We start from the raw sequence: 115,343 nt of genomic DNA on the forward strand, positions 1-115,343 counted from the left end.
AACCTTGGAAAAAATTTAGAGAAAGATTTACGATTTTAGCTTTTTCAGCTAAAAACACCTCTGGAAAAGTGCCCTTTCTTTTGTTGAAGCCTGTGCTGAACTTGATTCGGTATTTCTTTAGGTAAGCAAAGAAAACGAAAATGAATAGTCAAAACTAATGTTTATCTAATCGTAAAAGTTATATCTGATTAATACAAATTAAACATATATTACAGTCCTTAAAGCCTGTTTTTTACAACAGGCTTTTTATATTTGTGAGACTAAATTTAACTGTATGAAACCAATTGATGTTGTTATTTTAACAGAAAAACGCTATGCAAATCCTGTAGAAACAAATGCGTATATAGACAATGTATTGTTGGAAGATAAGTTGGTAAAAGAAGCTTTAGAAAAAGAAGAGTTAAACGTTAAAAGACTTGCTTGGGATGACGCCTATTTTGATTGGAATACCACAAAATACGTGCTTTTTAGAACGACTTGGGATTATTTTGATCGCTTTTCAGAGTTTTCAAGTTGGTTAACTGAAGTTGGTCAAAAAACAATCTTATTAAATTCTGCAAAAATTATTCATTGGAATATTGACAAACACTATTTACATGATTTGTCAACTGCTGGAATCGAAATCGTTCCAACATACTTTATGGAAAAAGGTGACACGCGCACATTGTCTGAATTACATACAGCTTTGGGTTGGGAACAAACCGTGTTAAAACCTTGTGTTTCTGGTGCCGCACGACATACATACAAATTAAATCTTGATACAATTCACAAGCATGAAATTTTGTATAAAAACTTAATTTCTGAAGAAGCGATGATGTTGCAACCATTTATGAATCAAATTGTTACCAAAGGAGAAATTTCGTTAATTGTAATTAATGGAACGTATACGCATGCTATTTTGAAAAAAGCCAAAGCTGGAGATTTTAGAGTTCAAGATGATTTTGGTGGAAGTGTTTATGAATACAATCCTAGTTTAGCTGAAATTGACTTTGCTGAAAATGCTGTAAAAGCTTGTATTGAACTACCAATATATGCACGTGTAGATATTATTTGGGATAATGACGATCAATTGGCAATCTCTGAAATTGAATTGATTGAACCTGAATTGTGGTTTCGTCATAATAACGACGCCGCAACGCAATTGGCGAAAGGGATTGTTAAAAAGTTAGAAACAAAAAGTTTTACATTTAAAATTTAGCATTCAACATTTATAATTTAAAATAATTTTTTAAAGTTAGCTCTTAGCTTTGTATTCAATTTTCTGTTCAGGAATCATGTATACACCTTGTAATTGAACTTTTCGTTCTTGTAAATTAGTTTCAATCCATTCGGTGTTGAGTTCCATCGTTTCAAAATCTTTCCAAATACGTGTATCGTTTGCACAACTGTACTTTTTACATACTTTTGGACGATCGTTATAAATAGAACAACATTGTTTGTTTTCGTCTAAATGTGTGCAATATCCGGTTGATTTTTGCCGAATGTAATACGGTTGACCTAAATCCCATTTTGATTTTCCACCTTCTATTTCTTCAACAGACAAAGCAAAATTGAGTTTACAACAAACGCCTTTACAAATATGCAAGCGTTCCTCACAGTTTACAGGAACAAAATCATCCTTTTTTTCTGCTGCATCAACTCTAATAGCAATTCCTGCATGAAAATGTTCTTTACGTGCTAACGTTTCTGTACGCACATTTTGTACGACTTCTTCAAGCTTCTCTTTTTTAACTTTTCCATCATCAATCAACGTATCTATTAAGCCGTATAAGAACGATTCTATTTCGTTGATACGTTCTGCTTGATTACTTAGCGAACTATGTGTAAAATAGCCCGAACGTTCTAATTGGCGTTCCAGCTCTTGTACAATTTCTACATCTTGATTTAGTCCGTCCATACCTATTCGTTTTCTAAAACTTCTTTTAAGCGTTCAATTTCGGCATCTCTTTTCTCAAAATCTTGATAAAACGTCATTGGAATATCTTTAATTTTTGAAATATAAAATGCTGCGAAGTCTTTAACTCTGTATTGGTAATCATTTCCTAAAGTAGCTTCTTCACTTCCATCATAAAAAATCTGATTATCAGTATCTTCTAATAATTTTTTCAAAGAAGGAATTGCTATTTGTCCAAAAGAAACATAGTGCTTCCCTAATTTGCCTAAATCATTTTCTTCATATAAAAATCCCCACAAATTTCCGTTGAGATGCATAATATTATCATATTTTTCACTCGTATGAGTTAGCGCATATGCATATACATTTGATAAATTTTTATGAAATTTTTTATCAATTTTATTTTCAAATTCCAACAAAATAGTCGCTGCAAGAAACTTAGACTTTAAAGAAGTGGAAGAACTATTTATTACTTTTTTTAATAATTCACTATTCTTTCCACCATTCCAAACTTGATTTGAAATCACTGTATCCTGAATTTGATTCAAATCAAAATAATTATACTCTAATAGTTTTTCTTCAAATAGTTCAACTTGTTTCATCTTGTTATCATTTATACAACCATAGCAGAGTACTAGGCAGAGAATCATAAAATATTTTATATTAACTTCTTTCATCACTTAACGTTCCTATATCAGTCGCATTAACAGTCAGTTTATTACCTACAAAAATACCATCTACTACTCTAATTTCTCCATTAGTTCCAGCCGTTGCATTTCTTATTATTTCTACTCGTGTATTGGCTGGAATTGATAAAGGTGGACCAATAAAGTCTGGAGGATAAATTCCTGTTATTGATGTAGTGGTAAGCTTTATATCTGGTACTGGTAAATTTTCATTATTGACACTTAAAGAACTCTTACCTGTATTCCATTTTTCAGCTGACTTTAAAAAAGTTGAACTCGGAACGCCTTGAGATATTACTTTTAAAGGTAAAATAGTATGATTGCCTGCATTATCAGTTTCCCAACCCCATTGTACAGATCCATAATATGTTCCTTGTTGATTTCCTTTAATCGCTAATGCAGTAGTTTCAAAATATTGAGCAGAATTTTTAGATACATCAACACTTCCAATACTTGGACCATCTGCTAATATAGCGGCTTTATTTTTTAAAGCATTACTCGAATCTTTATAATTATACCCCAATTGATAAGTTGCATTTGCATTAGGATCTAATCTACTTAATCCTACTTTAGTAGTTTTTGATGTTCTATTATTATCAAGGTTTGTATCTTCAAGACCTTGTGTTGATGTTAAAGATTGAGAGCCATATATTGGATTATTTCTTGATTTTACTCTATCAATTCTAGTTCCTTCATCTGACATTCCCGTATGTGGATTATTTTCTGCATCGGCTGATTTTATTGCTCTAGAATCATAAAAATTATCTGAATTAGGATAAAAATGAGATCCATTATGAACTGTTTGAACAGATTGTGTCAATCCGATAAGTTCCGCGTCAACTAATGATTTTGGCTCAAACCTAAGCACCATATCTACACCTCTTCTTCTACTTCCGCTTGAAGTTAATGCGTAAGTATCATCATAAAACTTTCCTAAATGTGTTTCTTTCATTGCCATCTGCACCACATTACTCTTCGCTTGTGCAGTTCGTACTGAACTTCGCATACCTAAACCAGCAGAACGATATTTAGAAACCGCTTCTCCTCTAGCCGCTTTACGTCCAAAGTTATCCGCTTCGCTTTCCAAACTTCGGTCATCATTTATCATGATTCCTTTTTTCAAAGCTTTTGTTGGTTTTACAACACCTGCACGCTGTTGTGCAATATGTGTAAACTCGTGACCAATTAAATTTTGACCAGCTGATGAACTCGGATTGAATTCGCCCGGAGCGAAATGAATTTGCTCAGATTGTGTGAACGCTCTCGCTTGCATCTGAACAGCTTTCTGTGAGTTTGTATGAATCCCAACATTCGAAAAATCCTGCCCAAGAGAAGTCTCCATGTTAGATTGTAACTTATTAGGCAAGCTCTTATTTTTTTTTCCAGAAGTTGTTGGTGGTGTAAAACTATTCATATCCCCTTTTGGTTTTACAAACGATTTTCCTTCTTTCTTCTGAATAATAGTAGTTGCTCCTTTATCCGCAATGGGATTTTTCTTTTCTGCTTTCATGTCTCCATAATTTATAAATTTCTATAAAAGAAATAATAACAATACAATGTACTGATATAACTACACTTATCTTAGGGGAAAAACACCGTATTTTACTTTTGATGTTTTGTTTCTTATTATTTTTCACGTACTTTATCTAGTAAAGAAATTATTCCATCTAAATCGTACATTGTGATTAAAGTTAACAGAGATAAAATTGACAAGCCAAAGTTTTTTTATTCAAAAGAATACGATCGCTTACGGCAAGAAATAAATGATTTTTATGGAATGCACAAAAATTCTCGTGCACAACGTACGTTTTCTGTAGATCATTTTCCATATGAAGTGATCAATTTAATGATGGAATTATTCGATTATAAATGTGCTTTTTGCGAATCCAAACTTAGAGAAACTAAAATGGGTTACGAAGGATATGTGCATCGTTTTCGCCCAAGCAGTTATTCACAAGGATTTGATAGTAAGGAAGTTGCACAAGATCATTATTGGTGGTTAACCTATGAATGGGAAAATTTATATGCGTGTTGTCACAGTTGCAGTCGATTCAAATCAAATTTATTTCCCGTTGAAGGAAAACGAGCTCCGTTACAAACATCACACGGACAAATTTCCAGTGCTGAAAAAGCTTTTTTAATTGATCCATGTGTAGACGATCCAAGTTTATTTTTTGAATTCAATATTTCTTCATGCGAAATTGTACCTACAAACGATCAAAAACTCTCCTTTTTCTCAAAAATAAAAGAGTTAGATTTTAAAGCAGCACATAACAAACAAAAAGCAGAAGCCACCATAAAAATTTTAGGGCTCAACAGGCAAGACTTAATTTATGAACGTCAACAAATTATTAAAGAATTAAATGCAGCTATAGAAGCAATGCGGCGTGGTACTGATAAAACGCACTCAACCGCAGAAAAATGGAATGATGTTTTAAAAGGAACTTCTAAAGAAAACCATATAGCATTTAGAAAAGCGCTCATCAATGACTATTTAAAAGATAAAAAAATTCAAAGCTTATTAGGTCCGTTAATGGATCAAATTGATGCATATACAAAACAGCAAGAGCAGTTTGAAAGCATAAAACAACAAGAACCATTAGAGGAAATAAAAGGAGGTTTTGATTTTAATGATTTTTCACCAAGATCAGTTGGAAATGATCCCTATACAGAAGAAGCCGTTTTACCAAGCATAGAGGAAGAAGCTGAAGATATTTTTGATGGTATTCTTAAAAATGTATATCTCGATCGGATTGTATTGAAAAACTTTAAATGCTTTTCAGACTTAACACTAAAACTTCCCGATTATTCAGAAGATACAAGTTCGGAACCTTGGTTGGTATTTTTAGGAGAAAATGGCGTTGGAAAAAGTTCTGTTCTCAAAGCAATTGTACTTGCATTGATGGGACAAAAGTATTTGAATACGCTAAATCTTGAAGTAAAAAATTTGCTGAAATATGGAAAACGCTCAGGGTTTATTCAAGTATATGGCAAAGGAAAAGGTGAATTTTACGAAATCACATATAACAAAAAAGAAAACAAAATTGTTTCAAACATTCATCATCCAGCAGCTTTTTTAATTGGATATGGTTCAACCCGATTGTTACCAATTGGAAATTTACAACCCGAAGAAAATCATCCAGATTATATAAAAGTAAAAAACCTTTTTGATGCCTCTGTTTCATTATCTAATGCAAAAGATTGGTTTTTAAATACAGACCGTAAAACGTTTAATGAAGTATCACGTTCGTTAAAGAATTTGTTGTTATTGGACAATAAAGATGATATTAAAAGAAGTATTGTAAACAAGCAAATTTTCATCAAATACCATCATTCAAAAGAAACTGTTGATATTGATCATTTAAGTGATGGTTACAAGTCCGTTTTTGCCATTGCAATTGACATGATTTATACCTTATCAAAAGAAAATACGATATACGGACTTGCAGAAGGAATTGTCTTAATTGATGAAATTGGCACACATTTACATCCACGTTGGAAAATGGAAATTGTAAAACGTTTGCGAACAACATTTCCAAAAATTCAATTCATCATTACTACACATGAACCCTTGTGTTTGCGAGGTATTATAGACAATGAAGTTGTAGTGTTGCGAAAAAATGAAGAAAATACAATTGACGCCATTACAGATTTACCAAGTCCGAGTAGTTTGCGTATTGATCAATTATTGACATCTAAGTTTTTTGGACTGAATAGTACCATGGATATTGAAACTGAACTGTTATTTAAAAAGTATTACAAGTTGCTTGCGCTAGATGAATCTGAACGAAGCACAGATTATGAAGAACAACTCCAAAAGCTTAAAAATGAAGTACATGAACTAAAATACATGCGTTTTGGAAATGATGCGCGTGAGGAAATAGTATATCAAGTTGTGGATGAATTATTAGCTAAAAATATGCGCGATAATAATCTAAAAATTGACACGCAAAAAATAAAAAAAGAAACTGTTTCGAGAGTAAAAGCACTCTGGAAAAAATTAGATCAAAAAAATAAATTATGATTTTCATTAAAAGAGATTCGGTTGAAGTTCCCGAAATACTGAAAGATGGAAGTGTCAAAGTACAAAAAGAACTTGAAAAAGCCACAGCACACTATGCAGATGCATCCAATACGAAAGCGTATAAGTTTTCAGTATACAGCCATGCGACCATAAAACAAGCGTTAATTGATATGAGTTTTGGAAAATGCGCCTATTGTGAAGGTGATATTCTGGCAACTTATGTTGGTGATATTGAACATTTTCGCCCAAAAGGAGAAATTGAAGAGTTAAAAAAAGATGGAAACTCCAAACCAGGCTATTATTGGCTCGCCGCCGATTGGAACAATTTATTATTCTCTTGTAGAAATTGCAATCAAAAATCAAAACAAGAAACTTCTGAAAACGATGAAGCTACTAGCATGGGAAAAATGAATCAATTTCCGTTGGCAGATGAACAATTTAGAGTTCGCACCATTGATGGTGATTTAAAAAAAGAAGATGAAGTTCGCTTGTTAATTGATCCTTCCGTTGAAGATCCTGAAGTATATTTTAAATATGATATGAATTCTGGTGTCATAAAACCAAAAGCGGAAAGTGAATTCAAAAAAGAACGTGCAGATACTTCCATCAAAGTTTTTGCTTTGCAACGCGTTCCATTAGTGCAAAGACGGGAGAAAAAAGCACTAGAAATAAGTGCACAAATGCAAGCTATTGAAGATTTTATGGAAATTGTTGATCGATTTTACGATCCTGAAATTGCAGCAACACATGATTTATTAGACAAACTAGAAGTCCAAATAGAACGCTTAAAAAACTTCTTAAACCCTAAAGAAGAATACCTTGGCTTAGCAAAACAAATGATTGGACAGTTTATGCAGAAAAACTTCGAAGTAGATATCAATGCAGCTTAACTGGTTTTGGGTTTTGGGTGAATGAACAGAAAACAAAAAACATTAAAACATTAAAACATTCAATCAAGCACAAACTTAGTTCATAATCTTCACCAACAACTCTTTTAATAAATCGCCATTGGACAAATTACTTGCGCCAACACCTTTACTTTTTACGTCCATTTCGCGTAATGTTGCCACAATTCCACTCACATTTTTCATTGGATAATTACGAGCGGCAACTTGATATTCTTTCACAAAAAACGGATTGATACGCAATACAGAAGCTACATTTTTAGGATTTTGATCGCGTAAACCATGATATTGTAACAATTGTGAAAAGAAATTAAACAACAACGAAACTGTCACTACTGTGGGATTGTCTTTTGGGTTTTCAGAAAAATACGTAATAATTCGAAACGCTTTTGCAATATCTCGATCGCCAATTGCTTTTCGCAACTCGAAATTGTTATAATCTTTACTAATTCCTATATTTTCTTCAATCAAAATTGGCGTAATTTCGCTTCCTTTTGGCAGAATTAATTGTAACTTTTCAAGTTCGTTGTTAATCTTACTCAAATTCGTTCCTAAAAATTCGACTAACATTTGTGCCGCTTTTGGTGTAATTTGATACTTTTTTCCAGCCAACACTCTACGAATCCAATCTGCTACTTGATTTTCGTATAATTTCTTACTTTCATACATCACTCCACTTTTCACAGTGGCTTTATACAATTTTTTATTCTTAGCAATTTTCTTGTACTTATAGCAAATCACCAATACTGTAGAAGGTTGCGGATTTTCAATATAACCAACTAATTTATCAATGGTTCTCGACAAATCTTGTGCTTCTTTCACAATCACCACTTGTCGTTCTGCCATCATCGGATATCGTTTGGCATTGGCAACAATATCATCAATAGTAACATCGCGTCCGTATAACACCATTTGGTTGAAACCTTTTTCTTCTTCAGCCAATACTTTTTCTTCAATATAATCAGCAATTCTGTCAATATAATAGGCTTCTTCACCCATTAAAAAGTAAATAGGTTTTATATTTCCTTGCTGAATATCTTTGACAATCTGTTTTGCTTCTTCCATGAGTATGACAAATGCGGAATTGTATTGGTTTTCGATGCACGAATCGTTAGTTTTGTGCTTATGGAACTCTTAAATTTTCCAAAATATACATTCCGCTTCAAAAATAGGGAAAATAAAATCTATATTTTTGATGCAATTCGGAAAAAGTTTATGGTATTAACTCCTGAAGAATGGGTTAGGCAACATACAGTACAGTTTCTTTTGCAAGAGAAAAAATATCCTTTAAGCTTGATAAATGTTGAAAAAGAACTCATTTTCAATGGTTTAAAAAAACGGTACGACATTGTCATATTCAACTCGGATGGAAGTATTTTTTTAGTAGTTGAATGCAAACGAAGTGCAATTGCTATTAATCAGAAAACTTTTGACCAAATTGCACGTTATAACATGGTGTTGGAAGCAACATATTTAATGGTTACCAATGGTTTAGATCATTATTATTGTACGATGGATTATGAAGCGAAACAATATCATTTTTTACGGGAAATACCTGATTACAAGTTGTGAGTTGTGAGTCAAGGAACCTTCAAATAAACAGATATACAAAATATAAATTTTTAAAACTTTGAGTAGAAACAAAATTGCAGTCGTTATACTAAATTGGAACGGAAAACAGTTGTTAGAACAGTTTTTACCGAGTGTAATTGCGTTTTCAAAAGAAGCGACAATTTATGTAGCTGATAACGCTTCAAGTGATGATTCAGTGGCGTATGTAAAAGCAAATTTTCCCGAAGTTAAGATTATTCAAAATGCTAAAAATGGTGGCTATGCAAAAGGGTATAATGATGCATTACCACACGTTTCGGAAGACATTTTCTGTTTGTTAAATTCAGATATTGAAGTGACAGAAAACTGGCTCACTCCTATTCTATCAGAATTTAATTCGAATCCTGAAACGGCAATTATTCAACCGAAAATTTTAGATTTTAAACAAAAAACACATTTTGAATATGCTGGCGCGGCTGGCGGATTTATTGATAAGTACGGATATTTATATTGTAAAGGGCGAATTTTTCAAACACTTGAAGAAGATGTACAACAATACAATGAAAGTTCGGAAATTTTCTGGGCTTCTGGTGCGTGTTTATTCATCAGAAAAAATGTTTTTACGGAATTGAATGGTTTCGATGAAGATTTTTTTGCACATCAAGAAGAAGTTGATTTGTGTTGGCGTGCGTTTAATGCAGGATACAAAACAAAGTGTATTCCTGAAAGTGTTGTGTTTCATGTTGGTGGCGCAACATTGGATAGTTCTAATCCACGAAAAACATATCTAAATTTTAGAAATTCATTGTGTATGCTTGCGAAAAATCTCCCGAAAGGGAAACTATTTCCAATCATATTTTCACGATTGATATTAGATGGAATTGCCGCATTACAGTTTTTAATCAAACTACAATTCAAGCACTTTTTAGCTGTTATAAAAGCACATTTTCACTTTTATGCACGTTTACCTAAAATGCTTAAGAAACGTGGAGAAACACAGCAAAAACAGTACTTTCAACACAAATTTATTGTGTATTCATATTTTATAAAAGGAAAGAAAACATATTCGAAATTATCTTAATTTATTGTATTTGAAAAAATCATTTTCATAGTAATATTATCTTTTATTACATACAATAGTACTAGCAAAAAAATAGATGAAATTTAAGAAGATAGCGTAATTCGATTTTATGATTTAGAACTCGTTTACTCTTTTTCAATTTTCACTTGTATCTAAAAAGTGTAAACGAGTTTATAGCCAATCAATGTTAAAAAGATTGGCTTTATCATAAAAATTTGAGTTGATTAATTAATTATCAACTTATGTGTTTCCGTAATTGAATTTCCAGTTACATTTAAAAAATAAATACCTCTTGAAATGTTTTGTAATGGTAACGTTACTTTTTCAATATGCTGGAACTTCTTTTTAAACAGTAATTCTCCAGATACCGTAAAAAGTGTAATATCTACTTCTTGAATATTTTTTTGAAAACTTAGATTAATTCTTTCTTTTGCAGGGTTTGGAAATATATAACTTTGTTGATTTTCAAAAGTATTTACAGATAATACTTCTGGATCTTTCCATTTTGAAGTAAAAATATTATAGCCACTACCTCTATTTTGGTTATCAGTATTGGTTGTAAAATCAAAATCTACCGAACCTGTAAAAGTTCCTGCGATGTATATTTGATTTTGTGGTCCAATTTTTATTCCGTACGGAATGTCCCAACTTGAACCTCCGATAGATTTTGCCCAAATAAAATTACTATCGCCATCAATTTTTTGAACAAAAATATCATCATTCCCATTAGAGGTCATTGTGTTTGTTGTATTTGAAAAATCAAAATCAGGCGTAAACTGAAATGAACCTATAAAGTAGACTTTATCATCAACATCTATAGCGATATCGGTTGCATCTGATCGTACATTTACGCCATCTATATTTTTTGCCCATTGAAAGTTTCCGCTAGAATTAAATTTTGCAATAAAAGCATTATACGCGCCAGTTACTGTTACATTATAAGTAGAAGAAGTTGGATCAAAATCACCACTATCAGCCACATATCCAACAAAGTATATATTTTCATTACTATCAAGTGCAATTCCTCTTCCGATTTCATCAGAAGATCCACCAGCTGTTCTCGCCCAAATAAAGTTTCCGTTAGTATCTAATTTATGTATGTAATAGTCTCTTATTCCATTAGATGATCTATTGTAAGTGCCTGAACCTGTATTAAAATCTACTGTTGATAAAAATTCTCCTGTAGAGTATACATATCCAGAATTACTGACTACAAGTGCATGACCAATATCATGACTGTTAGAGCTTCCAAATGTTCGTACCCAAGAAAAGTTTCCATTTACATCTAGTTTGTGTACATAAATATCTGAAAATCCGCTACTTGTAACGTTGAATGTTCCTGAACCTGGATCAAAATCTGCGGTATCTCTAAAGTAACTAGTAGTATACACATTTCCTGTAGCGTCAACATCAACACTTCCATAATCATTTGAAAATGAAGTTCTTCCAAAGGCTTTTGCCCAGACTAAATTTCCGTCAGCATCTAATTTCAATACATAGTTTTGATAGTAATCTCCAGAAACTAATTCACTTACATTTGAACTCGGATCAAAATCAACAGTTCCTCTAAAAAATCCTGTAATAATTACATTGTCATTCGCATCAATTACAATATCACTTGCAACATCAGAAAAACTAGAACCAAATGAAACTGCCCAAACAAAGTTACCATTGGCATCTAATTTTTGTATGAACATATCACTACTTCCATTACTAGATAGTGTAAATGACGAACTGCTGCTCGGATCAAAATCTACGGTATTACTAAAATATCCTGCCGTATATACATTTCCGGTCGAATCATAATCAATACTAAGTGCAAAGTCATAACCGCCACTGCCGCCAACTGTTTTAGCCCAGTTATATGCGGTATCTTGAGCAAATAATATATAGGAGAAAGCAAAAAGTAATAGGGTAATTTTGTGTTTCATTATGTATGTGCTTTTATCTTGCAAAGATAAAAAACATTTTGATGTACTACTAGCATTTAAATTTCAAAAAACAGTGAATAATCTATATATAAATTACACTCATGAAAAATTCAATCTGACTGAAAGTATACTTAATTTATGAGTAATGAAGTGATATATTGAAAATCATACTATTATTTCCTTGCCATTTGTATAATCGTAACCAAATCATCGCTTTTCATTTTGGTTTCTACAAATACATAAAAATCTTCATTTTCCAAATATTTTGATTCTATCACACTTCCTGTACGTTTTGTGCCATCTTCCGTTACTTTATAACCTCTTTTTTCTAATTGTTTTACAAATGTACTTCCAGATATTATATCACAAACATAAGCAATCTCCTGATTATCAATAAATTTAAGCGCGGCACCTTTGTTTTCATTATACCAAGCACCAGAAGAAGCATCTTTTTTCCAGCCTAATGAAATTTTATTCAAGCCTTTTACCGTTGGTATAAATTCTTCCATTAAAATAGCTTCCAAATCTGCTGGCAATAAATCGCGTTCTTCCGTATCTGTAAACTGTCTGATGTTATCTTCTTGCGTCAATAAGCGCATAATTGAAGGATATTTGGACGAATACACAATATTTACACGTTGATCTTGGTAATATCGGTTAAATTCACTGTTGCCAACTTCCGTTTTTATTTCTTTCATTGTACCATTTTTGGTCGTAAAACGCACTACAATTGTTGAGTACGTTCCGGTTCCAGAGCTTGTGGAAATGCCCGAAATAATTATTCCGTCAGTACGAACTTGCGTTTCTGCTAAAATTCGATCTTCAACAGCATTAAATCTGGCTGAGAATATAAAAAATAGTACAATTGCAGGAATGATTGCTATGGCAAAAGCCGCTGTATAATCGGGCTGAAGCGTATCTTCAACTTCTAATTGGACTTTTTCAGGCTTCCATCTATTAAAATAAACAAGGGTAAAAACAGCAAATATGATACATACTATAACGCCAATAACCGCCAAAATAGTTGTAATTCCATAAATATCATATTCTGGCAACACAAACATAAATAGAATAAAAGATACTAGTGTTAATGTAAGAAATGTTCCAAAAATAATTTTATTCCTCATTGGTAGTTTTTGCAACTTTTCTTCTCGTATATTCTTTTTTGCTTCCGCTAGAATTTCGTCTTGTTCTTCTTCTGTACAACCTTTACTTCCTAGATATTTCTTTATTTGGTATGAATATTCATTACGCTGAATTCGTTTGGTAACTTCAATCAATAAGTCTTTTCTCTTCATGCTATTCGGTATTGTTTTATCGTTTTATATCATTGTAATTTTCAAATACATACGGATATCGATACCAAATGAACACAAAAATGAATTCTAATCAAAATAACACTTCCAATAATTCATGAATTTTGACTAATGTTGCCAAACAATAAAGCTACGTTTGGTACGTTATCTCAAATCTATTAAGTTAATTGGTTTAAAAGTTTGTTAATCCTTGTTAATTCAATAGCATTTTTAATATTTTTGAACTTAATTTTCGAAAAAACCGTTTTAATTATAAAAATAAGATTTATGAAGAAGATTCTCTTATTGACAGCAACTGTATCAATTTTGCTATCATCTTGTGTTTCTAAAAAAGAATTTGCCGAATTGGAAGCAAGACACAAAGAAACCAAAGATTTACTAAATTCTGCAACCGTAAAACTAAACTCATGTTTAGAAGAAAAAGCCTCTTCCTCTGCACGCGCAGAAGCGTTAAAAGAGCAAGTTGTAGATTTGAGAAAAGCTAATAGTGATTTGAAGGAAAATAATCAAAGTTTGATTCAAAACACTAGAGATATGACTGTTTTGACGACTAAAGGTGCTGAAAACCTTGAAAAGTCATTAGAAAGCATGAAAGAAAAAGATTTGAAAATTACACGTTTACAAGACGCTTTAAACAAAAAGGATAGTGTAACGTTGGCAATTGTTTCTAGTTTGAAAAAAGCAGTTGGAATTGACGATCCGGATATTGAAATCAACGTTGAAAAAGGTGTTGTTTTTATCTCTATTGCAGACAAATTATTATTTAAAAGTGGTAGCTACAACGTAACAACTAGAGCGCAAGAAGTTTTAGCAAAAGTTGCGAAAGTTGTAAACAGCAAGCCAGATTTTGAATGTATGGTAGAAGGTCACACAGATAACGTACCTTATAGTAAAGGTGTGTTGATTGATAACTGGGATTTGAGTGTAAAAAGATCAACATCAATTATTCGTGTGTTACAAGAATTGGGTGTAAATCCGCAACAGTTAATTGCAGCTGGAAGAAGTTCATATGTTCCTTTAGTTGACAACGATACAGCGGCTAACAGAGCTATAAACAGACGTACACGTATTGTTGTATTACCAAAAATTGATCAGTTTTATGACATGATCGAAAAAGAAATGAAAACACTTTCCGCAGAAGGAAAATAAGATATAAATTTTAGGTATTAATTTAAAAGAGCGCTTCCATTATGGAGCGCTCTTTTTGTTTATAATGTCCGCTCTGAAATAAAATATCAACCGCTACTATAACACATGTTGATGGCAATTGTTTTTAATAGTTAATTTTAAGAAAGTGCAACATCCGCAAATATGATTCGTCTTTACAATATATTTCTAATATTAAATCAATTCAATCATGAACAAAAAAACTACCTCCTTACTGATTTTATTCTTAACTATTTTTTCTACACACTGCTATGCTACTTGGTCAATAATTGCCGTAGATCGTAAAACAGGTGAAATTGGCATTGTTGGTGCATCCTGTACTTTCGATGTATCGGGCATTGCGTCAATCGTACCTGGAAAAGGAGCCATCGTAGTTCAGGCTGGAAGCGATTATTTTGCCCGAATGAAAGGTGTTGAATTAATGAAAAAAGACATTCCATTAAAAGAAATACTTAGTGCAATGAAAAATAAAAAGTTTACTCCAGAAAGACAACAATACGGTTTGATTGTTTTGGATTCAAAGTCTAAACCTCTAGTATATTCTGGTTCTGAGATCAAGGATTGGAATGGAGCACAATTAAGTAATGACTTCGCTGTTATGGGCAATATTCTTACTGATAGTCAAGTAATTTCAAAAGCATACAAAGCATTTGATGAAAATAGAGATAAATCATTGGCAGCGCGCTTAATGTTGGCTTTAAAAGCTGGGGAAAAAGCTGGAGGAGATAAAAGATGTGGAACGCAGTATGCTAGATCTGCTTTTCTAATGGTTTACAAACCTAAAGATGGAGCTATTATAAAACTGGCTGTACAAGGAATAGAAAAAGGTGGCAAACGAGCTGTAACTTTATTAAATGAGAAATTTAAATTTTGGCGAAAAGAAGAAAAACAATAAATTTAAAAACCAAGAAGTCTAGAATTCGCTGTCAAAAAGTCCAATAATCTAATAAGTCTACACTTTTATACTTTGCGGATGTTGAATTCGATTATCAGGATCAAGCTGTTGTTTTATTTTTTGAAGTTCAGGAAGGTATTTTCCATAGTATGACGTTTCAAAATCTTTGAAATTGATATCTGGATAGTTTCTATAATGCGCTCTGATTCCGTGATCGTAGAAACGTTGTTGAATTTCTTGAAACGCAGTCAACAATTGGGCTTCTTGCGTTGGTTTTTCCCAATAGGATTGCAATTCTGACCAAAACGGCAAACTTCTGTGTGGAAATACCGAACGTTTTTCTAACGACTCAGAATTTACATTTCCACCAACCGTATTTACTTGATAAATTAAACCTCTAGTTGTAATTACTTTTTCGATGACAGCATCAATACAACCTTCAATTTCTGAAAAATCTTTGTACAATCCTGCGCAAGCATTTTTAAAATACAACGGATGTTGCACGCCATAAAACGTTTTTAAAGCTTTTGGCAATGCGCGTTTGTTTCCGATAGTTCCTTTGTTAGATATCTTTTTTAGTGCAGTATACACTTTTAAAACATCCGCTACTGCTCTATCGTCGTAGTTTGTGATGAGAATGGTTAAGGTTTTACCATTTAATACAAATGCTGAAAAGCTTGATTTTGGTAGATTTCCTGCCAATTCAAACCATGTTTTTAGTAGTTTTTTAGCACGAACTGTATCTAGTTTATACGATTTACATCGAAATGCTTGAAAGTATTTTGGAGCTTGATAGGTTCTGAATCTCATCTTCGTTATCACACCAAAATTTCCGTTTCCGCCGCCTTTACAAGCTTTTAAAATTGCTGATTTCCCTGTTTCTTCATGAATGTTTCCGTTTCCATCAACCAAAGTAATGGCTTCTAAACTATCGCAGGTTAAACCATATTTACGACTAAAAAAACCATATCCGCCACCTAAGGTTAAACCTCCAATTCCGACAGTTGCACACGAACCTGAAGGTAAAATGCGTTGTTTTGGTAAAAGTTCGTCATACAATTCTTTGAGTATACAACCTGTTCCAATTGTGATGCTATGATCTTCATTCCATTGAATGTTTTTCATTGCAGAAACATCAATCACTAAACCAGTATTTGTACTTGAAAACCCTTCAAAACTGTGGCCACCACTTTTTACTACAACTTTTAGTTGTTTGAAGATCGCAAATTGCATTGCGGCTACAACACCTTCTGTAGTGAAACATTGTGCTATAAATGTTGGTGCTTGCTGAATTCGTTTGTTAAATCGGATGGCTAGTTCTTGATATTCAGCATCTGCTTTTTCGTAGATTTTTATATTTTCGGGAAGTAACTCAGGCATTTTTGGAGTCGTATCTTCTACTGAAGTTTCTCCATTTTGCTGTTTTTTATCATCTGCACATGACCAAATTGTGTATCCAATTCCTCCGAGTACAATTAATTTTGAAAAATCTCTACGATTGTATGTTGACATTAGCGATAAATGTTTCGTTCGTTTAATGCTTTGTGATATTTACGCGCATTGATTTCATGTTGCCTGTTGGTTTTAGCAAAGTTGGAATAACCTGAAAAATCTTCTTTCGCGCAGAAAAATATATATTCATGCTTTTCATAATTCAATACTGCATCAATGTATTGTTCAGATGGAATATAAATTGGCCCTGGCGGTAAACCTCTGTTTTTATAGGTGTTATACGGAGAATCGAGCTCTTTATCTTTGTTTAAAATTCGTTTAATTTCAAAATCACCCAAAACCCACTTTAATGTCGGATCGGCATCTAGTGGAATTCCTCTTCTGAGGCGATTTACATAGACACCTGCAATTTTTGGCGCTTCGTCCATTTTTATGGTTTCACACACTACAATCGAAGCCAATGTAGAAACTTCCGTTTGTGACATGTTTAATGCTTTTGCTTTTGCTTTGCGCTCTGGCGTCCAAAATCGTTTGTATTCTTTGGCAAGTTTCGCAAGTAAATCATCCGCAGAAATATCCCAATACGCATTGTATGTATTCGGAATAAACATCGTATTGATCGTTACTGGTGTAAATCCAAATTTGCTTGTGTATGTAGCATCTGTGATTCTTTTTAAAATTTCATCCGCAGATAATTCAACATTCATAGCTATTTTTTCAGCAACTTCTTTCTTCGTTCGTGCGTTGTTAAACGTGATTTGTATTTCTTTTTCACCATTTCCTTGGCGTAAATCTTCTACTATTTTACTATACGCAACATTTTTCGGAAACGTGTATCTTCCAGCTTCTAATGTACTTTGTTTTAAGTTTCTAAAAGTGGCATATTTGCTAAATTTTTCAGTATCCTCAATAATTCCTTTAGCATTTAAATCTTTGATAACTGCTGAAAATACAGCATCTGTTTTCACATAAAAATCTGTAGTTTTAGTAATTGCAGATGTTTTCTTTCCATAAAAATACATGGACGCTTTTGGATATATAAATACTGAACCTATTCCTATGATCACAGCCAAAATTATAATTATAACTGCTGTTTTACTGCTTTTTTTCTTCACTATTTATTTTGTTTTTTTACAGAATGACATCAATATCACCTTTTCCTTCTCTAATAATTTCAGGCTCATGGCCAGATAAATCAATGATTGTGGATGCAACATTGTCGCCATAACCACCATCAATCACAATATCGACCAAATTATCCCACTTTTCTAAAATCAACTCTGGATCGGTTGTATATTCTACAATATCATCTTCATCATAGATAGACGTTGACACTATCGGATTCCCTAATTCTTGCACAATCGTACGTGCAATGTTGTTATCAGGTACACGAATTCCGACCGTTTTTCGTTTTTTAAATGCTTTTGGAAGATTGTTATTTCCTGGCAAGATAAACGTATACGGACCTGGCAATGCTTTTTTGAGAATCTTATACGTTGCCGTATCAATTTGACGAATATAATCGCTAATATGGCTTAAATCGTTGCAGATAAACGAAAAATTCGCTTTTTCAAGTTTAATTCCTTTTATACGTGCAATTCGCTCTAATGCTTTGGTATTTGTGATATCGCAACCCAATCCATAAACCGTATCGGTAGGATAAATAACCAATCCGCCATTTCGAAGTACATCTAGCACCTTTTTGATTTCCTTCGGATTCGGATTTTCATTATATAGTTTTATAAATTGAGCCATATTATTGTTACAACTTTGTCACACAAAAGTAATTGATTTTTAGTAATTATATACAATCCTTCTTGAAACTGTATGATGTTGCATAAAAGTACAAATTTAAAATATTTTAAAATATTGATTTTAAGTGATTTTCATAAAAAAAGTAGTGTTAAACTTTTAAGTCAAAATTAAGACTTCTGTATACTTTTTTTTAAGATATTGCGTTCACATTAGTATGAAAACCAATCTTATGAGAAAATCATTTTACGTCGGTATTTTAAGTCTTTTTATCTTGCTAACTTATGCCTGCTCGGAAGATAATGACACAATTCTTTCTTCATCACCAACAGATGAAACAACAGTAGAAGCAAAAACGATGCTAAATGTTTCGTATGGTGCCGATAGCAATCAAGTATATGATATTTATTTACCTCAAAATAGGACACTTACCACCAAAGTGATGATTTTTGTGCATGGTGGTGGTTGGACATCGGGTGATAAATCGGATATGTCAACGTTTATAGAATTAATGCAAACTGACTTGCCTGAGTATGCAGTTGTGAATGTAAATTACCGTTTGGCAAATAATACAACTTCTCCTTTTCCAATGCAATTGGAAGATATTACAGCAATTATTAATGATTTAAAAGCACGAAACGAAGAATATATTATTTCGGAAGATTACGGTTTTTTAGGGACGAGTGCTGGCGCGCATTTATCCATGCTTTGGAGTTATGATTACGATACACAAGGTGACGTAAATATGGTGGCAAGTATTGTTGGACCTACCAATTTGGCTGATCAAGCATATTTGGATAATGCCGATCCTACAATTCAAGCGTATATAAATTTATTGGGAATTGATTTGGTAATTCCATTTTTAGAAAGCTTTAGTCCTTTACACAAAGTAACTGCCGACGCGCCGCCAACTATTTTATTTTATGGTGGACAAGATCCGTTGATTCCGAATTCACAAGGAATGGACTTGAGTGATAAATTGTCTGTTTTAGGTGTAACACATAGTTTTACTTTTTATCCAAATGAAGCACATGGCTGGGTTGGACCAAATGCTACTGATACGTGGAATCGATTTAAAACGTTTGTTGCGGAGCATCATTAGGTAAAAAAATCAATGATTTAAAGATTGAATAATTAAAAGAATATTATTCTGTAACTAAAAACATTTCTATTTCGTCATGCTGAACTTGATTCAGCATCTCACAAATTGTTCTTTATTTTGAGAATAAATCTATGGTAAACTGCAACAAATTCTGAAAATGATCGTCTATATAGTATCATCATCAATCAAAAACCATGAAAAAATTAATATTAACCACCATTGTACTCTTTTGGTGCTTTGCAAATTTGCAAGCTACGGAAGACGACACTTCGGTCGAAATTCTGTTTCCAGAAGCAGAGTTTTTAAACCAGTATACAGCGCGAATTCCATTTAAAATTGTAGATCAGCTTATTGTTGTAGAAGCTGAATTTTTGAATCAAAAAGGTGATTTTATCATTGATACAGGTTCAGAAACGTTAATCTTAAACAAAAATCATTTCCCTAAAGGACAACGACTTACGAAGAAAAAAACACAAACGACTGGCATTACACGAATTATTGACCAACCGTATGAACGAAAGTTGAGCGAGTTTATTCTATCTACATTCAGTCTAAAAAATAAAAAGTCGGACGTCATTGATTTGTCACATATCGAAAAAAGTAAAAAAATGCATTTATTAGGTATTATTGGATATAATATTTTGAAAGATTACGAGGTTTTTGTCGATTTATATCTGAATCAAATTACACTTTCCAAAGTTGATAAACACGGAAATAAATACGATGATAAAGTCTACGCAGAAACCATTTCTGATAGTTTAGATTTTGAATTGAAAAAACATACAATTGTCGTTTCGGGAACGATTAATAAACAAAAAGTGCGATTTGCCTTAGATACAGGTGCAGAATTCAATCAGCTCAATAAAAATAGTCACAAAAATATCTTGGAAAAATTTCGTCCGATGCGTACATTGTCGTTAGTTGGAGCTGGAAATAGAAAAATTAAGGTTTTGGCAGGAAAATTGTATAATTTCCGAATGAGCGAAACACAAGGAGTTGGACCAATGTATACAATTGTTACAAATTTACGTAAAATGCGAGAAGCGTATGGAACTTCTGTTGACGGCGTTTTAGGTTACGAATTTTTAAAATACAAGCGTACGATCATCAATTATCAAAAACAAAAACTATATTTCATTAAATCACCTATATTTAGACCTTGAAAAATAGCATACAACATATCATTTTTATCATACTATTTTGCGTGACTGCGACTGTATTTGCACAACATAAAACGACAAAAGGGTATCGCATGGATGGTGATGAAGTGGTTTTTACATTTGATAAACGCGATTATTTTGAAGTCACACATGGCGAAAGTCAAGAACGTACTTCCATTCATAATTCAGATTTAATTATTAAAAATGTGGCGGTTTCTGGTCAATTTAACAATTGGGCAAAAGACAAATGGATAATGACGCAATTGGATGAAAACAGGTATGAATTCCGTAAAAAAGTAGCTGATTTTGGTGATGAATTTTCATGGGAATTTAAATTTGTTATCAATGAGAATTATTGGGCTGAACCAGAAAAAAATATTGCAAATATAGCTTCCGCGAAAGACAAATACGGAAAAGAGTTACATGTATACAATCTGAAAATGTACTCAGCTTTTGTTTCGGAAGATGGAAATACTTCTTTCTACCTAGAAGGTCATGAAAATGCCGAAAAAGTGATTATAGCTGGTACATTTAATAAATGGAATGAAGATTTATTTCAGATGAAAAAAGTAGCTGATGGTTGGTACATTACACTTCAATTACGACCAGGAATCTATGAATATAAATTCATAATTGACGGCATGTGGATGCGTGATGAAGCCAATCCGAACAAGAAACGAAACGAATTTGGCGAATTCAATTCACTCGTTGAAGTCAAAGCGTATTACACCTTCAAACTTCATGGATATAAAAATGCTGAAAAAGTATTACTTTCTGGAACTTTCAACGATTGGTCTGAAGATGGTTTTGAAATGATAAAAACTGATTACGGTTGGAAATTTACCATCTTACTTTCTAGCGGAAAGCATCAATACAAATTTATCGTAGACAACAAATGGATGCTCGATCCTTCAAATCCTGTCAAAGAATACGATTACAAAGGTAATATCAATTCTGTTTGCATGGTTCGGTAAAACATATAACTATCTGATTATATTGTAATTACACATTCGTTAATTTGATTTAGATATGTTTCCAAAATCTTACTACTCAATACTCTTATCTCCATACTTATAGAAAATATTTGCGTAACCGAATAGTTACACTTATATTTGTAACCGATTAGTTACATAAATTATGAGAAGAGATGTTTTTCAGGCTATTGCCGATCCTGTTCGCAGAGATATCATTGAAATGTTAGCAGTTGAGTCGTTAACTATTAATGCTGTCGCAGAAAAATTTGACGTAAGTCGTCCTGCAATTTCAAAGCATTTAAAGATTTTGAAAGAATGTGATATTATCTCCATTGAGAAACAAGGAAGAGAACGATTTTGTACAATTCAGCCCAAAAAATTGATTCCTGCATTTTTGTGGATTGATCAATACAAACAGTTATGGGAAGATAAACTTGATAATTTCGAAAACTATTTACATCAATTACAATCTAAAAACAAAAAACATGAGTAATCTAGAAAATCGTACCATTACTATAGAAAGAACTTTTAATGCTCCACTTTCACTGGTTTGGGAAGCGTGGACACAACCAGAACATATTGCTTCTTGGTGGGCACCAAATGGCGCAAAGCTTGATATTGTTGAACACAATTTTACCGTTGGTGGAAAGTGGAAATTTAGTATGCCTATGCCAAATGGAGGCGAATTTATCTCAGAAGGAACATATATAGAAATCATTCCGCAAGAAAAAATAGTATTTACGGCAGACTTTAAACCGATGACTGAAAATGTTGAAATTCATGTGCTTTTAAAAGCAGATGGCGATAAAACAAACTTTACATTCCATTGTGTCCATGAAACAGAGGAATATTGCCGTCAGCAAGAAAAAATGGGCGTTTATAATGGTTGGGGAAGTGCTTTTGACCGATTGGAAGCTTTTGTAAACTCGTAAATAATATAAAATCAAGGTAATTGAATTAGATTAAACCATTGCTTTTCATTTAACATTTTTTACCTAAAACGCTATTTTTCTATATTTTATTTTCGTTTTCTTTGCTTGCCCAAAAGATACTTAAACAAGTTCAGCATAGGCTTCACAAAAGAAAAGGCACTTTTAGTTCACGCACTTATATCCTTAAATTAAGATATTCATAAATGTAAACATTTCCAGAGGTGTTTTTAGCGGAAAAGGATAATACTGCGTTATTTATTGTACTTAACCGACTTTAAATAAAATCATTTTTGTTTAATTATTTATATCTTGTTAACACATTAAAACAAACTTTATCATGCATTTAAAATTAACACTTACAATCGTTTTTAGTTTCTTTATTTTAATTGGATACAGTCAAGATGGAGATGTTGCAAAAAAAGGGCAAGATGTTTCTAATGTTGTACTTACCATCGAAAACAATAAAAAAGTAACAGTATCCGATTATAAAGGAAAAGTAATTTTTATCAACTTTTTTGCAAATTGGTGTCCACCATGTAAACTAGAAATGCCACATTTAGAAAAAGACGTTTGGCAACACTATAAAGACAATAAAAACTTTGTAATGCTTGCGTTTGGTCGTGGAGACGATTTGGCGAAAGTGCAAAAATTTAAAAAAGATTTTAATGTTACTTTTCCAATGTTTCCAGATGTTTCAAAAGCAATTTACAACAACTTCGCAACAAAATATATTCCAAGAAATTATATTATAAAAGATGGAAAAATAGTCTATGCTTCTACAGGATTTAAAGAAGGTGAATTTAAGGAAATGGTTGAGTTTTTAGGTACACTTTTAAAAGAATAAAGTATATTCGCATTCATGAATTCCTCTCATTTTAATTATTTTATAATCTTACACATAACAATTTTATGGAGAAAAAGTACACCGTAGAAGGAACATATCAAGTTAACAACGGAGAAGAAAAAGAATTTAGTTTCGATTATACAAACTCGGAAGAAAATGTTGAAAATAACAACAAACTTCTGCAAATTTTAGACAAACCTTATAAACTTATTTTACAAGGTGGAAAACATGGTGTAAAAGGTGTTAGACGCTTTTTTTCTATCGTTTTTCTATTCTTAATTGCAAATCTGTGTATGGTTATTTATGCCATAAACAGAATGGTTGTGAGTGGTTTCGGCTTTGGAAAATCGTTTATGCTTGTTGTTATTTTTTTGGCAGGAATTGGATTTACCATTTATGCAGGTTACCGAACATATCAATACGTTGTCATTGACACAATGCGTGTGATTTATGAGAATAGCACTTCCCTATTTCAGAAAATTAGTGACTTAGTCATTGGTAATGTTGAAAAGCTATTTACTGGAAAAAAAGATGTAAAACAATCTGACTTGAAGAAAGCATTAAATTTCAGTAAAATGGTACATCAAAAATATCAAAAAGTGCCACGATTTATTCGCAAAGGAATGATTATGGTATTGAAAAAAGTGCCTTTTGTAGGCATGTTAGTTGATTTGCAAGAAGATATCAACTCTGGAAATAATTCCGTTGCAAGCGCAAAATTATATACCAAAGTAGATAGTTTTATTTCGGGAACTGTTTTTGGAAATAATAATACGAAATGGGTTTTGTGGTTGTTGCCACTAAATATACTTTTAATGTACTTATTTATTCGTTGGAAAATTGGATAAACCTCTTAAAACAAATCAATTATGAATCTAATTTCAATTAAAGAAAAACTACAAACAAAGTCAATTTTACATGACGATTCAGTTATTATAGAAGATATGCCGTCTGTTATTGGATATGACAAACAATTTAGATGGAGTTGGATGGCAACACAATTGAATACCTTTTTTGTTGCTTCTGATTGTGGAAATACGCCAATTACTAAAAAGTTTATTGAAGAGCATTTAAAATCGTCATTTACATATACCAAATATGCGTATAATGGTTGGCCAAGAGGTTTACAATCTGGTGTAGGTGTGATTAGTATTTTGATTTCGGATACCATTACGGAAGAAGCCAAAACCTATTGTAAAAAGCTACAATCTGGTAAAAAATGGGCCGCTTTTACCATTCCTGTTGTGATTGATAGCAACACAAAAGAAGTTTTCTTTTTTGATAAAAAACCAATGTGGGGACGAATTTACTTTCCGTATTTTGAAAAGATAATTAAAGAGTTGACTTCAAAATGATAAATTGTTGAATGTTTAATCCTCATAAATTCAATTTACACTAACACTTTCAACTTCTTATAATTCCTGCCACTCCTAAGTTTCAAATAATTCACGGAATCATGGGTTGGTTCATTATTTTTTCCTTTCTGATTATACTACCTTGGTTTTATTATTAACTTTAAAATCATGTATCATGTTAGAAAAATTAAAGAAATTTGAAATCAAGAACTCAAGTACAATTCTAGGCGGACTTTATCCTAAAAAGAAAGTTATAGAATAAAATTAAAAAAGCCGTTTCAATACATTTTGAAACGGCTATTTGAGTCTTATTTTAAAATTTTCAGTTTTGCAAAACGCAATAATAGCTTTTTGATTCCGCCAACTTGAAATTTAATTTCTGCTTTTTTATCGCCACCAACACCTTCTATTCGTAAAATTTCTCCACGACCAAATCGTGTGTGTTCTACTTTAGTACCTGACGCTAAATCACCGTCAAATAAACCTGGACTTGGTGAATCACTTTCTGAAGTTTGTGGTTTTAGCTTACGCAACTTTCTAATTTGCTCAGGTGAAGGACTTCCAACAACTGGCGGTCGACCCGATTTTGGTTTCTGTAAACGCAACTTACTTTTATCTACTTCGCCAAAAATATCATTATCAATCAATGGTTTAAATCTGTAACTATCAATTGGCGTAATGTAGTCTAAATATTTTTCGTCAATTTCTTCAATAAATCTGCTTGGTTCTGCATCCGTTAATTTTCCCCAACGATACCTACTTTGCGCATATGTTAAGTATGCTTGTTTTTCGGCTCGCGTCAAGGCTACGTAAAACAAACGGCGTTCTTCTTCCAATTCACTACGCGAACTCATACTCATTCCAGAAGGAAACAAATCTTCTTCCATTCCCACAATGTACACGTATGGAAATTCCAATCCTTTTGCCAAGTGAATTGTCATTAACGCAACTCTATCATCATCACCTTTATCATTGTCCAAATCGGTTGCCAGTGCAACATCTTCTAAAAATTCTGCCAACGCACCACGCGCATCTGCGACTTCAATTTGTCCTTCCACAAAATCTTTGATACCATTGAGTAATTCCTCAATATTTTCAATTCGTGCAATTCCTTCAGGCGTTCCATCTTTCTTGAGTTCTTGAACTAATCCCGTTTTTTTAGTAATATGTGCAGTTAATTCGAAAGCATTCGAACCTTCATTCATAATTTGAAAACTTCGAATCATCATCACAAAGTTTTCTAATTTTGTTTTTGTTCCAGAATTTATTTTCAGATCGATTTTAGAAATATTTTCCATCACTTCAAACATAGATCGTCCGTAATGCTTGGCGGCAACAACGAGTTTGTCAATTGTAGTTTGACCAATTCCACGTGCAGGATAATTAATAACACGCTTTAAACTTTCTTCATCTTTCGGATTCACAATAAGTCGTAAATACGCCAAAACATCTTTTACTTCTTTACGTTGATAGAATGACAAACCTCCGTAAATACGATACGGAATGTCACGCTTTCGCAACGCGTCTTCCATGGCTCTCGATTGTGCGTTGGTACGATATAATATGGCAAATTCACCGTTGTGCAATTGTTCGCGCATTTTGGTTTCAAAAATTGAACCTGCTACAAATCGTCCTTCTTCACTATCTGTTACACTTCTGTTTACCTTTATTTTTCCTCCTTCATCATTTGCTGTCCAAACAACTTTATCCAATCGTGTTTTGTTATGTTCGATGACAGAATTTGCCGCTTCAACGATATTTTTTGTTGAACGATAATTTTGTTCCAATCGATACATTTCAACATTTTCATAATCTTTTTGGAAATTTAAGATATTGTTGATGTTTGCACCACGAAACGCATAAATACTTTGTGAATCGTCTCCAACTACACAAATGTTCTGAAAACGATCGGCTAATGCTTTTACAATCAGGTATTGTGAATGGTTTGTATCTTGGTACTCATCTACCAATATATAACGGAAACGATCTTGATATTTTGCCAATACATCTGGAAAACGATTTAACAACTCATTGGTTCTCAACAACAAATCATCAAAATCCATTGCACCAGCTTTAAAACAACGATCTACATATTCTTTGTAAATTTCGCCCATTCTTGGACGTTTCGCCATAGCATCCGCTTCCACTAATTCAGCATCGTTATAATACGCTCTCACAGTAATTAAACTGTTTTTAAACGAAGAAATACGCGATCTAACTTGCTTGTATTTATAAATGTCTTTATCAAGTTGCATTTCCTTGATTATGGAACGAATTAGACGTTCAGAATCTTGCGTATCATAAATTGTAAAATTGCTTGGATATCCGAGTTTATCCGCTTCAAAACGAAGAATTTTTGCAAAAATGGAATGAAAAGTTCCCATCCATAAATTTTTTGCTTCGCTTCCACCCACAATATCTGCAATACGCTTTTTCATTTCACGTGCTGCTTTGTTGGTAAATGTTAGCGATAGTATATTAAACGCGTCTATTCCTTGACTCATTAAATACGCAATTCGATACGTAAGTACTCTTGTTTTTCCTGAACCTGCACCAGCTATGACCATTAACGCTCCATCTTTGTGAAGTGTTGGCGCTCGTTGCGCGTCATTTAGCTGATTTATATAGTGATGAATGTCTTGCTGCATAATTGTTCCAAAAATAAAACACTCAACTCGCTATTACAACTGTTCTTTTTGAAAGTTATACACTTTTTTGGTGGCTTCTGATAAGAAACCTTTTTTGGATGCCATTTTTTATGAATTTATTTGCGAGAAAACATAATGCATTTCAGTTGCAATTTGTAAACTTCGTTCGTTATATTTTGCTGCTTGTAATGCTGTGTCATCAAAAACTTTTGGATCTTCATAAGTTATTGGAATACGTTTTTCTGCACCTTTAATGAAAGGACAGCCACCATCAGCTTGTGAACAAGTCATCACAGCAGCGAATTCTGATTTTGGATTAAATTCATCATCTATTTTTTTTGAAAAAACTATAATTGGGTGCTCATTCGCTGTATATTTAATAGCATAAATTGAGTTTGTGCTTTTTGAAATTGTTTCAATTTGAAAACCTGTATTTTTCAATACTTCTGCAACCATTGGAAAGAGTGCTGTTGCTTCGTTCCACCCGAATAACAAAATACCATTGGAATAGTAAAATAAGATGCCATTGTCTGTGCCCATACTTGAGATAAATGACTTCTTCGTGAATTGTGAGTACAAATAAAATTTATTCGAGTTTTCTCGCCTATTGAAACCTTTGATTGTATAAATTCGATTAGTGATTGTAAAACCTTTTTACGTTCTTCTACAATACTTGAAGGGTTTAGTTCATTGATTGTTTGCTCAATTTCAGGAAATACCGTGTGGATTGTTGTCATTGTATTTTTTTTGAGTATTGAAAAGTTATTTTTTTTGTAATAAGTTGTTTATTCGAGTCGATACATATAACATTTCTCTTGCTATAGTGCTTGTATCCAAGAAAACCAATTCAATTCTTTTATCTGTAGATGTTGCAGGTTTTACTTTTTCAAGATATATCAATACATGGTGATTCCTGCCAGAGTTTAAAGATTCTAAAGATTTTGAATTTACAGTCCAATTTCCTGAACCATAATCAATTTTACATGCCTTTGTGTTACTTCTACGTATATTTTTTAAGCTAAAACCAAAATCTTCCAATATGGAAAGTTTTGGAAAAGAATCATATGTTGGAGCAATACCCGCAGATTCAATATGTAAAAGATCACTATGACCATAAAATAACGAACCCGTTTGCAACCAAACCATAGCTAGTTGACTAATTTTTTCATTCTTCCCGTCAATGAAAAGCACAGCTACTTTAGCATTTTTTTTCGTGTTTTTAAATATGATAAAAGCAATTTGATCTAACTGCTTTAAACGTTCCGTAGGAATATCAACGAAAGTGTCGCCAATTTCTACGATAGACTTTTTAATGTTACTTTTTAGTGTTTGTGATTGAACTACTTGTAAAAAGCATAAAAAAAGTAAGATGATTGGAATTGTTGTTTTTGTTTTCATGAGTATATATATTAAAGTTACTTCATTCGTTAATCGCAATAAAACAATTAATATTTGCAAATTTTTTTAACAACAGTCTTCATTTATCTGTAAATCTTGACCTATAAATTGTTGCATAATTTCTCTCATTTCTTTCCATTTTTCAATATGTATACAATAACAAACACTTGTACCTTCAACTGTTCCCTTGATGAGTCCTAAGTATTTCAGTTCCTTTAAATGCTGAGAAATTGTGGGTTGTGCTAAACCAATTTCTTTTACCAACTCTCCACAGACACAAGTATTTATTTTGAATAGATGCTGTAGTATTGCAACTCTTGCTGGATGTCCAAATACTTTAGCAAAAAGAGCTATTTGATTTTGTTTATCTGTAAACATTTCTGTTTTAGCTAATCCCATATGGTATCTTTTATTAGTCTATTGCAATAATACGATTAATTGTAAAATTAGAAGAATAAAATCTAATTTTTTAATAATAAGCCAATCACCTCAAATCTTATGTGACTGTTCCATTTTATAATTTTTAGTGATATTTCAGAGTTGCTAAATATATAGAAATGAACCTTTTTCTGGACTTCTTATTTTATAAGTAATTGAAAATCAGATATAAAAAAACTACTCAATAGTTTGTTGTTTAAAAAAAAATGATTGCATTTTATACTATCAACTGAAAACTGAACTGCTACTAATTAGAATTTTCTCTAATTTTTTCTGCTCTTTTGATTTGAAAAGGTGTAAACCAATCCCAACTTACACCAATAGAAATTTGATTGCCCGAATCGACAAAGCGATAGTTGTAATTATCATGTCCATAGATGTAACTTGCAAAAATTCCAATATCACGATCAAAAGGATATAGTGTAAATGTGGTTTCGCTTCGCAACGGTTCTACAAACGGATGTGCACCTTGTATCACTTCAAATTTTTGCTCAAAAGCATACCGTAATTTAGGCTTCCAAACATGAATGAATTCATATCCTAACCCAAAACGATTTCGACCATAAATATTGATATCAAAGTCTGTATAACCGCCAAAATTAAACAACCCAACAAATTTATTATGATACAATTCCCAAGAAGCGGTAAACGAATGTACTTTGTAAGGTTTATCAAATTGATTTAAATTATTGAATCTAAAATTGAACGATAATCTTGTCGTATTGGTTGAAAAGTTTCCGTTTTGTCTATTTAATAATTCTGATAAATTACTATCATCTGTTATAGTTGTATGAAGCGCTGTACACGGCATGGTTTCATCATCTTCTCCAGTTAAAAACGAACAACCTGATTGTCCGTTTGAGTAATGTCCGGATTCAATTGCCCAAGCAAAAAAATTATTAGTATCTGTTTTGTATAATTGTTGCCAACCAAATAAAATGCGGTACGAAGGTGTTTTTATAGGTTTTGAATTTTCTGCATACATCCGAATATGTGGTTGAAACGTAAGATACACAGCATCACTTCGCCGTTTTGTTCCTTCTTGCATAATTCGGCGCATATTATTATAAATACTATAATACACAACGGGTTTTGCATCAAACAAAATAGTTTCTCTCGAATTCATGTTCGATAGATAACTAAAAGTAGTTTTTACCGCAATTGGATAATAATCTGTAAATCCGTTGTCATTGCTCGCATTTTGTGCATTTACATAAGTTAATAATAAGGTTACAACTATAACTGACACATATTTCTTCATGATTCCTTATTTAGCAACAAAAATAATTCATTTTTTCACGTAATGTTGCAGTGTTTCCCTTAATATTGAAACAAAAAATTACGTGAAACTACGTTGATGCAATTTTAGAATATTTTGCTAATTTTAGAAAAAAATAATTACATGGGACATCCAAAAGAAATCTTACTACTTAGACATGCAGAAAAACCTGCTGATATTACCAATGAAAACTTATCTACTAAAGGATATGAACGTGCGGCGGCACTCGCCTACTATATGCCTGATACTTTTGGTACAATTGATCATATCTTTGCGGCTGGTGTTGGACATAAAAGTCATAGTGAGCGCCCAAGAGAAACCATTACTCCTTTAGCGGACCGTTTGGGTAAAAAAGTACATGATTCTTATTTAAAATATCAATATCCAGAAATGATTACACATATTTTTGGAGACGACAAATATACAGATACAACCATTGCTATTGCTTGGCAACATACCGATATTGAGGCTATTGCTAATAAATTTGGAGCGTTAAAAGTTCCCACAACAAAATGGCCTGGCGATTGTTTTGATTTGGTTTGGAAACTAACACTCAATGCAGATAAAAGCTATACATTAGATCAAATTCCGCAATTATTATTATACGGAGATACGGACAATACTATTGTTGATCCGTTAACAAAAACATTTTGTCAAGAATTACAAACTATCGATCCGCGAGATCTTTTTGGCTCACAACCTATAAGTCCAGCTGGAAACTTTCCTAACCAAGCTATGACCTGTATTTTTCAAGTTCCGAAAGCGAATATTCCTGCCGGATTAACGGAACAATTTATATTTGTTGGTGCTGGCTATTTGTTAAATGAACAAGCAATTATTGACAATCAAATTGCGGCAGTTTTAAATGTTGCGTATGATGAAAATGATGTCAAAGATTTGCAAATTCCATTTTCTGATCCAACTATAGACAAAAGAACGGCATTACCTTTTGAGCTGGCTTCCAATGAAAATTATTACCTAAATCAATTAGATAAAGTTGGTTTGGTTGATGGAAACGAAAATGATGTTACAACCTTAGTTGCCGCAGTTTTAGAAGCTGAACAACTCCTAAATTTCCCAACACCAACACAACAAAAAGAAGCTGGAATGACTAATTTCTATGCGCAAGGTAACTTAGTTATTCATTGCCATGATGGTGGAAGTCGATCTGTAACTATAACTGCTTTGTACTTGTACTATAAATACTATGCAACTACAGATATTCCTTTTCAAGATGTGTATAAAGATATTATTTGTTTGCGTTGGAATAAATCTGTAAACCATCATCCAACACAAGGAATTTGCGAAAATGCTTATAAGGTTTTAAATACTTATGAAGCGTTATTTCCAAAACCTATACTCAAAGGTTAATATATACGGCTTTACCGTACCATGAATAACATGATATTTTATAATTTTAAAAATTAACTTAAAATTCAAAATCATGAAAAAACAAACTTTAAAAAGTTTAACTTTAAACAAAATTGCTATTTCTAACATTCAAATTATGGGAGGACGCGCACAAAGAGGAGAATCTTTATTCAATACAGTATGTGATGCATGTTATACAGATGATTGCCCAAGAAATCAAGATATGTAAATCTTTATATCTATTCATAGTAAAAGCTTTCAGGAAACTGGAAGCTTTTTTTAATTTGATTGACTATATTTTTAAATGATTCAATACATTTAATTCCAACAATCATAGATGATACTTAAAATTACTACTTCACAAACAAAAAAATTGAATATCTTTGAAATTGAGTAAATATTACAATGTTTACAACAATCCAATCCACACTATTATGAAAAAATTGTTACTTGTTATCTTTTTACTTTCTTTCTGTTTTGCAAATGCACAAGAAGGATTTGAAAAAGATATTGACGCTATTGAAGCAAAGTTGATTGAATGGAGGCGTGATTTTCATGAAAATCCAGAATTGTCTAACAGAGAATTTAAAACTGCTGAAAAAATAGCCAAACATCTAAAATCGTTAGGTTTAGAAGTACAAACGGGTGTTGCTCATACTGGCGTTGTTGGAATTTTAAAAGGCGATCTTCCTGGAAAAGTAATTGCGTTACGTGCAGATATTGATGCACTTCCAGTTACAGAACGTACCGATATTCCTTTTAAATCTAAAGTAAGAACCACTTTTAATGATGTAGAAACTGGTGTCATGCACGCTTGCGGACACGATACACACATTTCCATATTACTAGGCGTTGCAACTATTTTTTCAAAACATAAAGACAAAATTAGAGGAACTATAAAGTTTATCTTTCAACCTGCAGAAGAAGGCGCACCAAAAGGTGAAGAAGGCGGTGCAGAAATGATGGTAAAAGAAGGTGTTTTAAAAAATCCGGATGTAGATGCAATTTTTGGTTTACATATAAGTGCCGGACAAGATGTAGGAACAATAAACTATAAGCCTGGCGGAATTATGGCAGCTTCACAAAGCTTTGAAATTACCGTTAATGGTAAGCAAAGTCATGGTTCACGACCTTGGACAAGTATTGATCCTATTATGGCAAGTGTGAAAATTATTGATGGTTTACAAACCATTATTAGTAGAGAATCAGAATTAACCAAAGAAGGCGCAGTCATTACAATTGGAAAATTTACAAGCGGTGTTCGAAGCAATATTATTCCTGAAAAAGCAACACTCGTTGGAACAATTCGTACATTAGATTATGACATGCAAGCGTTTATCAACAAACGAATGAAAGAAATGGTTCCTGCTATTGCAAAAGCATACAGAGCCGAAGCAACTATTAAAATTGAAAAAGGATATCCAATTACATATAACGATCCTACATTAACAGCACAAATGCTACCTTCATTACAAAAAGCCGCTGGAAATTCTAATGTAAATGAAATTAGAGCAATTACTGGCGCAGAAGATTTTTCATTCTTTCAAAAAGAAATCCCTGGATTGTATTTCTTTTTAGGTGGAAAACCTGTCGGAAAGGAAGCAACCTCACATCATACACCCGATTTTTATATTGATGAAAGCGGAATGAAACTCGGTGTAAAAGCATTTATTCAATTGAGTCTAGATTACTTGAACAACTAATATTTTTATGGATACAATTTTAAACTTTTTAGGGAATATCACATGGTGGATGTGGATTCTTATCGTACTTGTCGTGATTGCTATCAGAGACATTATACAGAAAAAACACATCATTATTCACAATTATCCTGTTATTGGACATATTCGATATATGTTTGAAAGTATCGGACCCGAAATTCGCCAATATTTTGTAGCAAATAATCGTGAAGAATTGCCTTTTAATCGTATTGAACGTGGCTGGATTTATGCTTCCGCGAAAAAACAAAACAATTACGAAGGTTTTGGAACCGATAGGGATATTTATGCGCATCAACATATATTCATTAACAATGCCATGATGCCGTATCAAGTTGGAGAAAATCATCCAAATTCGATTGACAAAACGTTTTTACCATGTGCAAAAATCATGGGAGAATTTAACAAAAGAAAGCGTCCTTATCGTCCTGCATCTGTTATAAATATTTCTGCTATGAGTTTTGGTTCATTATCTGCGAAAGCAGTAGAATCAATGAATAAAGGTGTAAAAATGGCAGACGCATATCACAACACTGGTGAAGGCGGATTGTCTCCGTATCACCGTAATGGTGGTGATGTCGTATTTCACTTTGGAACAGGATATTTTGGTGTTCGTGCAGAAGATGGTGGCTTTTCTATGGAAAAAATGATCAAATTGGTGGAAGATAATCCGTTTATACGTGCCATTGAAGTAAAATTATCGCAAGGTGCAAAACCTGGAAAAGGTGGAGTATTGCCTGGCGAAAAAATTTCAAAAGAAATTGCAGAAATTCGTGGTGTGGAAGTTGGAAAAGATGTATTATCGCCACCAAATCACAAAGCATTTTCGAACGTTCCTGAGTTGATCGAGTTCATTGAAAAAATTGCAGAAGCCACAGGATTACCTGTTGGAATTAAAGCCGCTATTGGTAAATTGGATCAATGGGAAGAATTAGCAGACATCATGAAAACTACAGGAAAAGGTCCTGATTTTATTACAGTTGACGGTGGTGAAGGTGGAACTGGAGCCGCGCCGCCAAGTTTTGCAGATCATGTTTCATTGCCTTGGGTTTACGGATTTGCAGATTTGTACCGATTGTTTCAAGATAAAGGACTTTCAGAACGCATCGTATTTATCGGAAGTGGAAAATTAGGATTTCCTGCCAAAGCTGCAATGGCGTTTGCTATGGGCGTTGATTGTATCAATGTAGCACGTGAAGCCATGATGAGTATTGGATGTATTCAGGCAAAAGTGTGTCATACAAATAGATGTCCTACAGGAATTGCTACACAGAGTAAATGGTTGCAAAACGGGATTGATCCTACGCTGAAATCTGCTCGATTGGCACAATATTTTAAAACGTTTAGAAAAGAATTTATCGAAGTTACACATGCGGCTGGTCACGAACATCCGTGTCAGTTTACTATGGAAGATATAGAGGTTAATGTTGATGACCACAATTTGTCGAAGGAATTGAAATCGACATATATGTATGAAAAGACAATTGTTCCTTTTAAAGATATGCAAACCTTGAAAGATTGTATGTATTTAGGAGGAAAAGCTACAAGTCAAAGCTAGATTGTTGGATTGTTGGATTGTTGGATTGTTGGATTGTTGAGAAGATTCAATTTTCTCCCAATTCTTCTAACTCTAAGTTGAAATCGTATTGCAAGTCTTCATGAAGCGTACTAATGGCTTTTTTAGCCATTGCTAATTGTCGATCATAAATGTTCATCATTTGTAGACTTCTTTTGTGTGATGGCTTTAATTCTTTTAATTTGCCACAAAAATACAATAGAATTTCTGCTTCGGTTTCTTTCTTTTTAGAGTAACGAATGTACTTTTTGAGTAATCGTAAAATTTTACGCGTACTTTTTTTGACATAATACAAACTATCATGATTTAACTTTGAAAATTCAACATCGATTTCAGCTTTTATTTCACGAATGTATTCGTCTTCATCTCTCGAATCAAAAAGTACATAGGTAAGTAATTCTTTGTTTTCTTTTTTGAACTTTGCCAGTTTCAAACAGATGTCAATGAGTTCTTGATGCGTGTGTTCTTTTAATTCTTTTTTTAATATTGATACGGTAACTGGCTTCATGTATGTGTATTGCTTTCTGTGTGATTTAAAAAGTAAAGAACGGGAATTTTAAATTGATGAATTTTGTTTTGTGGAACTTCTTATTGAGAATGGCGTTTATTTTTTGAATCTAGAAAGTCTATTAATGCTGTATTATAACAATGATTCTCTCCGCTTCCGAAACAACCTTTTCCAATAGCGACGACATCAACATTATATTCTTTCTTAAAATCTTTTTTAATTCCTTCAGAGTTTACAGCTAGTCCATAAGCAAAGTAAGCGAATTTATTTTGTGTCTTATCAAACTCTAATCGCTCCAATAATTCATCACAATCTTTATCATTATAGCTTTTTATAAAATTTTTTCTGTCAATTTCTTGAAATGATTTATAGGACATAATTAACTCTGATGCTATTAGTAAAGCCATAAAAATGAATAAGTATTTAAAAAACTTGGGAGTTCGTAGCTTAGGGAGAAAAGTCAATATTAATAAAATCAATGAAATCATTAATCCTATTAATTGAAAATCCATTAACTCAGAATAAAGATTATAAGAATCTATATTGATTCTGTTGAAAACTAGCAATGCAAACCCAATGAATACTAGAGCAATGATAATTATATATTTCTTCATTGTGTTGATAGATGTTAACGTGGACATGTATGGTTCAGTTGCGTTGGCAAAAACTAAGTTAGCTAAATTGGACGAACCAGAGGAAATTCCTCCGGAATTTCCAAGTAGGCGATAATCAAGCAATTAATTATACACGGTATTGTACCACGTTATTTCATTTCAATCCCAATTCTTTTATTCATTTCATCTGGAATGAAATGGTTTAGAATGTTTGTCTTTGAAACAATTACTTTATTTAATAACAAATCAACTAGATATTGAAGGAAACCGAGCATAGTTCTTGAAGGGTCAATGATAAAATAATCCTTTCCAATTAACATTTTCGGATAATTATATCCTCCAGATTGATAATATAAATCACTAGATTTTGTAGTCATTTCGCCAGTATTTCCACTTTCATCTTGTCCAATAAGCCCAAATACTTCTATCATAGGTTTATTGTTTTTAGAAATTCCGATTATTCCTCTATTAATGACACATAATAAATTTGGTCTATGTTCTGGCGCTACATCTGCTATTGCATCATTATAGTGTTTTAATAATGTTTTACTGCTCTTAAACGTTGTGTCAAAAGCGAAAATTATACCAATAGGTGAGCTAGTATTACTGGATACAATAGAATTACTTTTATGATACGAAACACTATCTTCTATAAACTTTAATTTTTTTAGTGATTCAATATTTTTTACCGCTGTTTTTAATTCTTTTTCATCTATTGAAGTTTTTACTTCAATCCCACAATAAATTACATCAACTGGATAAATTGAAGGTTCTTCATCAATGAAAAGTTTTGGATTAAACAGCTTATCAATAATTAAGATGTCTTCTTGTTTACTTCTGTCACATTCACTGCCAGAATTATCTATTACTATACCTGAACTATATTGATACATTTCAGGAAGAAATTCAATTAGAAGCTGTCTTATTTCTTTCTCTACTCTAGTTCCTTTAGATGCTTGATGTTCAATTAATTCTCTAATATCATCAAAGCGCGATAGAATTTGTTCCACTCGCTTTTTGTAATGTTTAGAAACTCTGTCAGTAGCTTTAAATATAATTGGTTCCATAGGTTATGAATTCTAAAATTCAGCAGTTTTTTAAATGTTGCACAACGCACATATAACAAGAATTCCTGTTATTTCTCCTATAACCAAACCCGATTATAAGGCATACGATGTATATATCCTTAAAACTATAAGAATCCCACCAAAAATCAAAGTCATTCAACCAATTTATTGAAAAAGTTCCAAGAAGGCTTTTTTGTTAGCTTTGGAAATCGGAACGCGTTCTTCTGTTTCCAATACTAAATAACCTTCGTTTTCAAAATGGCGTACTTTTTCAAGATTTACAATGTGCGATTTGTGACATTTGAAGAATTTTGGATTTAATAATTTTTCAAATTTCCCCAAATTGTACGAACTCGTCATCACAGTCTTATCAATGAGATGAATTTTGGTGTATCCGCTAAATCCTTCTAAATGCATCACTTCTTCCTCTGGAATAAACGACAAGCCTTTTGCCGTTGGCACTATTATTTTATTATTATTGGAAATGGTATTCGTGAGTAAATTAACGAGTTTTGAGTTATTTTCTAAATCGTTTTTCGTCTGAATTACCGTAATTGCTTTGTTTACGGCGATAATTAAATCTTCATCATCAATTGGTTTTAGAACATAATCAATAGCGTTTTGCTTGAATGCTTCAATCGCATATTCGCTATACGCCGTGACAAATATGACCTGAAATTGTATTTCTTTTAACTTCGCTAACAATTCAAAACCGTTGATTCTAGGCATTTCAATGTCTAAGAAAACCAAATCGGGTTGCTTATTTTTCAATGCTTTTACAGCATCTTCTGGTTTTTGAAATGTAGCGGTGATTTCAATACCTGAGAAAAGTTTTCCAAGTTTTTGCGCTAATCCTTTTAAATTGGATATTTCGTCATCAATAAGTATGGCAGTAAGTGTTTTCATGGCTTATAATTGCGTAATTATAAAAGTTGATTTGTTTCCTTTATCTGTTAATTCTGGAGATACTTCTTCCGTTTTGTATGTAATTTTCCAGTTTTCAGATTGGTTTAAATATTTCAGGCGATCATCCAACACATTGGAAGATTTCACTTTTTTGTTTGCTTTGTTTTGTGTGTTTACAACGCCTACTCCATCGTCAATGATTTCAATTCGATAGTTTTTTTCATCAATAAATTTAAAATTAATGGTAATTTTTCCAGTATCCATTTTATTAAAAATTCCGTGATTTACAGCATTTTCAACAATTGGTTGCAACAACATTGTTGGTATTTTGTGTTTCTTTATATCCAACAATTCATCAATATGAAGTTGATATTCAAATTTTTCCTTGAAACGCAGTTTTTCAATATCCAAATAGTTTTTGATGAGCTGAATTTCTTGTGCTAAATTTATTTCGGTTTCTTTTGAAAGTTCAAAAAACTGCCTGATAAGCTTTGAAAATTTCACCAAATACGTTTCTGAAGCCTTTATTTCATTGTTATTAATGTAATATTGAATCGCCGCCAACGAGTTGAATACAAAATGCGGATTCATCTGTGAACGCAATGCTTTGAGTTGAATTTCAGAAAGTAATTTTTCTTGTACTAACTTTTCATTTTTCTTTTCTTGTGTTTTTTTACTAACGCGCCAAACCGCAAATATAATTGTAATTAATAGTAAACATATTCCACCAATTTTTGCCCACAATGTTTGCCACCACAAAGGTATAATGGTAAAACTAATTTGCTTTTCAATGTTGTTTGAAATTATTTTTAAAGTATATGTATTTGGCTGTAAGTCGTTAAAATTAAGCACATTCGTAGCGGAAGTACTCCATGTTTTTTGTATCGGTTCTAATTGATATGTGTAACTTGTGTGTTGATCTTCAGAGAAATCAATGCGTGAAACCTCAACACTTAATGTATTGTTATTTACATATTCAAAATTATTAGTTTCGGTTGTAATTGTTGCTGAATTGTACGTCGCTTTTTTTATAAAAACATCTAATAAAAGACTTTGTTTTTTCTGCTGTTTTGGCAGCATCGCCAATCCGTTATTGGTAGCAACAATTAGATCAGTTTCATTTACATATACCGAATTGATATTGTTATTTGGCAAACCATCATTCTGATTGTAAGTTCTGTGTAAGTTATAGGTTTCATCTTCTTTCAAAAAATGTAAAACACCTGTATTTGTTGCCAACCATAACGATGTATTTTTTATAAAAGCATCTTGTACAATTAAAAATTCCGAGCCTTTTAGTGGTTTAATAATTTCTAAATCAGTAATATAAGAACCAAATCCGTCTGTATTTATTAAAAGTGATGTATTCGATAGTTTTTTTAAGCTTAGTATTGATCTGTTCAGTGTGTCATTTTTGAAATATACGGAACGAATGGAATCATTTTTCAGTTCTTTCAAACCGTTTGTAGTGGCGATTAATAAACGATTTTTAAAAGCTAGCAAATCCGTAGTCCCTTTTTGAAGGTATTCTTTTTCAATAGATAAATCATTGGTATTCATTTTGTTTATTCCGAAAGAAAAATTGCCATATAAATAATCTTCAAAGAATATAAATCTTCGCGCCAAACTGTTAAGTAAGCTTGATTGTTTTTGCCCTTCATTAAAATCTATCGTTGTGAGTTGATTGTGAGCTGCAATGAAAATTTTTGTTTTTGTTGAAAAATAATTTTTGTCAAGCTCTTTTACTTCACTCGCACTAAAAATATATTCTTCGACAGCAATAAAAGCATTAAATTCTTTTGTTTGCGGATCGTATTTATAAATTCCTTTGTTGAAAATATTTGCGTATAAATCGCCATTTAAAACATTAAAACTTTGAATTTTATCTTCATTGAATAGATATTTTATATGCTGTTGCAGATAGGGTAATTTATAAACTCCTTTGTTAAAGGTTGAAAGCCAAACCGTATTGAGATTGTCTATAAAACCAAAATGAGCGTTTAAATTTGGTGGAAAATAGAACGGATTTTTGATGTGAAGATCAGCATCTAAAAAACCTACAAAACCAGCACCCGTAATTTGCAATTGATCACCGACTAGATTGATTCTTGAATGGTTAACTACTTCAATTCCAATCTCATCCTTAAAATTGTACTTGCTAAATTTTAGCGTATTCAAATTTAATATCGAATACATTTTATTCGAAACCCAAAAATATAAACTATCCGAAATTTGACCTCTCATAGTATGATTATGTAAAATTTCTTTTGCATAATTTTCTCCTATTTTTTTATGATTTTGATCGTGAATACTAAATTTTCCACTCTTGTTGTGAACCCTTAAATAATTTACATTTTCATGAAGAATTTTAGTATAATCAAATTTGTTGGCATCTTTAGCATCTTTAAAATCATCCACGGAATAAATTATGTTCCATGTATCATTTTTCAGTTGATACAATTTATTAGTTCCCATAGGATAAATTTCGTTTCCTAACTGAAATGAAAATGTAGGATTTATGATTTCTCCTTTTGTTGCATTCGGAAAAGAAACGACGCTATCATTTTTTATATATCCAAGTGAAGAAGCTTTGGATAAATACCATATTTTTCCGTCTGGCGTTGTAAAAGCTTCCCAAACATCGTTGTTGGACAAGCCATTTTTTGTGGTAAAAATTGTAAAATTATTACCATCATATTTTACCATTCCTTTATCTGTCAAAAACCACATAAAACCTTGCGCATCTTGTAAAATGGTGTACACATGATTGCTAGGCAAACCATCTTTGGTAGTGTAATTGGTGTATTGTTGCGCAAAAGAAAAACTCCATAACAGCAGTAATAGTAGTGTGATATGGAGTTTTTTAGGATTCAATAGAATATAGTTAATGCGTTGTTACAAATGTAATGGTTTCATTTTCTATTTAATAGAATTTGGAATGTATGATTCTCATTCAAAGGAAGAATAACGTACTTTACACATATATTGATCTATTTTCAAGTTATTGCTTGATTATTTTTTTAGTCGAAAAACCATTGATAGAAACAACTTTTAGAAAGTAAATTCCGCTTGAAGCGTTTGCCATAGTAAGCATATTGTTTCCTATTTGCAACGTCCCTTTTTGAAGTTCTTGTCCGTTTATATTTGTAATTGTAAATGTAGCTGTCTCTTTGATTGAAACTTCAAACTGATCTTTTACAGGATTCGGATACATTGTAAAACTAGCTTCGTTATCAGACGTGTTTTCTAAAGAAAGAGTTCCATCTATTTGAGTTGTCGCCGTATTTGTGATGATTGGTAAATTATAATCAAAATAGATAGCAGCTTGGCATTCTACAACATCACCAACGGTAAAAGTTGGAACTGTTCGTGCCTTGAATACGATAAAACCATGACTATTTGGCTCATCAGAAGTACTATCGGCTAAATTTATATTATCAAACTGAAAGTTTACTTTATCGCCACTTAGGTTTGTCACATATGCATGAGAAGCATATATTGGCGTAAATGTTGACCAATCTAAATCAGCATCTAAAACTGTGTTTACATTGATATTAATTGCAGATGCTGTTCCCGTATTCTGAAAACGAATTCTAAAATACAAATCTTCGTATGCTTGTGTGTAATTCAACAACGGACCTTGTAAAATTGTTGCATCATTAGGATCGTATGAACCAATCGTGACTTGTTGCAAATCGAATGTGTTATTTGCCGTATTTGTTTCTGCTATTGGCGTTATGTTTGCCTGAAAAGGTAAAATATCACCATTGTTCACCGTTGGCGGCGTATTTATATTAAAAAACACATTGATGACTCTTGTTTCAAAAGGTGCTAAATTTGAATAATTCCAGCTTAATGTATTTGCTGTAAAACTGTTTTCTGTTGGAGAAGATGACAAATGATTCACCAAACTAGCATCATACACAAACTCAATAGCGCCACTTGCCGTAGTTCCGCCGTTATTTGTGTATACAATGCTATAAGCACTATTGAAACCAGGTCGTGCATCAGTTGTCGGAACAATAATTACCGAAACGTCAGTACCAACAATAGTAGAAGTAATACAAAAGTTTTGACTGCCAATAGTTTGTGGAGATGAAAATGTATTTGAATAGTTTGCAGGTGTGGACGTAATTGATGCATTCGCAATTTCCGTAGTAACAGTTCCAGATTCATCAAAGGTAAAACCATAATTTCCTAACGTATTTGTGTTTGAATAATATACATTTCCACTTGTAGAAGCGGTACTTTTTACGAGAATGTTAGCTGGCGTATACGTTGATGTTGCACAATTATCTGCATTTTCATCATAGGTAACTTTTCCTTGGACACTGTGTGGCGAATTGTCTTTGTATAAATTGATCGTTCCAAATTGATAGGTTTCATCAAAATTATTATCATCCAAATTACCTACAGATCCCGTTAATTCTAAATAATAAGTATCTGTAGTATCTATAAGAAAAGGAGAACTTTCACAGAAGTCCATTGCGCCTGGTCCGCCTCCATTCATTGTACAATTCAAATTGAATGATTGTACAATAGTTCCTGACGAATTTTTTAACACGACACTTGATAATTGACTCACTTGAAACGCGCCCATCATTGCATCAAAGAAATAATGACCATATTCTGTAAAAAATACATAGTTGTCACTTGCAAATAAAGGAAAACTCGGCGATGTGATCACAAAAGTTTCTTCGTTAAAACTGGAATTTTCAATAGCCAATACACCGCTTGTATACGATGAATTAGAATTGGACATGCTAATGTTATTCCCAGCTATTGACCAACCGTTTAAATCGGTTGCAAAATTATAGTTGGGAATGTTAATGTTTTGTGCTGCTACAGCACTGAAAAATAGTACGCATAAAAATGCATACATGCAATGTAGTTTTACTTTCATTAGAGAGGATTTTATGAATTAACAAATACACCTCTAATATAAAACCAAGTTCCTTTACACGTATGCGTCATTGAAAGAAACACGTGTTTCATTTATTAAAATAGCACTTTCATACAATAACTATTTATTTGCCTAGTTAGTAAAAACGTATTATGTTTGCTAAAACTGCTATTATTTATGGAAGACAAAATTTTTGATTTGTTGATGTACTCTATTCCTGCAATTATTACTGGAGGAATTGCTTATTTTTTCTTTAGAGATCACATGATTAATGAAGATAAAAGAAGACGTTATTTATTACACAAAGATGCTCAAAAAGAAGCGTTACCATTACGTTTACAAGCGTACGAGCGACTTTCTTTGTTTTTAGAACGCATTACACCATCAAAATTATTAGTACGCGTCTCTCCTACTTCTACCGATAAAAATGATTACGAACGTTTGCTAATTATGAGCATTGAACAAGAGTTTGATCATAATTTATCACAGCAAATTTATATGAGTGATCAATGTTGGAATATTATTATTGCTTCTAAAAATTCAACAATACAGTTAATTAGAAAAGCTAGTTTGAACGGAAAAGTTACTTCTGCAAATAAACTGCGTGAAGTTATTTTAACAGAAATGATGGAACAACAAGCGCCAAGCGATACTGCTTTGTCATATATTAAAAAGGAAGTTGCTGATTTTTTACATACGTAAACGTACAATTAGTTTTTTACCACTTTAAACGTATTACTTCTGTTTGCGTTGTCGGTCAATTTTACAAAGTACAATCCGCTTTGTAACTTGCTCATATCAATGGTTTCAAATTGACTTTTCTGCGTTCGAATTAATTTTCCTTGAATAGCATATATTTCTAAGGATTTGATTTCATTGGTTTTACTGATATGCAATGTATTTTTAACTGGATTCGGATATAGATTTACATCTGAAAACACTACTTCTTGCGTACTTAATAATTGTGATTCTAAATACATCAATTCAGTCGTTCCAGCTTCTATAACAGCTGAGTATGCGTCTAAATCCGCTTTTAGTAAATTTGCATCACAATCACACATTGCAATGTAAGCTCTCAACAACGAATTTTGCATTGATGATGGCAAATATTGTGTGTAAAAATATACATTGTGTGTTGTAAATATTGTGTTGAGTCCAGAGTCATTAGTCGTAACAATTCCATTGCTCGTTCCTGTTACAGTTCCTACATTAATATCAGCTATCTTTAAAAATAGATGGTTGTAGGCATATCTATCATCCAAAGGATACGCATTTCTAATAACTGAAGAATATGCATTTAAATCTGATGCTAATTGGTTGTTATCACAATTATCACAAACGACCAATGTCCAATGCGCAAAGCCGTTAGGGCTTACACTTGGTAAAGATTCAATTTTGTCATAAGCTATTACGTTATTTCCTATTAAGATTGCATTTAATCCTGCATCGTTAGAATAATTTGTTTCGCCAAGTGGCATATTGTAGTAATATGTTGGCGCACCAATAAAGCTTCCAAGTGCTGGTGATTGATCTACTATTTCAATTTGAATGTATTTTAATTGTGCGAAAGAGAGTTGCGTAAATAGCAAAAGGATGGCTATATATGTAATTTTCTTAATCATAATGTGACTTTTTCTTTTAAAAATACATAATTATAAGATTCGATGAAAAAATTATACTATGATTTTTAAAAAGATACGTGTTAACACGTAGTTTATTGTTGCATTCTTTTTTCTAAAAAAGCGTTCTCAGCCTGTGTGAGTAATGCTTTTGTACGAGTTAGATTTTCTGCATACGCAGGATTTTTGATAATACTGTCTAATAAATCTCTACAATACTTTGCAAATCGCCAATTGTGATGCATAGCACCATTGACCAAATCTGCCAAATTTTTATCTTTAAACGATTGTAATTCATTGAGAAATCTGAATGCATTCTGACGAACTTCAAAATGATTTCTTCCATCAGTATAGGCTACCAATTCATCATAATAATAAGGCGTTTTGTGTCCGCTATAATCTTTGGTTACAATTGCTAACGTAAGCCATAAGATTCTAAAACTTTTATCGTTTGCACCTTTCACAAATTTAGTTTGATCTAAATAGTTTTTGCGACTTTCTGGAAAGCTTTTCCATAGTGTAAATAAGGCAATTTCTTTTGTGATATACGAATCGTCGTTTAATAAACTTTCATAATCCGTTTTAAATACTTCTGGCACTTGTCGTGCGGCTTTAGCTATCGTTTGTCGAATCTTTATATTGTTCGTTTTTAACGCTTCTCTGTAGATTTTTAGACGTTCTTCAAGTGTGTTTACTTTTAGGTTTTTTAATAAATCAATGATATATCCTTCAGAAATAGGATCAACTTCTTTCAATGTTTTATCTGAAAATAAATTTAATGCCAACGTCGCTGTTGAAAAGTCGTATGTTTTCTTTATTTCTGAACTTTTCATCGAAGCGGCTAAGAATATTTCTCCAATTCCTCCACCCAAATAATAAAACATATTTTCAGGAATTTCAGTTCCTATCAACATTGTTGTCGGATCAAAAAATTCATTTGGTAATTGCGGATTTTCTAACCACGTTTTTACAAATTTATCTAAATTTTTTCCACTTTCTTCTTCAACTATTTTGATAAAATCGTTCGTTTCTGCACTTTTAAATTTATACATAGTTAAATAGCGTTGTACCGCTTTTTTAAAAACCTCATCACCAACGTTTGTTCGTAATGCGTGTAAAGTCCATGCTCCTTTTTGGTAAAATGTAAGACTGCTTGCTTTCGGATTTAATAACGATTCTCCTTTTCCATCATTTAATGCTTGTAATTGTAAAGCAGATTCATATAATTTCCAATAAAAATAATCGTCTCCAAAGATTTCTTTTTCTGCCAACAACGCATAATACGTAGCAAATCCTTCTTGTAACCAATGATGTTTACCGCTTTTTGCTGTAACCAAGTCTCCAAACCATTGATGCGCCAATTCGTGTGCGTTTACATTGACATAATTTTTGTCAACAAAACTTGTACTATCTATTAAAAAACTATCTGAAAATATAGTTGTTCCCGTGTTTTCCATTCCTGCATATAAAAAGTCTTTTACAGGAACTTGCTTATAATTTTGCCACGGATAAGCCACACCAATTTCTTCTTCTAGGAAATCAAAAATACGTTTGGTATAACGATAGGTAGGTTCAAACTTTAATTCATCTTCTGGATAATAATATAATTCAATTGGAACACCACTTTTAGAAGTGATGGTTTTCTTTTTGTACTTTCCAATTGCAATTGCCGCTAAGTAACTACTCATGGGCTTTTTCATATCAAAATACCACTTTGTCAACGAATCATTTGGCGATTCTTTTTTGAGCAGTTTTCCATTGGCAATTACTTCATACCGATTATCAAACGTAATGCTAAAGTCGAATTCTACTTTTTCGTTTACATCATCAAAACTAGGCAGCCAACTACTTGTATATTTTCCTTGACCTTGTGTCCATACTTGCTTTCGACCACCAATTTCATTCCAATCAATAAAGTACATTGCTTTTTTTGGATGTGTAAATGTTGCCAATCCGACAGTATGTTTTTCTCCTTTTTTAAAATTACTTTTTAGAATGATTTTTTTATCTCTGTATAGATTGTTTCCTTCAAAACTTTGCTGATATACTTTGTAGGTATCAAGTGATTGCAAATCAAAATAAATAGAATCTGTATCGTTCAGAATTTCAAATTCATACTGAACATCAACACCAATCTCTTTCAATTCAGGTCTAAGTACAATATCAACTGTTGCTTTTGTAAAATCTACAAATTCAGTCTGTTGTGAAAATCCAGTAACTGCTATAAAACAGGTTAGTAAGAAAAAAATGTATTTCATGTGATGGTATAAAACAAATAATACACCAAAATAAGCATTTTGGTGTATTATTTTATTGAATTTATGTTTTATAACGAAACTTAGTTCGAAACCGTTGGTTTTGTAATTGGTGTGCTACTTTTTACAACAACAAATGTTGATGTTGCATAGTATGCGCCAGTTTGACCAGAAGTTGTGCCTCCATCTGAAGTCCAATCTTCATAATCATATTCAAATGTAAATGTACTTCCGCTCATGCTTGTACTGAACGTATCTTTACGAACTGGCACTGCCATTCCTGGACACCAACCAGCTCTGTCAGGCGTCCAATTTCCAGATTGTGGTTGTACAGGATTAGAATTACAACCCATTGGTGCCATGTTGTGTTGAAACATGTTTGCGCCGTTAATTTTTACATCATGTGTTCTAAAACACCATTCTGCACACGGTCTGTTATCACTATCTACAGGTGTTGCATGTCCCCAACCTGAAATAATTGTTCGTAATTGTGTTGCTTCAGCATTTGCTGGAATTGAAACTGTTTTTGTCAAATCCCACGTTGTTGGATCAATTGTAGTTCCGTATGGTACACCAGAAGTTGACCAATCGTCAAACGAAATTACATCAGCAATTGCGTAATATTGATAATCTGGCGTTCCTTCAACATAATCAAAATCGACAGATAATTCCCATCCGTCAGATCCCCAAGTTTCAATACGTGCGTATAATTCTGTATTTCCTTCTAATAACGATTTAAAATCTGTTACGTCAATTTCAAAACCTCTAGTTAGTTGTGAGTTATCTACTCCATAAGGTGTGATATAGCGTCCAATTTCGTAGAAATCTCCCGAATCTGTATCTTTTACTTTGATGTTTGCATACACATCCCAAGCGTTACAACCGCCAGTTGGACAACGCAATTGAACATACATAAGTATTTGCTCAATATTAGATAAATCGTTGTGTAATGCGTATGTATTTGTTACTGTTTGATTGAATCCGCCACCGAAAGCAATTCGCTGACTATCAAATGTTTGATAATTATGTCGCACCGCAGTTCCTGTTCCTGACAAGCTAATTACTTTATCGGAAACACCTGTGGCAGTTAAGGTAATAGTTCCTGTTTGTGCTCCTAAATCTGTTGTGCCCGGAATGAAACGTACGTATAAATTTTCTGCAATTGTGTTGATTGCTGTGTAATCATACGTTGTAGAATTTGAAAAAGTAATATTGTCTGTTGAGATTTCAAACAAACCTGTAACCGTTGCAGTGACATTATTTTCTAAATCCAATCCTTTTACTTGAACCGTTTGTGCTGAAGATATCGTTCCAACATTTACATCACCAAAACTGTTTACCGTTCCAATAATTTGAATTTCTCTTGGAATTTCTAACGAGTTTCCTGTTAAACTTACTTGAACTGTATCAAATTCAGAAGAAGACATGGTTAATGTTCCTGTTATTTCTCCTAATGAAGCTGTCGTTGGTGCAAAACGCACATAAATTGTTTGTGATTGATTTGCTTCGGAAGTTGATAAACTTACACTAGTACTAAAAGTTGTGTTGTCTTTTGATACTTCAAATTGTTGTGAAGCACTAATATTTACAGATTGTGTCAAACGTGCGCCCGTAACTGTTAGCGGACGACTTGCTGATACTTGTCCTGCAATAACTGCAGAAAACGACAAACTACTTTGTGTGGCTGAAAAAGACGGCGGCGCTTCTGAGGTTCCATCGTCAGATTTACAAGCAGTACATAGGATTGCAAAAGCTAAAAAGGTGTAAATTAAGTTTTTGAGAGTTGGTTTTCTTTTCATGTGGTTAATTTTGAAGCTAAATGTAAGTAAAAAAGATGAAAACCAAAAAAACCTCAAAATCAATGTTTTGAGGTTTTTTATATGTTAAAATAATCGATTTGTAGTGTTGAAATTATTTTTGTTTTACTTTACTTACTTGTTCGGCAGTAAACATTTGATTGCTTCTATTGCCCCAATTATTAGACGTATAATTCATCACATCGGCAATTTCTTTATCGCTTAAGCCTAAAGGCGTCATAACACCATTGTATTTTTTACCATTCACGGTAATTTCTCCTTTTAATCCATATTTAATAGATTGGATACTTTCAGTAATTTTATCTTTTAACCAATCCGATTTTGCTAATGGTGGAAATGTATTGGCAACACCTTCTCCATTTGCCATGTGACATTGTAAACACATGTTTGTATATACTATTTTTCCGCGTCGCTGACTTGCTTCCATAGCTTTTTGATCAAATTTTGTATTTGCTTTCGGTGTTGTTTCTGTAGCTTCAACCTTTTCTGTAGTTTCTGTTTTCGTTTCTTTATTGTTAGTGCTTGCAGTTTGAGCGTTCTTTCTAGATGAATTTTTAACCATTTTAAACACTCCTTTTCCATCAATTCCAACATAGATATAACCATCTGGACCTTGACGAACCGAACGTACACGACCAATTCCGTCTAGTAATTTTTCACGATTTGCCACTTTATCATCTTTAGTTAACGTCAATAATTCTAAGTATTGAAATTTTAACGAACCAACGACTAAATGTCCTGTTAACTCTGGATATACATCACTAGTAACAAATGCCATTCCGCTTGGCGCGATTGATGGAACCCAATAATACAATGGTTGTTGCATGCCTTCACGAGCCGTTTCATCTGTAATTGTTGTTCCGCTATAATTGATTCCATAGGTAATTACTGGCCAGCCGTAGTTTACCGCTTTTGTTACAGGATTAATTTCGTCTCCACCACGTGGTCCATGCTCGTGTACCCAAATTTGTCCCGTACGTGGATTTACTGCCATTCCTTGTGGATTTCTGTGTCCGTATGAGAAAATTGCTTCTTTCGCATCTTTCTGACCTACAAAAGGATTGTCTGTTGGGATGCGTCCATCATCGTGCAAACGATATACTTTTCCACCATCTTTGGTAATATCTTGCGGATTTACATCACGTTTTCCACGATCGCCAATGGTGAAATATACATATCCTTCGGCATCAAATACAATTCGCGAACCAAAATGATGTGCCGTTTTTACATTTGGACTTCCTTGGTATAGTTTTTCAATAGCAACCAACGCGTTGTCTTGTAATTTTGCTCTAATTAATGCTGTATGACTTCCACTTCTTTTTTCATCTACGATAGAATAGGTAATGTAAATCCAGCTATTGTCTTTGTATTTTGGATGCAACGTTACATCTAACAATCCACCTTGATTTTTCGCAAAGACTTCTGGCACATTTTTGATTGCCGTTTTTTCTCCATCTTTCACATGATACAATGTTCCTTCACGTTCGGTTACTAACATACTTCCATCGGGCAACCATGTCATTCCCCAAGGAACATCAATTCCATCTACAACCAATTCTGAAATATACGTTTGCTGATCTGCTGTAATTTCTTCCGTTGTTTTAATTGCAACTAATGGTGTGCTTTCTGATGTTTCTACTTTTGCAACTTCCTTTTGCTTTTGTCCGCAAGAGATAAAAAATAAAGAAGTCAATACAAATAAACCTATTGATGATTTCATGGTGTGTATATTAAAAGTTTAAAATTTATAATTTAATTCAATTCCGCCATACATATGAAACGGCAATCCAGGATAAAAATAACGTGCTGATGTGTCGTTTCCAAATGCATTTACCTGTAATTGTGATGCATATGCGGTATCAAATATGTTGTTTGCTCCTATTGAAATGTTATATTTGAATTGTTTTCCAATTGTGTTTTCATATCCAATTTTACCATTTAGCAATTCAAACGCATCACTATATATTGTGTTTTCGTCATTTGCGGGCATTTCTCCAACCGATTGAAAATCGAGTCGTCCGTAAAATCCATTGCTACTTACGATATCAATTCCTAAATTTACAACAGATTTTGGAACTCCCGTTAAGTCATTCCCAGAAAAGTTTGCATTTGTTTCCATAAATTCTTTAAAAGTGAAATCGTTGATACTCGCATTTACATATGAATTCATTGTAAAATTACTGTTTTTTAAGATTTCATAACGAACTGATGCTTCTATTCCTTTGTGTGATGTTTTTCCAGCATTTAACGTGATATTCTGATCGGTTTCGGTTCTTCTGTTTACCAGTAAATCACTCACAGCCATTGTATAGATTGAAACCGAACCTGATAATTTTCTATTCGTGGTATGGAAACGTGAACCAATTTCGAAATTCCAACCGCGTGCTGCTTTTATTTCTGGATTGAAAATACCATCTGGCAATAAGGTTTCTTCGGTTGTTGGTGTAGAAAAACCATGTGCTACACTTCCGTAGAGATTGAAATTGGTAGAAACTTCATAGTTTACACCAACTTTAGGCGAAATAATCGCATCAAATGTATAATCTTGCTCACCTTCGGAAGTATTGATTTGATCTTCAACCGTATATTTTGTTTGATTTAAATGCAATCCGACACTAATAGATAGTTTTTTACGTGTGTAAATAGCTTCCGCAAATAAATTGAAGTAGTTTCTATTTTCGTCTAAATTTGATAATATATCACCGGCTACACTTCCCGTACCATCTGGAAAATCTTGATACAGATTGTCAAATTGTTTGGCATTGTAATCATCAAAGAACAATTCGCCACCAACAGACCATTTTAAAGAACTTTCTTCAAAGTTTTTTACGGCTAGCAAACGTGTACGAATACCGAACGTTGTTGCTTTTTCTTCTAGAATATTGAAAGGTCTTGGTTCGTAATTGTTATTGAAACTTGTAAATACGCTTGTTTTTTGTGTGTATATTTCGTTAAAATTATGACTCCAATTGACTCCAAATAATGTTTTTTTGAAATCTTCAAAACCGCGTGCATTTTTCCAAATAGTTGCCGCGTTTCTTGGCGAGTTGTCAAAGTCTTCTCTATTTAACGAACTTGGAATAAATGCTTTTAAACTTGTATAGTTTCCTATAAACGTGAGTTCATTCTTCTCATCTACCAACCAATTTGATGTGATTGTCGCCGTTGCCTTATCTAAGGAATTGTTATCGCGATAGCCATCCGAATGTGTATTGCTATATATTACGTTTACATTGGCTTTTTCGTTTCCATGTGAAACTTTTGCAACCGTTCTGAATAACCCGAAACTACCAACCGTTGTAAATAAATTGGCGCTTGTTTCTTTAAATTTCGCAAATTCAGGATATAATAAAATCGTTCCGCCTAAACCAACACCATAACTACTTGATGATGGTCCTTTATGAATTTCCATGCGTGAGATGGACGCTAATTCCAAATCTTCAATAGCAGATTCGCCATTTCCGTCTGTTAATGGAATGTCTGCAAAATACGCACGAATATTTGCCGTTCCAAACGGACTTCGAGCACCAATTCCTCTAATCGTAATTCTATTCGTATTTAACGAACCGCTTTGCATATACACACCAGGAACTCGGTTTACTATTGGTGCTAATTGTACTGTGTTTTCGCTATTAATTTCACCTTCTGTAACGATTCCGACGGATTCTGTAGCTTGTTGTAGTTTTTGATTGATGGTAATTCCGTTAATGATGACTGCATTTAGCGTATTAGTGGCTGGATATAATGCTATGATTTTATTTTCTCCTGATGTAATTTGAAGCGTTTGTGATTGATATCCTACTAAAGAAACTGTCAATCTGGTTTCCATGACTGATGTTGTTTCGATGGAAAACTTTCCCTTCGCATTCGTTTTTACTTGTGTTTTTGTAGCAAAATTTTCAATTGTAGCATTCGCTAAGGGAATAGTTGTAGCTTGATCTATGACAGTTCCTGCTACGATGTATTGCGACATGACACTCGTGGTGGTAGTTAAAAATAATAAAAAGGAAAAAAGTAGTTGTTGAAGTTTTACTGGCACATGTTTGGTTTTGAAAAGTAAAAATAAACAGATTATTCAACTTTTGTCGTTTTGCTGCGTAAAGTTAACATTTCATTGTTGGATTGTGAATACTTCTATAGTTTTCATAAAATAAGCGAACCAAAGTTCGCTTGTGTTTTAATGTGGTAATGGTGGCGGTGGCGGCGAATAACATCCGAACCAAATGCACGTTTCCGCGTACGAACATCTAAGACTTTCTAATCCTCCTTTGACCGTCTTTAAATTCGAGATTGATTTTTTGTTCAATTTTAATGTTTGTAAACTTTTCTTTTTCATAATTGTTTTTTTTTAATTCGTAGATTTACAACAATTTACAAAAACAGACGAAGTGAAAAGTACGCTTTTTCCGTATATTTTTTATTTGGTTTTTTAAACGTAAATTGGATTACATTTAGTATTTAAATATCAATGAAAGAAAAGTATCAAGAAACATTTAAAACGTGGAATAAGATTGCTAAACTCTATGAAGATGTTTTTATGGATGTAGCTTTGTATGATGATACATATGTACTTTTTTGTGAATCGTTGTCAAAAAGTGATGCTTCAATATTAGAAATTGGTTGCGGCCCTGGAAATATTACCAAACATCTTACCGCACTATTGCCAAGTAGTACAATTATGGCAACTGATGTTGCTGAAAACATGATTGTGTTGGCAAAAAAGAACAATCCGACAGTTGTTTGCAAAGTGATGGATTGTAGAACTATTGCTAAAATGAATCAAAAGTTTGATGGAATTATGTGCGGTTTTACCATTCCATATCTTTCCAATACGGATTGCGCAACATTTCTGTCTGATTGTTATCAGCTTTTAAATACAGATGGAATTTTATATATAAGTTTCGTTGCTGGAAATTATGAAAATTCTGGCTTTATTACAGGAAGTACAGGCGACAGTACATATTTTTATTATCATGAACTTGAAACGATTCAAACCTTATTGAAATCACTTCATTTTACCATCTTTTCCATCATTGAAAAAGAATATCAAAAATCTGACGGAAGTACTGAAATTCATACGATTATAATTATTCTAAAGTAATAGGTTTCATTATTTTTTAGTATCCTTTCCAGAATCTTGTAACTCTTTTGTTTCTTTTGTTTCTTTTGCTATTGTTGTATTCTTAGTCCATTTTCTACCTAACCAAATTAATAAAACTATAATTGCAACAGTAATCAACATTGCAACCAATTTTCCCATAACATACCCAAAACTATAGGCGGTATCCGTTGATGAAGCATTCGCAAAATCTTTGATGATTTTTGGGAGTTGCAAAAATATAATCAAGCCAAAAAAAACTCCGATTACTAAAAATATATATCCAAAAACTTTCTTCATAAGGCGTCAAATATAAATGATAATTTTTCATTCATAAGAAATATTCAGTACACATCTACAAAAACGGAACTTTCCCTATCTTAGCATCAATGAAAAACATTGATATCAGAACCGTACATGTGGTTCAATATATAAAACCGTTGCGCGAAGGCGGATCGCTTCCTGCTATTGTAAAAGCAGATGACGACTTTTTGTACGTGCTGAAATTTAGAGGTGCCGGACAAGGGAAAAAAGCGTTGATTGCGGAATTGATTGGTGGCGAATTGGCACGTGTTCTAGGCTTGAAAATTCCTGAGTTGGTGTTTATGAATTTAGACGATTCATTCAGCAAAACAGAACCTGACGAGGAAATTCAAGATTTACTAAAATTTAGTGTTGGTTTAAATCTTGGTTTGCATTTTTTATCAAGTGCCATTACGTTTGATCCTTTGGTAACAACGGTTGACGCGGTAACAGCTTCCAAAATTGTATTATTAGACAGTATTATTAGTAATATTGATAGAACTGTAAAGAACACCAATTTATTAAGTTGGAATAACGAATTGTGGGTCATTGATAATGGCGCAAGCTTTTACTTTCATCACAATTGGGCAACATGGGAAAATCATTTGACGCGTACATTTCCACTAGTAAAAAATCATGTATTGTTAGCACAAGCAACTAAATTGAAAGAAGTTGCCAACGAATTTCCTGTCGTAATTACAGAAGATAAAATTGTAGAAATTATAAATTTAATTCCTGAAGATTGGTTAACACACGAATCGGATGATATGTCTCCTGACGAAATGAGAACTGCTTACAAGCAATATCTAACAGCAAAACTTGCTATGATTGATTCACTCGTAAAAGAAGCGGAAGATGCAAGATAAAGTTACATTTGAATACGCAATTGTACGTTTTATGCCAAAAGTAGAACGTGAAGAATTTTTCAATATTGGTGTGATTGTATTCTCGAAACGAAAGAAGTATTTAGACATTAAATATCATATCAATCCAAAAAAATTGGAAGCTTTTTCATGTGAAATCACGCTTGAAGAAGTAACCAAGTATCTAAAAGCTTGGGAATCTATTTGTAAAGGTGCTCCACACGGTGGCGCTATTGGCGAGTTTGAAGTTTCAGATCGATTTCGTTGGTTAGCCGCTTCCAAAAGCACGATGATTTTATGTTCGCCAACACATACAGGTTTGTGTGATAATCCACAGCAAGAATTGGATGATATTTTTGAGAAAAATGTGTTGTAGGTGTTGTGTATTACAAATTGTATAACAATCTCAAATAAAAATGGTTAGATGTATATAGACGGAATTGTGCATTTTAATGAAGTTGATTTTGAAGTAAATGATCAAGATTTCTATACATTTCTAATGTACTTAGGCAAACCTTTTACAGGAACGCTTAAGGAAGAAAATATGACGACAGAATTCAAAAATGGAAATGCCCATGGAGAAGCTTTTGAATACAATAAAGAAGGAATCCTTATTTATTATGCTGTCTTCGAAAATGGAGATTATGTACTTTGGAAAAATTGGTACCCGAATGGTCAACCAAAAGAAGATTCTGAACTTGGTAGAATTTGGAACGAAGATGGAATATTGGTAAAAGATAATGGTCATTGGCTACATAGAAGCAATGGAGCACCAAAAACACAAGGTAATCTTTATGTAAATGAATTGATTTATCTAGCGCCAAATGGTGAAATTGCCGCAAAAGAAGTAAAAACAGATTCTAAACCTCCTTATGTATATTTTGATAATGTATTATTTGAGTGGTATAATGAAATTTTAAAAAATCCGTGTCCTGAATTACACGCAGAATTAAGCAATACAAACAGTTATACACGTTTTATTTGGGGATGGGTTTGGACAATATATCAAAAACAACCAAAAAAAGCAATGACTATTTTACAAGATATTGCTACACATGAAAATAAAGAAATTGCTAAAGAAGCTTGTGAAATGTTAAACGATTTAAAAAATAAAACTCATTTAGAGTATATAAAAGCAAGATGGTTATGAAAAAACAATTCCGAAATTTACTCTTAGTCCTACTTTGTATGTTTGCAAATTCACTTATTGCACAGACAAACTGGGATGCGAAAATTAAAGAAGAACTTCCAGCGATACTTGAAAAACATCGTGAATTGGTAAGCATTCCAAATGTAGCATCAGATGTTGAAAATATGATGAGGAATGTGGATTGGGTGACGAAAGCTTTTCAAGAACTCAATTTTAAGGTTTCCATATTAAAAACCTCAACATTGCCTGTATTTTTGGCTGAAAAGCAAGTTGATCCGAAGGCAAAAACGATTTTATTCTATTTACATTTAGATGGACAAGCCGTGAATCCTGCAAAGTGGAATCAGAAAGATCCGTTTCGTCCTGTATTGAAAGAACAAGATGGAGATGGCAATTTTCAAATTATCAATTGGTCACGAATTAAAACACATATTGATCCAGATTGGCGTGTATTTGGTCGTGCTGCGGCTGATGATAAAGCACCAATTATAATGCTGTTGTCCGCATTGGAATTCTTGCAACAGCAACAACAAGATTTAACATATAATGTAAAAATCATTCTCGATTTACAAGAAGAAACACAATCGAAAGGTTTTTTAAGCACTCTTACAACATATAAAGATAGATACGCCGCCGATTATATGATTATTATGGACGGACCAGCGCATCCAACCAATAAACCGACGTTAACTTTTGGCTGTCGCGGAATTGCAACCTGTACCATTACCACTTACGGCGCAAGTTTGCCACAACATAGTGGACATTACGGCAATTACGCACCAAATCCAGTATTTCGAATGTCGCATTTATTGGCAAGTATGAAAGATGATTCTGGAAAAGTTATCATTAATGGTTTTTATGATGGAATTGAATTAGATGCAAAAACACAGCAACTTTTATCGCAAGTGCCAGATAATAATGAAGCGATTAAAAAAGGATTGGAAATTGCTGAAGCTGATAATGTTGGGAAAACATATCAAGAAGCGCTGCAATATCCTTCACTGAATGTACGTCATATTGAAACTTCTTGGAAAGGTCCTGGTTTAAAAACGATTATTCCAGAAATTGTAACTGCGTATTTAGATGTGCGTTTGGTAAAAGAAACGGATGGTGTACTACAGCTAGAGAAAATAAAAAAGCACATTACATCACAAGGATATTTAGTTTTAGAACGAAAACCAACCGATGCAGAACGCTTGAAATATCCTAAAATTGCGACGCTAAACCTAAATGCTGGTGTAAATGCATTTCGAACAGATATCAATTCGTTCATTGGAAAAAAGCTTAGCAAAACCATGACGGATGCGTTTGGAGAAACTCCTATTATGATTAGAACGATGGGCGGAACAGTTCCAATTACGCCAGCCATTCAAGTGTTGAATATTCCTGCTATTATTGTTCCGATGGTGAATATGGACAACAATCAACACAATCCGAACGAGAACATTCGCATAGGAAACATTTCACAAGGAATTAAAATGTGTTTGGCAATTTTATCAATGGAATTATAAACTAGACTGAACGATAAAAAACATAAAAAAACTTTACAAAAAAATCCCGCTTTCGCGGGAATGAACTCTACTGGTACTGTTATAATTTTCAATAGATTTTTAATCAATCCAAATAGATTTTGTATTGGTAAATTCTCTAATTCCATAGCTTGAAAGTTCGCGTCCATAACCACTATTTTTGATTCCACCGAAAGGCAATCTTGGATCAGAAACTACTAATTTATTCACAAAACTATTTCCTGCTTCAAGTTGTAATGCAATTTTTTCTCCACGCTCATTGTCACCTGTAATGACTCCTGAACCTAATCCGAACGAAGAATTGTTTGCCAAATCAATAGCGTGTTGTTCATCTTTCGCTTTGATGACTGAAGCTACAGGACCAAAAAGTTCGTTGTCAAAAGCTTCCATTCCTGGCTCCACTTCTGCCAAGATTGTAGCAGGGTAATATGCACCTTTTCCATCTGGAACATTTCCTCCTAGGACCAATCGTGCGCCTTGTGAAATTGATTTTTCGACTTGTTCGTGCAATTCGTCACGTAAATCTTCTCGTGCCATTGGACCTAAAAACGTTTCTTCGTCCATGGGTTCGCCCATTTTTTTGGCTTTCATTTTCTCAGTGAATTTCTCTAAGAAATCATCGTAAATTTCATCTAATACTACAAATCGTTTCGCGGCAATACATGTTTGTCCGTTATTTTGCAAACGTCCAAACGTTGCTAAATCGGTAGCTTCTTCTATAGCAGCATCTTCTAAAATTATGTATGCATCGCTTCCACCCAATTCCATCACTGTTTTCTTAAGGTTTTCTCCAGCAATTGAAGCCACCGATCGTCCAGCGGGTTCACTTCCTGTTAACGTTACTGCCTTGATGTGTTTATTTTCAATTACTGCTTTTACCGCGTCTGAACCAATATTTAAGTTTGTGAAAATTCCTTTTGGAAATCCTGCTTTTTCAAACGCTTCTTCAAGTGCAAATGCGCAACCTTGTACATTGGATGCGTGTTTTAGAACGCCTGTATTTCCTGCCATAATTGCGGGCGCGGCAAAACGAATGACTTGGTAAAAAGGAAAATTCCATGGCATTACTGCTAATAATACTCCGATTGGTTGAAACGTTACATAACTTTTTGAAGCTTCTGTATCAACGTTTTCATTTGCTAATAATGTTGTGGCATTGTCTGCATAATAGCGGCAAATTTTAGCACATTTTTCAATTTCTCCTATCGATTGCCCTATGATTTTGCCCATTTCTTTTGTGGCAAGTTGCGCATATTCTTCTTTATTTTCTTCTAAAATATTTGCAAGCTCGTGCATTAGTTTGGCGCGTTCTTCAAAACTTTTATGCTTCCATGTTAGGTATACTTCGTTCGCTTTTGCTACTTTATTTTTCGCTTCCGTTTCACTGATTCGATTGTATGTAGCTATTTGTTCTCCCGTTGCCGGATTTATAGTTTTTGTCGTTTCCATAGTTTTATTTTTTTATATTTTCTGTATATTCTTTAAGCAATACATTTAGTATTTTATGATTGAGTGAATAGTCTACTGCCAAATCAATTAGGTGCACACCATCTGAGTTTAGGGCTGTTTCAAGATCGTATGTAAAGTCCGAAACTGATTCTGGACGATAACCAGTGGCACCAAAACTTTCTGCATATTTTACAAAGTCTGGATTGCCAAAATCGAGACTGTATTTGTTGAGTTTTTCTTTTTCTTGCTTCCATTGAATCATTCCGTAAGCGTTATCATTCAAGATAATGACAACTAAATTTAAGTTGAGTCGAACAGCAGTTTCAAGCTCTTGCGAATTCATCATAAATCCTCCATCACCATTGATAGATATTACTTTTTTCTTAGGGTATAATTCGCTCACCATCATGGCTGACGGCAAACCTGCACTCATGGTTGCCAATGCATTATCGAGCAATAAACTGTTGGGCTCGTATGCTGGATAGTTTCGGGCAAACCATATTTTATATATTCCATTGTCTAGCGTTACAATTCCGTCATCGGGCATACGATCACGTATAATTTTAACGGTTCTTTGTGGCAAAATTGGGAAGCGATCATCTGCTTCATATTTTGCTAAATGCTCCGAAACGTTCTTTTTTATTTTCATGAAAAAATCTGTGTTCCATGATTTTGCAACAGATTTTAACCCTTTTGTTAGTTGTTGTATGCTTGTTGCTATGTCTCCAATTACATTTAATTGTGGAAAGTATACTTCATCAATTTCTGCGGGAAAGAAGTTTACGTGAATTACTTTTCGTTCATCATCAGCATGCATAAAAAACGGTGGTTTCTCAATTGTATCATGTCCAACATTGATAATTAAATCTGCTTCTTTTATCGCTTCATGAATAAAATCATTATCCGACAAAGCAGCTGTTCCTAAATATAATTCGTGACGTTCGTCAATAATTCCTTTCCCCATTTGTGTGTTAAAAAATGGTATTCCGATCGTATCAACAAATTCGGCTAACGAATTGCTCGCACGTTTTCTATTCGCGCCAGCGCCTATTAATAGTAAAGGCATTTTAGCCGCTTTAATCATATCTACTGCATTTTTTAGTGCATTTGGTTCTGCATGCGGCATTTTGGCATCTACTACATCAAAAATTTGTGGAGTTTCAATTGTTTCTTGTGCAATGTCTTCAGGGAATTCAATATGTACAGCGCCAGGTCGTTCTTCTTGCGCTCGACGAAAGGCTTCACGAACAATAGACGAAACTTGATCGCCATTTGTTATTTGCTTTGTAAACTTCGTCAAAGGTTTCATCATTTCTACTACATCAATAATTTGAAAGTTTCCTTGTTTACTTTTATTGATGGGTTTTTGACCAGATATAATGACCAGAGGCATTGCGCCCAATTGTCCGTAAGCGGCTGGTGTTACCATATTTGTAGCACCAGGACCGAGTGTTGACATACAAACACCTGCTTTTCCTGTGAGTCTTCCGTATGTTGCCGCCATAAATCCGGCACCTTGTTCATGACGTGTGAGGATAAAATTTATTTTGTCAGATTTTCGAATGGAATCTAACATGTCAAGATTTTCTTCCCCTGGTAGTCCAAATATGTATTCTACGCCTTCATTTTCTAGTGCTTTTATAAATAAATCTGATGCTTTCATTGCTTTTTTATTGTTTCATTCAAAAGTAGTTTTTCTTTGATTAGACAATTAACTGCATCCATTTTTTTGTTAGCTTCTTTGCGATATTATATTTTTGTACTACGTTGAAATTTCAGTATATGAATTCTAAATTTTGTATTTTCACAAGCAGCGTTATCTAACTGTATTTAAAAAAATTATGTATGCCCAGAACTGAATATCGTATTTATGTTGTAGAATTGTCCAAACGTGTGTTTACGGAGAATACGAAGTTTCGTTTGGCAAATCCGCAATTTAATGGCGTGTTGGAATGTGTGTATGTTGGTATGACAAGTAAAACGCCAAAAGAACGTTTTTTACAACATAAAACAGGGTATCGAAACCAAAAAGGACATAAACTTTCATCGAATATTGTGCAAAAATATGGTATGTATTTACGTCCGAGTTTATACAATCATATTGATCCGTTACCAACGCGACATCAAGCGTTACGGATGGAAAAAATATTAGCATTGGAATTGCGTAGGAAAGGATATGCGGTTTGGTTTAATTAGCATTTGAGTTAACGTGAGTTCGACATAAGAAATCACCAATATAGTTGCTAGGTCTCCTAAAATCAAGCATAATTTCTTTGAATTAGACCGCCTACTGGTTGATTATCTTGAGTAAGATGCTTATATAAATGTGGCTTCGTTGTATATTTCTCGTGTATCTTATAATTCTAGTTAAAAAATGAAATTGTGTATCTCCTATCTTTAAACTAATTTTATAAGAACTTACGTATCTATTTATCGTCTCAATCATGACTAAAAAACTCTATTATATACTACTTACAATCGCTTTCGGAGTAATTTCCATTCCGACACTATTCAATGTTATTTTTCAAGAACGAATTTTAATTGGTGTTATCAATAAAACACTTATTAAACTATTGCTTGTATTATTTATTTGTATCGTAGAAGTACATTTTATGAAATGTACACTTTCAAAAGTAATTGGGTATGTATTATGGGTTGTATTGGTAATCGGAATTTTGTTTAAAATACAACATTGGCCGTTTGGATATGAAATATTCTCAATGGCTGGATTGCTTATTTTAGTAAATTTGATCATCGCGGCAAGTATTGATAAAAATAAAGGATTCTTTCACTATCTATTATTTGTATTTATTTTAGAGCGATTTATCATGATTTTAACACCAACAAATGAATTCCATTGGTGGATTGACGTATTAATTTGTTTGGCAATTACAATCGTAGGAATTGGAAAAATACTAAATTTAAAGCACTTAAAAAGTTAAATTGCAATTGACTTATAATCAGTAAATTAAAACAAAAGTCGGGTAAATGTCGGGTAAAAAACCACAAAAATTCGTGGACAGTTTTAAAGTTAACCAATACCATTGCACAAACGTTTTCAAAAAATGATTCAACAACCAGCATTAGGTAAAAAGATTGCAGAATTTCGAAAAGCAAAAGGCTTCACTCAAGAAGAATTGGTAGAGAAATGCAATATAAATGTTCGTACGTTACAGCGTATTGAAGCTGGAGAAGTAACACCAAGAACTTCTACTATAAAGTTGATTTTTGAGGCTCTCGAAATTGAGTTTGAAAATGCTGTTGCAATAACTAGTGAACAACATACGCAACAACAATCATCTAAGAATCATTCAAGGAAACGATTTAACTCTAAAACGAATCCTATGAAAAAATTATTCTTTGTATTAATTCCTGTACTATCCATTTTATTAATGTTTGTAGTAATGTTTACAAGACAACGTACTTTTGATGACTCCAACGTGCAACGATCTGATGTTACCAAAGCCACCGAACTTTTTATTAAATATTACAATACAGGACAACTCGATTCTCTTGGTTTGTTATATATGGAAGATGCTAATTTTTTACCAACAAATCACAGAGAATTGCATGGTAGAGCTGAAATTGTGGAATATTACGAAGCGGTTTATGAAGGTGGTTTTCGTTTAAACTTTGACAAACCTACTTTTGTTATTATCTCGGATTCCATTGCTGTAGAAAAAGGTATTTGGGAAGGAAACAACAATGGTACATTTGCTGGAAGCTATTTGACACAATGGCGCTTAAAAGACGGAAATTGGTTCATTGAAAATACGATGAGTCATAAGGAATATTAGGTTTTGACCAGCTATTGTAATAAACTGAATAAAAACTCCGTGTAATCAAATTTATTACTGTTTAACAATTTCAAGATTTAGAAAACTTGGTATCAAATTCAGTTGCTGTATTTTTGGTGATATTTTAAAAGAACTTTTAGTTGTGGCAACTCTGTTTAAGAACTAAACAAAATTATATAAATTCAAAAACCAATATCACAACTTAATTGGTAGGTAATGATATTGGTTTTCTAAATTACATCGCATTATTTACGATTTTGTACTAACTGGTTGATCTTCTAAATGTGTTGTTCTGAAATTGAAACCTCCAACACCACTACCGTCTGCTTTTAACGACATGTGAGCATTAAAAGGAAAATTAATTGGCGTAAGTTTATTATTTGAAGGAATTGTTCCTTGTATCGCAATAACTTCCACAAAATCTCCATAACCTGTAGCATACGCTGTTCCCGTTACAGTTCCTGAATATGGTTTTTCTTCTGGCGGATTTACTTGAATTTCTACACTTCCGGCAACTGTGTGACTATCTTCGTTAACTAGTAAAGAAAAATTAACTATTGATGCGTTAAGATCTGGTGCAAATCCTATAGTTCCTGTGATTCGTTTAAATGACATAATATTTTAATTTAAAGCTCCTACTCTATTTAAAAACGGCTTTTCGGATTACGCCTGTATAATCAAAATGATCGTAGCTACTCAATCGAAATGTTTGCTTTTGATTACATTACAAATGTCGTACGATACTCTCATATACATAAGGTAGAAATTACGCACTTTAGTAAAACCGTTAGAATTGTTTATCATACACGCATTAGTACGTATTCGTGTATGTGTGATAAAAATGAAGAGCAATTTTTGATTTCCAGTTTACGAATGATCCAATTTTTTAATTTTTCAATCAAAAATAGATTCCTGTCTGCATAGGAATGACAAATCTAGTTTGCTTCGCAATTCTGTTTGACTTACTTTTGAATTGATGAATCAAAATGTATTACAAACTCCTATAGATTACCTGAAAGGCGTCGGTCCAAACCGTGCCGATTTGCTTCGTAAGGAGTTGGGAATACATACGTATCAAGATTTTATCAATCTATTTCCAAATCGATATATTGACAAAACACGCTATTTTAAGATCAATGAATTGCAACGGAATTCTTCTGAAGTACAAGTTGTTGGTAAAATTGTACACCTCAAAATGGTACAACAACAACGCGGAAAACGTTTAGTTGCCACCTTTACCGACGGAACTGGCGAAATGGAACTCATTTGGTTTCGCGGTCACAAATGGATTAAAGACAGCATAAAACTGAATACTCCGTACGTAATTTTCGGGAAAACAAATTGGTTCAACGGTTTATTTTCGATGCCACATCCAGAAATGGAATTGCTCACTGAACACGAGCAAAGCTTACGAACGGCAATGCAACCTGTATATCCATCTACGGAAAAACTCAACAACAAAGGTATTACCAACAGAGTCATCAATAAGTTGATGCAGCAACTATTTATAGAATCGCGCACGCAATTTTATGAAACCTTGCCACCTACTATTTTGGGCGAACTCAAACTAATTTCCAAAAGTGAAGCATTATTCAATATTCACTTTCCAAAAAGTCAAGAATTATTAGCAAAAGCCCAATATCGATTAAAGTTTGAAGAACTCTTTTACATTCAAATACAACTCATCACCAAAAACCTCATCCATAAAAGTAAAATTAAAGGATTTGCGTTTGATCAAGTTGGTGAAAAGTTCAATGATTTCTATGCGAATCATTTACCATTTGAATTGACAAACGCACAAAAACGTGTGATTAAGGAAATCAGAAATGATCTCGGTAGCAATGCTCAAATGAATCGTTTGTTACAAGGTGATGTTGGTTCTGGAAAAACGATTGTAGCTTTGATGTCAATGTTATTAGCTATTGACAACGATTTTCAAGCGTGTATTATGGCGCCAACGGAAATACTAGCAATTCAACATTACAATGGAATGATGGAGCTTGTTGCACCGTTAGGATTGAATATCAAATTATTAACAGGTTCTGTAAAAACAAAAGATCGTCGTGTAATTCACGAAATGTTAGAAGATGGTTCGTTGCACATTCTCATTGGAACACATGCCGTTTTAGAAGACAAAGTAAAATTCAAAAATCTCGGATTGGCAATTATAGATGAACAACATCGTTTTGGTGTGGCGCAACGTGCGAAACTTTGGCACAAAAACACCTTTCCGCCACATATATTGGTCATGACAGCAACACCAATTCCACGAACACTTGCCATGAGTTTGTATGGCGATTTAGATGTTTCTGTGATTGATGAATTGCCGCCTGGCAGAAAAGCAATTAAAACAGTTCATAGATATGATAGCAATCGTTTAAAAGTGTTTAAATTTATTCGTGATGAAATTACCAAAGGCAGACAAATTTACATTGTATATCCGTTAATTCAAGAATCAGAACAATTGGATTATAAAGATTTGATGGATGGTTACGAAAGTATTTCCAGAGAATTTCCAATGCCAAAGTATCAAATTTCTATTGTACATGGAAAGATGAAACCTGCGGATAAAGATTTTGAAATGAATCGTTTTATCAAAGGTGAAACGCAAATTATGGTGGCAACAACGGTAATTGAAGTTGGTGTAAATGTCCCAAATGCTTCTGTGATGATTATTGAAAGTGCCGAACGTTTTGGCTTGTCGCAACTGCATCAATTACGCGGTCGTGTTGGTCGTGGTGCAGAACAGAGTTTTTGTATTTTAATGACGAGTCATAAATTGAGTGCAGATGGAAAAACGCGTTTGGAAACGATGGTTCGTACAAGTGATGGTTTTGAAATTGCAGAAGTCGATTTAAAACTTCGTGGTCCTGGAAACATCATGGGAACGCAGCAAAGTGGTGTTTTAAACCTAAAAATTGCAGACATTGTAAAGGATAATGATATTCTAAAAACGGCGCGTTACTATGCATTACAAGTCTTAAAAGCTGATCCTAGTTTGACACTAGAAGAACACAAAGCCGTTCGCTATACCTTTGCACAATTGGTAAAACATAAGAATATTTGGAATTATATTAGTTAAACGCGCTAACGCTTTGGTTGTTTGTTATTTAAGTGTCATTCCTGCGCAAGCAGGAATCCATTTCTATCTGGGTGGATTCTGCATCAGGTGCGGAATGACCAATCAACAAACAAAGAAATTCACGTTAAGCTGAATTCCATTCAGCTTCTCATAAGAATTATATGTGTGATTCCAAATCAATAAATCATTCAATCAAAAAATCGTACTTTTATTCAAACTATATATAAACCAACACAAACAATACGATGAAATTAGGTGCATTTTCGGTGAGTCTTGCAGTAAAAGATATTCACGTTTCCAAAGCGTTTTATGAGAATTTAGGCTTTTCAGTTTTTCATGGAGATATCAATCAGAATTGGTTAATTATGAAGAATGAACAAACAACAATTGGATTGTTTCAAGGTATGTTTGAAGATAATATTTTGACATTTAATCCAGGTTGGACACAAAATGCGGAAAATTTAGATTCGTTTACAGATATTAGAGACATTCAAAAAGAATTGAAAGGTAAAGATTTTGAATTTGCTACAGAAGCTGATGAAAGCACTTCTGGTCCTGCTAGTTTTGTAATTAAAGATCCAGATGGAAATGTAATTTTGGTAGATCAGCATGTATAATTCTTAGACGCGCTAATGCGTTTGGTATGTTGGTATTGCTTCGCTCATGGAAACGCTTTGCTTTGGCTTTTAATTATCAAACTGTCATTCCCGCGTAGGCAGGAATTCATTTCTATCTGTGTGGATTCCGCATTAGGTGCGGAATGACAAATCAACGAACAAATAACTCTTGTGAGATTCCGAATCAAGTTCGGAATGACGAATTAATTAAAAAAGTGTTTTCAAATTAACAGATCAACATAACACAAACAAAAAAAGTATCTATTTTTTTACAATAGACACTTTTTAGTACGTGATGAATGACGGTGATTGGTTTTCATTCAAATAGCAATTCCTTTGTTTTTTTAGATAGCTTCTCCTTTTTTTAGTTTGTCTAAATTAGCTTGTACGTTTGCTTTACTTTGCGGATTTGGTGCATTTTTTAACGCTTTTTCTAGGTGTTTTATTGCATTTTTAAAATCACCTTTTCCTGCATATCCTCTTGCCATTCCGTAATGAACTGGCCATGTTCCTTTGTGTTTTTTAGCATTAAACTTAAAGACTTCCATAGCTTTATCAGTTAAACCTTGCCCTAATAATTGACGTCCATACCGATGAATTTCAAGCACGGTTGCAATTGGCATTACCTCATCCATAACAGCTAAAGCTTCATCTTTTTTATTTTGTTTCATTAAGATTGCCGCTTTTATTTGTGTATTGTTAAAGGTTTGTTTGCTGTAAAACTGTCCTGCAATGGCATTGTTAATCCAACGCAAAGCTTCGTCCAAATCGCCTCCATTATTTAGTGCAAATGTTGCTGCTTGTTCCCACGTTTGACGATTGAATCCAGGTTGATCTTGCATTTTGTTACGTATATCTGCTAAAACAATATTTGTAACATCGAAACTGATACTAAACGGAATTTCCTTTTCCCCCCATTGCAGCGCCAACGATGTAGAAGTTGCTGTAACTTTATAAAAATCGAACGTTAATAATTCTTCATGAGGAATTTCTTTTGTAATCACATCAAACCGAACAGCATCTTCTGATGGTTCGTAAAAGTAACTTCCCCAAGCTGTACTATTATTAGAAAGTATTATGGTAGCCTTGTCGCCTTTCTTTATGATCATGTGTAAACCATACGTACCAGCTTTTATAGGCTTTCCTCCAACTTTGGCATCATGTGATAATGTAATTGTTGTGTTTTCATTAGCGCCAGCACGCCAAGGTGACGCTTTTGCTGTTCCAAATCCGAGATTATTCATTCCATATGGAACTAATTTTCCCCATAATTCACGTTCTTGAACGCTAGGTCTTGAATATGTTACGCTTACTTCTGAGATTCCTACGGTTTGTGAAACGGTTGCTTTTTGACTGCCACGTGGTGTATTAATTTGTGCAAATGCTGTTGTACTTAGGGTGAGAAACATTAAAACAGCCACACTAGCAATGTGTGTAATTTTTAATTTCATAGGTGATGCGTATTAGTTAGTTTGTGGAAACAAGGTAGGATTTACTACAAGGAGTTCTTGTTATAGCTTTGTTAATGTTGAGAATCAATATGTTAATTAACATTTGTAGGAGTTCCCTAATCTGAGGAAGAGTCTGTCTCAGACATATTTCCATAGTCTCTATCTTCAAAATAATCTAATGGATCTCCCTCAGCTCCACCACCTTGATGTTGAAGTACGTGTCTTGGTCCTCTTTCTGCTTGTTTCTTTTTTGTAGCACGATCTACTTCCCATGCTATATTTTGCCCTTTCATTTTTATTGCACGTGCTTTTGAAGGTTGTCCTTTAATAGCTGCATTCATATGTCGCGTTAATCTTTCTTCAACTTTTGGTGTTGTTTTTCTTTTGTTTTTCTTCTTAGGATTCGTATTTAAGAGTTTGTGTCCTTCTCCTAGCTTTACACCCAACAGTTTCGTTCTATCATCTATAGAAAAGCCAGGCTTTACTTTCCGAACTCCTAAAGTTCTTTGTTTTCTTACTTTACCCCTTTTTTTTGGTGCTTCTTTTCTTATAAATCTTTTAACTTTTTTTCCCCTACTTTTTTTCTTTTTTTTCTTGTCGTCTTCCAGTACTTTATTCTTTTTCCCCATTTGAATAATTCCTTTAGATACTTTTTGTACTAAGTCATTTGATTTGGTTGAAAGAGGAATAGCATCAGTTTCTAGTGATTTTAATTGTACTATAGTTTTTGGGCGATTGTCTTTGAGTTGTAGTGGAGTTGTCGTAGCCTTTTGATCTGAAGAAATTGCATTGGCTACCGATTGTGTTGTATGCTGTTTTGATTTATCTGCATATGATTTCATACTTAAATATATGCATTACAAATCTGAAATACACAAAAAACTAAAGACTGTCTACGAATTGTATATGCAAATTGATAGTTATTTTACTTTTCTCCTTTTTTCCTTCGCATTTCGTTTCTTCGCATTGGCATGGAATCAATGATTCGGAAGAGTTCTTTTCGAGTTAATACTTGTGTTTGTTGTAGTTTGATGCCGCCATCCAAACCAAGTAAGATGACTTCAAATGTAGTATCTGCATTCAAAATACTTTTAAGTTTTCCTGTGAGTTCGCCTGAAGTGTTTTGTTCCGTATTTTTTGGATTGATAAACGAAAAAGTTTCTCCTTCAATAGTATACATTACAAGTCTTCGTTCTGCAAGTTCTTGTAATGCAGTATTGAATTCTTTACGTTGTTCTTGGTAAGTTTTTGAGTGTACATCGGTTGTTTTTATAATTACAATTCTATGTTCCCAACGATGTTTTTTAAGGTCTTGTGCTTGTAAATTCATACTTAATAGAAAACTTATTAGTAGTAGTATGTTTAAAATTTGTCTGTTGTTTTTCATCACTTCTTTAATTCGTCAAAAACTTTTGTATGTACCCAATAAATATCTTGATTACTTGTATAGAAAAAATAGTTGCCATCTTTTGATACAAAAGGACACAGTTCATGACCTTTGGTGTTTATTTTGTCACCCATATTGACTGACTTTGTCCACGTTCCATCTGTGTTTTTGAAACTAATGTAAAGATCACCTCTGCCCAAACCGTCTGGACGTCTTGCACAAAAGATTATATAGTTTTCTTGTGGATCGATAAAAACATCCGCTTCATAGTATTTTGTATTGATAGCGTCACTTAACAAAACAGCTTTTTGGAATTTTCCATCTTTATATTCTGAGGAATAAATATCGAAACTTTGTTTTCTATTGGCTGAGTTTTTCCTGTTTGATGAAAAATACATTGTTCCTTTTTCTGTAAACGAAATATAGTATTCATCATTTTTAGTGTTGATGTTTGTTCCAGCATTTATAGGTACTGTCCATGTGTTTCCTTGTTTTTCTACATACCAAATATCATAATCTTGTTTTGCGCTTTTTCCGTCTAATGAACGTTTTGATATAAAGTATAGTCGTTTTTCATCAGGAGAAAGAAACGGATCATTAAAACCGTATTTTTCATGAGATAAAATCGTTTTGGGCTTGCTCCATGTATTTCCTACAAGTTCCGTAAATCGTATTTCAGACGTATTGCCAGTATCTACGCCATAGTAAAACGCAGTCGCAGTTTTATTAAATACTGACCCAAATTCATATTCACTTTTTGTAGAAATAACGTTTGGCGCAAAGACTTCTGGAGTTAAAGATGGAGTTTTCTGTGCTAAATATTTAAGATGCTCAGCTGTTTGTTGTGTATATCCAAGTATTGGAAGTAGTAAACAACAAAAAAGATATTGGATTGGTAAACGCATATGTTTCTCTTTTATCATATGATAACGAATAATTTTGTTAAATATTTAGTGATCCTTAAAGCTACAAAAAAAGCCCTGCAAATTGCAAGGCTTTCCTATATTGATCTGTTTTGAATGTTTATTTCTTCATAAATTTCTTGGTAAGAATTTCATCACCATCGTTGATTTGTAAGATGTACATTCCTGCTTTAAGGTTTGCAACATTGATGGTTTTAGTGTTCAATTTACCAACTTTTACAACCTTGCCAATCATGGAATGTATTTGGTATGCAGTGTTTGGTGCTGCAAATATTTTTACTTCTAATTGATTCGCTACAGGATTTGGATATACGGTAAATTCTTCTTCCAAAAATAGTTCGTCTTCTTCTGGAAAAGCTGATTGTAAAGTAATATCTGTTTTTAATGGTTCTGAGTACATTCTCGCGGAAGCGTTTACAATCCCCGTAATTTTCACTTGATCTATATAAATTTCGTCTGCATTGGCGGAAGCATCTGCTTGAAATCTGAATTGCGCATTGCTTACAAAGTTGTAATTTGCTTTGCTCAACGTTACTTTTGAACTAAAGAAGTTGTTGTTTTGGAAATCTGTTCCGCTTACATACGCACGAACCGTTTGCCAGCTTGCGCCATTGTAGTAGCGTAGCCAAAAATCTTCGCCCGTTTCCATACTGTACGCATAGAAATAGAATTCTACTTCTACTTCATCATACGGAGCAACATTTATACTTTCTGAAGTCATTGACGAAGCCGTGCCTGAGTTGTCACGGATACGAATGGAATAGTTTCCTTCGTACGATCTGCTTCCAGAATAACGATAGCAATCGCCGCCGCCATCAGTCCAACCGTCTAAGCCAGATTCGAAGAAACCTTCATGCAAAACCGTTGTGCTACCAGCAGTTCCGGCACCACTTCCTGCTCCATTTGCAGTATGCGAACCTAAGTTAGAATAAGTATCTATTGCGTATTCGTCCCACTCTGCTTCTGTATAGGAAGTATTTGGACTTGTGATACTTGCTTTTCTTCGCAACGTAACATTTTGTGCAAAGTTGGCACTTCCGCCACTGAAATCTCCAATGATATCAATTAAGACATTGTTTTTGAATAAGCCGACAGGATCATTTCCGTTAAACGTAATTATTGCCGTTGCTGTGGTAGCATCTGCTTCATTTTGTATGGTTGAGTTTGCTGAATTATGTGCCACAACATACACATTACCATTGCTTAAATTTCCTGACAATGTATAGGGTGAAGACCAACTTCCTGCACCATTTGTTTGTTTTTTGATGGTATAAGCAGAAAGATTTACGCTACTTCCTGTAAAGTTTGCAATTTCTAACGCTTTGTTGTTAGATGAACCTTCAATGTATTCTGAAAAGAACAATTCGTCTGTGCTTCCGCCTCCTGGATTTCCTGGATCGACAGGATCTGTACCACCATTTCCAAATTTGTCTTCAGCTTGTGCTCCACCCCAAATTTGTGTTGCAAACGCAGGATTGTCAATAAACGGATTTCTATTTCCTTGAATTCCTGCAATGACATCATTTCTACTTGTTTCAAATGCAGACACAGGATCGTCTGCATTCCATTGTAAAAATAAATCAATCATATTGTTGTCTACGCTTACTGAACTTCCTGTACCAACATTTACAGGCAAACAACGGTTTCCGTACCGTATGTACATAAACATAATCATACGTGCAACATCACCTTTCCATTCGTCTCCAGGATACCAATCGCCATTGGCGTTGATAAATCCTGCCGCGCCAGTTCCTGTTCCAAATTTGCGGTTGTTTCGCGTAGAGTTTTGCTGAAAATCGCACGGACGCAAGTTGTGCGCGTCTGCTCCTGCTCCAGATGTTCCTAAGTTAGGGTTTGCTAACGATTTTGCAAAGACGTGTTCCCTGTTCCAATCGCCAACACTTCCGCCATTGTCAAACTTTCCACGGGTTCTGTCCGTTTTTACATTTCCGTCAGTGTCACTGTGTCCGTAAATTAATAGTATTTCTGAGCTGTTGTTTGGGTTTAGATCCGATTGTTGCAACGCATTCCAAACGCCAGGCGTATACGATAAAAAAGTGGTGTGTGTGGAAATTACTTTGGTTGCCAATTCGTCTTTTAAATTGGTTCCTGATTGCGATAAATTTACGTCGTTGTAATACGATGGAATTTGCGCATACGCTGTGATGCTTACGGCTAAAAATAGCCAGAGTAAAAGTTTTTTCATGTAGTATGTTTTGGTTTGGTTTATTAGTTTGAAACTATGTTACACGTGCTTTTTGGCAACCAAAACGAAGGTGTAATTTAAACAGCTATCAAAAAAAAAACGCCTTAATTCCCGAAGAAAGTAAAACGTTTTAGTTATAGGTTATTTGATAGTATGTATTGTATTTTTCATGATGGTTTGTAAAAATATCGTTCGCATAGTTTCTTTTTCTACACATTAAAAATACTTCGTTTTAACAATTACATTCATAATTTTATGTTAACAAATTGTTGGCTTTTCTCTTTAAAAGCATTTTTACGTTTATACCTTACAAACCAAGCACTTAAACCGTAATTTTTATTCGTTTTGGAGTGTTGTAACAAAGTTTTCAAAGTCTTTTTTGAACGCGAGATATTTGTTGCCTGTAGCTGGCCCATTAAAACCTGTATGAATGCGTCGGACTTTTCCTTTTTTGTCTATAAAAATTGTTGTCGGATACGATAATACATGGTTTAACATTGGTAGTTTTTCTTGTGCTTTTTGCTTGTCAGACGTTCCAAATTGTGCCAATACAATAGGATACGGAATGTTGAGTCGTTTTTGCAAGCGTTTGATGTTGTTAAATGCTTTTTCTTTCGTTTTGGCATATTCAAAAGCTACTGCTATAAACTTAACTTCTGCATTGTTTTTTGAGTAGCTGGTGTAATATTTAGATTCATCTAAACAGTTTGGACACCAAGTTCCCATAATTTGTACAATACGTACTTTTCCTTTTAGATGTTCATCCGTGAGTGAAATCATTTTTCCTGTAGCGTCAGGAAACGAAAAATTAAATTCGTCATATCCTTCTTTTATATACGTTAAGCTTTTTGCATCGGGCAGTTCATAGGTTTCGTTGCGCTTTGCCGTAAAGGGTTCTTTCCAGTGATTTCCCGATTGAAATTCGCCAACCATTGTACTGTCCGTCACTGTTGCCGTAAATAGAAACGCGTGCGCGCCATCAAAGGCAGATAGTTGTAATTGATTGCCGTTTAGTGTTCCTTCTAAAAAGCGATAATCGCCCGTTGTGGTTCTGAACGTTCCTGTAACTGTACTTCCGTTTTGTTTAAAAATTCCTTTGGCAATGTACCGATCGTCTTCCTTATTAGGACTGAAAACCGTTTCCCAGTTTCCTGTAATATTTGCGTTGGCTTCACCTTTGGCATTGGCAAAGCGTGTTGTTGTGCCAAAGGTAGCTGTAAACGGAACATACCTGTCCAATGAAACTTTGACAAATTCTCCTTTGATGTTATTTTCATCTGTAAATTTTCCTTTCAGTACACCTTCATATACGTCCATTTTTATGATGATGGAATCGTTTTTTATGGTAATATCATCTACAGAGATACGTTCTTCTGCATTATGAATTTCAATTCCTTTGCTTGTTGTGGTAAAGATGAATGGTAATTTTTTTCCATCTTGAACCGATAAGGCAACGCGCCAAGAACCCTTTTGTAGGCTGTACGTTTTCTTTGCTGAAGTTGATTCGGTGTTTTTTTCCTTCTTCCCGCAGGAAACTAGCATTATTCCCAGAAATAATATATAAAGTTTGTTCATGTATAGTCGATTTTAATGGTGTAGTGCAATTTAATACTACTTACTTACAAATTGTCTGTAAGATTCGTAAATAATTGATTATATGTATTGATTGGTATATTGTTTCGTTTTTAAAATTGAGGGTTTATCCTTTTCCAGCGCTACTTTATGATTTTATTAACTTAAAAGAACATCTTCTTTTTCTTACAAATATTGTATTTTTCTGTATATTTAAGACATATTTTACTTTTTTCTTTGACAGATTTCCTAAAAGAAATCATTTTACAACTTCCGCACAGGCTTACGAAATGCTCTTAAAGTTACCCAAAACCTTCTCGCAAGGTTGCGAGATGCTTTTAAAGTTGCCCGAAACCTTCTCGCGAGGTTGCGAGATGCTTTTGAAGTTGCCCGAAACCTTCTCGCGAGGTTGCGAGACGCTTTTGAAGTTACCCGAAACCTTCTCGCGAGGTTGCGAGACGCTTCTGAAGTTGCCCGAAACCTTCTCGCATTGATGCGGGAAGGTTTCGGGACGCTTTTTTTTGAGAATAATGCAAAGAAAGCATTAAAATATGTTAAAATTTTACGAATAATTAAAATTTACCATTTATGAACACACCTATGCTAGATCGCTACAGGAATAGCGAATTTTTACAGTACATGAAAGATGTTTTAGGCTTAGTAGATGCGCATGACGTGCCTGCCCTAACATTAACAACACAGCACAACAACCTTACTGAAAAAATAGACCTTATGGACGGTTTATTTCAACAACAACTTAGTAGTGGTATAACCCAAGAACTCATTGATATTGATACGGAAAGAGACAAAGCGTTTTCGGGTATTAAAGGACTTTTGGAAGCATACCTATTGCATTATGATGATGCTATGGTGCAGGCCGCCAAAAACCTTTTGTATAACCTAAACAATTATGGTACGGGCATTCCGCGTATGAACTACCAAGCAGAAACTGCCGTTATTGATAGCATGCTAGCCGATTGGGAAACAAACACAAGCTTAAGCAACGCAGTTGCAACACTAGGCTTGGCAAACTGGATAGGAGTATTAAAAACTAAAAATGAAAACTTTACTAACCGATACTTAGCCAGAGTTACAGAATCGGCGGCAGGCACAGCAGCCAGTTTTACCGAGGTTCGCATTGAAGGTGCAACAGCATACCGAGACTTAGTAGCACATATAAGCGCACACGCCACACTTAATAGTAGTGAAATACACAAAAATTTAGAAAAAGAAATAAGTGTACTAGCCAAGCAGTATAACCTAACAGTTAATATGCGTGCAGGCAACACCGATGACACTATTGAAGATGAAGACACCACTACTGACGATAGCGCCACACCATCAGATTTGCCTACAGAATTGTAACCCACATTTGCAGTACTGTACACTGTAGTAGTATACAAACGATGTGCTTACAAAATACCGTAGGCATATCGTTTTTTTTGTGTTAACAACAAGTTGCTATACAGAAATACTATACTGATTTTACGGTTTTACAGTAAATTACTCGTAGTGTAATTCATATATTTGTAAGACATATTTCCTTATTAAATTTTAAAAAGGAAAATAGTATTATTTAAGACAAATACTATACGTATTTCATATTGCTTTTCGGTTAAATTAGTAATTTACTATACTAAGAATTCACTAATGTAAACCTAAAATATTATGATTATGAGAAAAGTATTTATGTTAATAGTTACTACAATTTTTATAACAGCAACCTATACCAGCTGTACACCCGAAGTATTAACTGATGAGGAAGAAACAGAAATTTTAACTGTTGATCCTTATGATGACGGAACAACAGATGAAGAAGACCATCGAGAGACAGGAGATTAGTGCTAAATCAATATTTAAGGGCATGATATTATTTATTATAATAATCATGTCTTTAACTCATATTTATTTTAGTAATCAGCCAAATGGAACAAGAGAAAATTATTTAGAATATAAATCTATTATTAAGGAGCGAGATAGTATTCAAAACTTATTAATTCTACAATTAAATAATAGTACTATATCTAAGGAGGAATTTATACTTAAATTTAATAGCAAGTCTGAACATTACAAGGATAAGATAAAAGTTTGTAATAAAGAAAAAAGAGCAATCATTAATAATTTTAAATTTAACGGACGTAAAAGCTTCCACTATTGGTTGTTTATTTTCGGATTATCGTTTTCATTTTTCTTTTTGGCAGTTCGTTACACCTATCAAATCATTACAGATCATAAAAAAAAATATCTTAAAAAATCTCTTGTATTAGAAGCGTCAGCATGGATAGCAGTTTCTTTGTTTTGGGTTATTCATTCAATTTTTGTCAAAAATGCAGATTTGCCTAAACCTGTATATACTAGTATCATGTTTATCATATGCCTTTTGATAGGTTTTTCAATAGTCTATTTTATTAAATTTTTAGTAAGCAGGAAAGAGCATACATTACAAAGCTATAAAGCTTCTATTATTCGTCTTATTGAGTTGGTAGGAGAAATACGTGTACAGCATTATTTTCATATGGCGGCAAAAGCTAAAACGGAAGAAAATGAAAACGTAATTTCTAAAGACGCAGCTGTTATGGATGAAAAAATATTTTCAACATTAGAAAAAGTAGCTGATGGAGAACGATAAAAAAGAAATTTTAGAACGCTTACAAAAGCTAGGGCTTATTATTACTGAAACTGCCTTTACTAACTTAACACTAACGCTAAACGATGTTGTTAATTCCTTGCTTGAAGATGAGCTACAGGTATTAAAAGAGTTTGAGGAGCTGCACAAGCGCAAACTTAATGGAGGAAATTTGTCTTATTTAGAGGAATCATTTTACAAAAAAATAGCTGAAAGCTATACAAAAAAGTAACATTACGTATCCTTTACAATGTTGCTAATTCGTTGCGAAACTTTTAGCTTATCTATTAAAGCATTAAAAGAAGGTAGCTTTAAAAATTCTTTTTCCTTCAACAAAATATATGCTACAATTTTGTCCTTATCCACACTTTCCAACGCCTGCAGTAAGTCTTCTTCAAAAAAGGGCAGTAACGTATCTACCTTGTTCACTATAACAGGTTTTATACCTTCTTTCAACCATTTTTTAGAAATGCCACAAGTTTGTTCTATCAAAATTAAATAACCATCATTAATACTATTTCTGTTAATAGCTTTCCGCAACGTATTTGCCTTTAAGCCTATGGCATCTGCCACTTCTTGGGTAGATAGGTTTCCTTCTTTTAGGGCTATTTTGAATCGATCATTCATATATAAAAGTGAAATATGTCTTATTTATTTTGTTTATATGGGAAATATGTCTTTTATTTGTCTTGATATTAAACAAATGTAATGAAAACGCTCCTAAATTTTCACTGCATACGTTTAATGCTTCATTTTTTTCATGATAATAAATGTAATAGGTTAATTAACTCGGAATCTTCCCTTTAAAAAAGGGGAAGATTCCCCTTACAAAATAAGCTTTTTTTAAGTTTATTTGTAGTGAAGTAATTGTATAGAAATTTCCCTTTGTCCCCTAAAACTGAATTGCAAATCATTTTTACGAATGGGCGTAGCCGAAAACCCTTTAAGAGTAGGTACAAACAAATTTTTATATAGTATGAATTACGAAACACATACATTTTTAGACGATGGCGGCTAAGTTATTAAATAACGAATAGCTATCATTAACTCAATGAAAAGACTACTTTACGCATTCCCTCTTTTAGCGTAAGTACTTTATTTCTTTATTTGAATTGAGTTACTAGTAAAACACAGAATTAATAACTTAATAAAAAATCAATGAAACAATTTTTAAAAATCAGAAACTGTTATTTAGTCTTTTTACTGCTTATGAGCATAGTGGGTTGTCAGAATGATGAAACCGTCGAGAATCAACCAACGGAAGTACAAAGAGTAGTTTTAGACTTTAAAGCTAAAAAAATAAAAGGATCTACACTATTTCAACAAAACAAAGACCTAGACAGACTCCTAACTTCATCTGTTTTAAATAATGATTTACGTAGCGAGGATCTAAATTCTTCATTATACGATTTTACAATTGACACTACCAATGTTCAAATAATATCCTCAGACACTTTTGATAGTTATACTTTTATTGTAGAGCGTGAAGAAACTGAAACAAATGTTTTAGAAAATTATATCTTAACTATGTTTAATGATGGTAGTTACGCACAAATGTTACTTAGCTATCCTTTTTCAGTTATAAATGATGAAAAACAATATGATTTTGACAATGCAACTGGTGTGTATATAGTTGACAATTCCTTATTAATTGGTGAGTCTGATTCTCCTTGTCCAAGTACTACGGAAGAAATAATTGCATGGGAAGATGGTGGATGCATTGCCGTAAATTGTGGAGAAGGAAAAGACCATAGTCCTGGGGAAGTGTGTGATAATGGTGAATATAATGCCTATTGGCATTGTAGCGGAGCTTGGGTTGTAACTGGTTGTGTTTATAATAGTGGCGGACTCTATACAGGAACAGGTGACCCAAGTAATAGCACAACAAATGGTGGTGGTAATAATAATAACAACACTGATAACTTTATTCCAAATGAAGAAATTCCTGTGATACCTTTGATGAAGACGGCTTTAGAGGAGATTATTGATTGTATGAACAATGGATCTATAGATTTATATGCAGAACCAATGCTTACAAATGCAATGATTGTTTGGCTCTCTAATAATAGGGTTTATTCTAACTTGGTTAATCAATTTTTAAAATTTAGTAATTGTAGTGATGAGTCAATCAATATTGCTAGATTAGCTATTGAGACGTTAATAAACAATGGTGGTGCAGATTTCAATGATTTCATTTTTAAAGATGAAACATTCAAAGATTCTGATTTAGATTGTATACATAAGTCTTTATTAGATAGTGAAAATTTTTATTCAAAAATGATATCAAAATTCTATGACAACAGTGGAACAGTTTTGACTTATGAGATTGGAGAAGTACCTGTTGGAGAATGGGCTATTACAAAAGGTTATAGTAATGAATTGAATATTTTTGATGTAAGAATAAGCCCAAGCATAGAAAGTTCATCAAATTTATCTAAAAAAATCACTCTTTGTCATGAAGTAGTTCATTCTTATATGTTCAATACATTGAAAAATTGGGGTTATATTCAATTTGACGTTAATGGAAACCCTATTCTTTCACTAAACTGTGAAAGTGGAATAAATTATAATAATATTAACTTAAATGAATTAACAACAAAAGAAAGGTTTGTGGCGATTATTTGTAAATTAAGCCAAAATAGTGTGCTTAATGATAATTGGACACATGAACTTTTTGGACTATGGCATTTCGATGTGAATGTTTATGTAGATAAAATAAAAGATTTTTTATTAAATAACCATGATTGGGATAGTGAAGCTACAGTATTTAAAAATGAAGCAATTTCAATATTTGGAAATATGAACTGGAAAGAAGAAGTTGCAACGGCTATATCATGGATAGGACTTGAAGGCACATCAGAATATTTAGATTATTTAAATAATTATTCAGCTCCAGCTAACTTTTTAAAATTAGCATATATATCGCAAATAAATCAAAGAATACAAACCGCTAAAAATAATTGCCCATGAAAAATATTTTTTCCTTTTTCTTATTATTTTGTACAATAATAAGTTATTCTCAAAAAAATAGTGAATATGATATTCATATTTCCTTAGATGATTATAAAAAAAGTATTATCGTAGAAAATGATACTATAACTCATCAAACCATTCGTTTAAGGAATCAAAAAAAAGACCAAAAGTCTTACATTATAAATGATAAAGGAGAATTGATTTTTAATATAAAAATAAAATCAAGTAACTCAATTAATTTTATTGATTTAGAATACACTAATATTAAAAACAATAATTTACCTATTCTTAAAAAATCATCTAAAATTTCAAACATTTTGAATTATCCGTCTGATTTTATAGTTAATGATTTGGAAAGTATTTTTAACATTCTTGAAAAAGCTAAGAACATTTACATTATTGAGGAAAATGATATTGTGGGTTATGATGTTTTAAAGAAAGTTGTTCTTAAAGAATATGCACGTTTATAGATGAAACATATAAAAAAACTTCTTATCATACTTCTTTTAGTATCCTCAAATTCTTCTAATGCAAAAACTGAAAAAGACAATATTTTAAAAACTTATGATGCACCTTTTGTTGGTATATGGGAATGGGAAAATGGAAATCAAACCTTTAGAGTAAAATTATATATCGAAAAACAACTCGAAGATTTATTTGCGCGCACACGTAATATTTACATTGTAGAAAATTTTGCAGAAAACAAGTATGTTGTACCACTTTTAGTAAAACCTACTTCTGACTGGGTAGATTTTGTAAAAAATAATAATGATTGATATTGAATTGTAATAAATAAAACCAATATGCTTACCAAAAAAGCAATAAGATTTTTCATTTTAGCACTCGTGTTACTTTTGATATTTTTATCAGTGAAATGGGAAAATACTACAACTGAAACTATGCATTGGAAATCGTTACGAATAAAGTTTGATGCAATAACTGGGTTAATTTTTGTAGTACTGCTGATAACAATTGTTTACTACATTAGGAAAAAAGGGTAATCAATTTATGTAACTCGCTTTGATTTAGATAATGAATTACAGAAATAAAAAATAACACATCAAGAACATTATTTTTTTATAAATGTTTTTACTAGAATGCACTTTTACCGAATACTAGTGCACTGTTCAAGATGTGTTGGTAGGTTTCCTTTTTGATGGAAACATGCTGTTTAGGGCAAGGCGGTTGATATGTATGGCTTACTTTTTTACCGTCTTGCTAACTAAACAAAAGTAAAAAAATAAAACCAATGTTTAAGAATAGAACATTTTTTAAAGGATTTATAGCAGGCTTCTTTACTGCTATTACCTTTATTATTATTGTCTTGCTTTTTGCTATCTATTATTTTAAATAGTATCAACTACCAAACATTCCAAAAATATAAAGACAAAGCCGTAACCAAGCGCAAAACGATACTTAAAATCTAGATTCTAATCAACATAATATTTATATCCATCTTTGATGCTTTGTTATTTGTCAACTTACCGCATTATCTTATCTTTGTCGACTATTCAATATTACTACTAATGAAAATATCATATAATTGGGTAAAGCAATTTATTCAACTTGATTGGGATGCTGAAAAAACCGGAGAACTCTTAACTGATTTAGGCTTAGAAGTTGAAGGAATTGAAAAATATGAATCTGTACAAGGTGGCTTGGAAGGAATTGTAATTGGACATGTGTTAACATGTGTACAACATCCAAATGCCGATCGTTTAAAAGTTACTACAGTTGATGTAGGTGCAGAAGAACCAATACAAATTGTTTGTGGTGCGCCAAATGTAGCAGCTGGACAAAAAGTGCCTGTCGCAACTGTTGGTACTACGTTGTACGATGCGGAAGGAAAAAACTTTAAGATCAAAAAAGGGAAAATTAGAGGAGAAGTTTCCAACGGAATGATTTGCGCCGAAGACGAACTTGGTTTAGGCGAAAGTCATGATGGAATTATGATTTTAGACGAAACGCTCGTTCCTGGAACACTTGCCAGCGAAGTATTTGATATTGAAAATGATACTGTTTTTGAAATTGGCTTAACGCCAAACAGAGCTGACGCCATGAGTCATTACGGAGTTGCCAGAGATTTAAAAGCTGGTTTGGCTCAAAAAGATATCAAATTAGAATTAATTACACCTTCTACAAGTAGTTTTAGAGTTGATAATAGAACGCTAAAAATAGATGTAGAAGTTGAAGATAAAACCTTAGCGCCGCGCTATTGCGGAGTTACAATTTCTGGCGTACAAGTAAAAACGTCTCCAGCATGGTTGCAACATCGTTTAAAAGCGATTGGGTTGACACCAAAAAACAATATAGTTGATGTTACTAATTATGTATTACACGAATTAGGACAACCATTACATGCGTTTGACGCGAATTATATTTCTGGAAATAAAATCATTGTAAAAACATTAGAAGCTGGCACAAAATTTACAACATTAGACGAAGTAGAACGTGAGTTACATGAAGATGATTTAATGATTTGTGATACTGAAAAACCATTGTGTATAGCAGGTGTTTTTGGAGGAATAAAATCTGGCGTTACCGAACACACAACCAATATTTTCCTAGAAAGTGCCTACTTTAATCCTGTTTCTGTTCGAAAAACGGCAAAACGTCATGGATTGAACACAGATGCTTCTTTCCGTTTTGAACGTGGAATTGACCCGAATATTACGGAATATGCCTTAAAAAGAGCCGCATTGTTAATACAAGAATTGGCTGGTGGAGAAATTACAAGTGATGCTACAGATAGTTATCCAACTAAGATTGAAGACTTTCAAGTGCGTGTATCGTATGAGAATGTTGCAAAATTGATTGGAGAAGAATTACCAAAAGAAACCATCAAGAATATTTTATCTTCCTTAGATATTAAAATTAATTCGGTTACTGATGGTGGTTTAGGATTAACAATTCCTTCTTACAGAGTAGATGTACAACGGGAAGCAGATGTAATTGAAGAAATTTTACGTGTATATGGGTACAATAACATCAAGTTTGATGAAAAGTGGCATATTTCGGTTTCTAACACATCTCGTTATGAAGATTATAAATTGCAAGATGTAGTTGGAGCGCAATTGGTTTCGCAAGGTTTTTATGAAATAATGGCGAACTCATTAACAACAGCTTCGTATATAGAACTTTCTGAACAGTTACAAACGGAACATAATATAAATATGTTGAATCCGTTGAGTAATGATTTGTCAGTAATGCGTCAATCGTTGTTATTTTCAGGATTGGAAGCTATTTCACACAATATCAACCGAAAACAGTCAGATTTGAAGTTTTTCGAATTTGGAAAAACATACCATGCATACGGTGAAAACCGTGAAGAACTTAAGCATTTGTCCTTGCTAATTACAGGAAATACAACCGCAGAAACTTGGCGACAAAGCAAACCTGTTGCTAGTGATTTTTTCTATGTGAAAGGAATTGTTACTTCAGTTTTATCACGTTTAGGATTAAACTCATTAAAGGTCTCTCCTATCAAAAATGATTTATTTGCGGAAGGATTAACCTTGAGTTTAGGCAAAACGACACTTGTTGAATTTGGAATTGTAAAACGTACGATTTTGAAAGCGTTTGACATTAAACAAGAAGTGATCTATGCAGATTTTAATTGGGATAATATCATTGAAGTTGCTAAGAATAGAAAAATCAAGTTTAAAGACATTCCTAAGTTTCCGAAAGTTCGTAGAGATTTTGCATTATTAATTGATGAAAAAACTACGTTTGCGGAAATTCATACTATTGCCAAACAAAGCGAACGCAATTTGCTGAAAGAAGTCAATTTATTTGATGTGTACGAAGGGAAAAATCTGCCGAAAGGCAAGAAAAGTTATGCTGTAAGCTTTACACTTCAAGATGAGCATAAAACCCTAACAGACAAACAGATTGATAAGATTATGAACAAACTACAGCAAAGTTTTGAAAAACAATTGGGCGCAGAATTGAGATAATACTTCGGTAGATGAATGCTCTTTAAAATGCATATTGACTCAATTTACAGCACCATTTTAAAATAAAAAACGCTTCTTACAATGTTAGGAAGCGTTTTTGCTTATATACGATTAAGTTTGTACATCATTATGAACGGAAAATATAGTGTAACACAATAGACTCTTAGTAATCACGTAGGAATGACAGTTACTTAACAACCAACGTGACCCAAAAACAACTCCTAAAATAGTACGGGAAAACCGTACATGTTCCTAAATTATTTTTTTGTACATTTATATTTCAAAAGAATTGAACCATGTTAGACAAAATTGCAAATCTTCAAGGATTTAGCTATATCGCTAAAAAAGGACAACGAAATATTATCGGTGGCGCACCTCGTTATTGCAATCATCGTAGACCTTGCGATTTTCCGTATGCATGTTATAACGGAATTTGTAGACTTCCGTAAGTAAATCAATAAAAACAACATTAGTATTTGATTACCATCAAAGCTATAGCATATACACTATTTAATAGATAAAAAGTCCCTTGAAAACCAATTCAAGGGACTTTTTTATGGTACAAACTTTCATGACTCTTTACTTCTACTCTCTACATTTTATCATGTTGTTCTTTAACTTTCTTATCGTTCCTATACTCATCAAACAGTAAGTAACGTGAGTTCTATATAACTTTTACAAAATTAAGATTTAGTTTTTTTTTAGAATTTAAATATATGAATATCAGCTATTTGCTTCCAGTTTTTTGCTTACACAAAGAATACTGAGCTAAGTTCAGCACAGGCTTCACAAAAGAACGTGCACTTTTAGTTCATTCGTTTATATTTTAAATTAAGATATTCATGAATGTAAACATTTCCAGAGGTGTTTTTAGCTGAAAAAGCTAAAATCATAAATCTTTCTCTAAATTTGATCCAAGGTTTGAAAAGAAATAATTTATTAATACTAAGTTTAAGTGAGCTACTACTTGCAATTAATTTTATACGGTTTGTAGCCAGTTATTCTATCCATAATGTTCCTTCCGAAAACGTTTTTGCCTTTCCGGCTACCAAGACCCTATCTCTTTTATTTGTGCATAGCAACTTTCCTTTTCTAGCAGATAACTGAATTGCAGACATTTCTTTTTTATTCAAAACATTACCCCAATATGGAATTAATGAAGCATGGGCAGAACCAGTAACAGGGTCTTCAAATATTGTTGCTTGAGGAATGAAGAATCTTGATACAAAATCAGAATTATTTCCTTTGGAAGTTATTACTACACCTCCTGGGTCAATATTTTCTTTGTCAAATATGCTTTTATCTATTTTAATATTCCTAACATCTTGTTCAGTTTCATAGACTAAAATGTAATCTCTCGACTTTAAAACTTCTTTCGGCTGTTTGTTAAGAGATGCTTTTATAAAATTCGGTAATTCCACTTTAACAGGATTCCTTTGAGGTAAATCCATTACATACATATCGTTTTCAACGTGAACATACAATTGTCCACTTTTAGTATTGAAGACTATTTTGTCTTCATTATAATCTAAAATCGTTGTTAAAACATGAGCTGTTGCAATAGTTGCATGTCCACATAAATCAAGTTCTAAATCAGGTGTAAACCATCTTAATTCTATATCGTCTCCACTGTTGTAAATAAAAAATGCAGTTGCGTCAACAGAATTTTCTTTTGCAATATTCTGAAGTAATTCATCTTCCAACCATTCATTTAGTTGCACAACTTTAGCAGGGTTTCCTCCGAATATTTTATCGGTAAAAGCATCTATTTGGTAATAATTTAATTTCACAGGATCAGTTTTTTAAATTGGCTACAACAGTTTTGTATATGATTTGTATATGAGTAGTAGCGGTTTTGTAGGCACTACTTTTGGGGAAGTAAAGTACAAAATAAAAAGTAATAGTGATTTGAATTATAAACCAAATCGCTATTACTTATAGCCGTTGTGCTTGTTGCACAAGTTTAAGATAAAGAAATAATGATTATCTTAATGTATGTAAGGCAAGAAGATATATCAAGAGCAGTTATTCCATAGTTTTTGTTTAAGTGATCGCGTTGCCAAAGAGAACTTTTAGACTTAGGTTATTTAGAAAATATTAGTAGTGATCGCAAGTTGATTCAACATTGTAGTCTGCGTTTGGATATTTTATATTTTCTTGGTTAACTTCCATGGCATTTTACTATCAGTAGAAAGCGACAGTTATTCCCTGAATCAATTTTTAAAGAAGTTTTACAAGCGTATATATGCTTTGTGTTAATAAAGGCATGTGATTAGTGATATTAAAACGTATCATGCTGTTAAAAAAGACTATCAGTATTTACAAGATATACGATTCGACTACAACGGAGTTTACGTAAAACTAGGTTATTATGGGAGAGTTTAGCATCCAACTAAATAATTTAATAGCGCATATAATTTCGTAGTTCCGTAATGAAAATAAGTTTCTTTATAATTCCAACTACAGGTATTAACGACGCAGGAATTATCCAGTTTATTATGGTATTCCGAAAAATTTGTATTTGAAAATACATCAGAATTATTCTCCAAAAGATACAATATCTTGGATGCAAAACTTAAATTTCGAAATGTTGTACTTCAAAAATTTGTAACAAAAAACTCCTACTATACAGCGAAAAAGAAGAAAACCATAGTTAATTTTTATAACGAACTCAGAGTAAGTAACGGGCAGTAATATCTGTTGGTGTTGACTCATCTTGTATTTATATCTTAAGCGTACAATATTTTCACTTTAGCAATGCTCAATAATTTAAAATTAAAACACTATAAACAAACAACTTACAATAAATATTACGTAGAATTCCCATTATATAATACCTCTTTTGGGGTATGATTAAAACACCTCTTTCGTATGATGTTTTGACTCTTGAAATGCTGCAATTTTGTCCTGTTCATAATTTATAACGTGCACTTAAATTACAACAAGGCGATATCTGAAAAGCCTATATTAAATAGAGTAAGAAACTAATACAAAATTTATTATGTCAAATAATATTCAAACAATCAAAATAGACGGAACTGGAACTGCTTCTGTTACAGTTACCGGAGTAACTAATGCAACATATACTCAATATGTAGCATTAAAAGTTAATTCAGATTCTCAAGAATTTTCAGGAACTGGAGAAGGAGCAGCTTTAAAACAACGCTACTCATCAAATCAGGTTCAATTACCTGCCACACTAGAATTTACTTTTACATATTCTAAAGATGGAGGAACTACAAGAAATCCAGCAAAAAGATCGCAGCAAATAAAGTCATATGACCAACCACCAGCTGAAATATATACTGTAACATCTGAAGATTCAAATGATGGTGATGATAATGATACTGTTATGACTGCAACTATTCATAAACACTAACATTCACAAACTGTAGGTGATAAAGAAAGTTGTCTTTAGATAATAAGGGCAACTTTCTTTTGATAAAGCAACTATAATATTTTAATATCTTTACCTAATTAACTAACTATCTTATGAAAGCAAGAACACATATTTTTCTTCAAGCAAATACAGACAATATTATTAAAAGTCACGCTAATTTTACTGCAGTATTGAATAACGCTGAAAAGAAGAAGAAGAAGAAGAAAAAGAAACGTAAACTAACCTCAAAAGCTCTCCTTAATTTTAAAGAAGAAGTATTAAGCAATACACTTATATTTTCACAAGGATCTATGTCTTTGGGCGATCCAATTAAGCAATTTGCTATTGATGTGCATTCAAATGAAAGAGTTTATTTTACCATATTACCATTGTTCCTTTTTATTCGTCATAAATTATATTTTAAAAATTTCATTTGTAAAAATAAAAACCTTGTACCAGTTCCGAAATTAGGAAACGAAAACGAAGCTGTTAGCTTTTATTTAGATGTAGATCCAAAAGAAATACCTGAGCCATTATCATTTGAGCTAGAAATAACTTTAGAGTATGTAGATACTAGCGGAACTACAAAAACATTTGACTTTACAGTAGATCCAGTACTTAGAGTTGTTCAAGACTAAGATTTTATAACAACTACAGAATGATTTTAAAACCCATACCGTTTTTCTTTTTACTAATATGCTTCAATTTGTGTGGACAAAATCAAAAGAAGGCAGATAGTTTAAAACGCATATTTCACGAAAAAGAAATTCTCTCAGATTCGGTTGCCACAGGGTTATTATCACAAATTATTATAAAGTCTTCTTCTCCAGAAGAAATGCTGACATACTCAGATGTATTATTAAAAAAAGCTAAACATTACAAACCTACTTACTATGCTATAAAAGTTTACAATGCAAAAGGTGTTGCATATCGACTTAAAGGAGATTTAGAAAATTCTTTAAAAAATCTTTTTAAGAGTGCAACATTGGCAAGTGATAACGAATATCCCATTTTTGAAGCGGAAGCATATAGTGAAATTTCAAATACGTACATTGCTAATGATGATTTTAGTAATTCTTTGGTTTATCAAACAAAAGCAATAGATATTTTTAGGAAACAAAAAATCAACAAACGTCTTTGTATAGCGCTATTAAATACTGGTTTTAATTATTATTCCGTAGGTAAATTAGATACTGCGCTGCAATTGTATAACGAAGCAGAACCTATTTTTGATGCGGTAAATATGTCCATAGGAAAAGCGTATACAATTGGTAACAGAGCTTTGATCTACTGGAAAAAAGGAAATTACTCAAAAGCCGAAGAAGATGTACTCAAAGCAATTCATATGCTCGAACCGCTTGGAGATCAGTTTGGAATGGCAGATTATCATAATCAATTAGGAAGCATTTATTTAGAGCAAAATAAGATTAAAGAAACCATATTTCATACACAGAAATCCTTGGAAATGTCTGAAAATATTGGTTTGAAAGAACAAATAAGAGATGCTTCTTTGTTACTTTCAAAATTATACACCAAAAAAGAAAATTATAAAGAAGCATTGAAATATCAGGCTCAGTATATTGTGTATAAAGATAGCATCCAAAATAAAGAACAAACAAAGAAAATAGCAGATATCCGCACAAATTTTGAAGTCAACTTAAAAAATAAAGAAATCGATTTACTCGAAAAGCGAGAAAAGTTAAATGCGTATTATATCATCATTGCTTTTATATTATTAATCTTATCGATAACAATACTTTTATACTTTAGACAGCGATTTAAAACTACAAAACTGATTGCTTCTCATCAAAAGAAAGAACACAATGATAAGATAAAAAATTTACTTAAATCTCACGAAACAAAGGTGTTACAATCAATGGTTCAGGGAAAAGATAATGAGAGAAAACGTTTAGCGAAAGAATTACACAATCATTTTGGAAGTTTATTAGCTACCATAAAAGTAAATGTTGGGAGAATAGAAGAACATGCAATTCCAAACTATACAACACTTACCCAATTGGTAAATAAGGCTTGTGCAGATATTAGAAACATGTCACATTCCTTACATTTAGGTATTTCTGAAGATTTTGGACTTATTCATGCTTTGAGAGAATTAACGATACATTTAGACCAATCTAGAGAATTAAATGTTGAATTTTCAGCTTCTATAGATGATGGAATTATTGACTTTGAAAACGAAATTATAATCTATAGAATTGTGCAAGAACTTGTTAGTAATGTACTGAAACATGCGAAATCTACGAAACTATCAATTTCACTTACTTTTTTTAGTGACAAAAATTTGATAAATATTTTAGTGAATGATAACGGAAAAGGATTTAACACTGAAAAAGAATTTCATGGAATGGGCTTAAAAAGTATCAAAGAAATTGTTGCGCAACACAACGGAATTATTTCATTTGATAGCAATCCAATTAGCGGTACAACTGTAAACATAGATTTGCCAATTACAATTAAAACAAATTTAATATAGCTATGATAAAGGTATTGATAATAGATGATCATTATTTATTTGCGGAAGGTGTAGCATCATTATTCAAACCTGAAGACGGTATTGAAGTTGTTGCACACACACAAAATGGAAACAATGCGCCTTCTATATTAGAAAAAACAGAAATAGATGTCATTTTAATGGATATTGATATGCCAGCTATTGATGGCATAGAAACCATACATTTACTACAGAAAAACGGTTTTGATACACCAATATTAATGCTTACCATGCATTTATCAATACAAAAAGTCAGAGATTCCTTAAAAAGTGGTGCGCAAGGTTATATTATTAAAGATGCATCCAAATCAGAGCTTATAGAAGCGATAAAAGTTACGAGTCAAAGAAAAAACTATTTCCACACCAAAGTAAACGATCAAGTGTTCGATTATTTTAGAGGACGAAATAGAAACAATACCATCGTTGACGAGCTATCTAGCCGTGAAAAAGAAGTCGTTAAATGCTTGGCAGAAGGCATGAATAGTAATGCCATTGCCGAAACTTTATTCATAAGCAAACATACAGTAAAAACGCATCGAAGAAACATTATGCATAAGCTTAATGTTAAAACGTCTGCCGAACTTATAAAGTTAGCTATTGAAAAAAAAATTATAGATATTTAAAACGTACACCTTTTGGAGTATCTCTTTAATGAATACAATTCACCTTTACGCTCCATACATTTTTTCACGTTGTTCTTTTATCTTCTTATCATTCATATAATCATCAAACGTTGCATAACGATCAATAACGCCAGTTGGTGTTAACTCTATGATTCTGTTGGCAACTGTTTGTGCAAATTCGTGATCATGTGTTGTGAATAATACCGTTCCTTTAAAGTTTTTTAACGAGTTGTTAAACGCCGTAATGCTTTCTAAATCTAAGTGATTTGTTGGTTCATCTAACATTAATACATTTGCTCTAATCATCATCATACGTGATAACATACAACGTACTTTTTCTCCTCCTGATAGTACACGTGCCGTTTTTAAGGCTTCTTCTCCACTGAAAATCATTTTTCCTAAAAATCCGCGAACAAATACTTCTTCACGTTCTTCTTCCGTTTTTGACCATTGACGCAACCAATCAACCAATGACAAATCATTATCAAAAAATTGTGAGTTATCTACTGGTAAATACGCCTGTGAAGTTGTAACGCCCCATTTATACGTTCCAGCTTCAGCTGTAGCATTTCCATTAATAATTTCGTAAAAAGCACTGGTAGCACGAGAGTTTTTAGAAATGATTGCTACTTTATCTCCTTTAGCAAGATTGATATCTACATTTTTAAATAATGTTTCACCTTCTGCACTTGCCGCTAATCCTTCTATATTTAATATTTGATCTCCAGCTTCGCGTTCTCTGTCAAAAATAATGGCAGGATAACGACGACTAGATGGTTTAATGTCTTCAACTTTTAAACGTTCTAACATTTTTTTACGAGACGTAGCTTGTTTCGATTTTGCAACGTTGGCACTAAATCGCATAATAAATTCTTGCAATTCCTTGGCTTTGTCTTCAGCTTTTTTGTTTTGCTGTGCACGTTGTCTTGCCGCTAACTGACTACTTTCGTACCAGAATGTATAGTTTCCACTATAGTGGTTTATTTTTGAGAAATCGATATCAGAAATATGTGTACAAACTGAATCTAAGAAGTGTCTATCATGCGAAACTACAATAACACAGTTGTCGTAGTTTGCTAAGAAATGTTCTAACCAAGAAATAGTTTCAAAATCCAAGTCGTTTGTCGGCTCATCCATAATCAATACATCTGGATTTCCAAAAAGAGCTTGTGCCAATAATACACGTACTTTTTGTTTACCGTCCAATTCACCCATTAATGAGTAATGATTTGCTTCCGAAATTCCTAAGTTTGATAATAAAGCGGCGGCATCTGAATCGGCATTCCATCCATTCATTTCCTCAAATTCTACTTGCAACTCTCCTACGCGTTCTCCATCTTTATCTGAGAAATCAACTTTAGCATAAATATCATCCATTGCTTTTTTAATTGCAAACAATGGTTTGTTTCCCATAATTACAGTCTCCAACACTGGATATTCATCATATGCATAATGATCTTGCTCTAGTACAGACATTCGTTTGCCAGGCTCAAGATGTACATGTCCCGAAGTTGGGTCCATCTTTCCTGATAAAATTTTTAAAAACGTAGATTTACCAGCGCCATTAGCTCCGATAACACCATAGCAATTTCCTTGATTAAACGACGTATTTACTTCATCAAATAAGATGCGCTTTCCAAATTGTACGGATAAGTTAGATACAGATAACATTCTTTATTATTTTTTTCTTTTTATATATTGCGCAAAAGTAACAATTTAGATTGAACATTGCCATTGTTTGTCTTAACGTTTTGAGATAGATTTTTAACAGCGTGTTAACAGCATATTGTATTTGTGTTGGTTAGATTTGTTAAAACTTGAAAAAGTTGGTACAATTACTATGAAATATATTAGCCCTTTATTACTTTTTCTAATCTGCTTTGGCTGTAGTGAATCCAAGAAAGAAAGCGATAAAAATGTTGCTTATTTTGGTGGTGAAATCATCAATCCTAGTGACGAATATGTGCTTTTGTATCACAAAGATGAACTTGTCGATTCATTACGACTCGATGAAAACAATCGTTTTTTGATTAAGCTAAAAAATCATGAAAATGGTTTATACAAATTTTACCATCATCCTGAACATCAATATGTTAATTTAGAAAAAGGCGATAGTTTATTATTGCGTTTAAACACGTTAGCTTTTGATGAATCGCTGTTTTATTCGGGAAAAGGTGCTGAAAAAAATAATTTTTACACCGAATTGTATTTATCTGAACAACAATACAGAGACAATTCATTATACAAAGACTGTAAGTTAACTCCTGTTGCTTTTGAAGAGCGTATTGATTCGGTATACACGTTTCGAAAACAACGAAATGAAGAGTTTTTTACTCAGAATCCTACAGTATCTGTCGACTTTAAAAATTTCATCAATAATGTAATTACGTATACAAAATATCGATACAAAGAAACGTATGAAAATACAGCTCATGAAAGAGTAAACGATTCTATTCGTATACCAAAAGATTTTTTTAAATATAGAAAAGAAATCAATTTGAATGATTCTACTCTAAATTATTACGTTCCGTATATTAGGTATACAATGCAATATATTAATAACGAATCGTATAGTGAATGTATTCGAAAATCATTGAAACCAAATACAAAAATCAATACTTCGCTTACCTATAATATGAACAAGCTAAAATTGATTGATAGTTTGGTTAGTTTGCCAAATGTTCGGGATCAATTGTTACGCTACACAGCATATTCATACTTTAGAAATAATCATTCAGACATTGATAAGAATAATGAATTCTTTAAGATGTTTCAAGCAATATCACACAATTCAGAATCTAAAAAAGAAATTGCAAACCTACATGAAGGTATTAAAGATTTGCAGAAAGGAAGTTTCTTCTCAGATAAAATTTATGTACAAGATTCTAAATATAACAAGGTTGCTGTAAATAATCTAAGTTCTAAAAAAGGAAAAACTTTGTTCTATTTTTGGACTTCTAGACAGCCTGGACACAAGAAATTAGTCACGCGAAAAATTAAAGTATTAGCAAAAGAATTTCCTAATTTGAATATTGTTGGAATCAGTTTAGATACCAATCACAAACGTTGGAAACGTGCTTTACGAGAATTAGAATTTCCTGTTAGCAAACAATACCGTGTTACAGATGATGAAAGTCTTTCCAGAGATTTTGGATTAATCAGTATCAACAAATTGATTATTACAGACCAAAACGGACGTATTATTGATGCGTTTTCAAATATCTACAATACAGATTTAAGAGATCAGTTGAAGAAATAATCACTACATTCTATTCTCTATAAAAATTATAAAAACAATTTATAAAAAAAGCATCTCAGAAATTTCTAAGATGCTTTTTTATGTTGTGAAAAGTATATGCAACTTTTACATGTATACTTACAAAATACTAGTTTCCTTTCTTGTAATCTGCTAAAAACTTAGCCAATCCAATATCTGTTAACGGGTGTTTCAATAAACCTGTAATTGACGATAATGGACCTGTCATTACATCTGCACCAATTTTAGCACAGTCAATTACGTGCATTGTGTGACGTACAGAAGCCGCTAAAATTTCAGTTTCAAATCCGTAGTTATCATAAATCATTCTAATTTCTGCAATAAGATTCAATCCGTCTGTAGAAATATCGTCCAAACGACCAATAAATGGTGATACAAACGTTGCTCCTGCTTTTGCCGCTAATAACGCTTGTCCGGCAGAAAATACCAACGTTACATTCGTCTTAATTCCTTTATCAGAAAAATATTTACACGCTTTAATTCCGTCAGCAATCATTGGTAATTTTACCACAATTTGCGGATCTAAAGCGGCCAACTCTTCTCCTTCTTTCACCATTCCTTCAAAATCTGTTGCAATAACTTCTGCAGAAACATCTCCTTCTACAATTTCGCAAATAGCTTTGTAATGGTTTATGATGTTTTCCGATCCTGTAATTCCTTCTTTCGCCATTAATGACGGATTCGTAGTTACACCATCTAAAATTCCTAATGCTTGCGCTTCACGAATTTGATCTAAGTTAGCTGTGTCGATAAAAAATTTCATTGTTCTGTATATTTATTATATGAAAGTTGTGTTTTCTTTTTTGGGCGTTTTGTCAGGCTATCCGTTATATCTTTTTTATACCAAACGTCTTTGCGAGAATTTTTTGAAAATTCATGGCAATCTGTTTTATACAAGTAACAAATTACTTCGTCGCAAACTCCTCGTAATGACACATCAAAATATAAAAAAGGATGTCACTGCTATCCTGAACGCAAATTCCGTGTAAAATTACAATATTATAGAATGTGAAAACAAACTTACAGAATAGAATAGTTCGTGAGTTATTAACATTGAACTTTTGTAAACTTTCAAGATTCAATCAAAAATTAAAAATTGAAACCAGTTTATCTTCAAAAACCACTATACAAACAAAGCAAAGCAATTGTATCAAAAAAATCCGTGTACAGCGACAAAAAGCCAAAGAAACATCCAAACAAAACAATTTCTTCTCCAAATGCCGCAGAAATCCAACTAAAAGCTACGCCTAACAAACAGGTTTTCCAATCGTCTTCTAGGTTTTCAAAACGACAAGACAATAATTTTGAGTTCGCCTTTCAGACTTCTCAAAATTAAGATCAGTAAAAAAGCCTGCATTACACAGGCTTTTACAATCGAGGTTTCAAAGTATGCTACTGCTTGATACATTTCAAGACAGTAGTATGAGATACAGTTTACTTCTTCTTTAGAAATATTGACTTTTATAACAAATAAATAATCTATTTATTACTGTAAATTACGATAAAATGAATAGAAAATTAACCAAAACATGTGTAGTTGTCATGTAAACGTGTAATGTTGGTATTTTTTGATTCGTTCTAAATCAATTAGGAGTTTCTAAAGTTGGTGATCTAAATTTCTCTAATACATTATCTGTGAGATATACATCGTGTTCAGATTTTTCAACTAGTATATCTAAGAAGCGGCGAAATTCTTCTATTTTGTATTCTTTAAAAGGAATTCGTATATCTGATTTTTTCTTAAAACCGAGTTCAAGTTCTTTCCAAGGTTTTTTGATTCCTATATAATTAAGATTATTCAAATCTCGCTTTTGTAACCAAGGATTGTTGAATGTAAGCGTGTTTCCGTCGATAAAAATAGTGATTGGCTTTTTCTTTTTGTAGACAAAAATCATCAGTACATCTATTAATATGATCATCAACCACATCACAAGAGAAATAAAAGCAAACGTATTAAATCCTTCTTTATAAATATCCGGTATTAAAATAAACGACCATATGATTGCCATTAGTAAATTTGATTTATTAAAAATTTTACTATGACTTTTCATTGTAAAATCGGCACTGAAATTATTCTTCAACACAGACAATTCCCATAGCAGAAGCACTACAGTAACACATGCTACCAATACTATATTTGCAATCATGGGGAAGTCTGAAAAAATTCCATACATCATAATTGAAAGTAAGAGTAGTATTATTGCAGCGTATTTCATGTAGTAATTAAATGTGTATTTTAGTTTATTTTCTGAATTACTTTTAAATATAAATTTTCAACTTTTGTACGCGCCCAAGGTGTTCGTCTGAGAAATTTTAAGCTTGACTTTACAGAAGGATTGCTTTTAAAACAATTGATATTGATTCGATTTCCTAATTCTTCAAAACCATAATAATCAACTAAAGTTTCTACAATTGCTGCTAATTTTATTCCATGTAATGGATTGTTGGGTTGTTGATTACTCATTATTTAAAATTCTTTTATATTCATAGCGTAGATTTTTTTCTGTCAATTTATCTTTCAACGTCAAAACATCATTTTGTAGTTTCAATATTTCAAATTTGCGAAGCCCAATCGTTAGTAAGTTATTTTTAAGAGTATATGAAGCTTCTAAAAGAAAATCTTGCAAAGTCATTACCAAGACGTCATCTTTTTTAAAACTGAGTAACACATCCGAATTTATAAGCGCATCTGCGGCGTGATCGACTGAATTACTTGAAGATTTTGGTTTGTCAGTAGCTTTAAAAGATTTAGTTTGTGTACTTAATTTCCACGTACCAATAATTTCTTTGTTAAAATCTGTTTGTGCATTGCTAAAGTTAATTCCGATTAGCAAAAAAAGTATAATTGTGATGCGCATATGTATTTTTTTATAAAGTTTCTATTTCAATATGTTTTTTAAAATAATCAATAAACCAGAATAAATCATCTAATAAATAGTGTTCGCTTTCTTCATCTAAACCCAATACTAAATGTTTTTGATTGTTGGTAGCTATTAAAAATACTTTTCCTTCAAAAATTTCATTATCAAGCTTCTTTGTCATGTATTCAAAGTCTTTCACATTGGTGGCGTCAAAACGTTGTATCTGATCATTTTCTACAATCGTAATTCCTTTGTCATCTAATACTTTTCGATTCTTGTTCGCTTTCAATTTAGACATAATTCGAAGACCATTTACAATAGCAATACCCACTAAAAACACAAGTGTTGCCAGAATTTTAATGTCTATTCTTTCTGAATAATTTGCTACAGAAGTTATAAAAAACATTCCTATTCCTACAGCAACAATAAGTGGTAAAAACACCAATCCGAAAAGAACCGTCAAATCTAGTTTCGCATTTGATATAATGATTTTTCCATTTTCCTTTGAAAATGATATTTTTAAGCGCTTCAGTTTAGATTCTAATAAAAAAGTACTTGAATTATTCATGTGCCTTTGCGTAAGTTTTAATAGTTCAAATATATCATGATTTACCTAGATCAGTTGTACATTTTTAGGAAATGTTACACGAATTTGAAAAATGAAGTTACTATTTTTCAACGTATTTTATTATATAGCACATGTAACATTTTTCAAAAATTTTCCACTTATATACCATAAAACAGAAAGATTATGAAGGAATTTTTGGAGAAAATACAATTAATACGACAAAAACAAATTAAACTAGCTGTAGACAAATCCGTGTTTATTAGAAACTTTAAGGAAAATATTGACGAAGGCAGTATTGGTACGTTCTCTAGTGCTTTTGAAGCGTTTTCTTCAAGTAAAAATAGATATAAAGGAAATATTACACAAAATACTTTTGAACTCAGAAGACGTAGAGAACTATTTGATAGAACTAGTTATTTAGCGCGTGTTAAAGGTACATTTAGACAACAAAATGATCAAGTTGTGATTGATACCGAAATCAATGGATTTAGCAACTTTCTGATTCCTTCTTATGTACTTATTACGGTGTTTTATTTATTTTTCATTTTCATGATTATGACAAATGTCGAATCGATTGGCTTTCCAGTACTATTTATTCTTTTTCACGCCGTATTAATGTATGCAATTCCATATTTTATAATTCGAAAACGTGTAAAAAATACAGCAATTGATCTTGAGAAAGAATTATTTTTTATGACGAAAAAAGATATTTAGATCACGCTAATTCATTACAACTTATAATGATTCATTAACATTTTTTCATATACTTTATCGGGAAGAATTCGTTTTAATACTATAGAAAACTTTTGCATAAACGCACCAACTTTATAATGAATTTTTGGTGTGTTGGTTTGAATTATATTCAACACAGATTCCGCCATAATTTTTGGATCTGAACCTTCATCTACATGCGAATCCATTTCCGTAAGCATATTTCCGTACACTTCTTTATATGGAGAAGCGTCAAAAACTGGCGTATGATAACGTCCAGCCGCAATATTTGTAGCAAAATCACCTGGCGCAACGTTTGTAATTTCAATCCCAAACATTTTTACTTCCATTCGCATGGCTTCCGTTACCAACTCTAAAGCGCCTTTTGTGGCAGAATAAATTCCTCTGTATGGCAATCCCATATAGCCCGCAATTGAAGTTACATTGATGATTAATCCGCTTTTTTGCAAGCGCATTTGTGGCAAAACTGCTTTCATTACGGCAATTGGGCCGTATAAATTGGTTTGAAATGCTTTGTGAATTTCTTCAGCTGGCGTTTCTTCAATCGGTCCTGTAATTCCAACACCAGCATTATTAATCAGAATGTCAAGTCGTCCTTCTTTTTCAATAATCGTAGCAACAGCTTTCTGTATCGTTTCTGCATTTCTAACATCAAGTGCAATCAAATTAAATGCATTAAAATCTGTAAACTTAGCAGGATTTCTACTTGTTCCGTAAACAATATATCCTTTTGATGCGAGTAAAATTCCGATAGATTTCCCTATTCCTGATGAACCACCAGTAATTAAGACCACTTTTGACATTGTGTTGTGTTTAGGTTATTTTTTTACAAATATGCTCAAAAAAAAGGAGAAATTGAACCTTGACTTTAGGGAATAAAAAAAGGCAAGCTACCTACATCACACCGCTCAACCATTTACCTTTGCTGCGTTCCCGCCCTGGAGGATTCAACAGGAGCTGGTTGTGTAGGACTTGCCGATGCAAAGATAAAATGTTTTTACATTTAAGCAACCATTTTTTAAACTGATTTTAATGAATTAACTTGCCACAAATAAAGTATTCCAATGAAATTATATAATGTATTCATAATCATATTTTTAAGTTTAACAATTTTTGCGTGTGGTGACGAAAAAAATTCCAATACGCCTAATTTTTCTTTAAAAATTGATGGGAAATCAACAAAATTTCCTTTAAAATCGTCTATAAAAGCGATTGTTGTCAATAAAAATGAGCAAACTGTTACTGAAGTTAGCTATACTATAAATGATCAGAAATTGACAAATTCGAGCTCAAATCCGTTGGTTTTAGAAACTACAATTCCTGAAGACTTCTTACTTGGTAATCAAATTTTGAAAGCTACAATTACGTTTGCAGATGGAAAAACAGAAAATATTTCTAAAAAATTGATGATTTTATCAGATAAAGCACCAAAAATTTACACGTATAAAATTGTCAATACATTTCCACACGATCAAAAAGCATACACGCAAGGTTTGGAGTTTTACAGAGATACTTTATTTGAAAGTACGGGACAACATGGCGAATCTTCCCTACGCAAAGTAGATTATAAAACAGGAAAAGTATACCAAAAAATTAATTTAGACCGTGTGTATTTTGGTGAAGGTATCACTATTTTGAATGATAAATTGTACATGCTTACATGGCGTTCGAAAGCTGGTTTTGTGTTTAATCCGAATACGTTAGAGCGTTTAGACACCTTTTTATATCAAGATAGTAAAGAAGGTTGGGGATTTTGTAATGATGGAGAAAAACTATACAAGAGTGACGGAACAGAGAAAATCTGGATTTTAAATCCTGAAAATTTAGAAGAACAATACGCAATTCAAGTGTGCGATAATAAACGTTCTTATGTAAAGGCAAATGAGTTGGAATATGTTGATGGAAAAATATTTGCCAATAGCTACCAAAAGCAAAGTATGATGATTATAAATCCTAAAAATGGCGCGCTTGAAGGAATTATTGATTTTAGAGGTTTGAAAGAGAAAGTAACCAAACATCCGGCAATTGATTATTTCAACGGAATTGCTTACAACGCAAAAACAAATACGTATTTCGTAACTGGAAAATATTGGGATAAGCTTTTTGAAGTAGAGATTATTGAAAAGTAGTATGTTAGTATCTTGGAAACGCTATGCTTTGGTATCGCTGCGCTCTTGGATTATTGGATTGTTGATTTGAACATAATTGACAACCGATAACCAACAACTAAATTTTCACAATTTCATTTTTAATAGCTAACACGACCAAACCTGCTGTGTTTCGAACATTTAGTTTGGCGAGTAATTTTTTTCGATGTCCTTCAACCGTACGAAAACTAATGAAAAGCTTCTCTCCTATTTCCTTGGCGGTGAATTCTTTACAGATCAATTCTAATACTTCTGTTTCACGTTCGGTAAGATCAAAAATTGGATAGTCTGCATTTTGTTTTCCTTTGTACATCATTACTTTACGCATGATATTTGTGATTTTGTTATTGAAATAATAATCGTATTCTATCACACAACGAATGCAATCAATTACTTCTTCAGGACTGGCATTTTTCATTAAATAACCATTTACACCAAGTTCAATCATTCTAATAATATGGCGTTCTTCTTCATGCATGGTTAGTACAATTATTTTTATATTCGGATATTCTTCTAACAGTATTTTTGCCGTTTCGTATCCGTCCATTATTGGCATTCTAATGTCTAGCAATATCACTTCAGGTTTTACAATAGAGTTTCGTAATACTTTTAAAAAATCGCTTCCATTTGATGCTTCCAAGATGATTTCTATGTTTTTTTCATCTTGTAACATTGCTTTTATTCCTTCTCTAAAAAGCAAGTGATCGTCTGCCAATCCAATTCGTATCATATGTGTTTTTTTAAATCTAAAGTTGTACTTGTACCTTTTCCTATGTGTGATGAAATTGTAAGTTTTGCGCCTAAAATCAACGCTCTATCGTATATATTTCGCAATCCGGCACCTTTTTTTATCGTTTCTTGATCAAATCCATTTCCATCATCTTTTACGAGTAATTTAAAATTTGTATCACTCGTTGTGATTTGTATTGAAACCATTTTAGCGCCTGCATGTTTTACCGTGTTGGTGATCAATTCTTTTGTGATTCTATAAATGGCAAGTTCATGTGAAAATTTTAATCGTTTTTCACTTCCATTCCATTCGTAGTGCACAGAAAGTAATCCTGTTTCGTTTATGGTGTAACATAAATCGCTTAATGCTTCGTTCAAGCCGAAATCTTCTAATGTTGGCGGCATGATGTTGTATGAAATCTCACGAACTTTTTTCAACAAACAATCCAATTGTTTCCGAATTGTTTCCGATTGCGTAACCACTGCTTCGTTTTCAGCAGTTTCCTTTTTCAATCGTGAAACACTTAATAAAATGGTAGATATTCCACCGCCAATTTCATCATGTAAATCTGCCGCAAACCGTTTTCGTTCTTCATCTTGAATTTCTACAGCACTATTTAGTAATTGTTGTTGATGCGCTAATTTTTGTCTTAACAAACGCTTTTTATATATCAATACAAAACCAACAATAGCAATGGCTAGGAAAAACATTCCCAACATGCCACCATATAAAACTAACGAAGTTCCTTCTTGCGCTTGATTAACCATATTCCAATTGCAATTAAAAGATAATGAATTATTAAAAATAGTCCGTGTAATGCCCAAGCTTCAAAAAATTTCTGTGTAGAAAGTTCTAACAGAAAGTTATTTGAAATAAATAATAAGAAAGATCCTGAAAAGTAAACCAATACACCTGCATTGATCCAAAATACAGGATGTGTTTCTAATTTGACAATTTTACCATTTACAAACACTTTGTAATACCATGCAATTCCGAAACATAGTAAAAATGCGCCTTCCAACGATCTGCTGAATGAATTATACATTTCTAACGATTGCCAACAGAGTGTATTTGTGATAGAAAATAGAATGAAAATTACTAGTAAGATTATAATGATTCTTTTTACTATTTGTTTTTTAAATAATTGATAATAAAATAGACTCCAAAACGCATATTCCAACACAGTGTATATGTGCAGTAGATACATATTGTTTGCTCTATTTTGATATAGAAGATACGCACTGTATGAAATAATAACCGAAACAATGAGCAAGCTTCCTACTGTCCAAAATAGCTTTGTAAATCGCTTAAATCGGAACAACATAGCGACCACTGGCAATCCTAAAGACAGCTGTGCTATTTCACTAAAAGTTGCTAAAAATGTTTGTGTGAGCATATGTTTTTATGATAAATTACAAGGGCGAAATAAAGCACTTTTTATACTGCACGAACCTTCTCCATTGCTTGTACATGGTGCTTTTGTATTGACAAATACTTCTTCTGTTTGAATATCTTCGTAATATGCTTTGTTACTTTCAGAATTTTTAGCGCCTATAATTATAACACGATGTACTCCGTTTTCCAATCCAAAGTATACGCGTAACGCATTTGCTTCTTTGAATTCTCTGAAAATTGAATCTAAGTTTTCAATATCAAAATAGATAGAAATTAACTCTTTTTCCATTTTACATTGCCAAATTTCTACACGATCTATAGCATCTTGTTCACTAATTGCGCCCAAATCTATCATGCAATCTTCTTCCGTGGAATGTTGTACTGTTTTTAGTTGTGTAGAAGTCATTTTCATAGGTTGATTCGTTCTCCCATGAAATAACTCACTTTCTGGATCACATAGTTTTGGACATGGTAAGGCAAAATCATAAATTCCGCTAACTTCTGTTAAATCTTTAGTAGAATCATCTGAATAAATAACATCTTCATTTAATGCATTGACACCAACAACAATCATATCTGGAGCGGCTTCTTCATCTTCTTTTTCAGTAATTCCTATATAAAAACGGACTCCGACAACATCTGTTTGTTGCGCTAAACATTCAATATCATTTTTATGAAACAAAAATGCTTTCAAAATATTTTCTTTTTGCCAATTTTCTGTCAAAACAGCGGCTTCTCCTAACTTTATTTTATCAAAGTTTGCAATTGGTTCTTGTAACATCTTCTATTTGTTTTAAAGTTTGATACAAAATTACTGAATACAATCGCGTTTAATATACGTATTTCTACGCATTTGCAGTCTGAAAACTAGTGTTTTAAATCACGTAAAAGCTATCTTTCACATACGTAAAAAACTCCATAATTTTGGTTCATATCAAATTTAATATTGAATTGAATACTTAGCGCTAAGGACAAAATTGATATTAAATAAAACAATTATTAATCATTTTTAAACCTTAACATTATGTCAACTTATTGCGGAACTATCACATCTAGTGGTCAAATTACAAGTAATGGAAACTTTTCATGTCAGTACAATTCTAGTCAGCAGAAATATACTATAAATTACAATGGAAATGTCAATGCTGGTGCATCCTTAGTTGTATCACCAACACAACAAGTTCCAGGATTAAGCTATATGTTATATCCATACACAAACGGATTTACATTGCAAGTATTTCAGGATGTGAACGGCGTTTTTACACCAATAGCAAGTAGTGCTAATTTTATTGTAAAAGAACTGTAAATACACAATCAAAAAAAAGCGTAGAACTCCTTTATTTATGTTGAAGTAAAGGAGTTTTTTATGGTATTAAATTTAAAAAACCATCTATAAACAGTTTTTAGATTGAGTAATAATATTGTAGTTTTAGGCAATAGTTAAATTTTGAAAATAACAAAACCAATAACGCATACTACAATTAATGAAAGTCCCTAAATATATTCTTCCAACCATTGTCATTTCTCAATTTTTATGTACTTCATTATGGTTTGCTGGAAATGGAATTATGTCCGAATTGAAATCCAATTTCAATCTTGGAGAAAGCGCTTTAGGATACCTCACATCTAGTGTTCAGCTTGGATTTATTGTTGGTACATTAATTTTTGCGTTGTTATCCATAGCCGACCGGTATTCGCCATCCAAAGTTTTTATGGTGTGTGCTTTTTTAGGAGCCGCATTCAATATTGGCATTATTTGGGAAGGAAATACATACGCTACGATTCTTGCTTTTCGATTTTTAACAGGTTTCTTCCTTGCGGGCATTTATCCTGTAGGTATGAAAATTGCCGCAGACTATTTTGACAAAGGACTTGGTAAGTCGCTAGGATATTTAGTTGGTGCGCTTGTTATTGGAACTGCACTACCACATTTGCTAAAGGATATGAAAGGCAACTTACCTTGGGAATCTGTTTTAATTAGCACGGCTAGCTTGGCTATAATAGGAGGTATATTAATGATAAGTTTCGTTCCCGATGGACCACATAGAAAACCAAGTCAGCACATAACTATTTCCGCTATTCCAAACATTTTTAAAGAATCTAATTTCCGAGCTGCAGCTTTTGGGTATTTTGGACACATGTGGGAATTGTACGCTTTCTGGGCATTTGTTCCTATTATATTGCAAATTTATACTGAAAAACATACTGAAATCGTTTTTAATATTCCGTTGTTATCCTTTGTAGTTATTGGAATTGGCAGTTTGGGTTGTGTCGTAGGCGGCTATTTAGCACAAAAATTCAACGTTAAAAAAATTGCCTTTCTATCATTGCTTTTATCATGTGTGTGTTGCTTTTTGTTACCGTTTATGTTTTTTGTTGAATCGCAAGTCCTCTTTATTGCTTTTCTCCTTTTTTGGGGAATAGTCGTCATTGCAGATTCGCCACTTTTCTCCACATTAGTTGCTCAAAATGCACCGTTAGCGTTAAAAGGTACAGCACTGACGATTGTAAATAGTATTGGCTTTGCTATCACCATCATTAGTATTCAGTTATTAAATGAATTGAGAATCATAACTGATACGCCAATTGTTTTTATCATTTTAGCGTTAGGACCTATAGTTGGTTTATTAGCCATACGAAAAAGAAAAAAGTTGTCTTAAATTTTTATGTGAAATATAAGTTCACTCATTGAAAAAACCACTTCACTCATTGTTGGTTTTATACCTATGTTTTTTGTGTTTTATTTGAATTGTATTTAAAACTGAAGCATGAAACATCCAAAAATAACAATAAACATTCCCGAACCTTGTCACGAAGATTGGAACAAAATGACGCCAACTCAGAAAGGAAAATTTTGCGGAGTTTGCACAAAAGAAGTCGTTGATTTTACCGCAGAAAGTGATGAAGCTATTGTAAAACATTTTCAGAAAAACGATACTGTTTGTGGACGATTTCACAATTCACAGCTAAATCGAAAATTAATTGTCGATCGAAAGAAACGAAATCATTGGGTATCGTATGCCGCTTCGCTCCTATTTCCAATGGCATTGCTTTCGCAAGAAGTAAAAAAAGATATAAAACATACTCCAAAAACCATTCAAACTGATAGTAGCTACACTTCGCTAAACATTGGATCGCTTCCTAAAATAGTTAAAAACGATACGATTTCCGTTAGTGGAATTATTTCAGATGATACTGGATTTCCATTGCTAGGTGCAACGATAAATATTAAAGGTTCAAAAACTAAAACTACTACAGACTTTGATGGAGTTTATCAAATCGACGTAAAAAGAAATGCTGTTTTAGTAATTAGTTATGTAGGATATAAAACTGTTGAGATCAAAGCAACCAAGAAAAATCATAATTTTTCATTAGAGCAAGTTAATAGCTTAGTTGAAGTTCAACTACCTCCATATCATTATTCAAGATTAGGAAAAGTAAATATAGGTTCGATATCAATTGTAAAGTCTGAAGATATTAAGGTTCAAACTGATAGTTTAACTGTTAGTGGAGTAATTACTGATAATACTGGATTGCCACTGCCAGGCGCAACAGTTCAAATAAAGAATACAAAAAAAGGTGTAACCACAGATTTTGATGGTAACTATAAAATTAACCTAAAGAAAAATGATATTCTTATCTTTAATTATGTTGGTTTTGAAACTCTTGAAATTAAAGCCACAAAAAATAACCATGATGTACAATTAGCGCTTGGAGACTTTTTAGGTGAAGTTGTTACAGTTGGCGGAGCTATGACAACTTCCAGTTGGATAGAGCATTCTGAAAGATCGTTGACGAAGGAACAAAAAGAAAATAAAAACCGTATTGAAAACTACTTTGCTTTTCAAAAGAAAAAATGGAAAGAGAAACGTGAAAAACGACGTGCCAAAAGAGCCGCTCGCAAAGCTAAAAGAACTGCAAAAGCCGCTGAAAATAAAAAATCAAGCTGAAACAATAATAAGAACTTCAAAAAGTTATATTTTTACGGATAAATGTATCTATAAAGGATATATTATTATTAAAATATTACAATGAAGAAACTTTTATATACTTTTTTAATCTTAGGTATTGCAATACTTTGGAGTTCATGTCGAAAAGATTTTGTAACGGTTCCAAGTTCAGGACAACTTGAATTCTCTAGAGATACTGTGTATTTGGATACAATTTTCACCAACATAGGATCAAGTACATACAACCTGAAAGTATACAACCGAAGTGACGACGATATTAACATTCCTACGATTCAATTGGGTGAAGGCGAAACGTCTAAATATCGCTTAAATGTTGATGGAATTCCTGGAAGAGTATTCCAAAACATTGAATTACTAGCAAATGATAGTTTGTTCATTTTTGTAGAAACTACGGTTAATATTAACGATTTTGCAAGTGGTGATCAATTTTTATATACAGATGCGATCGAGTTTGACAATGGTGGAAATCAACAAAAAGTAGAATTAGTCACACTTGTACAAGACGCCGTTTTTCTATATCCGCAACAATTTGATGATGGAACTATTGAAACCTTACTTTTAGGTGTTGATGATGAAGGAAATGAAACACGAATAGAAGGTTTCTTTTTAGAAGATACAGAACTCAATTGGACCAACGACAAACCATATGTAATCTATGGTTACGCCGCTGTTGGTCAAAATAAAACATTAACCATTGATGCTGGCGCACGCGTGCATTTTCATGCGAATTCTGGTTTAATAGTTGCCAACGAAGGTTCATTACAAGTCAATGGAACAACAAGTACTACGGAAGAATTAGAAGGTGAAGTTATCTTTGAAGGCGATCGTTTAGAACCTGGTTTTGCAGATGTTCCTGGACAATGGGGAACTATTTGGCTTACGGACGGAAGCACGAATAATGTAATCAATCATGCAACGATAAAAAATGCTTCTGTAGGAATCTTAACAGAAAATAATGACGGAACTTCAAATCCTACATTAACCTTAAACAATTCACAAATTCATAACAGTGCAACCGTTGGTTTACTAGCACGCACAGGTTTTGTAGAAGCTACTAACACGGTAATTGGAAGCGCAGGACAAGCTTCATTATACTGTAATTTAGGCGGAACATACACATTTACACATTGCACATTTGCAAACTATTGGACCAATAGTTTTAGAGTATTTCCAACGGTCTTATTAGATAATTACTTTGATTTAGGAGATGGAAGTTTTCCACTTACGGAAGAATTAAATGCTACATTTTTAAACTGTATAATTGATGGAAGTAACGGAATTGAGTTAATATTAGATAAACGAGAAGGTGATGATTTAAATTATAAATTTGAAAACTGTTTGATCAAATTTAATGATCTTCAAAACAGATTTACCAATGATCCGTTATACAATTTCAACGAGCCAACTATCTTTAAAGACAACCTATTTAATTTAAGTGCTGACTTCAAAAACACGGAACTAAACGAATTTAATATTGGAGCTACATCTGGTGCTATTGGTGTCGGAAATCTAGCAACAACGACAATGTTTGCGCCACTAGATATTTTAGGAACAACACGTACGACTGCGCCTAATGGTAAAACTGATGTTGGTGCGTATCAAAATGTTACTTTTGATGATGATTAGTAACAATGACTTTAAATAAAAATGACAACAACAAAATCAAGTAAAATAACTTTAATAGTTATTGCAATAGGAATCTGGACTATTGTTTTGCAAAACACTGGAATTATACCTACAAAACAGAATGTAATTGTTCACGGAGGATATATTGATGCAGATGTAACTGGTTCAGTAGAAATTGATAATGCTATTGAAATTGATGACATAATTGATATAAATATTAAAGAAATTAATGGATACAATAACGCTTTTTATCCTGATTCTGATGGAGCATATATGGTAGTTCCTGTTACGAATCGATAAAACAGAAAATATAACCTTACAACGAAAAGCATCACAAAACAATAACACGGTTTTATGATGCTTTTTTTGATTTTATGTATATCATTATAAAGGCTATATTTTTATGATTTTGATTTTAAATAATATTCTTATAGTTTTAGCAATGAAATGTTTATAATTAAAAGTGAATTTTCATTCAAATAAAATGACAGATAAGATAAAAAAAATATATTCCGCAATTCAACAATATCCTGAAAATGAACTAACTAAAACTATCATAATACCAACTTTAGAAAAATTAGGCTTTTTAAAAGTTGAATTTTATGGAGGTATAGATGAAGAAGGAAAAGATATACTCTGTTGGAAAAAAGATCCTTTAGGTGATATTTCACTAATAGCTGCACAAGTCAAACACTTCAAGTTTACAAATAAAGCAAGTGGAGGAACTAGTTTTCAAAATGTTGTTAACCAACTCACAATGAGCTTACAAAAAAGAGTTCAATATTCGGATAAATCATCTCACTTACCTGAACAGGTATACTTAATATCTTCATATGAAATAGATTCTAAAAATATCAAAAGTAGATTTTCAGACTATCCAGATGTAAACCAAAATAGGATAAAGATTATTGATGGTTATAAACTATCCGAGTTGATTTTAAGAAATAATCCAGAAATTATTAGTGAATTAATAAATGAGGAAATCGACTTATCTTATTATTCTCCTCATAATTTAACAAACGATATTTTATTAAAAGCTTTAGGATTTCATAAAAAAATTAATTTAAAATCTATATATACTGATATTGATTTTTCATTGGGAAAACATACAACAAAATTATTTTTTAATTTAGAATTTAAAGGAATAATTCAAGGCTTTAAATTAGAAAAAGTTGATTGGGAGAGTTTTAAAGACACAATTCAAAAACTTGATAATCATAATATTAATATAATTTTAAACGAAAATATTCCAGATATTGAATCTCATTACAAGGCTCAATTAAAAAACTTTGAGAAATGGTCTTACATACAAATTTCACTTACTGACGAATTAAAAAGTAATGAAATAACATTTAAAAAATATGTTAAGGAGAATGAAAAAAATTGGAACCGTTACAGAATGACACAAATAAGTCATAATAAATTATTAAAAAAGCAAGCTAAATTAATTTCTAAAAAAAATTCTCTTTCTTTAGAGATTAGAAAAGAATTTTCTGAATTGAAAAAATTAAAAATTCAACTCAAAAAAGTTTTAGATGTAGAAGAAAAGATAGAAAAATTAACACGGTCAATTGATTCACATTCATCTAAAAAACCTAACCCATATTTTTGCTTTTCAATAAATGGAGTTGCTACAGAAAAGCTTCTAGAAAAAGATAAGTTTTTTATTAAAAATGAAATTAATAAATTTAATTTTACAACACCCTCTAATCATGATTTGAAGAGTTATTTACAAAAATGTGATACTATTTTTAAACGAAGTTCAATAATATTGAGTAACAATCAAATTTTAAAATCTCTAGGAATAAATAAAGAAATTGTCTTTAGGAAGTCTTTAGATTCAACTAGATTTAAATTACCCATTGATAAGATATTCGATACTAGTTTAAATCTTGTATTATTGGGGGAAGCTGGAGCTGGCAAAACAACAAGTTTACAAATGTATGCCATCAATAATAAAGAAAACGAAGAAAGAATAATTCTTTGGACTCCATTAGCTAGATTGGTGCAGAATTGGTCAATGAACAATAATAAAACTGAATTACTAGTAAAAATAAAATCTCTAGACTTAGCGATATATGAATATTTAAGATCAAAAAATATTGATATAACTAAAAACGATTTATATAGCTTACTAAACGGGAAAAAAGTTGTTGTTTTATTTGATGGGTTAGATGAATCTATAAAGTCAAATGAATGGCTCCCAGAAGCAATAAATCATTTAGCAAAAAAGTTTTCAAAATCATTACAAATAATAGTAACATCTAGAATGACAGGAGAGTATATTGAAAAACTGCAATTTTTAACAGTTACTTTATTACCATTCACAAAGGAACAAAGAAATCAATTCATCAATAATTGGTTCAATGATAATAACTGTGATGCAAAAGAGAGAATATTAAAACATTTACAAAAAAATAAGTCAATTGATGAAACTACAAGAAATCCTTTATTAACAACAACATTATGTGTTTTAGCAAAACATGACTTGCCTTTACCAAATACTGAAATAAAACTATATGATAACAGATTGAAACTTCTCGCTGGCTACTATGACAATGTTAAAAATATTCCTTCAAGAATTTCAACAACACCGCACAACCTTGAATATTTAGCAAAAAAAATTGCATTCTATTTGCATTCAAAAAATATCAGAGAATTAGAATACAAAGAATTAGAAAAATTTGTTGTAAAAAGATTTAAAAAAACTTTTTCTGCTGAAATAGTAAAAATTGCATTAAAAGAACTCATAGATCCATGTAATATATTAGTACCAATGACAGATACAGGAAAATTCGGATTTGGTCATTTAAGATACCAAGAACACTTAGCTGCATCTGAGTTATTGACAAATCGTAGTATCAATATAATATTTTTAATGACCCAAGATTGGTGGAAAGAAACATTATTATTTTTTGCCCAAATGAGTGATGATTTAACTTGGATGGCTAAAGATGTTGGATTTTATTTAAATGAGGATAAATTTACAGAAACTTTAAATGAAATAATTAAATTAAGACCCGAAGAGGAACAAATTAAATTTAGAGCATTGACTGAGGAATTTACTGAAAACTTTAATCTATTTTATAATGAAGATGAATATTTTTAATAAAAACTAAAAAATATAACCATACATCGAAAAGCATTATAAAGCAACAACCGAGTTTTATGATGCTTTTTTTATTTGTATATTAGAGTACACAATAAAAACAAAGAATAGTTTAACACAAAATTTAAAAAAACATGATCGAATTTATTTTTGACATTGCAAATATTCTTGCAGGAATTTTACTCGGAATTACAGCACTTGACAAACTTGATGGAGAAAGCAACTTCTTCAACAATATCGCAAAGAAATTAATGCCGTTTACAACCGTAATTGGTGGTATTTCTTTAGGACTGGGAGTTTGGTATTTGCTTGGTTTTAGACATATTTTATACTCAGCAGTAGCTATTGCTGGCGGTTTGTTATTATTAACACATGTATTAAGTCAAATTCCAGCAGTTGGTGATGCTTTGGTAAAAGTTTCGAAAAAGTTAATGCCGTTTAAAGTAATTGTCGGAATGGCACTTTTAATCTTAGCAATTTTATACCTTATTTAAGTGACACTAATTAATCACTACTTTCTGAACTGTTTTACTTTTTTCGGTGCGAATTTCTAAAAAGAAAATTCCACTTACCAAGTTTGAAACATCAAGTTTTGATTGCAAACCTTGTGCTTTTTGAGTAAATACTTGTTTGCCCAAACCATCAAAAATAATAAGTGTATACGGTTCTGAAACTGTAGTTGATATAAAAAGATAATCCGCTGTCGGATTTGGATAAACGTTGAATGTAGAAGCGTTTTCTTCGTTTACGCCTAAAGTACTTCCTTCGATAACTGTTAACAATTGATTTGCATTTACGTTGGTATAAGTGTCCGTTATGCCACTTGGCCAGAAAATTTCTAGCATGTCAATTGTTGTCGCTGTTTCCAATCCGAAAATTTCTGTTGCAGAGTTCTGTCCAAGAAAAGCTTCTCCGCACAATACATATCTGTACATAGCTTCTCCATTTATAGTAGCTTTGATGCGCGCGCCAATTCCAGCCTTATTACTGGTAGTTCCATTTAGCTTTACTTTTAACCAATTATTGGTTCCGCCAGTATTTCTCCATAATGAATTGTTATCTGGTGCCAAATTGATTACAACAAAATCTTGATAACCATCGTTATTTATGTCACCAATTGCATTGGAAAAGCTTGTATAAGCATCATTTGCAAAACCTGCTCCAGTTGGTATTGTATAGTTATAATTTGTATCACATTCGTAAAAAGCAGTAGTCAGCAATGGAGAAGCCGGATCATTAATCATGCTACATACATACAAATCTAAATCTGTATCATTATCAGCATCCAAGAAATTTGCTCCCCAACCTATACTGTTAAAAATTGTTCCTGTAGAAGCCGCTACATCCGTAAATGTTCCGTCACCATTATTTTTTAATAAATGATTTCCTTCGGCGGTATTTGTTACATAAATATCTAAAAAACCATCATAGTTGTAATCGTCAATTGTGGTAGACATTGCATTTGCCGCAACGCCTGCGCCTGAAGTTAAACTTACATCTGTAAAGGTTCCGTTTCCGTTATTTTTATAGAGAATATTTGTATTGGCAAATCGATCATTGGAAATATAAATATCTAAAAAACCATCATTATCGTAGTCAAAAAATACGGCACAGAATGATAAATGCCCAACCGAACTGATTCCAGCAATTAGAGAAACATCTGTAAAAGTTCCGTTTCCGTTATTTCTATATAATTGATTCGGAATGATTTTATTGGTGTCTTTATTACTTAAAAATACATCTAAATCGCCATCATTATCATAATCGCCAAAAGAAGCACCGTAGGTAAACAAAGTCGTTGTTGGAAATCCTGCAAAGGTAGTAACATCTGTGAAGTTAAAATTTCCATCGTTGTTGTATAATTTGTTCGAAGCATTAACGCGTGTAACAAACAAATCATTGTCTCCATCATTATCATAATCAACCCATAACACTTGTTTGGAATGATTTGGAATGGTAATATTGAACGTTTCTTCTACAAACGTACCCGCATTATTTTTGAAAAATCGTACAGGGAAGTTTTCTTTACTCGCAAAGGTTAAATCGTCCCAACCATCATTATCATAGTCATAGAAACTAACGCCGCCAAGTTGCGTGTTAGTATTTCCTGTGATATTTATACCTAGTTCAGAAGCTTTGTCTTCGAAGAGTACTTGTGCGCTTGTCAGGGAACAAAACAAGCAGGTTAATACAGCAATAGTATAACTTTTCATAATTGCAATTTTTACATCTCATTGCAAATATAAGAAATCTTAATTTTATGTTAAAATATTATACTATTGCCATTTTTTTATGATTTATGCTTGAAATAATGGTTTATCAGACATCATTACATTTACTTTGAATGCAATTCCGTCTAATTTTTCATCACTTTCGTAATGCATTAATGCTTCATCAATATATTCAACAATAAGTGCCATGTCATCTTCTTTTAAACCTCTTGTGGTAATTGCCGCAGTTCCGACACGAATTCCAGAGGTTACAAATGGGCTTTTATCGTCAAAAGGAACCATGTTTTTATTTACTGTAATAGCTGCTTTTCCAAGTGCATTTTCAGCATCTTTTCCTGTGATATTTTTATTTCTAAGATCGATTAACATCATGTGATTGTCCGTTCCGCCAGAAATTATATGATATCCTTTTGCTACAAATGCCGCCGCCATTGCTTTTGCATTTTTTTGAACTTGCAATATGTAGTGCATAAACGCATCTGTCAACGCTTCACCAAAAGCAATTGCTTTTCCTGCAATTACGTGTTCTAAAGGTCCACCCTGATTTCCTGGAAAAACTCCACTATCTAATAAGGAAGACATTTTACGTAAGTTTCCATTTTTTAATTTAATTCCGAAAGGGTTTTCAAAATCTTTCCCCATCATAATCATTCCACCACGTGGTCCGCGCAATGTTTTGTGTGTAGTCGTTGTTACAATATGACAATGTGGAATTGGATCGTTTAGTAATCCTTTGGCTATTAAACCAGCAGGATGCGATATATCTGCTAACAACAATGCATTTACACTATCTGCAATCTCGCGAAAGCGTTTAAAATCGATATCTCTTGAATATGCAGATGCTCCTGCAATGATCATTTTTGGTTGTTCTTTGGTTGCAATTTCTTGAATTTTATCATAATTCAATACGCCTGTCTCCTCTTCTACTCCGTAAAATACAGGATCGTATAGTTTTCCTGAAAAGTTTACAGGTGAACCGTGTGTTAAATGTCCACCATGAGAAAGATCGAATCCTAAGATTTTATCACCTGGCTTTAAGCAAGCCGCAAAAACTGCTGTATTTGCCTGACTTCCACTATGTGGTTGTACATTTACATAAGCCGCTCCAAACAACGTTTTTGCTCTTTCTATAGCAATCGTTTCTACTTCATCAACAACTTCACAGCCGCCGTAATAACGTTTTCCAGGATATCCTTCAGCATATTTATTAGTTAGTACAGAGCCTACAGCTTCCATTACTTGTTCACTTACAAAGTTTTCAGAAGCAATCAACTCTAATCCTTCTTTTTGTCTTTGTTTTTCGGCTTGAATTAATTCAAAAATTTGTTCGTCGCGTTGCATTATTTTGAGTCTATGTTAATAAAATCCAAAAATATGATATAGATTCCATAACTCATATAGAAAACTCATATATTTGAAGATAAATAACAATTTTTATCAAATTATAAATATTCAACACAACTATGCCAGATACTACTAATAATCCCAATAGAAAAACATGGCTAGAGGTTACTCCTGATAGCGATTTTCCTATTCAAAATATACCTTTTGGAGTATTTCTTACCAGAGATGACGTAATTACAATCGGTACGCGTATCGGTAATTATGCCGTAGATTTAGGTGCATTGCATCAACTTGGTTATTTTAAAGGAATTCCTTTAACAGATGATATTTTTCTTCAAGATACGTTAAATGATTTTATTTCTGACGGAAAGAAAACATGGCGATTGGTTCGTAATCGAATTGGTGATATTTTCGATGAGAATAACGCTAGTTTACGTGACAATGCTGAACACAGAAATAGAATTATATTTACATTAAATGAAATAGAAATGCAATTGCCAGTTCAAATTGGTGATTACACAGATTTTTATTCAAGTATAGAACACGCAACCAATGTGGGTACTATGTTTCGTGGTGCCGATAATGCTTTGATGCCAAACTGGCTTCATGTTCCTGTAGGATATCATGGAAGAAGCTCTTCTATTATTCCATCAGGAATTCCAATTCATCGTCCACAAGGACAAACATTGCCAGCTGGTGCTGAAAATCCAGTTTTTGG

General features: G+C 32.7%; 105 protein-coding genes, 1 other RNA gene and 2 pseudogenes (1 of these 108 running past the window's edge). 56 read left to right on the forward strand and 52 right to left on the reverse strand.

Going from position 1 to position 115,343, the window contains the following annotated elements; all coding sequences use genetic code 11:
• Positions 1–274 precede the first annotated feature (274 nt).
• Positions 275–1,198 (forward strand): ATP-grasp domain-containing protein, encoded by a 924-nt coding sequence (locus ACQ654_RS24610; RefSeq protein WP_430413055.1) that lies wholly within the window; start codon positions 275–277, stop codon positions 1,196–1,198.
• 36 nt (positions 1,199–1,234) lie between these two features.
• Here the strand turns inward: ACQ654_RS24610 and ACQ654_RS24615 are convergent, their stop codons facing one another.
• From ACQ654_RS24615 to ACQ654_RS24625, 3 genes are read right to left on the reverse strand one after another with little or no spacing between them, the layout of a single operon-like run.
• Positions 1,235–1,897 (reverse strand): YkgJ family cysteine cluster protein, encoded by a 663-nt coding sequence (locus ACQ654_RS24615; protein ID WP_430413056.1) that lies wholly within the window; start codon positions 1,895–1,897, stop codon positions 1,235–1,237.
• 2 nt (positions 1,898–1,899) lie between these two features.
• Entirely contained in the window at positions 1,900–2,571 is a 672-nt protein-coding gene (locus ACQ654_RS24620) for a hypothetical protein (RefSeq protein WP_430413057.1), read from the reverse strand.
• On the reverse strand, positions 2,558–4,090 hold the full coding sequence (locus ACQ654_RS24625; protein ID WP_430413058.1) for a DUF4157 domain-containing protein: 1,533 nt from the start codon (positions 4,088–4,090) through the stop codon (positions 2,558–2,560). Before ACQ654_RS24625 ends, ACQ654_RS24620 begins: the two co-directional genes overlap by 14 nt.
• Before the next feature lie 171 nt (positions 4,091–4,261).
• On the opposite strand from ACQ654_RS24625, the gene ACQ654_RS24630 reads away from it, so the two are divergent.
• Positions 4,262–6,604 (forward strand): AAA family ATPase, encoded by a 2,343-nt coding sequence (locus ACQ654_RS24630; protein WP_430413059.1) that lies wholly within the window; start codon positions 4,262–4,264, stop codon positions 6,602–6,604.
• Positions 6,601–7,494, forward strand: a complete 894-nt coding sequence (locus ACQ654_RS24635) for a retron system putative HNH endonuclease (protein WP_430413060.1) — start codon at positions 6,601–6,603, stop codon at positions 7,492–7,494. Before ACQ654_RS24630 ends, ACQ654_RS24635 begins: the two co-directional genes overlap by 4 nt.
• 75 nt (positions 7,495–7,569) lie before the next feature.
• Here the strand turns inward: ACQ654_RS24635 and holA are convergent, their stop codons facing one another.
• On the reverse strand, positions 7,570–8,574 hold the full coding sequence (gene holA, locus ACQ654_RS24640; protein ID WP_430413061.1) for a DNA polymerase III subunit delta: 1,005 nt from the start codon (positions 8,572–8,574) through the stop codon (positions 7,570–7,572).
• Positions 8,575–8,634: 60 nt separating this feature from the next.
• On the opposite strand from holA, the gene ACQ654_RS24645 reads away from it, so the two are divergent.
• Positions 8,635–9,081, forward strand: a complete 447-nt coding sequence (locus tag ACQ654_RS24645) for a type I restriction enzyme HsdR N-terminal domain-containing protein (RefSeq protein ID WP_430413062.1) — start codon at positions 8,635–8,637, stop codon at positions 9,079–9,081.
• 58 nt (positions 9,082–9,139) lie between these two features.
• Positions 9,140–10,141: a glycosyltransferase family 2 protein gene (locus ACQ654_RS24650; protein WP_430413063.1), complete on the forward strand. Its 1,002-nt coding sequence runs from the start codon at positions 9,140–9,142 to the stop codon at positions 10,139–10,141.
• A 224-nt stretch (positions 10,142–10,365) separates the two neighbouring features.
• Here ACQ654_RS24650 and ACQ654_RS24655 read toward each other — a convergent pair whose 3' ends face one another.
• Together ACQ654_RS24655 and ACQ654_RS24660 are read right to left on the reverse strand one after the other, a co-directional pair.
• Entirely contained in the window at positions 10,366–12,072 is a 1,707-nt protein-coding gene (locus ACQ654_RS24655; protein WP_430413065.1) for a T9SS type A sorting domain-containing protein, read from the reverse strand.
• A gap of 173 nt (positions 12,073–12,245) precedes the next feature.
• On the reverse strand, positions 12,246–13,370 hold the full coding sequence (locus tag ACQ654_RS24660; protein WP_430413066.1) for a hypothetical protein: 1,125 nt from the start codon (positions 13,368–13,370) through the stop codon (positions 12,246–12,248).
• A 285-nt stretch (positions 13,371–13,655) separates the two neighbouring features.
• Here ACQ654_RS24660 and ACQ654_RS24665 point away from each other — a divergent pair, with 285 nt between their 5' ends.
• Together ACQ654_RS24665 and ACQ654_RS24670 are read left to right on the forward strand one after the other, a co-directional pair.
• Positions 13,656–14,537 carry an OmpA/MotB family protein gene (locus ACQ654_RS24665; RefSeq protein ID WP_430413067.1) on the forward strand — a complete coding sequence of 294 codons (882 nt, stop codon included), beginning with the start codon at positions 13,656–13,658 and terminating at the stop codon, positions 14,535–14,537.
• A gap of 208 nt (positions 14,538–14,745) precedes the next feature.
• Positions 14,746–15,450, forward strand: a complete 705-nt coding sequence (locus ACQ654_RS24670) for a DUF1028 domain-containing protein (RefSeq protein WP_430413068.1) — start codon at positions 14,746–14,748, stop codon at positions 15,448–15,450.
• A gap of 57 nt (positions 15,451–15,507) precedes the next feature.
• On the opposite strand, the gene ACQ654_RS24675 is transcribed toward ACQ654_RS24670, so the two are convergent.
• The 3 genes from ACQ654_RS24675 to ACQ654_RS24685 are packed head-to-tail and all read right to left on the reverse strand — an operon-like array spanning position 15,508 to position 18,657.
• Positions 15,508–16,962 (reverse strand): FAD-dependent oxidoreductase, encoded by a 1,455-nt coding sequence (locus tag ACQ654_RS24675; protein ID WP_430413069.1) that lies wholly within the window; start codon positions 16,960–16,962, stop codon positions 15,508–15,510.
• Positions 16,962–18,017 carry an endolytic transglycosylase MltG gene (gene mltG, locus ACQ654_RS24680; protein ID WP_430413070.1) on the reverse strand — a complete coding sequence of 352 codons (1,056 nt, stop codon included), beginning with the start codon at positions 18,015–18,017 and terminating at the stop codon, positions 16,962–16,964. The genes ACQ654_RS24675 and mltG overlap by 1 nt, the downstream gene beginning before the upstream one ends.
• Before the next feature lie 16 nt (positions 18,018–18,033).
• On the reverse strand, positions 18,034–18,657 hold the full coding sequence (locus ACQ654_RS24685) for an L-threonylcarbamoyladenylate synthase (protein WP_430413071.1): 624 nt from the start codon (positions 18,655–18,657) through the stop codon (positions 18,034–18,036).
• A 229-nt stretch (positions 18,658–18,886) separates the two neighbouring features.
• Here ACQ654_RS24685 and ACQ654_RS24690 point away from each other — a divergent pair, with 229 nt between their 5' ends.
• The 8 genes from ACQ654_RS24690 to ACQ654_RS24725 all read left to right on the forward strand — a co-directional run bounded on the left by ACQ654_RS24690 (position 18,887) and on the right by ACQ654_RS24725 (position 25,021).
• Entirely contained in the window at positions 18,887–19,756 is an 870-nt protein-coding gene (locus tag ACQ654_RS24690; RefSeq protein ID WP_430413072.1) for an alpha/beta hydrolase fold domain-containing protein, read from the forward strand.
• Positions 19,757–19,950: 194 nt separating this feature from the next.
• Positions 19,951–20,919 (forward strand): hypothetical protein, encoded by a 969-nt coding sequence (locus ACQ654_RS24695; RefSeq protein ID WP_430413073.1) that lies wholly within the window; start codon positions 19,951–19,953, stop codon positions 20,917–20,919.
• The gene (locus ACQ654_RS24700; RefSeq protein WP_430413074.1) at positions 20,916–21,890 is read left to right on the forward strand and encodes a glycogen-binding domain-containing protein; all 975 of its coding nucleotides are present in this window, start codon (positions 20,916–20,918) and stop codon (positions 21,888–21,890) included. The genes ACQ654_RS24695 and ACQ654_RS24700 overlap by 4 nt, the downstream gene beginning before the upstream one ends.
• A 163-nt stretch (positions 21,891–22,053) precedes the next feature.
• Positions 22,054–22,383: an ArsR/SmtB family transcription factor gene (locus ACQ654_RS24705; RefSeq protein ID WP_430413075.1), complete on the forward strand. Its 330-nt coding sequence runs from the start codon at positions 22,054–22,056 to the stop codon at positions 22,381–22,383.
• Entirely contained in the window at positions 22,376–22,822 is a 447-nt protein-coding gene (locus ACQ654_RS24710) for an SRPBCC family protein (protein ID WP_430413076.1), read from the forward strand. The genes ACQ654_RS24705 and ACQ654_RS24710 overlap by 8 nt, the downstream gene beginning before the upstream one ends.
• Before the next feature lie 337 nt (positions 22,823–23,159).
• Entirely contained in the window at positions 23,160–23,666 is a 507-nt protein-coding gene (locus tag ACQ654_RS24715; protein ID WP_430413077.1) for a TlpA family protein disulfide reductase, read from the forward strand.
• Positions 23,667–23,731: 65 nt separating this feature from the next.
• Complete coding sequence (locus tag ACQ654_RS24720) at positions 23,732–24,514, forward strand: hypothetical protein (RefSeq protein ID WP_430413078.1); 783 nt, start codon at positions 23,732–23,734, stop codon at positions 24,512–24,514.
• Between the two features lie 21 nt (positions 24,515–24,535).
• Positions 24,536–25,021, forward strand: a complete 486-nt coding sequence (locus ACQ654_RS24725) for a hypothetical protein (RefSeq protein WP_430413079.1) — start codon at positions 24,536–24,538, stop codon at positions 25,019–25,021.
• 308 nt (positions 25,022–25,329) lie between these two features.
• On the opposite strand, the gene ACQ654_RS24730 is transcribed toward ACQ654_RS24725, so the two are convergent.
• The 5 genes and pseudogenes from ACQ654_RS24730 to ACQ654_RS24750 form a co-directional block, all read right to left on the reverse strand.
• Positions 25,330–27,669, reverse strand: coding sequence for an ATP-dependent helicase (locus ACQ654_RS24730; protein ID WP_430413080.1), 2,340 nt, complete (start codon positions 27,667–27,669; stop codon positions 25,330–25,332).
• A gap of 108 nt (positions 27,670–27,777) precedes the next feature.
• Positions 27,778–28,406, reverse strand: a pseudogene (locus ACQ654_RS24735) (low molecular weight phosphatase family protein).
• A gap of 25 nt (positions 28,407–28,431) precedes the next feature.
• Complete coding sequence (locus ACQ654_RS24740; protein WP_430413081.1) at positions 28,432–29,067, reverse strand: hypothetical protein; 636 nt, start codon at positions 29,065–29,067, stop codon at positions 28,432–28,434.
• A 66-nt stretch (positions 29,068–29,133) separates the two neighbouring features.
• A complete protein-coding gene (locus tag ACQ654_RS24745; RefSeq protein WP_430413082.1) occupies positions 29,134–29,466 on the reverse strand; it encodes an ArsR/SmtB family transcription factor in 333 nt (110 codons plus the stop codon).
• Between the two features lie 286 nt (positions 29,467–29,752).
• Entirely contained in the window at positions 29,753–30,766 is a 1,014-nt protein-coding gene (locus ACQ654_RS24750; protein WP_430413083.1) for a hypothetical protein, read from the reverse strand.
• A gap of 141 nt (positions 30,767–30,907) precedes the next feature.
• On the opposite strand from ACQ654_RS24750, the gene ACQ654_RS24755 reads away from it, so the two are divergent.
• The 4 genes from ACQ654_RS24755 to ACQ654_RS24770 all read left to right on the forward strand — a co-directional run bounded on the left by ACQ654_RS24755 (position 30,908) and on the right by ACQ654_RS24770 (position 35,431).
• Positions 30,908–32,155 carry a hypothetical protein gene (locus tag ACQ654_RS24755; RefSeq protein ID WP_430413084.1) on the forward strand — a complete coding sequence of 416 codons (1,248 nt, stop codon included), beginning with the start codon at positions 30,908–30,910 and terminating at the stop codon, positions 32,153–32,155.
• A gap of 73 nt (positions 32,156–32,228) precedes the next feature.
• The gene (locus ACQ654_RS24760; RefSeq protein ID WP_430413085.1) at positions 32,229–32,384 is read left to right on the forward strand and encodes a hypothetical protein; all 156 of its coding nucleotides are present in this window, start codon (positions 32,229–32,231) and stop codon (positions 32,382–32,384) included.
• 205 nt (positions 32,385–32,589) lie between these two features.
• Positions 32,590–33,858, forward strand: a complete 1,269-nt coding sequence (locus ACQ654_RS24765) for an amidohydrolase (RefSeq protein WP_430413086.1) — start codon at positions 32,590–32,592, stop codon at positions 33,856–33,858.
• A 7-nt stretch (positions 33,859–33,865) separates the two neighbouring features.
• A complete protein-coding gene (locus ACQ654_RS24770; RefSeq protein ID WP_430413087.1) occupies positions 33,866–35,431 on the forward strand; it encodes an FMN-binding glutamate synthase family protein in 1,566 nt (521 codons plus the stop codon).
• Between the two features lie 46 nt (positions 35,432–35,477).
• Here the strand turns inward: ACQ654_RS24770 and ACQ654_RS24775 are convergent, their stop codons facing one another.
• The 6 genes from ACQ654_RS24775 to ACQ654_RS24800 form a co-directional block, all read right to left on the reverse strand.
• Positions 35,478–35,957: a hypothetical protein gene (locus ACQ654_RS24775; RefSeq protein ID WP_430413088.1), complete on the reverse strand. Its 480-nt coding sequence runs from the start codon at positions 35,955–35,957 to the stop codon at positions 35,478–35,480.
• A gap of 80 nt (positions 35,958–36,037) precedes the next feature.
• Positions 36,038–36,364, reverse strand: a complete 327-nt coding sequence (locus ACQ654_RS24780) for a hypothetical protein (RefSeq protein WP_430413089.1) — start codon at positions 36,362–36,364, stop codon at positions 36,038–36,040.
• A gap of 356 nt (positions 36,365–36,720) precedes the next feature.
• Complete coding sequence (locus ACQ654_RS24785) at positions 36,721–37,638, reverse strand: DUF6602 domain-containing protein (protein WP_430413090.1); 918 nt, start codon at positions 37,636–37,638, stop codon at positions 36,721–36,723.
• 165 nt (positions 37,639–37,803) lie between these two features.
• A complete protein-coding gene (locus tag ACQ654_RS24790; protein ID WP_430413091.1) occupies positions 37,804–38,544 on the reverse strand; it encodes a LytR/AlgR family response regulator transcription factor in 741 nt (246 codons plus the stop codon).
• A 3-nt stretch (positions 38,545–38,547) separates the two neighbouring features.
• A complete protein-coding gene (locus ACQ654_RS24795; RefSeq protein WP_430413092.1) occupies positions 38,548–41,418 on the reverse strand; it encodes a histidine kinase in 2,871 nt (956 codons plus the stop codon).
• Between the two features lie 127 nt (positions 41,419–41,545).
• A complete protein-coding gene (locus ACQ654_RS24800; RefSeq protein ID WP_430413093.1) occupies positions 41,546–43,447 on the reverse strand; it encodes a T9SS type A sorting domain-containing protein in 1,902 nt (633 codons plus the stop codon).
• Positions 43,448–43,624: 177 nt separating this feature from the next.
• Here ACQ654_RS24800 and ACQ654_RS24805 point away from each other — a divergent pair, with 177 nt between their 5' ends.
• Positions 43,625–44,149 (forward strand): hypothetical protein, encoded by a 525-nt coding sequence (locus tag ACQ654_RS24805; protein ID WP_430413094.1) that lies wholly within the window; start codon positions 43,625–43,627, stop codon positions 44,147–44,149.
• A gap of 8 nt (positions 44,150–44,157) precedes the next feature.
• Here ACQ654_RS24805 and ACQ654_RS24810 read toward each other — a convergent pair whose 3' ends face one another.
• The 6 genes from ACQ654_RS24810 to ACQ654_RS24835 form a co-directional block, all read right to left on the reverse strand.
• Positions 44,158–45,069 carry a T9SS type A sorting domain-containing protein gene (locus ACQ654_RS24810; protein WP_430413095.1) on the reverse strand — a complete coding sequence of 304 codons (912 nt, stop codon included), beginning with the start codon at positions 45,067–45,069 and terminating at the stop codon, positions 44,158–44,160.
• Between the two features lie 92 nt (positions 45,070–45,161).
• Positions 45,162–47,324 (reverse strand): M1 family metallopeptidase, encoded by a 2,163-nt coding sequence (locus ACQ654_RS24815; RefSeq protein WP_430413096.1) that lies wholly within the window; start codon positions 47,322–47,324, stop codon positions 45,162–45,164.
• Between the two features lie 80 nt (positions 47,325–47,404).
• Positions 47,405–49,120, reverse strand: coding sequence for a peptide-N-glycosidase F-related protein (locus ACQ654_RS24820; RefSeq protein ID WP_430413098.1), 1,716 nt, complete (start codon positions 49,118–49,120; stop codon positions 47,405–47,407).
• 112 nt (positions 49,121–49,232) lie between these two features.
• On the reverse strand, positions 49,233–50,858 hold the full coding sequence (locus ACQ654_RS24825; protein ID WP_430413099.1) for a PQQ-dependent sugar dehydrogenase: 1,626 nt from the start codon (positions 50,856–50,858) through the stop codon (positions 49,233–49,235).
• 18 nt (positions 50,859–50,876) lie between these two features.
• A complete protein-coding gene (locus ACQ654_RS24830) occupies positions 50,877–53,111 on the reverse strand; it encodes a TonB-dependent receptor domain-containing protein (RefSeq protein WP_430413100.1) in 2,235 nt (744 codons plus the stop codon).
• A gap of 204 nt (positions 53,112–53,315) precedes the next feature.
• Positions 53,316–53,474, reverse strand: coding sequence for a hypothetical protein (locus tag ACQ654_RS24835; protein ID WP_430413101.1), 159 nt, complete (start codon positions 53,472–53,474; stop codon positions 53,316–53,318).
• Positions 53,475–53,606: 132 nt separating this feature from the next.
• Between ACQ654_RS24835 and ACQ654_RS24840 the strand changes: the two genes are divergently transcribed.
• Positions 53,607–54,239 carry a class I SAM-dependent DNA methyltransferase gene (locus ACQ654_RS24840; protein ID WP_430413102.1) on the forward strand — a complete coding sequence of 211 codons (633 nt, stop codon included), beginning with the start codon at positions 53,607–53,609 and terminating at the stop codon, positions 54,237–54,239.
• 9 nt (positions 54,240–54,248) lie between these two features.
• On the opposite strand, the gene ACQ654_RS24845 is transcribed toward ACQ654_RS24840, so the two are convergent.
• Entirely contained in the window at positions 54,249–54,536 is a 288-nt protein-coding gene (locus tag ACQ654_RS24845) for a hypothetical protein (protein WP_430413103.1), read from the reverse strand.
• Between the two features lie 89 nt (positions 54,537–54,625).
• Between ACQ654_RS24845 and ACQ654_RS24850 the strand changes: the two genes are divergently transcribed.
• From ACQ654_RS24850 to ACQ654_RS24865, 4 genes are read left to right on the forward strand one after another with little or no spacing between them, the layout of a single operon-like run.
• Entirely contained in the window at positions 54,626–55,405 is a 780-nt protein-coding gene (locus ACQ654_RS24850; RefSeq protein WP_430413104.1) for a HipA family kinase, read from the forward strand.
• Positions 55,395–55,778 (forward strand): DUF3037 domain-containing protein, encoded by a 384-nt coding sequence (locus tag ACQ654_RS24855; RefSeq protein WP_430413105.1) that lies wholly within the window; start codon positions 55,395–55,397, stop codon positions 55,776–55,778. The genes ACQ654_RS24850 and ACQ654_RS24855 overlap by 11 nt, the downstream gene beginning before the upstream one ends.
• Positions 55,779–55,826: 48 nt before the next feature.
• The gene (locus ACQ654_RS24860; RefSeq protein ID WP_430413106.1) at positions 55,827–56,552 is read left to right on the forward strand and encodes a hypothetical protein; all 726 of its coding nucleotides are present in this window, start codon (positions 55,827–55,829) and stop codon (positions 56,550–56,552) included.
• The gene (locus tag ACQ654_RS24865) at positions 56,549–58,063 is read left to right on the forward strand and encodes a M20/M25/M40 family metallo-hydrolase (protein ID WP_430413107.1); all 1,515 of its coding nucleotides are present in this window, start codon (positions 56,549–56,551) and stop codon (positions 58,061–58,063) included. Before ACQ654_RS24860 ends, ACQ654_RS24865 begins: the two co-directional genes overlap by 4 nt.
• A gap of 99 nt (positions 58,064–58,162) precedes the next feature.
• On the opposite strand, the gene ACQ654_RS24870 is transcribed toward ACQ654_RS24865, so the two are convergent.
• A complete protein-coding gene (locus ACQ654_RS24870; protein WP_430413108.1) occupies positions 58,163–59,530 on the reverse strand; it encodes an NAD-dependent succinate-semialdehyde dehydrogenase in 1,368 nt (455 codons plus the stop codon).
• A 4-nt stretch (positions 59,531–59,534) separates the two neighbouring features.
• On the reverse strand, positions 59,535–61,193 hold the full coding sequence (locus ACQ654_RS24875; RefSeq protein WP_430413109.1) for an acetolactate synthase large subunit: 1,659 nt from the start codon (positions 61,191–61,193) through the stop codon (positions 59,535–59,537).
• A 182-nt stretch (positions 61,194–61,375) separates the two neighbouring features.
• Between ACQ654_RS24875 and ACQ654_RS24880 the strand changes: the two genes are divergently transcribed.
• The 3 genes from ACQ654_RS24880 to ACQ654_RS24890 all read left to right on the forward strand — a co-directional run bounded on the left by ACQ654_RS24880 (position 61,376) and on the right by ACQ654_RS24890 (position 63,327).
• Positions 61,376–61,726, forward strand: coding sequence for a ribose-5-phosphate isomerase (locus ACQ654_RS24880; RefSeq protein WP_430413110.1), 351 nt, complete (start codon positions 61,376–61,378; stop codon positions 61,724–61,726).
• Positions 61,727–61,974: 248 nt separating this feature from the next.
• Complete coding sequence (locus ACQ654_RS24885) at positions 61,975–62,472, forward strand: hypothetical protein (RefSeq protein ID WP_430413111.1); 498 nt, start codon at positions 61,975–61,977, stop codon at positions 62,470–62,472.
• 123 nt (positions 62,473–62,595) lie between these two features.
• A complete protein-coding gene (locus ACQ654_RS24890) occupies positions 62,596–63,327 on the forward strand; it encodes a helix-turn-helix domain-containing protein (protein ID WP_430413112.1) in 732 nt (243 codons plus the stop codon).
• 249 nt (positions 63,328–63,576) lie between these two features.
• Here the strand turns inward: ACQ654_RS24890 and ACQ654_RS24895 are convergent, their stop codons facing one another.
• Positions 63,577–63,942 (reverse strand): DUF1842 domain-containing protein, encoded by a 366-nt coding sequence (locus ACQ654_RS24895; protein WP_430413113.1) that lies wholly within the window; start codon positions 63,940–63,942, stop codon positions 63,577–63,579.
• A 361-nt stretch (positions 63,943–64,303) separates the two neighbouring features.
• Here ACQ654_RS24895 and recG point away from each other — a divergent pair, with 361 nt between their 5' ends.
• Together recG and ACQ654_RS24905 are read left to right on the forward strand one after the other, a co-directional pair.
• Positions 64,304–66,409 carry an ATP-dependent DNA helicase RecG gene (recG, locus tag ACQ654_RS24900; RefSeq protein WP_430413114.1) on the forward strand — a complete coding sequence of 702 codons (2,106 nt, stop codon included), beginning with the start codon at positions 64,304–64,306 and terminating at the stop codon, positions 66,407–66,409.
• 245 nt (positions 66,410–66,654) lie between these two features.
• Entirely contained in the window at positions 66,655–67,026 is a 372-nt protein-coding gene (locus ACQ654_RS24905) for a VOC family protein (RefSeq protein ID WP_430413115.1), read from the forward strand.
• A 344-nt stretch (positions 67,027–67,370) separates the two neighbouring features.
• Here the strand turns inward: ACQ654_RS24905 and ACQ654_RS24910 are convergent, their stop codons facing one another.
• From ACQ654_RS24910 to ACQ654_RS24935, 6 genes are all read right to left on the reverse strand, one after another.
• Entirely contained in the window at positions 67,371–68,477 is a 1,107-nt protein-coding gene (locus ACQ654_RS24910) for a DUF2911 domain-containing protein (RefSeq protein ID WP_430413116.1), read from the reverse strand.
• A 116-nt stretch (positions 68,478–68,593) separates the two neighbouring features.
• Positions 68,594–69,319, reverse strand: a complete 726-nt coding sequence (locus ACQ654_RS24915) for a hypothetical protein (protein ID WP_430413117.1) — start codon at positions 69,317–69,319, stop codon at positions 68,594–68,596.
• Between the two features lie 83 nt (positions 69,320–69,402).
• A complete protein-coding gene (locus tag ACQ654_RS24920; RefSeq protein ID WP_430413118.1) occupies positions 69,403–69,864 on the reverse strand; it encodes a DUF4174 domain-containing protein in 462 nt (153 codons plus the stop codon).
• On the reverse strand, positions 69,864–70,769 hold the full coding sequence (locus tag ACQ654_RS24925) for a hypothetical protein (RefSeq protein WP_430413119.1): 906 nt from the start codon (positions 70,767–70,769) through the stop codon (positions 69,864–69,866). The genes ACQ654_RS24920 and ACQ654_RS24925 overlap by 1 nt, the downstream gene beginning before the upstream one ends.
• Positions 70,770–70,887: 118 nt before the next feature.
• A complete protein-coding gene (locus ACQ654_RS24930; RefSeq protein WP_430413120.1) occupies positions 70,888–72,993 on the reverse strand; it encodes an endonuclease in 2,106 nt (701 codons plus the stop codon).
• Between the two features lie 336 nt (positions 72,994–73,329).
• Positions 73,330–74,568, reverse strand: a complete 1,239-nt coding sequence (locus tag ACQ654_RS24935; RefSeq protein WP_430413121.1) for a TlpA family protein disulfide reductase — start codon at positions 74,566–74,568, stop codon at positions 73,330–73,332.
• Between the two features lie 585 nt (positions 74,569–75,153).
• On the opposite strand from ACQ654_RS24935, the gene ACQ654_RS24940 reads away from it, so the two are divergent.
• From ACQ654_RS24940 to ACQ654_RS24955, 4 genes are all read left to right on the forward strand, one after another.
• Positions 75,154–75,930, forward strand: a complete 777-nt coding sequence (locus ACQ654_RS24940) for a DUF6261 family protein (protein WP_430413122.1) — start codon at positions 75,154–75,156, stop codon at positions 75,928–75,930.
• 309 nt (positions 75,931–76,239) lie between these two features.
• Positions 76,240–76,407: a hypothetical protein gene (locus ACQ654_RS24945; RefSeq protein WP_430413123.1), complete on the forward strand. Its 168-nt coding sequence runs from the start codon at positions 76,240–76,242 to the stop codon at positions 76,405–76,407.
• A complete protein-coding gene (locus ACQ654_RS24950; RefSeq protein ID WP_430413124.1) occupies positions 76,376–77,194 on the forward strand; it encodes a hypothetical protein in 819 nt (272 codons plus the stop codon). Before ACQ654_RS24945 ends, ACQ654_RS24950 begins: the two co-directional genes overlap by 32 nt.
• Positions 77,181–77,423 (forward strand): hypothetical protein, encoded by a 243-nt coding sequence (locus ACQ654_RS24955; RefSeq protein WP_430413125.1) that lies wholly within the window; start codon positions 77,181–77,183, stop codon positions 77,421–77,423. The genes ACQ654_RS24950 and ACQ654_RS24955 overlap by 14 nt, the downstream gene beginning before the upstream one ends.
• A gap of 2 nt (positions 77,424–77,425) precedes the next feature.
• Here the strand turns inward: ACQ654_RS24955 and ACQ654_RS24960 are convergent, their stop codons facing one another.
• Positions 77,426–77,818 carry a helix-turn-helix domain-containing protein gene (locus ACQ654_RS24960; protein WP_430413126.1) on the reverse strand — a complete coding sequence of 131 codons (393 nt, stop codon included), beginning with the start codon at positions 77,816–77,818 and terminating at the stop codon, positions 77,426–77,428.
• A gap of 531 nt (positions 77,819–78,349) precedes the next feature.
• On the opposite strand from ACQ654_RS24960, the gene ACQ654_RS24965 reads away from it, so the two are divergent.
• From ACQ654_RS24965 to ACQ654_RS24985, 5 genes are all read left to right on the forward strand, one after another.
• Positions 78,350–80,161 (forward strand): hypothetical protein, encoded by a 1,812-nt coding sequence (locus ACQ654_RS24965; protein ID WP_430413127.1) that lies wholly within the window; start codon positions 78,350–78,352, stop codon positions 80,159–80,161.
• The gene (locus ACQ654_RS24970; RefSeq protein ID WP_430413128.1) at positions 80,158–80,634 is read left to right on the forward strand and encodes a hypothetical protein; all 477 of its coding nucleotides are present in this window, start codon (positions 80,158–80,160) and stop codon (positions 80,632–80,634) included. Before ACQ654_RS24965 ends, ACQ654_RS24970 begins: the two co-directional genes overlap by 4 nt.
• On the forward strand, positions 80,635–80,940 hold the full coding sequence (locus tag ACQ654_RS24975; RefSeq protein WP_430413129.1) for a DUF6705 family protein: 306 nt from the start codon (positions 80,635–80,637) through the stop codon (positions 80,938–80,940).
• Positions 80,941–81,690: 750 nt separating this feature from the next.
• Positions 81,691–84,120: a phenylalanine--tRNA ligase subunit beta gene (pheT, locus tag ACQ654_RS24980; protein WP_430413130.1), complete on the forward strand. Its 2,430-nt coding sequence runs from the start codon at positions 81,691–81,693 to the stop codon at positions 84,118–84,120.
• Between the two features lie 296 nt (positions 84,121–84,416).
• Entirely contained in the window at positions 84,417–84,569 is a 153-nt protein-coding gene (locus ACQ654_RS24985; protein WP_430413131.1) for a hypothetical protein, read from the forward strand.
• 549 nt (positions 84,570–85,118) lie between these two features.
• Here ACQ654_RS24985 and ACQ654_RS24990 read toward each other — a convergent pair.
• A complete protein-coding gene (locus ACQ654_RS24990) occupies positions 85,119–85,910 on the reverse strand; it encodes a PhzF family phenazine biosynthesis protein (RefSeq protein ID WP_430413132.1) in 792 nt (263 codons plus the stop codon).
• Between the two features lie 220 nt (positions 85,911–86,130).
• Here ACQ654_RS24990 and ACQ654_RS24995 point away from each other — a divergent pair.
• The 5 genes and pseudogenes from ACQ654_RS24995 to ACQ654_RS25015 form a co-directional block, all read left to right on the forward strand.
• Positions 86,131–86,389: pseudogene (locus tag ACQ654_RS24995) on the forward strand (transposase); the annotation flags it as partial.
• Between the two features lie 732 nt (positions 86,390–87,121).
• Positions 87,122–87,499 carry a hypothetical protein gene (locus ACQ654_RS25000; RefSeq protein WP_430413133.1) on the forward strand — a complete coding sequence of 126 codons (378 nt, stop codon included), beginning with the start codon at positions 87,122–87,124 and terminating at the stop codon, positions 87,497–87,499.
• Between the two features lie 113 nt (positions 87,500–87,612).
• The gene (locus tag ACQ654_RS25005; RefSeq protein WP_430413134.1) at positions 87,613–88,137 is read left to right on the forward strand and encodes a hypothetical protein; all 525 of its coding nucleotides are present in this window, start codon (positions 87,613–87,615) and stop codon (positions 88,135–88,137) included.
• 20 nt (positions 88,138–88,157) lie between these two features.
• On the forward strand, positions 88,158–89,993 hold the full coding sequence (locus tag ACQ654_RS25010) for a tetratricopeptide repeat-containing sensor histidine kinase (protein ID WP_430413135.1): 1,836 nt from the start codon (positions 88,158–88,160) through the stop codon (positions 89,991–89,993).
• 2 nt (positions 89,994–89,995) lie between these two features.
• Positions 89,996–90,634 (forward strand): response regulator, encoded by a 639-nt coding sequence (locus tag ACQ654_RS25015; RefSeq protein ID WP_430413136.1) that lies wholly within the window; start codon positions 89,996–89,998, stop codon positions 90,632–90,634.
• A gap of 45 nt (positions 90,635–90,679) precedes the next feature.
• Here ACQ654_RS25015 and ACQ654_RS25020 read toward each other — a convergent pair whose 3' ends face one another.
• On the reverse strand, positions 90,680–92,305 hold the full coding sequence (locus ACQ654_RS25020; RefSeq protein WP_430413137.1) for an ABC-F family ATP-binding cassette domain-containing protein: 1,626 nt from the start codon (positions 92,303–92,305) through the stop codon (positions 90,680–90,682).
• A gap of 169 nt (positions 92,306–92,474) precedes the next feature.
• Here ACQ654_RS25020 and ACQ654_RS25025 point away from each other — a divergent pair, with 169 nt between their 5' ends.
• Positions 92,475–93,893 (forward strand): TlpA family protein disulfide reductase, encoded by a 1,419-nt coding sequence (locus ACQ654_RS25025; protein WP_430413138.1) that lies wholly within the window; start codon positions 92,475–92,477, stop codon positions 93,891–93,893.
• 127 nt (positions 93,894–94,020) lie between these two features.
• Here the strand turns inward: ACQ654_RS25025 and fsa are convergent, their stop codons facing one another.
• The gene (fsa, locus tag ACQ654_RS25030) at positions 94,021–94,674 is read right to left on the reverse strand and encodes a fructose-6-phosphate aldolase (RefSeq protein WP_430413139.1); all 654 of its coding nucleotides are present in this window, start codon (positions 94,672–94,674) and stop codon (positions 94,021–94,023) included.
• Positions 94,675–95,007: 333 nt separating this feature from the next.
• Between fsa and ACQ654_RS25035 the strand changes: the two genes are divergently transcribed.
• A complete protein-coding gene (locus ACQ654_RS25035) occupies positions 95,008–95,247 on the forward strand; it encodes a hypothetical protein (RefSeq protein ID WP_430413140.1) in 240 nt (79 codons plus the stop codon).
• A 247-nt stretch (positions 95,248–95,494) separates the two neighbouring features.
• Here the strand turns inward: ACQ654_RS25035 and ACQ654_RS25040 are convergent, their stop codons facing one another.
• Genes ACQ654_RS25040 through ACQ654_RS25055 form a run of 4 tightly spaced genes read right to left on the reverse strand, consistent with a single transcriptional unit; the run spans position 95,495 to position 97,340 of the window.
• Positions 95,495–96,127, reverse strand: a complete 633-nt coding sequence (locus ACQ654_RS25040; protein ID WP_430413141.1) for a hypothetical protein — start codon at positions 96,125–96,127, stop codon at positions 95,495–95,497.
• Positions 96,128–96,147: 20 nt separating this feature from the next.
• Positions 96,148–96,375: a VF530 family DNA-binding protein gene (locus ACQ654_RS25045; protein WP_430413142.1), complete on the reverse strand. Its 228-nt coding sequence runs from the start codon at positions 96,373–96,375 to the stop codon at positions 96,148–96,150.
• Positions 96,368–96,769: a hypothetical protein gene (locus ACQ654_RS25050; protein ID WP_430413143.1), complete on the reverse strand. Its 402-nt coding sequence runs from the start codon at positions 96,767–96,769 to the stop codon at positions 96,368–96,370. Before ACQ654_RS25050 ends, ACQ654_RS25045 begins: the two co-directional genes overlap by 8 nt.
• Before the next feature lie 10 nt (positions 96,770–96,779).
• The gene (locus ACQ654_RS25055; protein WP_430413144.1) at positions 96,780–97,340 is read right to left on the reverse strand and encodes a hypothetical protein; all 561 of its coding nucleotides are present in this window, start codon (positions 97,338–97,340) and stop codon (positions 96,780–96,782) included.
• A gap of 183 nt (positions 97,341–97,523) precedes the next feature.
• Here ACQ654_RS25055 and ACQ654_RS25060 point away from each other — a divergent pair, with 183 nt between their 5' ends.
• Entirely contained in the window at positions 97,524–98,054 is a 531-nt protein-coding gene (locus ACQ654_RS25060; RefSeq protein ID WP_430413145.1) for a hypothetical protein, read from the forward strand.
• Between the two features lie 14 nt (positions 98,055–98,068).
• On the opposite strand, the gene ACQ654_RS25065 is transcribed toward ACQ654_RS25060, so the two are convergent.
• Together ACQ654_RS25065 and ffs are read right to left on the reverse strand one after the other, a co-directional pair.
• Positions 98,069–98,875 (reverse strand): SDR family oxidoreductase, encoded by an 807-nt coding sequence (locus ACQ654_RS25065; protein ID WP_430413147.1) that lies wholly within the window; start codon positions 98,873–98,875, stop codon positions 98,069–98,071.
• A 77-nt stretch (positions 98,876–98,952) separates the two neighbouring features.
• An RNA gene (ffs, locus tag ACQ654_RS25070) (signal recognition particle sRNA small type) lies at positions 98,953–99,050 on the reverse strand.
• Between the two features lie 86 nt (positions 99,051–99,136).
• Here ffs and ACQ654_RS25075 point away from each other — a divergent pair.
• Positions 99,137–100,201 (forward strand): glutaminyl-peptide cyclotransferase, encoded by a 1,065-nt coding sequence (locus ACQ654_RS25075; protein WP_430413148.1) that lies wholly within the window; start codon positions 99,137–99,139, stop codon positions 100,199–100,201.
• A gap of 97 nt (positions 100,202–100,298) precedes the next feature.
• Here ACQ654_RS25075 and ACQ654_RS25080 read toward each other — a convergent pair whose 3' ends face one another.
• The 4 genes from ACQ654_RS25080 to ACQ654_RS25095 are packed head-to-tail and all read right to left on the reverse strand — an operon-like array spanning position 100,299 to position 103,125.
• On the reverse strand, positions 100,299–100,949 hold the full coding sequence (locus ACQ654_RS25080; protein ID WP_430413149.1) for a response regulator: 651 nt from the start codon (positions 100,947–100,949) through the stop codon (positions 100,299–100,301).
• Positions 100,946–101,716 (reverse strand): sensor histidine kinase, encoded by a 771-nt coding sequence (locus ACQ654_RS25085; protein WP_430413150.1) that lies wholly within the window; start codon positions 101,714–101,716, stop codon positions 100,946–100,948. Before ACQ654_RS25085 ends, ACQ654_RS25080 begins: the two co-directional genes overlap by 4 nt.
• On the reverse strand, positions 101,683–102,345 hold the full coding sequence (locus tag ACQ654_RS25090) for a hypothetical protein (protein ID WP_430413151.1): 663 nt from the start codon (positions 102,343–102,345) through the stop codon (positions 101,683–101,685). The genes ACQ654_RS25085 and ACQ654_RS25090 overlap by 34 nt, the downstream gene beginning before the upstream one ends.
• A gap of 6 nt (positions 102,346–102,351) precedes the next feature.
• On the reverse strand, positions 102,352–103,125 hold the full coding sequence (locus tag ACQ654_RS25095) for a hypothetical protein (RefSeq protein WP_430413152.1): 774 nt from the start codon (positions 103,123–103,125) through the stop codon (positions 102,352–102,354).
• Between the two features lie 243 nt (positions 103,126–103,368).
• Between ACQ654_RS25095 and ACQ654_RS25100 the strand changes: the two genes are divergently transcribed.
• The 7 genes from ACQ654_RS25100 to ACQ654_RS25130 all read left to right on the forward strand — a co-directional run bounded on the left by ACQ654_RS25100 (position 103,369) and on the right by ACQ654_RS25130 (position 111,544).
• Positions 103,369–103,650 (forward strand): hypothetical protein, encoded by a 282-nt coding sequence (locus ACQ654_RS25100; protein WP_430413153.1) that lies wholly within the window; start codon positions 103,369–103,371, stop codon positions 103,648–103,650.
• 178 nt (positions 103,651–103,828) lie between these two features.
• On the forward strand, positions 103,829–105,004 hold the full coding sequence (locus tag ACQ654_RS25105; protein WP_430413154.1) for an MFS transporter: 1,176 nt from the start codon (positions 103,829–103,831) through the stop codon (positions 105,002–105,004).
• Positions 105,005–105,112: 108 nt separating this feature from the next.
• On the forward strand, positions 105,113–106,294 hold the full coding sequence (locus ACQ654_RS25110; RefSeq protein WP_430413155.1) for a carboxypeptidase-like regulatory domain-containing protein: 1,182 nt from the start codon (positions 105,113–105,115) through the stop codon (positions 106,292–106,294).
• Between the two features lie 81 nt (positions 106,295–106,375).
• Positions 106,376–107,941: a hypothetical protein gene (locus ACQ654_RS25115; RefSeq protein ID WP_430413156.1), complete on the forward strand. Its 1,566-nt coding sequence runs from the start codon at positions 106,376–106,378 to the stop codon at positions 107,939–107,941.
• Between the two features lie 21 nt (positions 107,942–107,962).
• The gene (locus tag ACQ654_RS25120; protein WP_430413157.1) at positions 107,963–108,241 is read left to right on the forward strand and encodes a hypothetical protein; all 279 of its coding nucleotides are present in this window, start codon (positions 107,963–107,965) and stop codon (positions 108,239–108,241) included.
• Between the two features lie 184 nt (positions 108,242–108,425).
• Positions 108,426–111,050 (forward strand): NACHT domain-containing protein, encoded by a 2,625-nt coding sequence (locus tag ACQ654_RS25125; protein WP_430413158.1) that lies wholly within the window; start codon positions 108,426–108,428, stop codon positions 111,048–111,050.
• Positions 111,051–111,184: 134 nt separating this feature from the next.
• Positions 111,185–111,544, forward strand: a complete 360-nt coding sequence (locus ACQ654_RS25130; protein WP_430413159.1) for a hypothetical protein — start codon at positions 111,185–111,187, stop codon at positions 111,542–111,544.
• Between the two features lie 6 nt (positions 111,545–111,550).
• Here the strand turns inward: ACQ654_RS25130 and ACQ654_RS25135 are convergent, their stop codons facing one another.
• Both ACQ654_RS25135 and glyA read right to left on the reverse strand, forming a co-directional pair.
• The gene (locus ACQ654_RS25135) at positions 111,551–113,263 is read right to left on the reverse strand and encodes an FG-GAP-like repeat-containing protein (protein WP_430413160.1); all 1,713 of its coding nucleotides are present in this window, start codon (positions 113,261–113,263) and stop codon (positions 111,551–111,553) included.
• A gap of 84 nt (positions 113,264–113,347) precedes the next feature.
• Positions 113,348–114,622, reverse strand: coding sequence for a serine hydroxymethyltransferase (gene glyA / locus ACQ654_RS25140; RefSeq protein WP_430413161.1), 1,275 nt, complete (start codon positions 114,620–114,622; stop codon positions 113,348–113,350).
• A 122-nt stretch (positions 114,623–114,744) separates the two neighbouring features.
• Between glyA and fahA the strand changes: the two genes are divergently transcribed.
• On the forward strand, positions 114,745–115,343 hold the 5' end (the start) of the coding sequence (fahA, locus tag ACQ654_RS25145; RefSeq protein WP_430413162.1) for a fumarylacetoacetase. 691 nt of this gene lie beyond the right edge of the window; 599 of the gene's 1,290 nt are visible here — the first part of the coding sequence; the start codon lies at positions 114,745–114,747; its stop codon lies off the right edge, out of view.

The sequence above is a fragment of the Kordia sp. genome, from assembly GCF_965283645.1.
Taxonomy (GTDB): Bacteria; Bacteroidota; Bacteroidia; order Flavobacteriales; family Flavobacteriaceae; genus Kordia.

Bases quoted from the DNA above. Each gene is read 5' to 3' on its own strand.
- ACQ654_RS24760 (WP_430413085.1), top strand. From the start codon at position 32,229: ATGAAAAAACAAACTTTAAAAAGTTTAACTTTAAACAAAATTGCTATT.
- ACQ654_RS24765 (WP_430413086.1), top strand. From the start codon at position 32,590: ATGAAAAAATTGTTACTTGTTATCTTTTTACTTTCTTTCTGTTTTGCA.
- ACQ654_RS24740 (WP_430413081.1), bottom strand. From the start codon at position 29,067: ATGAAAACAAAAACAACAATTCCAATCATCTTACTTTTTTTATGCTTT.
- ACQ654_RS24970 (WP_430413128.1), top strand. From the start codon at position 80,158: ATGAAAAATATTTTTTCCTTTTTCTTATTATTTTGTACAATAATAAGT.
- ACQ654_RS24725 (WP_430413079.1), top strand. From the start codon at position 24,536: ATGAATCTAATTTCAATTAAAGAAAAACTACAAACAAAGTCAATTTTA.
- ACQ654_RS24790 (WP_430413091.1), bottom strand. From the start codon at position 38,544: ATGAAAACACTTACTGCCATACTTATTGATGACGAAATATCCAATTTA.
- ACQ654_RS24930 (WP_430413120.1), bottom strand. From the start codon at position 72,993: ATGAAAAAACTTTTACTCTGGCTATTTTTAGCCGTAAGCATCACAGCG.
- ACQ654_RS24720 (WP_430413078.1), top strand. From the start codon at position 23,732: ATGGAGAAAAAGTACACCGTAGAAGGAACATATCAAGTTAACAACGGA.
- ACQ654_RS24955 (WP_430413125.1), top strand. From the start codon at position 77,181: ATGGAGAACGATAAAAAAGAAATTTTAGAACGCTTACAAAAGCTAGGG.
- ACQ654_RS25055 (WP_430413144.1), bottom strand. From the start codon at position 97,340: ATGAATAATTCAAGTACTTTTTTATTAGAATCTAAACTGAAGCGCTTA.
- ACQ654_RS25100 (WP_430413153.1), top strand. From the start codon at position 103,369: ATGTCAACTTATTGCGGAACTATCACATCTAGTGGTCAAATTACAAGT.
- ACQ654_RS25105 (WP_430413154.1), top strand. From the start codon at position 103,829: ATGAAAGTCCCTAAATATATTCTTCCAACCATTGTCATTTCTCAATTT.
- glyA (WP_430413161.1), bottom strand. From the start codon at position 114,622: ATGCAACGCGACGAACAAATTTTTGAATTAATTCAAGCCGAAAAACAA.
- ACQ654_RS24625 (WP_430413058.1), bottom strand. From the start codon at position 4,090: ATGAAAGCAGAAAAGAAAAATCCCATTGCGGATAAAGGAGCAACTACT.
- ACQ654_RS24695 (WP_430413073.1), top strand. From the start codon at position 19,951: ATGAAAAAATTAATATTAACCACCATTGTACTCTTTTGGTGCTTTGCA.
- ACQ654_RS25080 (WP_430413149.1), bottom strand. From the start codon at position 100,949: ATGATACGAATTGGATTGGCAGACGATCACTTGCTTTTTAGAGAAGGA.
- recG (WP_430413114.1), top strand. From the start codon at position 64,304: ATGAATCAAAATGTATTACAAACTCCTATAGATTACCTGAAAGGCGTC.
- ACQ654_RS24825 (WP_430413099.1), bottom strand. From the start codon at position 50,858: ATGAAATCATCAATAGGTTTATTTGTATTGACTTCTTTATTTTTTATC.
- ACQ654_RS24855 (WP_430413105.1), top strand. From the start codon at position 55,395: ATGCAAGATAAAGTTACATTTGAATACGCAATTGTACGTTTTATGCCA.
- ACQ654_RS24800 (WP_430413093.1), bottom strand. From the start codon at position 43,447: ATGAAAGTAAAACTACATTGCATGTATGCATTTTTATGCGTACTATTT.
- ACQ654_RS24985 (WP_430413131.1), top strand. From the start codon at position 84,417: ATGTTAGACAAAATTGCAAATCTTCAAGGATTTAGCTATATCGCTAAA.
- ACQ654_RS24670 (WP_430413068.1), top strand. From the start codon at position 14,746: ATGAACAAAAAAACTACCTCCTTACTGATTTTATTCTTAACTATTTTT.
- ACQ654_RS24705 (WP_430413075.1), top strand. From the start codon at position 22,054: ATGAGAAGAGATGTTTTTCAGGCTATTGCCGATCCTGTTCGCAGAGAT.
- ACQ654_RS24915 (WP_430413117.1), bottom strand. From the start codon at position 69,319: ATGAAATCATATGCAGATAAATCAAAACAGCATACAACACAATCGGTA.
- ACQ654_RS24675 (WP_430413069.1), bottom strand. From the start codon at position 16,962: ATGTCAACATACAATCGTAGAGATTTTTCAAAATTAATTGTACTCGGA.
- ACQ654_RS24835 (WP_430413101.1), bottom strand. From the start codon at position 53,474: ATGAAAAAGAAAAGTTTACAAACATTAAAATTGAACAAAAAATCAATC.
- ACQ654_RS25115 (WP_430413156.1), top strand. From the start codon at position 106,376: ATGAAGAAACTTTTATATACTTTTTTAATCTTAGGTATTGCAATACTT.
- ACQ654_RS24815 (WP_430413096.1), bottom strand. From the start codon at position 47,324: ATGAAATACATTTTTTTCTTACTAACCTGTTTTATAGCAGTTACTGGA.
- ACQ654_RS25125 (WP_430413158.1), top strand. From the start codon at position 108,426: ATGACAGATAAGATAAAAAAAATATATTCCGCAATTCAACAATATCCT.
- ACQ654_RS24860 (WP_430413106.1), top strand. From the start codon at position 55,827: ATGTATATAGACGGAATTGTGCATTTTAATGAAGTTGATTTTGAAGTA.
- ACQ654_RS24950 (WP_430413124.1), top strand. From the start codon at position 76,376: ATGAAGAAGACCATCGAGAGACAGGAGATTAGTGCTAAATCAATATTT.
- ACQ654_RS24945 (WP_430413123.1), top strand. From the start codon at position 76,240: ATGAGAAAAGTATTTATGTTAATAGTTACTACAATTTTTATAACAGCA.
- ACQ654_RS24850 (WP_430413104.1), top strand. From the start codon at position 54,626: ATGAAAAACATTGATATCAGAACCGTACATGTGGTTCAATATATAAAA.
- ACQ654_RS25095 (WP_430413152.1), bottom strand. From the start codon at position 103,125: ATGTTACAAGAACCAATTGCAAACTTTGATAAAATAAAGTTAGGAGAA.
- ACQ654_RS24845 (WP_430413103.1), bottom strand. From the start codon at position 54,536: ATGAAGAAAGTTTTTGGATATATATTTTTAGTAATCGGAGTTTTTTTT.
- ACQ654_RS25010 (WP_430413135.1), top strand. From the start codon at position 88,158: ATGATTTTAAAACCCATACCGTTTTTCTTTTTACTAATATGCTTCAAT.
- ACQ654_RS25005 (WP_430413134.1), top strand. From the start codon at position 87,613: ATGAAAGCAAGAACACATATTTTTCTTCAAGCAAATACAGACAATATT.
- ACQ654_RS24710 (WP_430413076.1), top strand. From the start codon at position 22,376: ATGAGTAATCTAGAAAATCGTACCATTACTATAGAAAGAACTTTTAAT.
- ACQ654_RS24715 (WP_430413077.1), top strand. From the start codon at position 23,160: ATGCATTTAAAATTAACACTTACAATCGTTTTTAGTTTCTTTATTTTA.
- pheT (WP_430413130.1), top strand. From the start codon at position 81,691: ATGAAAATATCATATAATTGGGTAAAGCAATTTATTCAACTTGATTGG.
- ACQ654_RS24685 (WP_430413071.1), bottom strand. From the start codon at position 18,657: ATGGCTCAATTTATAAAACTATATAATGAAAATCCGAATCCGAAGGAA.
- ACQ654_RS24730 (WP_430413080.1), bottom strand. From the start codon at position 27,669: ATGCAGCAAGACATTCATCACTATATAAATCAGCTAAATGACGCGCAA.
- ACQ654_RS24635 (WP_430413060.1), top strand. From the start codon at position 6,601: ATGATTTTCATTAAAAGAGATTCGGTTGAAGTTCCCGAAATACTGAAA.
- ACQ654_RS24940 (WP_430413122.1), top strand. From the start codon at position 75,154: ATGAACACACCTATGCTAGATCGCTACAGGAATAGCGAATTTTTACAG.
- ACQ654_RS24830 (WP_430413100.1), bottom strand. From the start codon at position 53,111: ATGTCGCAATACATCGTAGCAGGAACTGTCATAGATCAAGCTACAACT.
- ACQ654_RS24840 (WP_430413102.1), top strand. From the start codon at position 53,607: ATGAAAGAAAAGTATCAAGAAACATTTAAAACGTGGAATAAGATTGCT.
- ACQ654_RS24890 (WP_430413112.1), top strand. From the start codon at position 62,596: ATGATTCAACAACCAGCATTAGGTAAAAAGATTGCAGAATTTCGAAAA.
- ACQ654_RS24805 (WP_430413094.1), top strand. From the start codon at position 43,625: ATGGAAGACAAAATTTTTGATTTGTTGATGTACTCTATTCCTGCAATT.
- ACQ654_RS24875 (WP_430413109.1), bottom strand. From the start codon at position 61,193: ATGAAAGCATCAGATTTATTTATAAAAGCACTAGAAAATGAAGGCGTA.
- ACQ654_RS24755 (WP_430413084.1), top strand. From the start codon at position 30,908: ATGGGACATCCAAAAGAAATCTTACTACTTAGACATGCAGAAAAACCT.
- ACQ654_RS24905 (WP_430413115.1), top strand. From the start codon at position 66,655: ATGAAATTAGGTGCATTTTCGGTGAGTCTTGCAGTAAAAGATATTCAC.
- ACQ654_RS24780 (WP_430413089.1), bottom strand. From the start codon at position 36,364: ATGGCTTTACTAATAGCATCAGAGTTAATTATGTCCTATAAATCATTT.
- ACQ654_RS24975 (WP_430413129.1), top strand. From the start codon at position 80,635: ATGAAACATATAAAAAAACTTCTTATCATACTTCTTTTAGTATCCTCA.
- ACQ654_RS25120 (WP_430413157.1), top strand. From the start codon at position 107,963: ATGACAACAACAAAATCAAGTAAAATAACTTTAATAGTTATTGCAATA.
- ACQ654_RS24615 (WP_430413056.1), bottom strand. From the start codon at position 1,897: ATGGACGGACTAAATCAAGATGTAGAAATTGTACAAGAGCTGGAACGC.
- ACQ654_RS25065 (WP_430413147.1), bottom strand. From the start codon at position 98,875: ATGTCAAAAGTGGTCTTAATTACTGGTGGTTCATCAGGAATAGGGAAA.
- ACQ654_RS24620 (WP_430413057.1), bottom strand. From the start codon at position 2,571: ATGAAAGAAGTTAATATAAAATATTTTATGATTCTCTGCCTAGTACTC.
- ACQ654_RS24660 (WP_430413066.1), bottom strand. From the start codon at position 13,370: ATGAAGAGAAAAGACTTATTGATTGAAGTTACCAAACGAATTCAGCGT.
- ACQ654_RS24665 (WP_430413067.1), top strand. From the start codon at position 13,656: ATGAAGAAGATTCTCTTATTGACAGCAACTGTATCAATTTTGCTATCA.
- ACQ654_RS25130 (WP_430413159.1), top strand. From the start codon at position 111,185: ATGATCGAATTTATTTTTGACATTGCAAATATTCTTGCAGGAATTTTA.
- ACQ654_RS24880 (WP_430413110.1), top strand. From the start codon at position 61,376: ATGCCCAGAACTGAATATCGTATTTATGTTGTAGAATTGTCCAAACGT.
- ACQ654_RS24870 (WP_430413108.1), bottom strand. From the start codon at position 59,530: ATGGAAACGACAAAAACTATAAATCCGGCAACGGGAGAACAAATAGCT.
- ACQ654_RS24895 (WP_430413113.1), bottom strand. From the start codon at position 63,942: ATGTCATTTAAACGAATCACAGGAACTATAGGATTTGCACCAGATCTT.
- holA (WP_430413061.1), bottom strand. From the start codon at position 8,574: ATGGAAGAAGCAAAACAGATTGTCAAAGATATTCAGCAAGGAAATATA.
- ACQ654_RS24910 (WP_430413116.1), bottom strand. From the start codon at position 68,477: ATGAAATTAAAAATTACACACATTGCTAGTGTGGCTGTTTTAATGTTT.
- ACQ654_RS24655 (WP_430413065.1), bottom strand. From the start codon at position 12,072: ATGAAACACAAAATTACCCTATTACTTTTTGCTTTCTCCTATATATTA.
- ACQ654_RS25000 (WP_430413133.1), top strand. From the start codon at position 87,122: ATGTCAAATAATATTCAAACAATCAAAATAGACGGAACTGGAACTGCT.
- fsa (WP_430413139.1), bottom strand. From the start codon at position 94,674: ATGAAATTTTTTATCGACACAGCTAACTTAGATCAAATTCGTGAAGCG.
- ACQ654_RS24960 (WP_430413126.1), bottom strand. From the start codon at position 77,818: ATGAATGATCGATTCAAAATAGCCCTAAAAGAAGGAAACCTATCTACC.
- ACQ654_RS24925 (WP_430413119.1), bottom strand. From the start codon at position 70,769: ATGCGTTTACCAATCCAATATCTTTTTTGTTGTTTACTACTTCCAATA.
- ACQ654_RS25135 (WP_430413160.1), bottom strand. From the start codon at position 113,263: ATGAAAAGTTATACTATTGCTGTATTAACCTGCTTGTTTTGTTCCCTG.
- ACQ654_RS24775 (WP_430413088.1), bottom strand. From the start codon at position 35,957: ATGAAGCCAGTTACCGTATCAATATTAAAAAAAGAATTAAAAGAACAC.
- ACQ654_RS24770 (WP_430413087.1), top strand. From the start codon at position 33,866: ATGGATACAATTTTAAACTTTTTAGGGAATATCACATGGTGGATGTGG.
- ACQ654_RS24885 (WP_430413111.1), top strand. From the start codon at position 61,975: ATGACTAAAAAACTCTATTATATACTACTTACAATCGCTTTCGGAGTA.
- ACQ654_RS25090 (WP_430413151.1), bottom strand. From the start codon at position 102,345: ATGCTCACACAAACATTTTTAGCAACTTTTAGTGAAATAGCACAGCTG.
- ACQ654_RS25025 (WP_430413138.1), top strand. From the start codon at position 92,475: ATGAAATATATTAGCCCTTTATTACTTTTTCTAATCTGCTTTGGCTGT.
- ACQ654_RS24745 (WP_430413082.1), bottom strand. From the start codon at position 29,466: ATGGGATTAGCTAAAACAGAAATGTTTACAGATAAACAAAATCAAATA.
- ACQ654_RS25075 (WP_430413148.1), top strand. From the start codon at position 99,137: ATGAAATTATATAATGTATTCATAATCATATTTTTAAGTTTAACAATT.
- ACQ654_RS24865 (WP_430413107.1), top strand. From the start codon at position 56,549: ATGAAAAAACAATTCCGAAATTTACTCTTAGTCCTACTTTGTATGTTT.
- ACQ654_RS25060 (WP_430413145.1), top strand. From the start codon at position 97,524: ATGAAGGAATTTTTGGAGAAAATACAATTAATACGACAAAAACAAATT.
- ACQ654_RS24645 (WP_430413062.1), top strand. From the start codon at position 8,635: ATGGAACTCTTAAATTTTCCAAAATATACATTCCGCTTCAAAAATAGG.
- ACQ654_RS24750 (WP_430413083.1), bottom strand. From the start codon at position 30,766: ATGAAGAAATATGTGTCAGTTATAGTTGTAACCTTATTATTAACTTAT.
- ACQ654_RS24810 (WP_430413095.1), bottom strand. From the start codon at position 45,069: ATGATTAAGAAAATTACATATATAGCCATCCTTTTGCTATTTACGCAA.
- ACQ654_RS25040 (WP_430413141.1), bottom strand. From the start codon at position 96,127: ATGAAATACGCTGCAATAATACTACTCTTACTTTCAATTATGATGTAT.
- ACQ654_RS25020 (WP_430413137.1), bottom strand. From the start codon at position 92,305: ATGTTATCTGTATCTAACTTATCCGTACAATTTGGAAAGCGCATCTTA.
- ACQ654_RS24965 (WP_430413127.1), top strand. From the start codon at position 78,350: ATGAAACAATTTTTAAAAATCAGAAACTGTTATTTAGTCTTTTTACTG.
- ACQ654_RS25015 (WP_430413136.1), top strand. From the start codon at position 89,996: ATGATAAAGGTATTGATAATAGATGATCATTATTTATTTGCGGAAGGT.
- ACQ654_RS24690 (WP_430413072.1), top strand. From the start codon at position 18,887: ATGAGAAAATCATTTTACGTCGGTATTTTAAGTCTTTTTATCTTGCTA.
- ACQ654_RS25085 (WP_430413150.1), bottom strand. From the start codon at position 101,716: ATGGTTAATCAAGCGCAAGAAGGAACTTCGTTAGTTTTATATGGTGGC.
- ACQ654_RS24785 (WP_430413090.1), bottom strand. From the start codon at position 37,638: ATGGAACCAATTATATTTAAAGCTACTGACAGAGTTTCTAAACATTAC.
- ACQ654_RS24920 (WP_430413118.1), bottom strand. From the start codon at position 69,864: ATGAAAAACAACAGACAAATTTTAAACATACTACTACTAATAAGTTTT.
- ACQ654_RS24610 (WP_430413055.1), top strand. From the start codon at position 275: ATGAAACCAATTGATGTTGTTATTTTAACAGAAAAACGCTATGCAAAT.
- ACQ654_RS24820 (WP_430413098.1), bottom strand. From the start codon at position 49,120: ATGAAAAGAAAACCAACTCTCAAAAACTTAATTTACACCTTTTTAGCT.
- ACQ654_RS25050 (WP_430413143.1), bottom strand. From the start codon at position 96,769: ATGCGCATCACAATTATACTTTTTTTGCTAATCGGAATTAACTTTAGC.
- ACQ654_RS24935 (WP_430413121.1), bottom strand. From the start codon at position 74,568: ATGAACAAACTTTATATATTATTTCTGGGAATAATGCTAGTTTCCTGC.
- ACQ654_RS25110 (WP_430413155.1), top strand. From the start codon at position 105,113: ATGAAACATCCAAAAATAACAATAAACATTCCCGAACCTTGTCACGAA.
- ACQ654_RS25045 (WP_430413142.1), bottom strand. From the start codon at position 96,375: ATGAGTAATCAACAACCCAACAATCCATTACATGGAATAAAATTAGCA.